The 115343-nt window shown below is 63.0% G+C and carries 93 protein-coding genes and 1 riboswitch (1 of these 94 running past the window's edge); of the genes, 50 read left to right on the top strand and 43 right to left on the bottom strand.

Annotation, left to right across the window (positions count from 1 at the left end; translation table 11 throughout):
• Nucleotides 1-945 carry the 5' portion of a gamma-glutamyl-gamma-aminobutyrate hydrolase family protein gene (locus ACPWR9_RS19685; protein ID WP_426330817.1) on the bottom strand. It extends 486 nt beyond the left edge of the window, so the window shows 945 of its 1431 coding nt (coding positions 1-945); its start codon is at nucleotides 943-945; its stop codon lies beyond the left edge, outside the window.
• Nucleotides 946-1268: 323 nt separating this feature from the next.
• Here ACPWR9_RS19685 and ACPWR9_RS19680 point away from each other — a divergent pair, with 323 nt between their 5' ends.
• Entirely contained in the window at nucleotides 1269-1550 is a 282-nt protein-coding gene (locus ACPWR9_RS19680; RefSeq protein ID WP_426330818.1) for a YkvA family protein, read from the top strand.
• A gap of 78 nt (nucleotides 1551-1628) precedes the next feature.
• On the opposite strand, the gene ACPWR9_RS19675 is transcribed toward ACPWR9_RS19680, so the two are convergent.
• The 3 genes from ACPWR9_RS19675 to ACPWR9_RS19665 all read right to left on the bottom strand — a co-directional run bounded on the left by ACPWR9_RS19675 (nucleotide 1629) and on the right by ACPWR9_RS19665 (nucleotide 3886).
• Nucleotides 1629-2603: a quinone oxidoreductase family protein gene (locus tag ACPWR9_RS19675; RefSeq protein ID WP_426330819.1), complete on the bottom strand. Its 975-nt coding sequence runs from the start codon at nucleotides 2601-2603 to the stop codon at nucleotides 1629-1631.
• Between the two features lie 68 nt (nucleotides 2604-2671).
• Complete coding sequence (locus tag ACPWR9_RS19670; protein ID WP_426330820.1) at nucleotides 2672-3091, bottom strand: methylglyoxal synthase; 420 nt, start codon at nucleotides 3089-3091, stop codon at nucleotides 2672-2674.
• Nucleotides 3092-3106: 15 nt separating this feature from the next.
• On the bottom strand, nucleotides 3107-3886 hold the full coding sequence (locus tag ACPWR9_RS19665) for an SDR family oxidoreductase (protein WP_426330821.1): 780 nt from the start codon (nucleotides 3884-3886) through the stop codon (nucleotides 3107-3109).
• Nucleotides 3887-4121: 235 nt separating this feature from the next.
• Here ACPWR9_RS19665 and upp point away from each other — a divergent pair, with 235 nt between their 5' ends.
• Nucleotides 4122-4772 (top strand): uracil phosphoribosyltransferase, encoded by a 651-nt coding sequence (gene upp / locus ACPWR9_RS19660; protein ID WP_426330823.1) that lies wholly within the window; start codon nucleotides 4122-4124, stop codon nucleotides 4770-4772.
• A 24-nt stretch (nucleotides 4773-4796) separates the two neighbouring features.
• Here upp and ACPWR9_RS19655 read toward each other — a convergent pair whose 3' ends face one another.
• Nucleotides 4797-5714: a DMT family transporter gene (locus ACPWR9_RS19655; RefSeq protein ID WP_426330824.1), complete on the bottom strand. Its 918-nt coding sequence runs from the start codon at nucleotides 5712-5714 to the stop codon at nucleotides 4797-4799.
• Between the two features lie 61 nt (nucleotides 5715-5775).
• Entirely contained in the window at nucleotides 5776-7362 is a 1587-nt protein-coding gene (locus ACPWR9_RS19650; protein WP_426330826.1) for a helicase HerA-like domain-containing protein, read from the bottom strand.
• Between the two features lie 253 nt (nucleotides 7363-7615).
• On the opposite strand from ACPWR9_RS19650, the gene ACPWR9_RS19645 reads away from it, so the two are divergent.
• The 15 genes from ACPWR9_RS19645 (at nucleotide 7616) to ACPWR9_RS19575 (ending at nucleotide 22587) form a co-directional block, all read left to right on the top strand.
• Complete coding sequence (locus tag ACPWR9_RS19645) at nucleotides 7616-8341, top strand: YebC/PmpR family DNA-binding transcriptional regulator (RefSeq protein WP_150680515.1); 726 nt, start codon at nucleotides 7616-7618, stop codon at nucleotides 8339-8341.
• A 6-nt stretch (nucleotides 8342-8347) separates the two neighbouring features.
• On the top strand, nucleotides 8348-9634 hold the full coding sequence (gene purD / locus ACPWR9_RS19640) for a phosphoribosylamine--glycine ligase (protein ID WP_426330827.1): 1287 nt from the start codon (nucleotides 8348-8350) through the stop codon (nucleotides 9632-9634).
• A 320-nt stretch (nucleotides 9635-9954) separates the two neighbouring features.
• On the top strand, nucleotides 9955-10854 hold the full coding sequence (locus ACPWR9_RS19635; protein WP_426330828.1) for a mechanosensitive ion channel family protein: 900 nt from the start codon (nucleotides 9955-9957) through the stop codon (nucleotides 10852-10854).
• Between the two features lie 187 nt (nucleotides 10855-11041).
• Nucleotides 11042-11953, top strand: a complete 912-nt coding sequence (gene hemF, locus ACPWR9_RS19630) for an oxygen-dependent coproporphyrinogen oxidase (protein ID WP_150681084.1) — start codon at nucleotides 11042-11044, stop codon at nucleotides 11951-11953.
• Between the two features lie 13 nt (nucleotides 11954-11966).
• The gene (locus ACPWR9_RS19625) at nucleotides 11967-12689 is read left to right on the top strand and encodes a nicotinate-nucleotide adenylyltransferase (RefSeq protein ID WP_426330829.1); all 723 of its coding nucleotides are present in this window, start codon (nucleotides 11967-11969) and stop codon (nucleotides 12687-12689) included.
• Between the two features lie 63 nt (nucleotides 12690-12752).
• Nucleotides 12753-13202: a ribosome silencing factor gene (gene rsfS / locus ACPWR9_RS19620; protein ID WP_426330830.1), complete on the top strand. Its 450-nt coding sequence runs from the start codon at nucleotides 12753-12755 to the stop codon at nucleotides 13200-13202.
• Between the two features lie 23 nt (nucleotides 13203-13225).
• Nucleotides 13226-13696: a 23S rRNA (pseudouridine(1915)-N(3))-methyltransferase RlmH gene (rlmH, locus tag ACPWR9_RS19615; RefSeq protein ID WP_426330831.1), complete on the top strand. Its 471-nt coding sequence runs from the start codon at nucleotides 13226-13228 to the stop codon at nucleotides 13694-13696.
• A gap of 315 nt (nucleotides 13697-14011) precedes the next feature.
• Nucleotides 14012-15343: a sn-glycerol-3-phosphate ABC transporter substrate-binding protein UgpB gene (gene ugpB / locus ACPWR9_RS19610; RefSeq protein ID WP_150680520.1), complete on the top strand. Its 1332-nt coding sequence runs from the start codon at nucleotides 14012-14014 to the stop codon at nucleotides 15341-15343.
• A 138-nt stretch (nucleotides 15344-15481) separates the two neighbouring features.
• The gene (gene ugpA, locus ACPWR9_RS19605; protein ID WP_150680521.1) at nucleotides 15482-16378 is read left to right on the top strand and encodes a sn-glycerol-3-phosphate ABC transporter permease UgpA; all 897 of its coding nucleotides are present in this window, start codon (nucleotides 15482-15484) and stop codon (nucleotides 16376-16378) included.
• On the top strand, nucleotides 16375-17220 hold the full coding sequence (gene ugpE, locus ACPWR9_RS19600; RefSeq protein WP_426330832.1) for a sn-glycerol-3-phosphate ABC transporter permease UgpE: 846 nt from the start codon (nucleotides 16375-16377) through the stop codon (nucleotides 17218-17220). Before ugpA ends, ugpE begins: the two co-directional genes overlap by 4 nt.
• 2 nt (nucleotides 17221-17222) lie before the next feature.
• Nucleotides 17223-18320, top strand: coding sequence for a sn-glycerol-3-phosphate import ATP-binding protein UgpC (locus ACPWR9_RS19595; RefSeq protein WP_426330833.1), 1098 nt, complete (start codon nucleotides 17223-17225; stop codon nucleotides 18318-18320).
• Nucleotides 18317-19096 carry a glycerophosphodiester phosphodiesterase gene (ugpQ, locus tag ACPWR9_RS19590; protein WP_426330834.1) on the top strand — a complete coding sequence of 260 codons (780 nt, stop codon included), beginning with the start codon at nucleotides 18317-18319 and terminating at the stop codon, nucleotides 19094-19096. The genes ACPWR9_RS19595 and ugpQ overlap by 4 nt, the downstream gene beginning before the upstream one ends.
• 149 nt (nucleotides 19097-19245) lie before the next feature.
• Nucleotides 19246-19845 (top strand): Maf family protein, encoded by a 600-nt coding sequence (locus tag ACPWR9_RS19585; RefSeq protein ID WP_150680525.1) that lies wholly within the window; start codon nucleotides 19246-19248, stop codon nucleotides 19843-19845.
• Nucleotides 19846-19888: 43 nt separating this feature from the next.
• Entirely contained in the window at nucleotides 19889-21358 is a 1470-nt protein-coding gene (gene rng / locus ACPWR9_RS19580; RefSeq protein ID WP_426330836.1) for a ribonuclease G, read from the top strand.
• A gap of 23 nt (nucleotides 21359-21381) precedes the next feature.
• A complete protein-coding gene (locus ACPWR9_RS19575; protein WP_426330837.1) occupies nucleotides 21382-22587 on the top strand; it encodes a cation diffusion facilitator family transporter in 1206 nt (401 codons plus the stop codon).
• A gap of 68 nt (nucleotides 22588-22655) precedes the next feature.
• Here the strand turns inward: ACPWR9_RS19575 and rfbC are convergent, their stop codons facing one another.
• The 5 genes from rfbC to msbA all read right to left on the bottom strand — a co-directional run bounded on the left by rfbC (nucleotide 22656) and on the right by msbA (nucleotide 27623).
• Nucleotides 22656-23204 (bottom strand): dTDP-4-dehydrorhamnose 3,5-epimerase, encoded by a 549-nt coding sequence (rfbC, locus tag ACPWR9_RS19570; RefSeq protein ID WP_426330838.1) that lies wholly within the window; start codon nucleotides 23202-23204, stop codon nucleotides 22656-22658.
• A 28-nt stretch (nucleotides 23205-23232) separates the two neighbouring features.
• Nucleotides 23233-24120, bottom strand: coding sequence for a glucose-1-phosphate thymidylyltransferase RfbA (gene rfbA, locus ACPWR9_RS19565; protein ID WP_426330839.1), 888 nt, complete (start codon nucleotides 24118-24120; stop codon nucleotides 23233-23235).
• A 13-nt stretch (nucleotides 24121-24133) separates the two neighbouring features.
• A complete protein-coding gene (gene rfbB, locus ACPWR9_RS19560) occupies nucleotides 24134-25192 on the bottom strand; it encodes a dTDP-glucose 4,6-dehydratase (RefSeq protein ID WP_426330840.1) in 1059 nt (352 codons plus the stop codon).
• A 27-nt stretch (nucleotides 25193-25219) separates the two neighbouring features.
• Entirely contained in the window at nucleotides 25220-25804 is a 585-nt protein-coding gene (locus tag ACPWR9_RS19555) for a peroxidase-related enzyme (protein WP_426331101.1), read from the bottom strand.
• 70 nt (nucleotides 25805-25874) lie between these two features.
• The gene (gene msbA, locus ACPWR9_RS19550; protein WP_426330842.1) at nucleotides 25875-27623 is read right to left on the bottom strand and encodes a lipid A export permease/ATP-binding protein MsbA; all 1749 of its coding nucleotides are present in this window, start codon (nucleotides 27621-27623) and stop codon (nucleotides 25875-25877) included.
• A gap of 163 nt (nucleotides 27624-27786) precedes the next feature.
• Between msbA and recQ the strand changes: the two genes are divergently transcribed.
• Nucleotides 27787-29592: a DNA helicase RecQ gene (recQ, locus tag ACPWR9_RS19545; RefSeq protein ID WP_426330843.1), complete on the top strand. Its 1806-nt coding sequence runs from the start codon at nucleotides 27787-27789 to the stop codon at nucleotides 29590-29592.
• A 116-nt stretch (nucleotides 29593-29708) separates the two neighbouring features.
• Nucleotides 29709-30512 carry a glycosyltransferase family 2 protein gene (locus tag ACPWR9_RS19540; RefSeq protein ID WP_426330844.1) on the top strand — a complete coding sequence of 268 codons (804 nt, stop codon included), beginning with the start codon at nucleotides 29709-29711 and terminating at the stop codon, nucleotides 30510-30512.
• A gap of 23 nt (nucleotides 30513-30535) precedes the next feature.
• Here the strand turns inward: ACPWR9_RS19540 and ACPWR9_RS19535 are convergent, their stop codons facing one another.
• Both ACPWR9_RS19535 and dnaE read right to left on the bottom strand, forming a co-directional pair.
• The gene (locus ACPWR9_RS19535) at nucleotides 30536-31387 is read right to left on the bottom strand and encodes a glycosyltransferase family 2 protein (protein ID WP_426330845.1); all 852 of its coding nucleotides are present in this window, start codon (nucleotides 31385-31387) and stop codon (nucleotides 30536-30538) included.
• 40 nt (nucleotides 31388-31427) lie between these two features.
• Nucleotides 31428-35030 carry a DNA polymerase III subunit alpha gene (dnaE, locus tag ACPWR9_RS19530; protein ID WP_426331103.1) on the bottom strand — a complete coding sequence of 1201 codons (3603 nt, stop codon included), beginning with the start codon at nucleotides 35028-35030 and terminating at the stop codon, nucleotides 31428-31430.
• Between the two features lie 229 nt (nucleotides 35031-35259).
• Between dnaE and ACPWR9_RS19525 the strand changes: the two genes are divergently transcribed.
• Together ACPWR9_RS19525 and gluQRS are read left to right on the top strand one after the other, a co-directional pair.
• The gene (locus ACPWR9_RS19525) at nucleotides 35260-36144 is read left to right on the top strand and encodes a sulfurtransferase (RefSeq protein ID WP_426330846.1); all 885 of its coding nucleotides are present in this window, start codon (nucleotides 35260-35262) and stop codon (nucleotides 36142-36144) included.
• A gap of 102 nt (nucleotides 36145-36246) precedes the next feature.
• Nucleotides 36247-37152, top strand: a complete 906-nt coding sequence (gene gluQRS / locus ACPWR9_RS19520) for a tRNA glutamyl-Q(34) synthetase GluQRS (protein ID WP_426331105.1) — start codon at nucleotides 36247-36249, stop codon at nucleotides 37150-37152.
• A gap of 230 nt (nucleotides 37153-37382) precedes the next feature.
• On the opposite strand, the gene ACPWR9_RS19515 is transcribed toward gluQRS, so the two are convergent.
• Nucleotides 37383-38888, bottom strand: coding sequence for a DEAD/DEAH box helicase (locus ACPWR9_RS19515; RefSeq protein WP_426330847.1), 1506 nt, complete (start codon nucleotides 38886-38888; stop codon nucleotides 37383-37385).
• Nucleotides 38889-39200: 312 nt separating this feature from the next.
• A complete protein-coding gene (locus tag ACPWR9_RS19510) occupies nucleotides 39201-40253 on the bottom strand; it encodes a bile acid:sodium symporter family protein (RefSeq protein ID WP_426330849.1) in 1053 nt (350 codons plus the stop codon).
• Between the two features lie 232 nt (nucleotides 40254-40485).
• Between ACPWR9_RS19510 and ACPWR9_RS19505 the strand changes: the two genes are divergently transcribed.
• The 3 genes from ACPWR9_RS19505 (at nucleotide 40486) to wrbA (ending at nucleotide 42815) form a co-directional block, all read left to right on the top strand.
• Nucleotides 40486-41454, top strand: coding sequence for a LysR family transcriptional regulator (locus ACPWR9_RS19505; RefSeq protein WP_426330850.1), 969 nt, complete (start codon nucleotides 40486-40488; stop codon nucleotides 41452-41454).
• Between the two features lie 241 nt (nucleotides 41455-41695).
• Entirely contained in the window at nucleotides 41696-41989 is a 294-nt protein-coding gene (locus ACPWR9_RS19500) for a hypothetical protein (protein WP_426330851.1), read from the top strand.
• A gap of 193 nt (nucleotides 41990-42182) precedes the next feature.
• The gene (gene wrbA, locus ACPWR9_RS19495; protein WP_426330852.1) at nucleotides 42183-42815 is read left to right on the top strand and encodes an NAD(P)H:quinone oxidoreductase; all 633 of its coding nucleotides are present in this window, start codon (nucleotides 42183-42185) and stop codon (nucleotides 42813-42815) included.
• Between the two features lie 169 nt (nucleotides 42816-42984).
• On the opposite strand, the gene blaOXA is transcribed toward wrbA, so the two are convergent.
• Entirely contained in the window at nucleotides 42985-43830 is an 846-nt protein-coding gene (blaOXA, locus tag ACPWR9_RS19490; RefSeq protein ID WP_426330854.1) for a class D beta-lactamase, read from the bottom strand.
• 235 nt (nucleotides 43831-44065) lie between these two features.
• On the opposite strand from blaOXA, the gene ACPWR9_RS19485 reads away from it, so the two are divergent.
• Nucleotides 44066-45751, top strand: a complete 1686-nt coding sequence (locus ACPWR9_RS19485) for a hypothetical protein (protein ID WP_426330855.1) — start codon at nucleotides 44066-44068, stop codon at nucleotides 45749-45751.
• A gap of 19 nt (nucleotides 45752-45770) precedes the next feature.
• On the opposite strand, the gene ACPWR9_RS19480 is transcribed toward ACPWR9_RS19485, so the two are convergent.
• The gene (locus ACPWR9_RS19480; RefSeq protein WP_426330857.1) at nucleotides 45771-46226 is read right to left on the bottom strand and encodes a carboxymuconolactone decarboxylase family protein; all 456 of its coding nucleotides are present in this window, start codon (nucleotides 46224-46226) and stop codon (nucleotides 45771-45773) included.
• A gap of 204 nt (nucleotides 46227-46430) precedes the next feature.
• Here ACPWR9_RS19480 and ACPWR9_RS19475 point away from each other — a divergent pair, with 204 nt between their 5' ends.
• Both ACPWR9_RS19475 and thiC read left to right on the top strand, forming a co-directional pair.
• A complete protein-coding gene (locus ACPWR9_RS19475; RefSeq protein WP_426330858.1) occupies nucleotides 46431-47972 on the top strand; it encodes a PLP-dependent aminotransferase family protein in 1542 nt (513 codons plus the stop codon).
• 104 nt (nucleotides 47973-48076) lie between these two features.
• Nucleotides 48077-48175, top strand: a riboswitch (TPP riboswitch).
• A 73-nt stretch (nucleotides 48176-48248) separates the two neighbouring features.
• Nucleotides 48249-50165: a phosphomethylpyrimidine synthase ThiC gene (gene thiC, locus ACPWR9_RS19470; RefSeq protein WP_150680543.1), complete on the top strand. Its 1917-nt coding sequence runs from the start codon at nucleotides 48249-48251 to the stop codon at nucleotides 50163-50165.
• An 87-nt stretch (nucleotides 50166-50252) separates the two neighbouring features.
• On the opposite strand, the gene ACPWR9_RS19465 is transcribed toward thiC, so the two are convergent.
• Entirely contained in the window at nucleotides 50253-51371 is a 1119-nt protein-coding gene (locus ACPWR9_RS19465; RefSeq protein WP_426330860.1) for a hypothetical protein, read from the bottom strand.
• A 365-nt stretch (nucleotides 51372-51736) separates the two neighbouring features.
• Here ACPWR9_RS19465 and ACPWR9_RS19460 point away from each other — a divergent pair, with 365 nt between their 5' ends.
• Complete coding sequence (locus tag ACPWR9_RS19460) at nucleotides 51737-53074, top strand: hemolysin family protein (RefSeq protein WP_426330862.1); 1338 nt, start codon at nucleotides 51737-51739, stop codon at nucleotides 53072-53074.
• Here the strand turns inward: ACPWR9_RS19460 and recD are convergent.
• Genes recD through ACPWR9_RS19445 form a run of 3 tightly spaced genes read right to left on the bottom strand, consistent with a single transcriptional unit; the run spans nucleotide 53069 to nucleotide 62459 of the window.
• Entirely contained in the window at nucleotides 53069-55117 is a 2049-nt protein-coding gene (recD, locus tag ACPWR9_RS19455; protein ID WP_426330863.1) for an exodeoxyribonuclease V subunit alpha, read from the bottom strand. The genes ACPWR9_RS19460 and recD overlap by 6 nt on opposite strands.
• Nucleotides 55114-59004 carry an exodeoxyribonuclease V subunit beta gene (recB, locus tag ACPWR9_RS19450; RefSeq protein ID WP_426330864.1) on the bottom strand — a complete coding sequence of 1297 codons (3891 nt, stop codon included), beginning with the start codon at nucleotides 59002-59004 and terminating at the stop codon, nucleotides 55114-55116. Before recB ends, recD begins: the two co-directional genes overlap by 4 nt.
• A complete protein-coding gene (locus tag ACPWR9_RS19445) occupies nucleotides 59001-62459 on the bottom strand; it encodes an exodeoxyribonuclease V subunit gamma (protein ID WP_426330866.1) in 3459 nt (1152 codons plus the stop codon). The genes recB and ACPWR9_RS19445 overlap by 4 nt, the downstream gene beginning before the upstream one ends.
• A gap of 289 nt (nucleotides 62460-62748) precedes the next feature.
• Between ACPWR9_RS19445 and ACPWR9_RS19440 the strand changes: the two genes are divergently transcribed.
• Nucleotides 62749-64971 carry an FUSC family protein gene (locus ACPWR9_RS19440; protein ID WP_426330867.1) on the top strand — a complete coding sequence of 741 codons (2223 nt, stop codon included), beginning with the start codon at nucleotides 62749-62751 and terminating at the stop codon, nucleotides 64969-64971.
• 72 nt (nucleotides 64972-65043) lie between these two features.
• Here ACPWR9_RS19440 and ACPWR9_RS19435 read toward each other — a convergent pair whose 3' ends face one another.
• From ACPWR9_RS19435 to ACPWR9_RS19415, 5 genes are all read right to left on the bottom strand, one after another.
• Entirely contained in the window at nucleotides 65044-65682 is a 639-nt protein-coding gene (locus ACPWR9_RS19435; RefSeq protein ID WP_426330868.1) for a response regulator, read from the bottom strand.
• Between the two features lie 407 nt (nucleotides 65683-66089).
• Nucleotides 66090-67670 carry an efflux transporter outer membrane subunit gene (locus tag ACPWR9_RS19430; RefSeq protein ID WP_426330869.1) on the bottom strand — a complete coding sequence of 527 codons (1581 nt, stop codon included), beginning with the start codon at nucleotides 67668-67670 and terminating at the stop codon, nucleotides 66090-66092.
• A gap of 55 nt (nucleotides 67671-67725) precedes the next feature.
• Nucleotides 67726-70878 carry a multidrug efflux RND transporter permease subunit gene (locus tag ACPWR9_RS19425; RefSeq protein WP_426330870.1) on the bottom strand — a complete coding sequence of 1051 codons (3153 nt, stop codon included), beginning with the start codon at nucleotides 70876-70878 and terminating at the stop codon, nucleotides 67726-67728.
• Nucleotides 70875-74027, bottom strand: coding sequence for an MdtB/MuxB family multidrug efflux RND transporter permease subunit (locus ACPWR9_RS19420; protein ID WP_426330871.1), 3153 nt, complete (start codon nucleotides 74025-74027; stop codon nucleotides 70875-70877). Before ACPWR9_RS19420 ends, ACPWR9_RS19425 begins: the two co-directional genes overlap by 4 nt.
• Nucleotides 74024-75388 (bottom strand): MdtA/MuxA family multidrug efflux RND transporter periplasmic adaptor subunit, encoded by a 1365-nt coding sequence (locus ACPWR9_RS19415; protein WP_426330872.1) that lies wholly within the window; start codon nucleotides 75386-75388, stop codon nucleotides 74024-74026. The genes ACPWR9_RS19420 and ACPWR9_RS19415 overlap by 4 nt, the downstream gene beginning before the upstream one ends.
• A gap of 535 nt (nucleotides 75389-75923) precedes the next feature.
• On the opposite strand from ACPWR9_RS19415, the gene ACPWR9_RS19410 reads away from it, so the two are divergent.
• Together ACPWR9_RS19410 and ACPWR9_RS19405 are read left to right on the top strand one after the other, a co-directional pair.
• Nucleotides 75924-76670 (top strand): response regulator, encoded by a 747-nt coding sequence (locus tag ACPWR9_RS19410; RefSeq protein WP_246182597.1) that lies wholly within the window; start codon nucleotides 75924-75926, stop codon nucleotides 76668-76670.
• A 137-nt stretch (nucleotides 76671-76807) separates the two neighbouring features.
• On the top strand, nucleotides 76808-78082 hold the full coding sequence (locus tag ACPWR9_RS19405) for an ATP-binding protein (RefSeq protein WP_426330874.1): 1275 nt from the start codon (nucleotides 76808-76810) through the stop codon (nucleotides 78080-78082).
• A 311-nt stretch (nucleotides 78083-78393) separates the two neighbouring features.
• Here the strand turns inward: ACPWR9_RS19405 and ACPWR9_RS19400 are convergent, their stop codons facing one another.
• On the bottom strand, nucleotides 78394-78684 hold the full coding sequence (locus tag ACPWR9_RS19400) for an H-NS family nucleoid-associated regulatory protein (protein WP_426330875.1): 291 nt from the start codon (nucleotides 78682-78684) through the stop codon (nucleotides 78394-78396).
• A gap of 924 nt (nucleotides 78685-79608) precedes the next feature.
• Between ACPWR9_RS19400 and ACPWR9_RS19395 the strand changes: the two genes are divergently transcribed.
• Nucleotides 79609-80229 (top strand): GNAT family N-acetyltransferase, encoded by a 621-nt coding sequence (locus ACPWR9_RS19395; protein ID WP_426330876.1) that lies wholly within the window; start codon nucleotides 79609-79611, stop codon nucleotides 80227-80229.
• A 98-nt stretch (nucleotides 80230-80327) separates the two neighbouring features.
• On the top strand, nucleotides 80328-81710 hold the full coding sequence (locus ACPWR9_RS19390; RefSeq protein WP_426330877.1) for an MFS transporter: 1383 nt from the start codon (nucleotides 80328-80330) through the stop codon (nucleotides 81708-81710).
• Nucleotides 81711-81749: 39 nt separating this feature from the next.
• On the opposite strand, the gene ACPWR9_RS19385 is transcribed toward ACPWR9_RS19390, so the two are convergent.
• Genes ACPWR9_RS19385 through ACPWR9_RS19375 form a run of 3 tightly spaced genes read right to left on the bottom strand, consistent with a single transcriptional unit; the run spans nucleotide 81750 to nucleotide 83050 of the window.
• Nucleotides 81750-82175 carry a DUF6691 family protein gene (locus tag ACPWR9_RS19385; protein WP_426330878.1) on the bottom strand — a complete coding sequence of 142 codons (426 nt, stop codon included), beginning with the start codon at nucleotides 82173-82175 and terminating at the stop codon, nucleotides 81750-81752.
• On the bottom strand, nucleotides 82172-82618 hold the full coding sequence (locus ACPWR9_RS19380; protein ID WP_426330879.1) for a YeeE/YedE family protein: 447 nt from the start codon (nucleotides 82616-82618) through the stop codon (nucleotides 82172-82174). Before ACPWR9_RS19380 ends, ACPWR9_RS19385 begins: the two co-directional genes overlap by 4 nt.
• Nucleotides 82619-82663: 45 nt before the next feature.
• Nucleotides 82664-83050 (bottom strand): ArsR/SmtB family transcription factor, encoded by a 387-nt coding sequence (locus tag ACPWR9_RS19375; protein ID WP_426330880.1) that lies wholly within the window; start codon nucleotides 83048-83050, stop codon nucleotides 82664-82666.
• A 131-nt stretch (nucleotides 83051-83181) separates the two neighbouring features.
• Here ACPWR9_RS19375 and ACPWR9_RS19370 point away from each other — a divergent pair, with 131 nt between their 5' ends.
• Nucleotides 83182-84051, top strand: coding sequence for an MBL fold metallo-hydrolase (locus ACPWR9_RS19370; protein WP_426330881.1), 870 nt, complete (start codon nucleotides 83182-83184; stop codon nucleotides 84049-84051).
• A gap of 10 nt (nucleotides 84052-84061) precedes the next feature.
• Here the strand turns inward: ACPWR9_RS19370 and ACPWR9_RS19365 are convergent, their stop codons facing one another.
• Nucleotides 84062-84961: a LysR family transcriptional regulator gene (locus ACPWR9_RS19365; protein WP_426330882.1), complete on the bottom strand. Its 900-nt coding sequence runs from the start codon at nucleotides 84959-84961 to the stop codon at nucleotides 84062-84064.
• 154 nt (nucleotides 84962-85115) lie between these two features.
• Here ACPWR9_RS19365 and ACPWR9_RS19360 point away from each other — a divergent pair, with 154 nt between their 5' ends.
• The 5 genes from ACPWR9_RS19360 (at nucleotide 85116) to ACPWR9_RS19340 (ending at nucleotide 88937) form a co-directional block, all read left to right on the top strand.
• Nucleotides 85116-85514 (top strand): tautomerase family protein, encoded by a 399-nt coding sequence (locus ACPWR9_RS19360; protein WP_426330883.1) that lies wholly within the window; start codon nucleotides 85116-85118, stop codon nucleotides 85512-85514.
• 213 nt (nucleotides 85515-85727) lie between these two features.
• Complete coding sequence (locus tag ACPWR9_RS19355; RefSeq protein ID WP_426330884.1) at nucleotides 85728-86114, top strand: YXWGXW repeat-containing protein; 387 nt, start codon at nucleotides 85728-85730, stop codon at nucleotides 86112-86114.
• A gap of 284 nt (nucleotides 86115-86398) precedes the next feature.
• Nucleotides 86399-87244: an ABC transporter substrate-binding protein gene (locus ACPWR9_RS19350; RefSeq protein ID WP_426330885.1), complete on the top strand. Its 846-nt coding sequence runs from the start codon at nucleotides 86399-86401 to the stop codon at nucleotides 87242-87244.
• Between the two features lie 122 nt (nucleotides 87245-87366).
• Nucleotides 87367-88089, top strand: coding sequence for an amino acid ABC transporter permease (locus ACPWR9_RS19345; RefSeq protein WP_426330886.1), 723 nt, complete (start codon nucleotides 87367-87369; stop codon nucleotides 88087-88089).
• A 2-nt stretch (nucleotides 88090-88091) separates the two neighbouring features.
• Nucleotides 88092-88937 (top strand): amino acid ABC transporter permease, encoded by an 846-nt coding sequence (locus tag ACPWR9_RS19340; RefSeq protein ID WP_426330888.1) that lies wholly within the window; start codon nucleotides 88092-88094, stop codon nucleotides 88935-88937.
• On the opposite strand, the gene ACPWR9_RS19335 is transcribed toward ACPWR9_RS19340, so the two are convergent.
• On the bottom strand, nucleotides 88915-91203 hold the full coding sequence (locus ACPWR9_RS19335; protein ID WP_426330889.1) for an NADP-dependent malic enzyme: 2289 nt from the start codon (nucleotides 91201-91203) through the stop codon (nucleotides 88915-88917). The two genes, ACPWR9_RS19340 and ACPWR9_RS19335, sit on opposite strands and share 23 nt — an antisense overlap.
• A 280-nt stretch (nucleotides 91204-91483) precedes the next feature.
• Here ACPWR9_RS19335 and ACPWR9_RS19330 point away from each other — a divergent pair, with 280 nt between their 5' ends.
• Both ACPWR9_RS19330 and ACPWR9_RS19325 read left to right on the top strand, forming a co-directional pair.
• Nucleotides 91484-92395 (top strand): LysR family transcriptional regulator, encoded by a 912-nt coding sequence (locus ACPWR9_RS19330; RefSeq protein WP_426331106.1) that lies wholly within the window; start codon nucleotides 91484-91486, stop codon nucleotides 92393-92395.
• A gap of 113 nt (nucleotides 92396-92508) precedes the next feature.
• A complete protein-coding gene (locus tag ACPWR9_RS19325) occupies nucleotides 92509-93771 on the top strand; it encodes an autotransporter strand-loop-strand O-heptosyltransferase (RefSeq protein WP_426330890.1) in 1263 nt (420 codons plus the stop codon).
• 93 nt (nucleotides 93772-93864) lie between these two features.
• On the opposite strand, the gene ACPWR9_RS19320 is transcribed toward ACPWR9_RS19325, so the two are convergent.
• Nucleotides 93865-94890, bottom strand: a complete 1026-nt coding sequence (locus ACPWR9_RS19320) for a transporter (protein WP_426330891.1) — start codon at nucleotides 94888-94890, stop codon at nucleotides 93865-93867.
• 263 nt (nucleotides 94891-95153) lie between these two features.
• Between ACPWR9_RS19320 and ppk2 the strand changes: the two genes are divergently transcribed.
• On the top strand, nucleotides 95154-96074 hold the full coding sequence (gene ppk2, locus ACPWR9_RS19315) for a polyphosphate kinase 2 (RefSeq protein WP_426330892.1): 921 nt from the start codon (nucleotides 95154-95156) through the stop codon (nucleotides 96072-96074).
• Between the two features lie 40 nt (nucleotides 96075-96114).
• On the opposite strand, the gene ACPWR9_RS19310 is transcribed toward ppk2, so the two are convergent.
• Genes ACPWR9_RS19310 through ACPWR9_RS19300 form a run of 3 tightly spaced genes read right to left on the bottom strand, consistent with a single transcriptional unit; the run spans nucleotide 96115 to nucleotide 98612 of the window.
• On the bottom strand, nucleotides 96115-97518 hold the full coding sequence (locus tag ACPWR9_RS19310; protein ID WP_426330893.1) for an ATP-binding protein: 1404 nt from the start codon (nucleotides 97516-97518) through the stop codon (nucleotides 96115-96117).
• Nucleotides 97515-98345: a response regulator gene (locus tag ACPWR9_RS19305; protein WP_426330894.1), complete on the bottom strand. Its 831-nt coding sequence runs from the start codon at nucleotides 98343-98345 to the stop codon at nucleotides 97515-97517. Before ACPWR9_RS19305 ends, ACPWR9_RS19310 begins: the two co-directional genes overlap by 4 nt.
• An 18-nt stretch (nucleotides 98346-98363) precedes the next feature.
• Nucleotides 98364-98612 carry a hypothetical protein gene (locus ACPWR9_RS19300; RefSeq protein ID WP_150680572.1) on the bottom strand — a complete coding sequence of 83 codons (249 nt, stop codon included), beginning with the start codon at nucleotides 98610-98612 and terminating at the stop codon, nucleotides 98364-98366.
• A 279-nt stretch (nucleotides 98613-98891) separates the two neighbouring features.
• Here ACPWR9_RS19300 and ACPWR9_RS19295 point away from each other — a divergent pair, with 279 nt between their 5' ends.
• The 4 genes from ACPWR9_RS19295 (at nucleotide 98892) to ACPWR9_RS19280 (ending at nucleotide 104592) form a co-directional block, all read left to right on the top strand.
• Entirely contained in the window at nucleotides 98892-99524 is a 633-nt protein-coding gene (locus ACPWR9_RS19295; RefSeq protein ID WP_426330896.1) for a hypothetical protein, read from the top strand.
• A 164-nt stretch (nucleotides 99525-99688) separates the two neighbouring features.
• Nucleotides 99689-100855, top strand: a complete 1167-nt coding sequence (gene macA / locus ACPWR9_RS19290) for a macrolide transporter subunit MacA (RefSeq protein WP_426330897.1) — start codon at nucleotides 99689-99691, stop codon at nucleotides 100853-100855.
• A 53-nt stretch (nucleotides 100856-100908) separates the two neighbouring features.
• Entirely contained in the window at nucleotides 100909-102969 is a 2061-nt protein-coding gene (locus ACPWR9_RS19285) for a MacB family efflux pump subunit (RefSeq protein ID WP_426330899.1), read from the top strand.
• Between the two features lie 135 nt (nucleotides 102970-103104).
• The gene (locus ACPWR9_RS19280; RefSeq protein ID WP_426330900.1) at nucleotides 103105-104592 is read left to right on the top strand and encodes an efflux transporter outer membrane subunit; all 1488 of its coding nucleotides are present in this window, start codon (nucleotides 103105-103107) and stop codon (nucleotides 104590-104592) included.
• 3 nt (nucleotides 104593-104595) lie between these two features.
• Here ACPWR9_RS19280 and ACPWR9_RS19275 read toward each other — a convergent pair whose 3' ends face one another.
• Together ACPWR9_RS19275 and ACPWR9_RS19270 are read right to left on the bottom strand one after the other, a co-directional pair.
• On the bottom strand, nucleotides 104596-105123 hold the full coding sequence (locus ACPWR9_RS19275) for a phospholipase D family protein (RefSeq protein ID WP_426330901.1): 528 nt from the start codon (nucleotides 105121-105123) through the stop codon (nucleotides 104596-104598).
• Nucleotides 105120-106181, bottom strand: coding sequence for an SDR family NAD(P)-dependent oxidoreductase (locus ACPWR9_RS19270; RefSeq protein ID WP_426330902.1), 1062 nt, complete (start codon nucleotides 106179-106181; stop codon nucleotides 105120-105122). Before ACPWR9_RS19270 ends, ACPWR9_RS19275 begins: the two co-directional genes overlap by 4 nt.
• 15 nt (nucleotides 106182-106196) lie before the next feature.
• On the opposite strand from ACPWR9_RS19270, the gene ACPWR9_RS19265 reads away from it, so the two are divergent.
• The 4 genes from ACPWR9_RS19265 to ACPWR9_RS19250 all read left to right on the top strand — a co-directional run bounded on the left by ACPWR9_RS19265 (nucleotide 106197) and on the right by ACPWR9_RS19250 (nucleotide 109798).
• Nucleotides 106197-107231 carry a CDP-6-deoxy-delta-3,4-glucoseen reductase gene (locus ACPWR9_RS19265; RefSeq protein ID WP_426330903.1) on the top strand — a complete coding sequence of 345 codons (1035 nt, stop codon included), beginning with the start codon at nucleotides 106197-106199 and terminating at the stop codon, nucleotides 107229-107231.
• A gap of 287 nt (nucleotides 107232-107518) precedes the next feature.
• Nucleotides 107519-108787: an acetylornithine transaminase gene (locus ACPWR9_RS19260; RefSeq protein WP_426330904.1), complete on the top strand. Its 1269-nt coding sequence runs from the start codon at nucleotides 107519-107521 to the stop codon at nucleotides 108785-108787.
• A 43-nt stretch (nucleotides 108788-108830) separates the two neighbouring features.
• Nucleotides 108831-109328, top strand: a complete 498-nt coding sequence (locus tag ACPWR9_RS19255; RefSeq protein ID WP_426330905.1) for a GNAT family N-acetyltransferase — start codon at nucleotides 108831-108833, stop codon at nucleotides 109326-109328.
• Entirely contained in the window at nucleotides 109325-109798 is a 474-nt protein-coding gene (locus ACPWR9_RS19250) for a GNAT family acetyltransferase (protein ID WP_426330907.1), read from the top strand. Before ACPWR9_RS19255 ends, ACPWR9_RS19250 begins: the two co-directional genes overlap by 4 nt.
• 106 nt (nucleotides 109799-109904) lie before the next feature.
• Here the strand turns inward: ACPWR9_RS19250 and ACPWR9_RS19245 are convergent, their stop codons facing one another.
• The 5 genes from ACPWR9_RS19245 to ACPWR9_RS19225 all read right to left on the bottom strand — a co-directional run bounded on the left by ACPWR9_RS19245 (nucleotide 109905) and on the right by ACPWR9_RS19225 (nucleotide 114941).
• Nucleotides 109905-110621, bottom strand: a complete 717-nt coding sequence (locus ACPWR9_RS19245; RefSeq protein WP_426330908.1) for an ABC transporter ATP-binding protein — start codon at nucleotides 110619-110621, stop codon at nucleotides 109905-109907.
• Complete coding sequence (locus ACPWR9_RS19240) at nucleotides 110621-111394, bottom strand: ABC transporter ATP-binding protein (protein ID WP_426330910.1); 774 nt, start codon at nucleotides 111392-111394, stop codon at nucleotides 110621-110623. Before ACPWR9_RS19240 ends, ACPWR9_RS19245 begins: the two co-directional genes overlap by 1 nt.
• A 21-nt stretch (nucleotides 111395-111415) precedes the next feature.
• On the bottom strand, nucleotides 111416-112552 hold the full coding sequence (locus tag ACPWR9_RS19235) for an ABC transporter permease subunit (protein ID WP_426330911.1): 1137 nt from the start codon (nucleotides 112550-112552) through the stop codon (nucleotides 111416-111418).
• Between the two features lie 16 nt (nucleotides 112553-112568).
• Nucleotides 112569-113519: a branched-chain amino acid ABC transporter permease gene (locus ACPWR9_RS19230; protein ID WP_426330912.1), complete on the bottom strand. Its 951-nt coding sequence runs from the start codon at nucleotides 113517-113519 to the stop codon at nucleotides 112569-112571.
• 213 nt (nucleotides 113520-113732) lie between these two features.
• Nucleotides 113733-114941: a branched-chain amino acid ABC transporter substrate-binding protein gene (locus ACPWR9_RS19225; protein ID WP_150680584.1), complete on the bottom strand. Its 1209-nt coding sequence runs from the start codon at nucleotides 114939-114941 to the stop codon at nucleotides 113733-113735.
• Between the last annotated feature and the right edge of the window lie 402 nt (nucleotides 114942-115343).

Raw genomic sequence — 115343 nt, 5'->3', positions numbered from 1 at the left:
CTGCCACTCGTGGCGCGTGGCGACTTCCGAATACGTGAGCGGTGCAACGTCCGCACCGCCCTGCAATACCAAACCGTCGAGGTGTTTCGCGTAATCGTGCAAACGAATGTGGCTGGGGTGCAATTGGCCTTGCGTATCGACCGTCGGAATCATGAACACCAGCACGTCGCGCGACATCACCCAGTGAGCGATCGATTCTTCGAGATATTGCAGCGTCTTGCTGCGCAGCCCCTTGTTACCGGGCTCCGGATGGAAGATGCGCGCGGAAATGCCAATCTTCAGCGTGCGCTGCGTGATACGTTGCCCAGCGCGGTCGTACCACGCCCGGAAACGCGCGCCGAGGATACGGCGCAGCACCGACCACGGCGAGTCGCCCGCCTGTAAATACGACGGCGCGCCGCCCATCGACGCAGGACTACCGGGGCGCGGCGCGGCGCCGCCGAAGGTTGGCTGATGGGGAGGCTCGCCGCCGCCTGAGCCACCTGAGCCGCCTGCATCAATCGTCCCGCCCGCGCTACCCACGCCAGCGGCCTTCACGTCTTCGCGCGACGTGGCAGCAGGTGGTGCACCAATGGGGTTGCTGTCGGAAGCGACTTCGGCGACCGATTTCTGACTGACCGCCGACGTCGGTGACGTCGCAGGCGGCTGCGGCTTTTCCGCACGTGCATCAGCGGAGGCGCCAGGCTCCTGCGGGTGCACCGGGCGCGTCAGCGTATCGGGATTAGGTGGCATCTCGGCGGAGCCTTCCGCCGTACCGCCCACCGGCTTGCCCGTCGCGCGCGGCGATGCGGGCGTAGCACCCTCGACATACTCCGTCGATTTCGTTGACGCACTCGACGACGTTTCCGGTGTCACGGGCTTGGCTTCGCTTTTGCTCGCGCCGGTATCGGCTTCGGGAGACTTGGGGGGCTGTTGCGGCGTTTTCGGATCTTGAGCGTCGGTCATATTGGCTTTGGGATGCGTCCGCTAGAAGGGGGAAAGTGGGTAGACCACGGCGACCGGCAAATTATCCCGCCGCCCTTATTACGTCGCAACCGCGCAAGCCCACTGGGTACTGCATCAAGCATCGCGTCTCGATGAAACCCTCGCATCGCCACGATGTCGAAGTCATTTGTAACGCAAAGTGCGTGACCATGCCTACCAGCAAGAAAGTTCGCTTACGCGTATCATTCTCAACACTTTGAACGATGTTATACGACGTTTGCGTCGGTTCGGCACGCAATTCTGCACAACCGCCCCGTATTGGCGTCTGTCTTGGGAGTCTGCAAGTGAAACGATTTCTGCGTCTGTGGCAAGTGGCCCGCCACGATTTCCGCATCCTCTGGCACGCTGTGCGCGACCCGCGCCGCCCGCGCTGGCTGCTGCCCGCCGTGGCTGCGCTCGTCGTCTATCTGCTCAGCCCCTTCGATCTGATTCCCGACTTCATTCCGGTTTTCGGCCTGCTCGACGACGTGGTCATCATCGGCATGGTGGTGCACTGGCTCGTAGGACGCTTGCCCGTCGACTTGCGCGAGGACGCCCGCGCGCATGTGTTCACGCAGCGCGCCTGAGCGCAATCGGTCGCGGCAACAAAAAAAGGGACGCCCACGGCGTCCCTTTTCGTTTTCCAACCGATGATCTGCAACCGGTTACGGCATCAACAGCGTCGAGCCCGTCGTCTTGCGCGCTTCGAGGTCACGATGCGCCTGTGCGACGTCGGCCAGCGCATAACGCTGATTGACTTCGATCTTCACCGTGCCCTTGGCCACGACATCGAACAGTTCGTTCGCGGTGGCTTCCAAGTCGGCGCGCTTGGCCGTGTAGTTGAACAAGGTCGGACGCGTGAAGAACAGCGAGCCACGCGACACCAGATCGGCAGTGTTGATCTGCGTGACCGGTCCCGACGCATTCCCGAAATTCACCATCGTGCCCAGCGGTCGCAGGCAGTCGAGCGAGCCGATGAAGGTGTCTTTACCGATCGAGTCGTACACCACCGGCACGCCTTCGCCGCCGGTGATTTCCTTCACGCGTTCGACGAAATTCTCGCGCGTGTAGACGATCGGATGGTCGCAACCGTGCTGGCGCACCAGCGCCGCCTTCTCGTCGGAGCCAACCGTGCCGATCACCGTCGCGCCGAGCGCCTTGGCCCATTGGCAGACGATCAACCCCACGCCACCGGCTGCAGCGTGAATCAGAATCGTGTCGCCCGCTTTCACCGGATACGTGCGGCGCAGCAGATATTGCGCCGTCATGCCTTGCAGCATCATGGCGGCGGCCTGATCGTCGGTGATGCCATCGGGCACACGCACGAGCGGTGCGGCCGGCATCACGCGCGCCTGCGAATAGGCCCCGCACGGACGGCTCGCATACGCGACACGATCCCCCGGCTTCACGTGCGTGACGCCCTCACCCACCGCCTCGACCACACCGGCCGCTTCCATACCGAGGCCCGCGGGCAGCGGCTGGGGATAGAGCCCCGTGCGGAAATACACGTCGATGTAGTTCAACCCGACCGCGTTGTGACGCACGCGTGCCTCGCCCGGGCCCGGCTCGCCCACTTGCACGTCGACGTATTGCATCACTTCCGGGCCGCCGTTCGTTTCGATACGGATCGCTTTTGTCATCCTCGCTCCTTAAGACTTTGGGTGTGTCGCTTTGGGGGTGTGTCGGTAGCTTGCAGGCCGCTCGCCCATTACTTCGGCTGCGCCGCCAGACGGACGATCAACTGTTCGAGCAGCAGTCGCGCCGTGGAGCTATTGGTCGCGCACGGCACGTTGTGCACGTCACAGGCCCGCACCAGCGCGTTGATGTCCGGCTCGTGCGGTTGCGGCGTCATCGGATCGCGCAGGAACAGCACCATGTCGACGCGCCCTTCGGCCAATTGAGCGCCAATCTGCAAATCGCCGCCGTGCGGACCGGAGAGCTTGCGCTCGACTTCGAGGCCTAGTTCCGTGGCAATGCGTCCGCCGGTGGTGCCGGTGGCGACGAGGTCGCACTGACGCAGCACGTCCACATAGTCGCGCGCGACGGCGAGAATTTCATCTTTCTTCTTGTCGTGCGCGATGAGCGCAATACGAACCTTCGGGACGCTTGTGACAGTTGTTACGGTCATGTGGGAAGTCTCTGCCTAGAAAGTGCCGGGGAAAGCGCCGCCGTCGATCAGGACGTTTTGCCCGGTGATATAACCTGCCTGCGCGCTGCACAGGAATGCGCACGTCGCGCCGAATTCGTCCGGCTGTCCGAAGCGGCGCGCCGGAATCGCCGCAGCACGTTTGGCACGCGCTTCGTCGACCGATTGCCCGCTCTTGTCGGCCCACGCTTTCATCGTGCCAGCCAGACGGTCGGTATCGAACGCGCCCGGCAGCAGATTGTTGATCGTCACGTTGTGAGCGACCGTCGTACGCGAGAGCCCCGCGACAAAGCCCGTCAGGCCCGAGCGAGCACCGTTCGAGAGCCCGAGGATATCGATGGGTGCCTTCACCGCCGACGACGTAATGTTCACAATGCGCCCGAACTGGCGCGCGATCATGCCGTCGACCGTGGCTTTGATCAGTTCGATGGGGGTGAGCATGTTCGCGTCGAGCGCGCGAATCCAGTCGTCGCGCTCCCAGTCGCGAAAATCGCCCGGCGGCGGGCCGCCCGCGTTGGTCACGAGGATATCGGGTTGCGGGCACGCGGCGAGTGCCTGTGCGCGACCTTCCGGCGTCGTGATGTCGCAAGCGACTGCGGTAACCTTCACGCCGGTCGACGCGCGAATGGCATCCGCTGCCTCACCCAGCGCCGCCGCGGTGCGCGCCACGATCACCACGTCAGCGCCTGCCTCGGCCAGTGCTTGCGCACAAGCGCGCCCAAGTCCCTTGCTCGCACCGCACACCAGTGCCGTGCGGCCCTTGATTCCCAGATCCATGGTTCAACCTTCCGAATAAGTGGCGACGCCGTCGCGAATTCGTGGAAATACGGCCCTTGCGAGCCGTCTCGCAGCGATTCTAAGGGAATCGGGCGACGGCCGCTGACGCCCGGCCTGATGTCCGGCATTTCAGGTCAATGAGGGGTGCCCGGCGTCGAAAGGCGGACCGCCGTCGTCTGCATCGGCTAAAATCGCGGCCATGCGGGCCACACCGGCCCTGCCTCAGAATGCTGCCATGAAACAAGACAATCGCTTCCCGAATCTCTATATCTGCGATCACCCGCTGATCCAGCACAAGCTCTCGCACATGCGCGACAAGGAAACCTCGACGCGCACGTTCCGTGGCCTGCTGCGCGAGATCACCTTGCTCATGGGCTATGAAATTACGCGCGACCTGCCGCTCACGACCGAGCGCATCGAAACGCCCATGGTCACCATGGATGCCCCCGTCATCGCTGGCAAGAAGCTGGCGATCGTGCCGGTGCTGCGCGCAGGCGTAGGGATGAGCGACGGCTTGCTGGATCTGGTGCCCTCGGCACGCGTGGGCCATATCGGCGTGTATCGCGACGAGCAACATCGTCCGGTGGAATATCTGGTGCGTCTGCCCGATGTGGCCGACCGCCGCTTCATTTTGTGCGATCCGATGGTCGCCACGGGCTACTCGGCCGTGCACGCGGTGGACGTGCTGCGCAAGCGCGGTGTGGAAGAAGAGAACATTGCGTTCCTCGCACTGGTCGCGGCGCCGGAAGGCGTGAAGGTGCTGCACGACGCGCACCCGGGCGTGAAGCTCTATGTGGCATCGCTTGACGAGCGTCTGGACGATCACGCCTACATCATCCCGGGTCTGGGCGATGCAGGCGATCGTCTGTTCGGCACGAAGAACTGAATTTGCGCTGAAGGATCAACGCGCCTAACGATGCTTACGGCGCGTGGCCATCGCCACCCCGATGGCCGCGAGCACCATGCCGCCCCATGCGAGCGGCGGCATGTGCTCACCGACCATGGCCCACGCCGCAAGGGCGGCGGCGGGCGGCACGAGGAAGAACAGCGCCGACACGCGCGACGCCTCCCCACGACGGATCATGGCGAGCAACAGCGAAATGGCCACGATCGAGTTACCGATCACGAGGTAGACGAGCGAGAGCCCGAGCTGCCAGTTCCACGTGACATGCATCGGTTCAAGCCACCACGCGAGCGGCAGCGTCGCCGCAAACCCCACCGCGTATTGCACGAGATTCGACGTAATCGGGTGCTGCCCGACACCGAAGCGCTTCTCGTACAACGTGCCGCAGGTAATCGCGCCGAGCGCGATGAACGTGAGCAGCAGGCCCAGCGACGACGTCGCCTCCACGGCCGAACGCGCCACAATCACCAGCGCCGCCCCGGCCAAGCCTAGCCCCAGACCGATCCAGTTCATCCCGCTCACACGCTCGCCAACCAGATGCGGCACGGCCAGCGCCACGAGAATCGGTTGCAGCGAGGTAATCAACGCCACACTGCCCGCCGAGACGCCTAAGCGCAGCGCGAGATACGTCATGCTGAAGTACAACGCTTGAATCAGCAGGCCGATGACGACGAGATGCCCCCACGCGGCGGCAGTCTTCGGCAAAGGCGGGCGCATGACGATCGCCAGCGGGGCGAGCACCACCAGCACGAGTCCGTAACGCAGCGCGAGGAAGGTAAGCGGATCGGCGTAAGCCAGACCGATCTTGGCGACGGTAAAGCCGACCGACCACAGGAACAGGAAGATCAACGGTGCGGCGCGCAGCCACAGCGGATCGTGAGCAACGCCGGTACGCACCGGTTCAAGCGACGATTTCAGAGACATCGGGAAGCGCAGACTCCTTCATTGTTATTGTTGTCGTGCGTGATGTAAAAACGCCGCCGCGCTATCGGCGGCGGTTGCCGCCGAAGATGCTCCCGAGCACGCCACGAACGATCTCGCGTCCCAACTGACTGCCGATGGTGCGCGCGGTGCTCTTGACCATGGCGTCGATGGGCGTGTCTTTGCGGCTGGTACCGCGTGCCCCTGTGCCGCCACTACTGCCACCGAGGATGCCGCCAAGCGAATCTTTCACCGCATCGAGCAAGCCACCACCGGACGCTTCACCGCCAGCAGGCGCGCCTGCGGCATCGGTTTGCTTGTCTTGCGTGCGGCCCACCAGCTTCTCATAGGCCGACTCGCGATCGACAGCGGTTTCGTACACGCCCGCGACCAGCGAACTCGCCATCAACGCCTGACGCTCCTGCGGCGTGATCGGTCCGATGCGCGACGCCGGTGGCGCGATATAAGCACGCTCGGTAATCGCCGGGCGGCCCTTCTCGTCGAGCAACGACACCAGGGCTTCACCGACACCCAATTCGCCGATCACCTTCTCGATATCCAGCGACGGGTTCGCGCGCATCGTCTGCGCGGCCACCTTCACCGCCTTCTGATCGCGCGGCGAATACGCCCGCAACGCGTGCTGCACGCGATTGCCCAACTGACCAAGCACGGTGTCGGGTACGTCGACCGGATTCTGTGTGACGAAATACACGCCGACGCCCTTCGAACGAATCAGGCGAACCATCTGTTCGATGCGCTCGAGCAACGCCTTCGGGGCCTCGTTGAAGAGCAGATGCGCCTCGTCGAAAAAGAACACCAGCTTCGGCTTGTCGGGGTCGCCCACTTCGGGCAGGCGCTCGAACAGCTCCGCGAGCAACCACAGCAGGAACGTGCCGTAGATACGCGGCGCGGTGAGCAATTTGTCGGCAGCGAGGATGTTGACGATGCCGCGCCCTTGCGCGTCCGTCTGCATGAAGTCGTCGATGTTGAGCATCGGCTCGCCGAAGAACTTGTCGGCGCCCTGCTGTTCCAGCGCCAACAGTCCGCGCTGGATGGCCCCGACCGACGCGGCCGAGATATTGCCGTACTGCGTGGTGAAGCTCGACGCGTTGTCGCCCACGTGCTGGAGCATCGCGCGCAGGTCCTTGCTGTCGAGCAGCAGCAAGCCGTTGTCGTCGGCAATCTTGAATACTAGGTTGAGTACGCCAGTCTGCGTCTCGTTCAGCCCCAGCAGCCGGGCAAGCAGCAGCGGCCCGAGGTCGGAGACGGTGGCGCGCACCGGATGGCCCTGTTCGCCGAATACATCCCAAAGGGTGGCAGGACTGCCGTGCCAGTCGGGGGTCTCGAAGCCCAGATTGGCAATGCGTTCCTTGAGCTTCGGGGTCTCGACGCCGGGTTGCGTGATCCCGGTGAGATCGCCCTTCACGTCGGCGAGAAACACCGGCACGCCGATATCGGAGAACGCTTGCGCGATGACTTGCAGCGTCACGGTCTTGCCGGTGCCGGTCGCACCGGTAATCAGGCCGTGCCGGTTACCCATCGCGGGCAGCAATCCGAGCAGGTGCTCGGCGTTGCGGGCAATGATCAGCGAGTCGTTCGAAGGAGAGGCAGGGGACGGCGACGCTTGCGACGGCGCGGGCTTCTTGGGCATGAGCGACCTCGGCAGTAGACAACGGCGCGGGTCGTGACACGGCGCAGCAAACACCCGTGGCACGGTGCGGCGGCATGATAAAATTGCCTCCGATTATAGCGGCAGGTTGCCGCCCGGGCCGTCTCGGCTGGGGCCCCACCTGTCAAGCGCCCGCTGCCCACGGTGGCGGGCGCTCCCGTTTCAGAGCTTGGCCACGCGGGACTGCGGCGGCCGGCAGCATACTTAGCCGCAGTGCGGCACGACGGAGAATTTCATGGCGGGTCATAGCAAATGGGCCAACATCAAACACAAGAAAGCGGCGGCGGATGCCAAGCGCGGTAAAGTCTGGACACGCCTGATCAAGGAAATCACCGTGGCTGCGCGTCTGGGCGGCGGTGACGCCGACAGCAACCCGCGCCTGCGTCTGGCCGTGGAAAAGGCAGCCGACGCCAACATGCCCAAGGACAACGTCAAGCGCGCGATCGATCGCGGCGTGGGCGGTCTGGACGGCGCGAACTACGAAGAAATTCGCTACGAAGGCTATGGCATCAACGGCGCCGCCGTGATCGTCGACACCATGACCGACAACCGCGTGCGTACCGTCGCGGAAGTGCGTCATGCCTTCTCGAAGTTCGGCGGCAACATGGGCACCGACGGCTCGGTGGCCTTCCTGTTCACGCACTGCGGCCAGTTCCTGTTCTCGCCGGAAACGCCGGAAGACAAGCTCATGGAAGTGGCGCTCGACGCCGGTGCCGACGACGTCATCACCAACGACGACGGCAGCTTCGAAGTGATCTGCCCGCCCAACGACTTCCAGTCGGTCAAGACCCAGCTCGAAGCGGCCGGTCTGAAGGCCGAAGTCGCGGAAGTCACGATGAAACCGCAAACCGAAGTGGTCTTCACCGGCGATGACGCTGTGAAGATGCAAAAGCTGCTCGACGCGCTCGAAAACCTCGACGACGTGCAGGAAGTCTTTACCAACGCCGTCATCGAGGAATAAACAAGCATGAAGATTCTGGTTGTCGGCTCGGGTGGCCGCGAACACGCGCTGGCGTGGAAGATTGCGCAATCCCCGCGTATCCAATTGGTCTACGTCGCCCCGGGCAACGGCGGCACGGCGCTCGACGAGCGCCTGCGCAATGTGCCGATCAGCGATCCGAACGTGCTCGCCGAGTTCGCCATCCGTGAAGGCATCGCCCTCACCGTGGTCGGCCCCGAAGCACCGCTCGCCGCCGGTATCGTCAATATCTTCCGCGCACGCGGCCTGAAAGTTTTCGGCCCGACGCGCGAAGCGGCGCAGCTCGAATCGTCGAAGGACTTCGCCAAAGCGTTCATGAAGCGCCACGGCATTCCGACCGCCGATTACGAAACGTTCTCGGACGCTGCCAAGGCCCACGCCTACATCGACGCCAAGGGTGCGCCGATCGTCATCAAGGCAGACGGTCTGGCTGCTGGCAAGGGCGTGGTGGTGGCGATGTCGCTCGAAGAAGCGCACAACGCTGTCGACGCGATGCTCGCGGACAACAAGCTGGGCGATGCCGGCGCGCGCGTGGTGATCGAGGAATTCCTGCAAGGCGAAGAAGCCAGCTTCATCGTCATGGTCGACGGCAAGAACGTGCTGCCGTTGGCTACGTCGCAGGATCACAAGCGTTTGCTCGACAACGATCAGGGCCCGAACACGGGCGGCATGGGCGCTTACTCGCCCGCGCCGATCGTTACGCCGCAAATTCACGCCCGCGTGATGCGCGAAATCATTCTGCCGACCGTGCGCGGTATGGAAACCGATGGCATTCGCTACACGGGCTTCCTGTACGCCGGTCTGATGATCGACGCACAAGGCAACATCAAGACGCTCGAATTCAACTGCCGCATGGGTGACCCCGAGACCCAGCCGATCATGGCGCGTCTGAAGGGCGACTTCTCGGTGGTGGTCGAGCACGCGATTGCCGGCACGCTCGATAAGGTGGAACTCGACTGGGATCGCCGCTATGCGCTGGGCGTGGTGCTCGCCGCGCACGGCTACCCGGAAACCCCGCGCAAGGGCGACCGTATCTCGGAGATTCCCGCCGAGACGAGCGATTGCGTGACGTTCCATGCCGGTACGCAGTTGGAGAACGACGTGCTGACGGTCACCGGCGGGCGCGTGCTGTGCGTGGTCGGCCTGTCGGACACCGTGCGCGGCGCGCAAAGCGTGGCGTACCAGATGGTCAATCAGATCAGCTTCGACGGCATGCAATATCGCCACGACATCGGCAACCGCGCCCTCGCGCGTAAGCCTGAAGGCACGGCGTGATCGCGTAGCTTCACCGCGCGAATTGCGTAACTAGCGTCGTGTCACCAACGGCCCGGACGACGATAAGTTGTCCGGGCCGTTGTCGTTTCTGACGACCTTCCGACGACTTTCGGACGCCCGCCCACCGGACGTGGCAGCCGCGTCATATCGCCGCGATTGACAAGCGAAAGGCAACTTGGCACGCTGGCAGCGGCGCAACCTGCGTAGTTCAACGATGGAATACGTGGATACGCGGCCTGCACACCGGTAGCCCCCCATCCGGCCAGCCCGGCGGAACCCAGCAGTTTTCCCGACAGATCCCTTGCTCGACGGAGACGCATATGTTCGACCTCAACAAGCTGGTCAACGATTATCTGGTGCCGTTCGGACTGAAGATACTGATGGCCGTCGTCATCTGGATCATCGGCGGCCTCGTCATCAATCTCGCCGCCCGGCTCGTGCGTGCCGCCATGACCCGGCGCGCTATCGATCCCACCCTCGTCCGCTATACCGAATCGTCGCTGCGCATCGCCTTGCGCATCGCGTTGGTCCTCACCATCTTGAGCGTGTGCGGCATCGAGACCACCTCGTTCGCTGCCCTGCTCGCGGCCGCCGGCATTGCCATCGGCGCGGCCTGGTCGGGGCTGCTGTCGAACTTCGCCTCCGGCATCTTCCTGATCGTGCTGCGTCCATTCAAGACGGGCGACATGATCAGCGCGGGCGGCGTGACCGGCGTGGTCGACGAAATCGGCCTGTTCGTGACGACGATGACTACCCCCGACAATTTGCGTGTTTATGTGGGCAACACGAAGGTGTTCAGCGACAACATCACGGTGTACGACGCTAACGCCTTCCGACGCGTCGAGCTGAAGGCGCAGCTTGCCCACACCGTCGACGTGCAGGACGCCGCGGCACGCCTCAAGGCCCGTATCGCCCAAATTCCGAATGTGACGAGCACGCCCGCCGTGGACGTCGAGATTCTGGAGTTCACCCCGGCCGGGCCGGTGCTCGCGGTGCGCCCGTACTGCCATAACCGCGACTATTGGCAGGTGTATTTCGATACCAACCGCGCCATTGCCGAAGTGGGCGGCACGGCCCATTGGCCGGTGCCCGCACCCCGCCAGATCCTCATGCCGCCGCCGGCGGACGCGGGCGGCGGCACCGCGAGCGCGGGCGCGCCGATCATCGGCACGGGCAATGCGGCGCCAGCCGGTGCGCGCCCGAATGCCCCGGCGCCCTGAACGTCCCGAAAATACCGAAAGTCATAACAACCGCTTGATACCGATCATTCGGGCGGCGAATCCGCCGCCCGGAAGCGGTGCCTGACGCCCCTGAACGCCCGCCAGCCGGTACAATCCGGGTATTACCAACCAAGCAACGGGACGTAGAAGGATGACCGCGAGCACGACAGCGCACGACGACGCTCAGATGCCGGATACCGGCGCAGTGCGAACTTATTTGCTCGGTCTGCAAGACCGAATTGTCGAAACGCTGGAACGGCTCGACGGCAAACGCTTTCTCGCCGACGACTGGCAACGCCCGGCCGACGGCGCGCTGCGCGGCGACGGCCGCACGCGAGTGCTCGACGATGGCGATTTCTTCGAGCGCGGCGGCGTCAACTTCTCTCACGTGGTGGGCGACAAGCTCCCCGGCTCGGCCAGCGCCTCCCGGCCCGAACTGGCTGGGCGCGGTTTCGAAGCCCTCGGCGTCTCGCTGGTTCTCCATCCGCGCAATCCGTATTGCCCGACCGTGCACTTCAATGTGCGCATTCTGATTGCCACCGCCCCGGGCGAAGCCCCGGCCTTCTGGTTCGGCGGCGGCATGGATCTCACCCCGTACTATCCGTTCGAAGAGGACTGCCAGCACTTCCACCAGACGTGCAAGGACGCGCTCGACCCGTTCGGCACCGACTGGTACCCGCGCTTCAAGGCCTGGTGCGACGAGTATTTCTACCTGAAACACCGGCAAGAGCCGCGCGGCATCGGCGGCATCTTCTTCGACGACTTCTCGGGCGGTGGCTTCGAGACCGGTTTCGCTGTCATGCAAAGCGTGGGCGACGCATTCCTCGACGCCTACGTGCCGATCGTCGAGCGCCGCCGCGGCATGCCGTATGGCGAGCGTGAACGCGATTTCCAGGCGCATCGCCGTGGCCGTTACGTCGAATTCAATCTGGTTTGGGACCGTGGCACGCACTTCGGCCTGCAATCGGGCGGGCGCACCGAGTCGATTCTGATGTCGATGCCGCCGGTCGTGAAATGGCACTACGACTGGAAGCCCGAACCGGATACCCCGGAAGCGAAGCTCTATACCGACTTCCTCGTACGTCGCGAGTGGGTGTAAAGGCAGCCCACGCATGACCGTCACTTCTCCCGCTGCTGGCCACACCAGCCTGCCCGGCCGCCCCAAGCGCATCGGCGTGCTCGGCGGCACGTTCGACCCGATTCATACCGGCCATCTGGCACTGGGCGCGCTCTTTGCCCGCACGCTCGCGCTCGACGAACTGCTGCTGATGCCCGCGGGCCACCAGCCGCAAAAGCAAGGCAGCACGCCTGCCGTGCACCGGCTCGCCATGACCCGACTGGCTAGCGAATTGCTGGCCGAAGAGCTGCACCGGACATGCCCGGCCACCCAACTGATCGTGAGCACGCGTGAAATCGAACGCGCCGGCCCGAGCTACACCGTCGACACGCTGCGCGAGCTGCGCGCCGATTACGGCCCCGAAGCGTCGCTCTCGCTGCTGATCGGTTCGGACCAACTGGTGCGCCTGGACACATGGCACGCGTGGCGCGAACTGTTCGATTACGCCCACGTTTGCGCGGCGGCCCGACCGGGTTTTAGCCGCGAGACCGCCTCGGCACCGTTGCGTCAAGTCTTCACTGAAAGGGAAAAGTCCGCGCTCGGGGTACAATCCACGCCATGCGGCGGCATCCTGATCGACGACTCACTGGCCGTCGACATCTCCGCCACCGAGTTGCGCGCCGCGTTGGCGCATGCGTCAGACGCAGTCTCACGGCCTGAAAACCTGCCCGAACCCGTATGGCAGTACATTCGCGCGCAACACCTGTATCGCGCCTGACGAGCCCTAGCGGCCCGTCGCACGGCGCCCCCTGATCGCCCCGTTTCACCAAGACAACGCACTATGGATATTCGTAAACTTCAGCGCCTTATCGTCGACGCCCTCGAAGACGTCAAGGCCCAAGACATCAAGGTGTACAACACCGAGCACCTCACCGCCCTGTTCGAGCGCGTGATCATCGCCAGCGGTACGTCGAACCGCCAGACCAAGGCCCTCGCCGCCAGCGTGCGCGATAAGGTCAAGGCCGCCGGTGGCGACATCATCAGCATGGAAGGCGAAGATGTGGGCGAATGGGTGCTGGTCGACACCGGCGATGCCATCGTGCACATCATGCAGCCGGCCCTGCGCCAGTACTACAACCTCGAAGAGATCTGGGGCGAAAAGCCCGTGCGCTTGAAGGCTGCCGGTACCAAAGCCGGTGTGAAGGCCAGCGCTGAAGACGACGCGGACGACGAAGAAGAAGACGCACCGACGCAAGCCAAAGCTCCGGCGCGCCGCAAGGCCACCAAGTAAGTCTCGTCGACGGCTGCACGGTTATGCGTCTGTTCATTCTCGCGGTCGGGCACAAGATGCCCGGCTGGATCGAGACCGCCTTTGCCGAGTACGCGAAGCGCATGCCCCCCGAGCTGCGCATCGAACTCAAAGAAATCAAGCCGGAGCAACGCTCCAACTCCCGCACAGCCGAGACCGTCATGGCGGCCGAGGCGCAGCGCATCGACGCGGCCCTGCCGCGCGGCTGCCGTCTGATCTGTCTGGATGAGCGCGGCACCGACCTCACCACGATGCGCCTCGCGCAATCGCTCACCACCTGGCAGCAAGACGGCCGCGACGTGGCCTTCGTGATCGGCGGCGCCGACGGCCTCGACCCGGCGCTCAAAGCGCGTGCCGACACCCTCATCCGCCTGTCCAGCCTCACGCTGCCGCACGGCATGGTGCGCGTGCTCCTCGCCGAACAGCTCTACCGCGCGTGGAGCATCAACGCGAATCACCCCTACCACCGCGTCTGATTTACGCTCATTGCGTATGCCGTCGCATGACGTGATGTTGTACGTAGGGTGACGTCCTCCCAGCAAATAAGTCAGAAATAAGTCACAACGGCTTGTGCAGTGCAACGATGCGTTGCACTGCGCTTCTGCCTGCGCCCGCAAGCCATGCGGGCAGGCGAAATCCAAAAATCTGTCAATGCCCCGCCAGACGCCGCCATACAACAACCCGTGCTGCACTGCGGGTGGAAAAAACACGATGACGTGGTAGTCTACGCGGCGCTATAACCGTTCGCACCGCGAACAGACAAGACTTCTCGTGAACCCCCGGAGATTGGCATGAAGCAACCTTCCTTGCGCACGTTCGCCCTGGCTGGCGTCGGTGCAGCCCTGGCGCTCACCATGAGCACGTCGGCCCTGGCCGCCACCGAAATCCAGTTCTGGCACTCGATGGAATCGGCCCTCGGCGAGCGCGTCAACCAGATCGCCAACGACTTCAACGCCTCGCAAAGCGATTACAAGATCGTCCCGATCTACAAGGGCAACTACGAGCAAGGTCTGGCCGCGGGTATCGCAGCGTTCCGCGCCGGCAATGCCCCCGCCATTCTCCAGGTGTACGAAGTGGGCACCGCCACGATGATGCAGGCCCAGAAGGCTGTGAAGCCGGTGTGGCAAGTGATGAAGGACGCTGGCGAGCCGTTCGACGAAGCCGCGTTCGTGCCGACCGTGGCTAGCTACTACGCCGACAGCAAGACCAACCATCTGGTGTCGATGCCGTTCAACAGCTCGACCCCGGTGCTGTACTACAACAAGGACGCCTTCAAGAAGGCGGGCCTCGATCCGAACACCCCGCCCAAGACGTGGGCCGACGTGAAGGCCGACGCCACCAAGCTCAAGGCCGCAGGCCTGTCGTGCGGTTTCACGATGGGCTGGCAGAGCTGGACGCAGCTCGAGAACTACAGCGCATGGCACGCCCTGCCGTTCGCCACGAAGAACAACGGCTTCGACGGTCTTGACGCCAAGCTGGTCTTCAACGGTCCGCAACAAACCAAGCACATCCAGTTCCTGGCCGATATGGCCAAGGAAGGCACGTTCACGTACGTGGGCCGCAAGGATGAAGTGACCTCGAAGTTCTACAGCGGCGACTGCGGTATCGCGATGACCACCTCGGGCGCCCTCGCCAACATCGCCAAGTACGCCAAGTTCAGCTACGGCGTGGGCATGATGCCGTACGACGCCGACGTGAAGGGCGCACCGCAGAACGCCATCATCGGTGGCGCCAGCCTGTGGGTGCTCGCGGGCAAGTCGTCCGCCGAGTACAAGGGCGTGGCCAAGTTCCTGAACTACCTCGCCTCGCCGGCCGTGGCTGCGAAGTGGCACCAGGACACCGGTTACCTGCCGGTGACGAAGGCCGCTTACGAGTTGACCGAGAAGCAAGGCTTCTACGCGAAGAACCCGGGCGCCGACATGGCCATCAAGCAGATGCTCAACAAGCCGCCTCTGCCGTTCACGCGTGGTCTGCGTCTGGGCAATATGCCGCAGATTCGCACGGTGATCGACGAAGAACTCGAAGGCGTGTGGAGCGGCAAGCAAACGCCGAAGGCCGCGCTGGATAAGGCGGTGGCCCGTGGCGACGACCTGCTGCGCCGCTTCGAAAAGTCGGGAAGCTAAGCGCTACCCCGCACACGTCGCAGCCGCCGATGGACGAGCGATTCGTGCATCGGCCAATGTGACCGTGCCGTTACAATGACGCCACCCGGCCCGCCCACGCGGGCCGGGTTGGCGTTTTTTTCATTGGTTCTATTCGTTATGGCGCACAACTCAAGAGAACGCCCTCGCTTCGGTACCGGCTGGCTGCCCTACGCGCTCGTCGCCCCGCAGCTGCTCATTACCGTCGTGTTCTTTCTGTGGCCCGCGGGCGAGGCCCTGTGGCAATCCACGTCGACACAGGACGCGTTCGGGCTCTCCAGCCAGTTCGTCGGCTTCGACAACTTCACCGCGCTCTGGAGCGATCCGCTCTACCTCGCGTCGTTCCGCACCACGATGATCTTCAGCGGACTGGTCACGGTCTGCGGCCTCGTCATTTCGCTGCTGCTCGCGGCCATGGCCGATCGTGTGACGCGTGGCAAGCGCGCATACCAAACACTGCTCATCTGGCCGTACGCCGTGGCGCCTGCCATTGCCGCCGTGCTGTGGGCGTTTCTGTTCAACCCGAGTATCGGCCTGGTGACCTACGGACTGGGCAAGCTCGGCGTCGAATGGAACCACGCGCTCAATGGCGGTCAGGCGATGTTCCTCGTCGTGCTGGCGTCGATCTGGAAGCAGATCAGCTATAACTTCCTGTTTTTCTATGCCGGCTTGCAGGCGATTCCGCGCTCGCTGGTCGAGGCTGCGGCCATCGACGGTGCCGGGCCGGTGCGGCGGTTCTTCGGGCTGGTGCTGCCGTTGATCTCGCCGACCACGTTCTTCCTGCTCGTGGTGAACCTCGTGTATTCGTTCTTCGACACCTTCCCGGTGATCGATGCGGCCACGGGCGGCGGCCCCGGCCAGTCGACCATGACGCTCATCTACAAGATCTACTCGGAAGGCTTCAAGGGGCTCGACCTCGGCAGCTCGGCGGCGCAATCGGTGGTGCTCATGGCCATCGTCATCGTGCTGACCGTCGTGCAGTTCCGCTTCATCGAACGCAAGGTGCAATACGCATGATCGAGAACCGTCGCGGCCTGGATATCTTCTGCCACGTCATGCTGATCATCGGCGTGTTGTTGGTGGTCTTTCCGCTCTATGTGGCGTTCGTCGCCGCCACGATGAACGAGCGTGAAATCTTTAACGTGCCTTTGTCGCTCATTCCGAGCTCGCACCTGTTCGAGAACCTCGCAACGGTGTGGGGCCGGGGCACGGGCGATTCGGCGATGCCGTTCGGTCTGATGCTCGGCAACAGCTTGCTCATGGCGCTGGTCATCACGATCGGCAAAATCTCGGTGTCGATCCTGTCGGCCTTCGCCATCGTGTATTTCCGCTTCCCATTGCGCAATCTGTTCTTCTGGCTGATCTTCGTCACGCTGATGCTGCCGGTCGAAGTGCGTATCTTTCCGACCGTGCAGGTCATCTCCAGTCTCGGACTCATCAACAGTTATGTGGGCTTGACGGTGCCGCTCATCGCATCGGCCACGGCCACGTTCCTGTTCCGGCAGTTCTTCATGACGCTGCCCGATGAACTGGTGGAAGCCGCGCGCATCGATGGCGCTGGCCCGATGCGCTTCTTCGTGGACGTGGTGCTGCCGCTCTCGAAGACGAACATCGCGGCGCTCTTCGTCATCACCTTCATCTATGGCTGGAATCAGTACCTGTGGCCGATTCTGGTGACCAACGCCCCGTCGATGACGACGGCGGTCGTGGGCATCAAGAGCATGATCGGCAGCGGGGACACCGCCACGCAGTGGCAGCTCGTCATGAGCGCCACGCTGCTCGCAATGCTTCCGCCGCTCGCCGTCGTGCTGCTCATGCAGCGTTGGTTCGTGCGCGGTCTGGTCGATTCGGAAAAGTAATCATGGCAAATCTCAAACTCCATAGCGTCAAGAAAACCTACGACCAGACGAACTACATCCTGCACGGTGTCGACATCGACATCCAGGACGGGGAATTCGTGGTCATCGTCGGCCCGTCGGGCTGCGGCAAGTCGACCCTGCTGCGCATGGTGGCTGGCCTCGAGTCGGTGAGCGAAGGCAGCATCCTGATCGGCTCGCAGGTGGTGAACAAGCTCGAGCCGAAGGATCGCAACATCGCGATGGTGTTCCAAAACTACGCGCTGTATCCGCATATGGACGTGCGTCAGAACATGTCGTACGGCCTGAAGATTCGCGGCATCGACAAGAAGACCATCGACGAGCGCGTGCTCGCCGCGGCGAAGATTCTCGAACTCGAACCGCTGCTTGCACGCAAGCCGCGCGAGCTCTCGGGCGGCCAGCGTCAGCGCGTGGCCATGGGCCGAGCCATCGTGCGCGAGCCTGCCGTGTTCCTGTTCGACGAACCGCTCTCTAACCTCGACGCGAAGCTGCGCGTGCAAATGCGTCTGGAAATTCAGCGATTGCATGCGCGTCTGAAGACGACGAGCCTGTACGTCACGCACGATCAGGTCGAAGCCATGACGCTCGCCGATCGCGTGATCGTGATGAACAAGGGTTACGCCGAGCAGATCGGCACGCCCTCGGACGTGTACGAACGCCCCGCTTCGCTGTTCGTCGCCAGCTTCATGGGCTCGCCCGCGATGAACTTGCTCAAGGGCCGTGTGGATTCGGAAGGTCGCACGTTCCAGGTGGATGGCGGCGGCCCGTCGCTGCGGTTGCCGCCGACGAGCATGGCGCATGCCAATCGTGAGCTGGTGCTCGGCGTGCGTCCGGAGCATCTGATTCCGGCGGAACAACCGAACGGCATCGGCGCATTCGCGGCACAAACCAACATCCTCGTCGATCAGCTCGAACTGCTCGGTGCCGACAATCTGGCGCACGGCCGCTGGGGCGATCAACACATCACCGTGCGTTTGCCGCACGAGCTGCGTCCGGCGGCAGGCACGGTGGTGCCGCTGGCCATCTCGGCAAAGGCACTGCATCTGTTCGATCCCTCCACCGGTAAGCGAGTCGAAGCATGAGTGATAGTGCAACGCCTTCTCATTTGTGGCGCGCGTGGCCGTATCCGCGCATCGTCTCTCACCGGGGCGGCGGCAAGCTGGCCCCGGAGAACACGCTGGCAGCGTTCGAGATGGGTGCCTCGCTCGGCCTGCAAATGGTCGAGTTCGACGCCAAGCTCTCGGCGGATAACGTCGTGTTCCTGCTGCACGACGACACGGTCGATCGCACCAGCAACGGTCACGGCGCCGCGGCGCAGATGACCTACGCCGAGATCGAGGAACTCGACGCCGGGTCGTGGTTCGACGCGCGCTTCGCCGGGGAAGTCATGCCCACGCTGGCGCAGGTAGCCGAGCGTTGTCAGGCGCTGGGGCTGGCGGCCAACGTGGAAATCAAGCCCTGCCCGGGGCGCGAAGTGGAGACGGGCACGCTCGTCGCCCTCGCCGTGCAGGCGTTGTGGCCGGCCCACGCGCTGCCGCCGCTGCTCTCGTCGTTCTCGTACGAAGCGCTCGAAGCCGCCGCCAAGGCGGCCCCTGCGCTGCCGCGCGGCATGCTGTACGAAGCCGTGCCGGCGCACTGGCGCGACGACGCCAAGGCGCTCGGCACCGTATCGCTACACGCCAGCCACAAGCACCTCGACGGCCCGCAAGTCGCCGAGATCAAGGCGGCGGGCCTGCAAATGCTCGTCTATACCGTCAACGACCCCGAACGCGCGCGTGAGCTGGCGGCTTGGGGCGTGGACGCCATCTGCACCGACCGTATCGACCTGATCGGCGCAGATTTCCTCGCGGATGCCTGAAACCCCGGCGCCCCCCCGCTGAAACTGGCGGGCGTGGGCGCAAGGCGGCATAATAGGGCGCGTTCCCTTCGCCCAGCCTACCAAGCGGCCCGGTGCAGCCCGAATATCCCTTCGAGCGCCGGGCTGGACGATTTCAAGCCAAGCCGCCCATGCCGTATATCTATCTCGCTTCGCAAAGTCCCCGCCGTCAGGAATTGCTGCACCAGCTCGGTGTGCGTTTCGAACTGCTGCTGCCCTCCGCCGACGAAGACGCCGAAGCGCTCGAAGCCGTCCTGCCCGGGGAACCTCCCGATAACTACGTCCAACGTGTCACCCGTGCCAAGGCCGAAGCGGCCATTGCCCGGCTCAAGCGGGCCGGTCTGCCCGACGCCCCGATTCTCGCCGCCGATACCACCGTCTGCCTCGACGGCACCATTCTCGGCAAACCCTTCGACGATGCCGACGCACGCGCCGTGCTCTCGCGCCTCTCGGGTACGCGTCACCGGGTGCTGACCGCCGTTGCCGTTTGCACCGGCGACCAGATTCGTCAGGCCGTGAACATCTCGCATGTCTGGTTCCGGCCACTGCGCACAGAGGAAATCGAACGTTACGTCGCGTCGGGCGAAGCCATGGGCAAAGCCGGCGCTTACGGTATTCAAGGCAAGGCCGCCGAATTTGTGATGCGCATCGACGGCAGCTATTCCGGCATCATGGGCCTGCCGCTATGCGAAACCGCTGCGCTGCTGCGCCAAGCGGGCGTCGACTTCTGACGCGTACCGAATTCCTAAGAATTTCGAGTCTGGTCGACACTTTATGAACGAAGACATTCTGGTCAACATCACGCCGCAAGAGACGCGCGTCGCGCTCATGCAAATTGGCGCGGTGCAAGAGCTGCACATCGAGCGCACGCTCTCGCGCGGGCTCGTGGGCAACATCTATCTGGGCAAGGTCGTGCGCGTGCTGCCCGGCATGCAATCGGCCTTCATCGATATCGGGCTGGAGCGCGCCGCGTTCCTGCACGTGGCCGATATCTGGCATCCGCGCACGAGCAACGATACATCGGTGCCGCACCCGCAACCGCCGATCGAGAAGACCGTTTTCGAAGGTCAGACGCTGATGGTGCAGGTCATCAAGGACCCCATCGGCACTAAGGGGGCGCGTCTGTCCACGCAGGTGAGCATCGCTGGGCGCACGCTGGTGTATCTGCCGCAGGAACCGCATATCGGCATCTCGCAACGCATCGAGAGCGAAGCCGAACGTGAAGCGCTGCGCAGCAAGATTCAAGCGTTGGTGCCCGCCGACGAAAAGGGTGGCTTCATCGTGCGCACCATCGCCGAAGACGCTGCCGACGCCGAACTGGCCAACGACATCGCCTACCTGCGCAAGTCGTGGCAGACCATCGGCGAGCAGAGCACGCGCGTGCCTGCACCGGCGCTGCTGTATCAGGATCTGAATCTGGCGCAGCGCGTGTTGCGCGACTTCGTACACGAAGAAACGGGCAAGATTCTCGTCGACTCGCGCGAAACCTTCCAGAAGCTGGCCGAGTTCGCGGCTGTCTACACCCCGGCCGTGCTGAGCAAGCTCACGCACTACACGGGCGAGCGGCCGCTGTTCGATCTGTATAACGTCGAGACGGAAATCGAACGGGCGCTCTCGCGGCGCGTCGATTTGAAGTCGGGCGGCTACCTGATGATCGATCAGACCGAAGCGATGACGACCATCGACGTGAACACCGGCGGTTACGTCGGTGCGCGCAACTTCGACGACACGATCTTCAAGACGAACCTCGAAGCCGCACTGATGATTGCGCGCCAGCTGCGCCTGCGCAATCTGGGCGGCATCATCATCATCGACTTTATCGACATGGAGAGCGCCGATCATCGCGACTCCGTACTCGCCGAGTTGAAGAAAGCGCTGTCGCGCGACCGCACACGCATCACCGTGAACGGCTTCTCGCAACTGGGGCTGGTGGAAATGACGCGCAAGCGCACACGCGAATCGCTCGCGCACGTGCTGTGCGAGCCGTGCGCGGTGTGTCAGGGCAAGGGGCAGGTGAAGACGCCGCGCACGCTGTGCTACGACATCCTGCGTGAAATTCTGCGCGAGTCGCGTCAGTTCAATCCGCGCGAATTCCGTTTGATCGCGTCGCAGGAAGTGGTCGACCTGTTCCTCGAAGAAGAGTCACAACACCTCGCTATGCTGATCGACTTCATCGGTAAGCCGATTTCGTTGCAGGTGGAGTCGTCGTTCCATCAAGAACAGTACGACATCATTCTGATGTAAATATCCTCGCGCGCCCGTCTCTCATGCCCTACTCCAATTACGACAATCTTGCGGCATCCAGCGAGGCGCTCGACAAGCACGCGGTCGCACGGCATTCGACCTGGGTCAGTATCTGGGTCAATGTCGTGCTCACCACGGCGCAGATCGTCATCGGCATTTTCGCGCGCTCGCAGGCATTGATCGCCGACGGGATTCACTCGCTCTCCGACATCGTTTCCGACTTTGTCGTGCTGGCTGCCGCACGGGGGAGTGCCCGTGCCCCCGACGCGGATCACCCCTACGGCCATAACCGCTACGAGAATGCTGCGTCACTCTTTCTTGGCGCCATCTTGCTGGTGGTGGGCGCGGGAATGCTGTGGCGAGGCATCGAACGGCTGCTGCACCCGGAGGAGATTCCGGAAGTGCACGCCATTGCGCTCGGCGTGGCCGTGCTCGTGCTGGTCTGCAAGGAAGGCCTGTTCCGCTACATGTTGCGTGCGGCGCAGCGTGTGCGTTCTGCGATGCTCGTCGCAAATGCCTGGCACGCGCGCTCCGACGCTCTCTCGTCGCTGGTCGTCGCCTGCGGCATTCTGGGCAATCTGGCCGGTTACCGGCTGCTCGACCCGCTCGCCGCCGCGCTCGTGGGCCTGATGATCGGGCGCACGGGCTGGAAATTCGGCTGGAACGCGCTGCAAGACCTGATCGACCGCGGCGTAGACGACGCCACCATGGTCACCATTCGTCAGCATTTGCTGGACACCCCGGGCGTGCGCGCCATCGATATGCTGCGTACGCGGCGCATGGGCGACGAAATCGTGGTGGACGTGCATGTGCTCGTCGATGCGCGGCTGTCCGTATCGGAAGGTCACTACATCGCGGAGCAGGCACGCGCGGCCGTCATGAACGTGCCACAGATTCTCGATGTGCTGGTGCACGTCGACCCGGAGAGCGATACGAAAGGCACCGCTTTACAGCAATGGCCCGCGCGAGCAGCGGTGGTGTCCGCCGCCGAGGTGCTTTGCCGGGCCAATGCGCTGGCGCTGCACGACGTGAAGCTGCACTACATCAACAACGGGCTGGAAGCCGACGTGATCGTGGAAGGACTGAATGAGTCCGCGACGTACGCGTTACACGCGGATGCCTGCGGCGAATATGCCTCGCAAACGATCGCCGATGCGCTCGCGGCTCGCTTCGGGCTGCGTCATGTGAGAGTGCTGCGTGTGACGGGCGAGACTTCCGCTACGACCTGACGTGACGTCACGGCAGAAAAAAACGGCGCTGAATCAGCGCCGTTTTCATTTTCCGACTCCCCGTCGACTTAGTCTTCGTGCTTGAAGTCGGCGAACAGCATGCCCTGCTTGTCCTTGTCCGACACGATCGGCGTGATGCCGTCGAGAGGCCAGGGAATCGCCAGCGACGGGTCGTCCCAGCGGATGCAGCGCTCGAATTGCGGTGCCCAGTAGTCGGTCGTCTTGTAGAGCACTTCGGCGTTCTCGGACACGACGACAAAGCCGTGCGCGAAGCCTGCCGGAATCCACAACTGCTTCTTGTTTTCCGCGCTCAGCACTTCGGCGACCCACTTGCCGAACGTCGGCGAGCCTTCGCGAATGTCGACGGCAACGTCGTAAATCTCGCCCTGCAATACGCGCACGAGCTTGCCTTGCGGTTGCTTGACCTGGTAGTGCAAACCGCGCAGAACACCGCGTGCGGAACGCGACTGATTGTCTTGCACGAACGAGAACTCGCCACCCAGCGAATCGTTGAAGTTACGCTGATTGAAGCTCTCGAAGAAATAGCCGCGCGAGTCGCCGAACACCTTGGGTTCGATGACGCACACAGCAGGAATAGCGGTTGGACTGACTTGCATAAACGGTTACCGGGAGACCTCAGAAAATTCAGAAGACGCGTTCGCGCAACATCGCCAGCAGATACTTGCCATAGGCGTTTTTTGCAAGCGGTTGTGCCAGCGTCTCGATCGCCGCCGCATCGATCCAGCCGCGGCGGTACGCGATTTCTTCCGGGCAAGCCACTTTCAGGCCCTGACGGCTTTCAATCGTCTGAATAAACGTACTCGCCTCTAGCATCGACTCATGTGTGCCTGTGTCGAGCCATGCATAGCCGCGGCCCATGATCTGCACACTCAGCTTGCCGCGCTTCAGATACTCGTTGTTGACGTCGGTAATTTCTAATTCACCACGCGCAGACGGTTTGATCGAGCGTGCGATATCGATAACGTTGTTGTCGCAGAAATACAGCCCCGTTACCGCGTAACGCGACTTCGGCGTCTTCGGCTTCTCGACGAGTTCGATCGCTCGGCCATCATCGTCGAACGTGACCACGCCATACCGCTCGGGGTCGTTCACCGGATAGGCAAACACGGTAGCGCCGTCCTGTTGTGCATTCGCCGCCGAAAGCAACCCTGCAAAGTCGTGTCCGTAGAACAGATTGTCACCAAGCACCAGCGCGCACGGATCGTTGCCGATGAAATCCGCACCGATCAGGAAGGCTTGCGCGAGGCCATCCGGCGACGGCTGCACGGCGTACTGAAGGTTCAGGCCCCACTGACTGCCGTCACCGAGCAGTTGCTCGAAGCGCGGGGTGTCCTGCGGCGTCGAGATAATCAGAATGTCGCGAATACCCGCCAGCATCAGTGTCGTGAGCGGGTAATAGATCATCGGCTTGTCGTAGACAGGCAGCAATTGCTTCGAGACAGCGAGCGTGGCCGGATACAACCGGGTACCGGAGCCGCCAGCCAGAATGATGCCCTTACGTTTCGTGGTCATACGTGCCTCAGTCTTATTTCTGATAGTGGGTTTCAATCCAGCGCTGATACTCGCCCGATTGCACCTGACGAACCCACTCGCCATTGGCGAGATACCACTGCACGGTCTTGCGCATACCGGTCTCAAACGTCTCGGCCGGACGCCAGCCCAACTCTCGCTCGAGCTTGCGTGCGTCGATAGCGTAGCGGCGGTCATGGCCCGGGCGATCGGTCACGAACGTGACCTGATCGCTATACGACTTGCCGTCGGCACGCGGTGAAAGTTCGTCCAGCAGTGTGCACAGATACTTCACCACGGACAGATTGTTCTGCTCGTTCCAGCCGCCCACGTTATAGACCTCGCCCGTCGTACCCTTGGCGAGCACTTCGCGAATGGCCGAGCAGTGATCGCCGACATACAGCCAGTCGCGCACGTTGCTGCCGTCGCCGTAAATCGGCAGCGGCTTGCCCGCGAGCGCATTGGCGATCACCAGCGGGATCAGCTTCTCGGGGAATTGGTACGGGCCGTAGTTGTTCGAGCAATTCGTGGTGAGTACCGGCAGGCCATAGGTGTGGTGATAGGCACGCACCAAATGGTCGGAACCGGCCTTCGACGCCGAGTACGGGCTGTTCGGCGCGTACGGCGTGGTTTCCGTGAACGCGGGGTCGGTCGGGCTCAGCGAGCCATACACCTCGTCGGTCGACACGTGCAGGAAGCGGAACGCCTCGCGCGCCTCACCTTCGAGCGTGCCCCAGTAGGCACGTGCTGCTTCGAGCATCGCGAACGTGCCGACGATATTGGTTTGCACGAACTCGCCGGGACCGTGAATCGAGCGGTCGACGTGGCTTTCCGCTGCGAAGTGCAGTACTGCGCGCGGGCGGTGCTCGGCATAGAGACGATCAAGCGCAGCCCGGTCACAGATATCGACCTGCGCAAAACAATGGCGCGCATCGTGCTCAAGACTCGCCAGATTGGCCAAATTGCCAGCGTAGGTGAGTTTATCGATGGTCACCACCGGCTCGTCATATTGCGCCAGCCAGTCGAGAACGAAGTTTGCGCCGATAAAACCAGCGCCGCCAGTCACGAAGATCATGAATATGGGGTGTTGAGAGAAGCGGGTTTAACGGGCGCGCGGCACGCGCCCCATTAAGAAAAATTCGTCGTTCGGTCGCATGGATACCGCATTCGCGATCCGGTTGGACATGCCAAAAAATGCCGTAATCGCCGCAATATCCCAGATGTCCTCGTCGTCGAGGCCATGCTCGCGCAGCTCGGCGTAGTCCTGATCGCCCACTTCCTGCGAGCGTTCGCACACTTTCATGGCGTACGCGAGGATGGCTTTCTGACGCGGGCTCAGATCGGCCTTCAGGTAATTGACGGCCACCTGATCGGCCAACAGCGGCTGCTTTTCATAAATTCGCACCAGCGCGCCGTGCGCGACCACGCAGTATAAGCACTGGTTTGCCGCGCTCGTCACCACTACGATCATTTCGCGTTCGCCCTTGCTGAGGTTGCCCTCTTTGAGCATGAGTGCGTCGTGATAGGCGAAAAACGCGCGGAATTCGTCGGGCCGATGCGCCAGCGCAAGAAACACGTTCGGGATGAAGCCCGCCTTTTCCTGCACTTCGTCGATACGCGCACGAATGTCTGCCGGCAGGCTCGAGAGCTCCGGCACAGGAAAACGACTGATCGGCGGCTGGCTCATCGTAATCTCCTCGAAACGTGTGGTCGGTTGCAGAAGTTCAGCGGAATCAGGCTCCGAACCAGGCTCCGAATCAGGCTTCTTCTTGCGCGTATTGAATGCGGTGCAAGTGCGCGTAGAGGCCATTATGCGCCAGCAGCGCCTGGTGCGAGCCTTGCTCGACAACGCGGCCATGCTCGAGTACGACGATGCGATCGGCGCGCTCGATGGTCGAGAGGCGGTGCGCGATCACCAGCGTGGTACGGCCTTCCATCAGCACTTCGAGCGCCGCCTGCACGTGGCGCTCCGACTCCGAATCGAGCGCCGAGGTCGCTTCGTCGAGAATCAGGATCGGCGCGTCCTTGTAGATCGCCCGCGCGATGGCCAAACGTTGACGCTGACCGCCCGACAAGCGCATGCCGTTATCGCCCACGAGCGTTTGCACGCCATCGGGCATCGCCGCCACAGCATCGGCCAGATTGGCCGCCTTCAGCGCCGCTTCGACGCGCGCCGAATCGATTTCCTGTCCATAAGCCACGTTCGCGGCAATGGTGTCGTTGAAGAGCACCACGTCCTGACTCACGAACGCAATCTGACGGCGCAGGTCGGCCAGGCGCAGGTCGGCCAGCGGAATATCGTCGAGCAGGATACGGCCGCCCGTCGGATCGAAGAAGCGCGGCACCAGGTTGACCATCGTCGTCTTGCCGCTGCCTGACGGCCCGACCAGCGCGACCATCTCCCCGGGGGCGACATCGAGCGAAATGTTGTCTAGCGTCGGGCGATCGCTCGCGCCGTAGTGAAAGCTCACGCCATCGAACGTCACGCGGCCCTGGGCGCGCTCGATCGTACGCGTGCCGCCACTGGGTTCGGTTTCGACGTCCATCACTTCGAAGATGAGTTCGGCCGCCGTCATGCCGCGTTGCAGCGGCTGATTCACGTCCATCAGGTGCTTGAGCGGCGAGACCACCAGCAGCAGTGCCGTGACGAACGCCGTAAAGCCACCGACGGTCATTTCGCCCGACGACGACTCGATCATCGCCACGGTAATCACGATGGCCAGCGCCAGCGAGGCCAGTGCCTGTGTCACCGGCTGCGCGAGGCCGCCCGAGACGGTCACGCGCATGGCATAGCCGCGCAGCGTGCTGGTCATCTTGTCGAAGCGCGACTTCTCGTAGGCCTCGCCGTTATGAATCTTCACGACCTTGTAGCCGCCGACCGCCTCTTCCACCACGTAGGACAGCGCGTTGGTAAGCGTTTGCTGCTCGCGGTTCAGGCGGCGCAGGCGGCGGTTGATCTTTCCGACCAGCCAGCCGATGAGCGGCAGAATGATCGCGACCACCAGCGTGAGGCGCCAGTTCAGATAGAAGAGATAGCCGAGCAGACCGATCACGGTGAGCGAATCGCGCACGAGCGTGATCAGCACGGTGGTCAGCACGCCGAGTACCTGATTGACCTCGAAGACGATGGCGTTGATCAGGGTGCTGGTCGTCTCGCGCTGGAAGTAGGCGGCAGGCGCATGCAGCAAGCGCTCGAACATGCGCACGCGCAGATCGAGCAGCACGCGGTTCGAGACCCACGAGAGCATGTAGTTGGCCGCGTACTGCGCAAGACCCCGGATGACGGCCAGCCCGATGACGGCGGCGGGCACGTACCAAAGTTTCCACGGATCGCCGCCCGAGAAGCCCTTGTCGAGCACCGGCTTGAGCACGGCCGGGATGGCTGCCTCGGTCGCCGCGACCATGGCCATGGCGAGCACGGCCAGCAAACCCATGTGCCAATAAGGCTGGAGATAGCCCAGCAGACGTCGGAGTATCGGTCCGGAGGGCTTGTGCGGTGCGCTCATGTAGTCGGGGAACGGCGGAAAAACCGCTATTCTAACGTACCGGCCTGTCCCGCCGGGACTCGTCTGACGCGGCACCGGACGCTTCCGGAAAATTCATCGGAATGCCGCTTGTTCCGGCCCTTGAGCGCGCCTGCCGGGAATGGGAACCGGTATACTGCCGCCCATGGCAAGCGCACTCGAAGTTCTCCGTACCGTATTCGGCTATAACGCATTCCGTGGCGATCAAGCCGCGATCGTCGATCATGTCGCCGGCGGTGGCGATGCGCTCGTGCTCATGCCTACGGGCGGCGGCAAGTCGCTGTGCTATCAGATTCCCGCCCTGCTGCGCCCCGGGCTCGGCATCGTCGTCTCCCCGCTCATCGCGCTCATGCAGGATCAGGTCGACGCGCTGCTGCAAGCCGGGGTGCGCGCCGCCTATCTCAATTCCAGTCTTAGCTTCGACGAGGCCATCGATACCGAGCGGCGAGCGGCCCGTGGCGAGCTCGATCTCTTATACGTCGCGCCGGAACGGCTGCTGACGGACCGCTTTCTCGATTTGCTCGACCGGCTCGACGAGCGCGGCCAGCTGGCGCTCTTCGCGATCGACGAGGCGCACTGCGTGTCACAGTGGGGCCACGACTTCCGGCCGGAATACATTCAGCTCTCGGCGCTGCATGAGCGGTATCCGAGCGTGCCGCGCATTGCGCTCACGGCCACAGCCGACCAAGCCACCCGCGAGGAAATCCAGAGCCGGCTCGGGCTGACGGAAGCGCATCTGTTCGTGTCGAGCTTCGACCGGCCGAACATCCGCTACGAAATTGTCGACCGCGATAATCCGCGCAAGCAACTGCTGGCGTTTTTGGGGCGGCATCGCGGCGAGGCCGGTATCGTCTACTGCCTGTCGCGCAAGAAAGTGGAAGAGACGGCCGCGTGGCTGGAGACGCAGGGCATTCCGGCCCTGCCTTATCACGCCGGGCTCGACGCCGACGTGCGCCGCACGCATCAGCAGCGGTTTCTGCGCGAAGAAGGCTTGGTGATGGCCGCGACCGTGGCTTTCGGTATGGGCATCGACAAACCGGACGTGCGCTTTGTTGCCCATTTGGATTTGCCCAAGAGTCTTGAAGCCTACTATCAGGAAACCGGCCGTGCGGGGCGTGACGGCGAGCCAGCTGAAGCGTGGATGACGTATGGCTTGAACGACGTGGTGGTCCACCGTAGCCGCATCGACGAGTCGAATGCACCGGATCTGCAAAAGCGCATCGAGCGCCAGAAGCTCGACGCGCTGCTCGGTTATTGCGAGGCACCGCGTTGCCGCCGAACGGTTCTGCTGTCTTACTTCGGCGAGACGAGCGAGCCGTGCGGCAACTGCGACGTTTGTTTGAACCCGCCGGAAGTCTTCGACGGCACGATTGCTGCGCAAAAGGCGCTTTCCGCCATTCTGCGCACCGGCCAGCGCTTCGGGGCCGGGCATCTGGTCGACTTGCTACGCGGGCGCAGCACGGACAAGATTCGTCAATTCGGGCATGAAAGCTTGCCGACGTTCGGCGTCGGTGGGGAACTGGACGATCAGGGCTGGCGCGCCGTGTTCCGCCAACTGATCGCTCATGGGCTGATCGAGCCGGACAGTAGCCAATATGGCGCATTGATCCTCAATGCCGCTGCACGCCCGGTGCTCAAAGGCGAGACGACGTTGTCGCTACGCCGTCAACGCGCCGTCGCCAGCAAGAAGAGTCGCTTTGCGGGCTACGCGTCGCCCGCTATTGAGTTGGATCCGGCCGACCAACAGCTTTTCGACAAGCTGCGGGCATGGCGTCAGGACATGGCAAAAACCCAGCAAGTGCCGGCGTACGTTATTCTTCACGACCGAACCTTGCGTGAACTCGCACAGCGCCGCCCGCGTCATCGCGATGGCCTGGTAGATATCACAGGCCTGGGTGAGGCGAAGATCGAGCGCTACGGTGAAGCGCTGGTCGAGTTGCTGAACGCGTGAACGTTAGACTTCGAGTGCGGATCGCCACGGTCAGCGCCAAATTTCAGCGCCGCAGCGCGCTTAGCCTGACACGAGACAAGCACAATAAGCCCGCATTCGTTCCCTCTTGAACTCTCATGACTGAAGCCCATACGAACCTGCCGGTTTCATCGAGTCAACTGAGCGCGCCACAGCGCCTGCCGTTGACCGTGACGATCCTGACGCGCAACGAACGGCACAACATCGCCGATTGCATCGCGTCGGTCAGTGGGTTCGCATCGCAAATCGTCGTGTTGGATAACGCCAGCACGGACGGCACGGCAGACATCGCGCGCGATGCCGGTGCCGAGGTCCATGTCACGCCCGATTGGCCGGGTTTCGGGCCACAGAAGAATCGCGCCTTGTCGTTCGCGACGCAGCCTTGGGTGCTCTCGCTGGATGCGGATGAGCGTGTCACGCCCGAACTCGCCAGCGACATCGCGGCCGCTATCGCATCAAACCGCTTTGCGGGCTATCGCATGCCTCGGCTGTCGCAATTTCTCGGCCATTGGGTGCGCCATTGCGGGTGGTATCCGGACTATGTGTTGCGACTGTTTCGCCGCGAAGCCGGACGCTTCTCCGACAATCTCGTGCACGAACGCGTGATCGTGGACGGCGAGCTTGGCACGCTGTCGAACCATCTGCTTCACTACAGCTACACCGAAGCGAGACAGGTCGAAGACAAAGTGCAGCGCTATGCGAAGGCGGGCGCCAAGGAAATGGCGTTGCGCGGCAAAAAGGTGTCGCCGCTCAAGCCATGGATTAACGGTGGATGGGCCTTCGTACGCACGTACGTGCTGCGCCGCGGGTTTCTGGATGGCTCAACCGGCGCGGCGATTGCGCGTATGAATGCACGAAGTGCTTTCTTGAAGTACGCGCTGTTAAGGCGTGGCGACGCTTAAGTTCTGGCGAACGTTGGCGAAGCTCACTTGGCAAGCGCTCGCTTGAAGCGTGAGCGGAGCATCTGCCAACGCAGATTGCCGTCTTCGACAGGTTCTGCGAGACGCCCATCGCTCCCCGCAGGCAGAACCGTGCCGCGACGCAGATAGTAGCGATCGAAAATCTTCTGCGTCATTCCCCACTTGCGCAGGAATTGCGTACGACCATCGTTCTTCACGACCTTGCCGGTACTCTTGCACTGGAAGTGATAAACGAGGCTCGCGCCGACGCCGATGAACTTGCGGCAACCTGCCGCCCACATCTTCATCGAGAAATCGTTGTCGCTGCTCATACCGGGACTCAGCTCGGTGCTGTAACCGCCCACGAGGAACCACCAGTCGCGATGCACCAGCGTCGGCGGCCACGTCGCGCCGAACCAGTCCGGTTTCCGATACGTCGGTGCAGTGGCAAGCAGCGCGGCTTCATCGAAGGTCTCGACTTCGCGACCGAAATCCTGCACCAGCACACACGGATTGCCCGTATCTACCGGCTCGATCATCGTGCCCGAGAGCATGAACGCCTTGTCCGGCATCGCTTCCGCACGTTCGATAAGCGCCGTGTCCCACCCCGGGCAGCAGTACATGTCGTCGTTCAGGTAGACGATGTACTTCTCGCGCGCAAGCGCTGCCGCTTGGTTCACTGCGTAGCAAATCCCGATGTTGTCCGGCGATGCGGTATGGTCGAGCCCCTCGGCACGCACCCAGTCCAGCGAGCCGTCAGAACCATCGTTCACGTGAACGATGATCTGATGCGGCATGGCCGAGTTCTGCCGAATGCTGCGTACACAGAGTTGCAGCAATGCGAGGTTGTTCCACGTCGGAACGATGATCGAAAACATCCGGAAATTCCTTGTTGATCAGGCTAATGCGGCAAGCCGGTTAGTAGACGATCTGCACCGAATCTGGCGTGAGCCACTGGCGAAGCTCGCCTAACAGCTCGTCACCCGGCTGCACCTTCCAATCGTCGCCGAGGCGCGATTCGCATTCGGCATCGGGACGGCGGTACACAATGTGCACCGGCAGGCCCGTCGGCTTGTCGTCTTCGCCGTTCCCACTGCCATTGCCGTTGCGTCGGCCGAAGCCGCCTCCGCCACCGCCGCCACCATTCCCGCCGTTGTAGCCACCGCCGCCGAAGTGACCGCCACCCCCACCGCCGGCACCGGCCGTTGCGCTCACGCGATACATCGTGCAGTGCGGTTGCAGGGTGGCGCGCAAACGGGTCCAGTCGGCATTGCCGTTGAACGACAGTTTGAGCGCGCGCGCAAAACGGGCGCGGGCACGGCCCAGATCCATGAGACTTTCGGTGGTGAAACGCAGCCCGCCGGTGAAACTATCGGGGCGCGCATTGCCATGCACAATCAGCAGTTCGTCTTCCTTGAACAGTTGCTTGTTCGCCTCGAACTGTTCGTTGAAGATCGTCACTTCGAGCGTGCCGGTACCGTCGTCCAACTGTGCGATCACCATCTTGCCGCGCTGGGTCATCATCGTGCGCAAGCTAGCGATCACGCCTGCCACAAGCCGGTCACGCCCCTCGCTCAGATCGCGAATGCGTGTGCGCACAAAACGGCGCACTTCTTCCGCATAGGAATCGAACATGTGGCCCGACAGATAGAAGCCGAGCGCCTGCTTTTCTTCCTGAAGCTTGCGCTTGTCGGTCCACGCGGGCTCGGCGGCCAATTCCAGCGGTGCTTGCAGGCTCTCATCACCGAGATCGAACAAGCTCACCTGATTGGCCGCAGCACTTGCCTGTTCGGCGGCTTCCATGGCCATCGGCACCGACGCCATCAACTGCGCGCGGTTGTCGTGAATCGTGTCGAACGCGCCAGCACGAATCAGGGCTTCGATCGTGCGGCGGTTCACCATGCGACGATCGATGCGCTGGCAGAAGTCGAACAGATCGGTAAATGGCCGCTCTTCACGCGCGCGCAAGATCTCTTCGATCGCCGACTGACCGCTGCCCTTGATCGCGCCAAGACCGTAGCGCACGGTTTTCGAATCCGCCGGTTCGAAACGGTACGCCGAAGCGTTCACGTCCGGCGGCAAGACGGCCAGTCCGTTCGTCAGGCAGTCTTCGTACAGAATCTTGACCTTGTCCGTGTCGTCCATGGCCAAGCTCATATTGGCCGCCATGAATTCGGCAGGGTGATGCGCCTTGAGCCACGCCGTGTAATACGCGAGCAGTGCGTACGCGGCCGCGTGCGACTTGTTGAAGCCGTAGCCTGCGAACTTTTCCATCAAGTCGAAGATTTCGTCGGCCTTCTCGGCGCTCAGCCCGTTCTTGTCCGCACCCTCGCGGAACAAGCCACGGTGCATGGCCATTTCCTCGGCTTTCTTCTTACCCATCGCGCGACGCAGCAAGTCGGCGCCACCGAGCGAGTAACCGCCGATGATCTGCGCCATCTGCATCACCTGCTCCTGATAGACCATGATGCCGTAGGTCTCTTGGAGCACCGGCTCGACGCGCGGATCGGGGTATTCCACCTTCTCGCGGCCATGCTTACGTGCGCAGAAGCTCGGAATCAGGTCCATTGGGCCCGGGCGGTACAACGCCACGAGTGCAATGATGTCCTCGAAGCGGTCGGGCTGGGCGTCTTTCAACATGCCCTGCATGCCCCGGCTTTCCAGCTGGAACACCGCGACCGTATTGGCTTTCTTGAGGATGCTGAACGCGGCCGGGTCGGTCAGTGAAACCTGATCGAGCGACCAGTCGGCCATCTCCGGATGCAAGCGCTTGATGTAGCGCTCCGCCCAGTTCAGGATCGTGAGCGTGGTCAGGCCCAAGAAGTCGAACTTCACCAGGCCGACAGCTTCCACGTCGTCCTTGTCGTACTGGCTCACCACGCCGCTGGCATCTTCGCCGACGCCTTGCGTGTACAGCGGACAAAAATCGGTGAGCTTGCCCGGGGCGATCAGCACACCGCCCGCGTGCATCCCGACGTTACGCGTGAGGCCTTCCACGCGCTGCGCCAGTTCGAGCAACTGTTTGACCTCGTCTTCCGTATTGAAGCGCTCGGCCAGTTGCGGCTCTTCCTTCATGGCGTCGTCGAGGGTGACGAGCTTGCCCGGTTTGAACGGAATGAGCTTGGCGACGCCGTCGACGAAGTTGTAGCCGAGATCGAGCACGCGCCCGACGTCTCGCACCGCGGCCTTGGCCGCCATCGAGCCGAAGGTTGCGATCTGCGAGACAGCGTCGGCGCCGTACTTGTCTTTCACGTACTGAATCACGCGGTCGCGGCCGTCCTGACAGAAGTCGATATCGAAGTCAGGCATCGAGACGCGTTCCGGATTCAGGAAACGCTCGAACAGCAGGTTGTACTTCAGCGGGTCGAGGTCGGTAATGCCCAACGCATACGCGACGAGCGAACCGGCGCCCGACCCCCGCCCTGGGCCGACCGGCACGCCGTTGTTCTTAGCCCACTGAATGAAGTCGGCCACGATCAGGAAGTAGCCCGGGAAGCCCATCTTGATGATGGTGCCGGTCTCGAAATCGAGCCGCTTGTAATACTCGGGACGCTGGGCGTCTCGCTCCGCCGCATCGGGGAACAATTGCCCCAGACGCACCTCCAGACCTTCCTTCGACAAATGCACGAGATAGTCGTCGAGCGACATACCGTCCGGCGTCGGGAAGAGCGGCAGCTTAGGTTTGCCGAGTTCGAGCGTCAGGTTGCAACGCTTGGCGATCTCGACCGAATTGGCAATCGCGGACGGCACGTCCTCGAACGCGGCAATCATGTCGTCCTGCGTGCGGAAACTCTGGTCCTGCGTGAAGCGGCGCACACGGCGCGCGTTGCCGAGGATTTCGCCTTCGGAGATACACACGCGCGCTTCGTGCGCGGTGAAATCGTCCCCCGTCATGAACTGGATCGGGTGCGTGGCCACCACCGGCAAGCCCACCTTCGCCGCCAGTTGCACCGCCTGCTGCACGTAAGTTTCCATACCGGGCTGACCGGTACGTTGCAGTTCGATATAGAACGCGCCCGGGAAGACCTTCGCCCAATGCTGCGCGCACTGCGCCGCCAAATCCGGGTTGCCAGCCGTCAGCGCAGCGCCGATGTCGCCCATCTGCCCACCGGAAATCGCCAGCAGGCCACTGGCGAGGCCGTCGGGCTCGAGCCACGACGGATCGATTTCCGCCCGCCCGCGCCATTGATTGCCAAGCCAGGCTTTCGAGAGCAACTGGCAAAGGTTCAAATAGCCTTCCTTGTTCCGCGCGAGCAGCAGCAATCGCGACGGTTTGTCGCGATCGGCGGCATTCGTGATCCAGGCGTCGCAGCCGACGATCGGCTTGACGCCCTTGCCGCGGGCTTCCTTGTAGAAACGGATGGCACCGAACATGTTCGCGAGATCGGTGAGCGCGAGTGCGCCCTGCCCGTCCTTGGCCGCGGCTTTGACGACGTCGTCAAGGCGCACGATGCCATCGGCGATCGAGTATTCGGAGTGGAGGCGGAGGTGGACGAAACGAGGTTCTGACATGGGCCGTATTGTAACGCGGCAGCTCCGGATTTCGCGCGCCGTCTCCCGCGCCGTCTCCGGATTTGGGCGCCTCGGTTGTGCTTTTCGGAGAGCACCGGCCAGCCGGTCGGAATTTACGCCATCCGATACAGGGCGTTCGTTCGATTCGGCGACTTACGGGGTGAAATCAAAGTGCCTTCGAGCCAGATCGGCGATAATAGCGGTTTATTGCTTCACGCTTTTGCGAAACCCCGTTGCCATGTCCATCGTCAACATCGCTGCGTACAAGTTCGTCTCGCTCGACGACATCGAGACACTGCGCCCCGCCCTGCTCGGCCATTGCCAAGCGCTCGACCTGAAGGGCACCATCCTGCTCGCGCCGGAAGGCATCAACCTGTTTCTGGCCGGCTCGCGCGAATCCATCGACGCGTTCCTCGCCCAGTTGCGCGCCGACGTGCGCTTTGCCGACCTCATCGTCAAGGAAAGCCTCTCCGAGGCGCAGCCGTTCCGCCGCATGCTGGTGCGCGCCAAGAAAGAAATCATCACGATGAAGATGCCGGTCATCAAACCGGCAAACGGGCGCGCCCCCGGCGTCGAGCCGGCCACGCTCAAGCGCTGGCTCGATGCGGGTCATGACGACGAAGGCCGACCGGTCGTGATGCTCGATACCCGCAATGACTTCGAAGTCGACGTCGGCACCTTCGATAACGCTGTCGACTATCGGTTGACCAAGTTCTCCGAGTTTCCCGATGTCATCGCCGAGCATCGCGCAGAGTTCGAGGGCAAGACCATCGTGTCCTTCTGCACGGGCGGCATTCGTTGCGAGAAGGCAGCCATCTACATGCGCGACATCGGACTGGAACATACGTATCAGTTGGATGGCGGCATTCTCAAGTACTTTGAAGATGTCGGCGGCGCCCATTACCAGGGCGATTGTTTCGTGTTCGACTATCGCACGGCGCTCACGCCCGATCTCGCGCCGGCCGGCACCAAGCAATGCTTCGCCTGCCGCGCCGTCGTCACCCCCGAAGCTCAGCAAAGCCCCGACTATGTCGAAGGCGAGCATTGCCCGGCTTGTGTCGGCGACAAGACGGCCCAGTCGGCCGCCCCCGCCCAGAGCGCTTCGCCGTCCGTCGCCAACTGAGGCGCGCCGGTGACGCTGACTTCGTCGCCAGACTTGGCTAACGGCGCGGCCAACGTCACAGCGCAAGACGCGGACGCACAGGTCGCGGGCACTTCTAAGGGTATCGAACCACCCCGGCCCGGGCGCTACCGTGGCCGGTTCGCGCCCTCACCGACCGGACCACTGCATCGCGGCTCACTGGTGACCGCACTGGCCAGTTGGCTTGATGCACGCGCGCACGGCGGTGTGTGGATCGTGCGTATGGAAGATCTTGACGAACCGCGCTGCGTGCCGGGTGCGGCCGCCGATATTCTGGCGACGCTCCCCCGGCTGGGCTTGCACAGCGATGAACCCATTGTCTGGCAGAGTCAGCGGCACGCGCTGTACGAGACGGCACTCGCGTCGTTGACGGCTGCCGGTCGTGTGTACCCCTGTGGTTGTACCCGCCGCGAGATCGCGGATTCGCTCACGCGCGTGCATGCCCGTCACAGCACGCTGGCCTACCCCGGCACTTGCCGCGATGGCCTGCATGGGAAACCGGCGCGCGCGTGGCGCCTGCGCGTCCCCGACGGTGCCGCTGCCTGTATGCGTTTCGACGATCGTTGGATGGGCCCGCAAAGTCAGGACCTCGCCACCGAAGTCGGTGACTTCGTGCTCAAACGTGCGGACGGGCAGTGGGCCTATCAGTTGGCCGTGGTGGTCGACGATGAGGCCCAGCAGATTACCGACGTCGTGCGCGGCACCGACCTGCTCGATTCCACGGCCCGGCAAATCTACCTTCAGCAGTGCCTTGGTGCCACCACGCCGCGTTATTTGCATGTGCCGCTGGTGATGGCTGACGATGGCGAGAAGTTGAGCAAGCAGAATGGCGCAGCACCGCTCACCCTCGATTCCGACGACGCCGTACTTAGCGCGCTTAAAGACGCCGCGATGCATCTCGGCTTGCCAGCCGTCTTGCATCAGGCGACGCATCGTGAAGACTTCTTCGCGGCGGCAACTCAGGCTTGGCGTAAGCAGCATGGCGACTGACTGGGGCCGGACAGGCTGACGTAGCTGACATAGCTGGCATAGCTGACGTAGCTGACGTAGCTGGCATAGCTGACGTAGCTGACGTAGCTGGCATAGCTGACGTAGCGGTCCAGCGTCAGGCCAAAGTGCCAACCTATCTCAAACCGAGTCGCACCATAAAAAAAGCCAGCGTGAGCACGCTGGCTTTTTTACGCTCGGCCTAGACAAGCTAAACGGCCGAAAGCGCCACCTCAGTTACTCGCCTTACGCGGAAAGCCCGCGAGCAATGCAGCCACCTGGCGTTTCGGTGCCTTCTCGGGCATCGCACCGAAGGCAGTCGGCGCGCTGGCGTCTTGCGACGCCTTGTTGTTTTGCTGGCCGTTGTCGGCAGACGGCGACGGCTCGTAAGGCTTGTAGAAAAACTCGTCTTCCGGACGAACACGGCGCTGCCCCGGCAGGCTGCCACCGCTGCGGCTGGCGCGCAACCCTTCGTGGCGGCCGCCATGGCGCTCAGTGCGCTCACCGCGTTCGCTACGGTCCGAACGTTCGGTGCGCTCGCTACGCTCACCGCGCTCGTCGCGCGAACGGCTGCGGCGCTCCAGCACCAGTTCGCCGCGCTTGAGTTCGCGCTTGATCAGCTTTTCGATTTCGACGAGGTGCTTGCGCTCGTCCGGTGCGCACAGCGAGATAGCCTCACCCGACGCCCCGGCACGGCCCGTACGGCCAATGCGGTGAACGTAGTCTTCGGGGTTGTACGGCAAGTCGTAGTTGATCACGCCCGGCAGATCGGAGATATCCAGACCACGCGCGGCCACGTCCGTGGCCACCAGTGCCTGAATACCGCCTTGCTTGAACGCTTCGAGCGCTTGCATGCGCTCGTTCTGCGACTTGTCGCCGTGAATCGCCGCCGTCACCACGCCGTCGCGCTCGAGTTGACGCGCCAAGCGGCTTGCGCCGATCTTGCTGTTGACGAACACGATGACCTGCTTGAGGTCGCGCTCGTTGAGAATCTGCACCACGGCCGCGCGCTTGTCGTCTTCCGGCACTTCATAAACGACTTGCTCGACCGTATCGGCTGTCGCATTGCGACGGGCCACTTCGATGGTCAGCGGGTTGGTGAGATAGCTCGAGGCGAGCTTCTTGATTTCGTTGGAGAACGTTGCCGAGAACAGCAGCGTTTGGCGCTGCTTGGGCAGCAAATTCAGAATGCGCTGAAGATCGGGCAGGAAGCCCATGTCCAGCATGCGGTCGGCCTCGTCGAGCACCAGCATCTTGACCTGCCCCAGATTGACCGTCTTTTGCTCGACGTGATCGAGCAGACGGCCCGGGGTGGCGATCAGAATTTCGACGCCGCGGCGCAGCGCGTCCTTCTGCGGGTTCATGTCGACGCCACCGAACACCACCGTATTACGCAGCGGCGTGTGCGAGGCGTACAGACGCACGTTCTCGGCCACCTGGTCGGCAAGCTCACGCGTCGGCGTGAGAATCAGGGCACGCACCGGGTGACGGGCAGGCGAAGCACTTGTATTCGCATCGGGCAGCAGGCGTTGGATGATCGGCAGCGAGAAGCTGGCGGTCTTGCCGGTACCCGTTTGCGCAGCACCCATCACGTCACGGCCGGAAAGCACTACCGGAATCGCCTGCGCCTGAATCGGCGTGGGACTGGTGTACCCCTGCTCGGCGATGGCCCGCAAGATGTCCGCATGCAGCCCAAAGCTATCGAAGCCAGGGGTAGGAACAGCATTTACATCAGCCATGATGAAGGGACATCTCTTTTAAAAAAACGGGGGCCGCCACGCGGAAAAGGTCCGCATCAAAGCACACTCGCGAAGATTCAAGGGGCGCTGAGCGCCATGCTCAGGGCTGGCGCGGGAGGGGTCTGTCAGGGGACAGATGCGTCGGGCGCCGCCGGACCAGGGAGGTCATTAAGAAGCGAAACAGACGCAATTCTAGCACTTGCGCACGACCAACGTGTGACAGCGAGCCTTGGGCGCGCTTTGTACGGGTCTGCGCGGCCCCGCGCCAGTGGACGCGGACCGCGATTTTCGATGTGACGAACGGCGTCGCGCTTAGCGGCCGGCACCGGCCTTTGCGCTACCGTCCGGCTTGGCCGCCTTGGCTACCCCGGCCTTACCGGCTTTCGCCTGTGCGGCGCGCTGCTTGGTCGCATAGCGTTGCGCGAGCACGGCACACACCATCAGTTGCATCTGATGAAACAGCATCAGCGGCAGCACAATCGCACCCAGCGGGCCCGTGGCAAACAGCACCTTGGCCATCGGGATACCGCTTGCGAGGCTCTTCTTCGAACCGCAGAAGACGATGGTGATTTCGTCTTCGCGCGAGAACCCGAGCCAACGCGCCGCGAAGGTGGTGAAGGCGAGCATCACCGCCAAAATGACCGCGCAGCAGCCCAGCAGGCCGAGCAGCGCCAGCGGCGGGATCTGATGCCACAGGCCGGTATTGACCGCCTCGCTGAACGCCGTGTACACCACCAACAAGATCGAACCCTGATCGACAAACTTGAGCAACGCACGATTACGCTCGACCCAGCCGCCAATGGCCTTGCGCGACAACTGACCGGCAATGAACGGTACGAGCAGTTGCAGCATGATATTGCCGATGGAGTCGAACGGCGATGCCCCGGTATTGCCATCGTGATGCACCACGACGAGGCCCACGAGCACTGGCGTGATGAAAATGCCGAACAAGCTGGAGGCCGAAGCGCTGCACACGGCGGCCGGCACGTTGCCACGGGCGATCGACGTGAACGCAATCGCCGACTGGACCGTCGCCGGCAAGGTGCATAGGAACAAGATGCCGAGATACAGCTCAGGGGTCACGGCCCACGAGAGCACAGGTTTGAGCGCAACACCGACGAGCGGGAACACCGCAAACGTGCTCGCAAAAACGAGCAGGTGCAGGCGCCAGTGCGTGGCACCCGCGAGCACCGCTTCGCGCGAGAGTTTCGCGCCATGCAGGAAGAACAGCGCGGCGATGGCGACGTTCGTGAGCAAGTTGAAGGCGACTTCGCCCTCGCCGTGCGCCGGCAGGAAGCTGGCGAGCGCTACGGTCGCCACTAACATCAACGTAAAGTTGTCGGGAAGGAAACGCGGTCGGGCCATCGTCAATCTCGGGTCGAGCTCGAGGAAATCTCGGCGGAATTACAAAAGACAAAGCCCGTACGCAACGACACAGAACGCTGCGGCTCGGGGCCGGCAGCGCCGTCGACAATCGATCGGTGCGCGATCGAATGTGACCGGAAGTGTGCGCTCGCGATACGGGTTTTTACGTATTAAAGCGCAAGGACAGTTAAAATACAAATTCATTTAAAAAATTTATTCATACCAATAACGCATGAATATCTCGCTGCGCCAACTCAAGGTCTTCCTCGCCGTCGCCGAGCACGGCAGTTTCAGCCGGGCGGGCGAGGACATCGGCCTGACGCAACCGGCCGTGAGTCGTTGCATTCGCGAGTTGGAACAAGAACTCGGCCTCAAGCTGGTAGATCGCACCACGCGGGAGGTCACGCTGACCGAAGTGGGCGCTAGCCTCTCGGCCACGCTTGCCCGGGTGCTCGACGAACTCGAGAGCGCGTTGCGCGATACCCACGGTCTGGCCGAAGAGCGGCGCGGCCGGGTGCGCGTGGCCAGCGCACCGACCATCTCGGCCAACCTCATGCCCGAGTGCATCTCCGCCTGCGCCGCCCGCTATCCCGACATCACCTTGATGCTGCGCGATCAGGTGCAGACGCTCGCCACCGACAGCGTTCGGCACGGTGAAGTCGACTTCGGCGTGATTGTGGCGTCCGAAGGGACGGACGATCTGGTTGGTGAACCCATCATGGTCGAGCCGTTCCTCGTGGTGTGCGACCGCTCACATCGCTTCGCGAAGCAGTCACAAGTCACTTGGAAAGATTTGAACGGTGAGAAGCTCGTGCTGCTCGACTACGCGTCTGGCAGCCGCCCGCTCATCGACCGGGCGCTGGCCGAGCACGGCGCCTACTGTCAGGTCGCACAGGAAGTCGGGCACGCCATCACCGTGTTTCGGATGGTCGAAGCGGGCATCGGCATCAGCATCATGCCCGCGCTGGCACTGCCCGCCATGCCCGGCCTGCCGGAGAACGGCGGCCGACTGGTCGCCCTGCCCCTCGTGCCGCAACTCGACCGCACGATCATGTTGGTGCGCCGGAAGAACCGCACGCTGTCACCCGCAGCCCAATCCGTGTGGGAATTGATCCAGCAAATTACGGCCAACGCGCCCCACGTTCTCTCGGCGGCGTCAGCGAAGACGGCGAAGTCCGCCAAACCGGGCGGCGAACCCTGACACCATTGGAGATATCTGCCGATACGCGGCGTAACCTGCACGTTGGCGATCGATGACTTCATTTATTACCCGCGCGACAGCTTTTCTGGGCGAAATGTAAGTGAGCACCTGCTACAATTGCCCTGCGTCGATTCCCCCCGAAAGCGCCTGACTGTCGTGTGAGGACTCACCCCCTTCTCACCCCACCATGCCTCGACGCCATGCCCGCACCCCGCGGGCATTGTGTTTCCGGTATGGCGTCATGGACTTGTTCATCAAATACTTCAGCCCGCTGTGGCTCTTTCACGCGGCAGCCGATCTGTCGTTCTGGCAGCGGCATCAACTCGACGCGCGCATGCGAATCGTAAGCCGCTTCATGTGGCGCTACGTCATGCGATGGTCCGTCGTGACCGCCATGTTGCTAGTGCCCGCCGCTGTGATGGCTCACGGTCTTGCCGCCACCGGTCTCGCGCTGGCGGGCGGCCTGTCGGCCAGCGTCGCGGTCCTGATGGCCGCGCTCGCACTGGGCTGCTTGATTGGCTCGCGCCTTCGCTAGGCGGCTCGCGCCTTCGCTGAGCGACGGCACACCTCCCCTCCCAGAACGTCAGCGACAAATTGTCCCGGCACAGATGCGTGCCGGTCGTTTCGTCATGTGCGTCGACTATGATGAAACGGCTCGCATCGCACCGCCGATTGCCGGCCGGTCGTGACGCCAGCCACTTTGCCCCTTCACCCCTTAGGAGCATTCCATGGCCAATGCCAAGATTCTGGTGGTGTTCTACAGCATGTACGGACACATTTACACGATGGCCGAAGCGGTCGTCGAAGGCGCGCGCAGCGTCGCCGGTGCCGACGTCACGCTGATGCAAGTCCCCGAACTGGTCCCCGACGAAGTCCTTGAGAAAAGCGGCGCAAAGGCCGCCCGCGCAGCGTTCGCTCATGTGCCCGTGGCGCGCGTCGAGCAGTTGGCCGACTACGATGCGATTATCTTTGGCACCCCCACGCGCTTCGGCAACATGACCGCGCAGATGCGTAACTTTCTCGATCAGACCGGCGGCCTGTGGGCCAAAGGCGCACTGATCGGCAAAGTCGGCAGTGTGTTCGCCAGTACCGGCACGCAACACGGCGGACAAGAAACCACGATCACGAGTTTTCACACCACGCTTCTGCACCAAGGCATGGTGATCGTCGGCGTGCCCTATTCCGAGCCCGGGCTCACCAATATGCAGGAAATCACGGGCGGCACGCCCTACGGCGCCACCACGCTCGCGGGCGCGGACGGCTCGCGCCACCCCAGCGCCAACGAGTTGAAGATCGCCAAGACGCAGGGCCGTCATGTGACGGAGATTGCTTCGGCGCTCAAGCACGGTCGCACGCTGTAACCCACGGCCGTCGCATAGCAAGCCCGTCACGGGAGTCCGCCTCACAGCAGACTCCCGCCTCGGTGCGGCACCGACGCGGCGCCAAAGCAGCATTAGCGCGTCTTCAGCGCGTCTTCAGCGCGTCTTCAGCGCGTCTTCAGCGCGACCTCACCGCTACGTCACGCCGACCTCAAAGCAACTTCAGATCCTTCATCACGGCACGGGCAATCCGCGCACGCTTGGGCGCATCGTCATCGCTTCTCATGTCCATATTCATCGCCACAGTCGTGATATTGCCGTCGCGCTCGACCCAGCCGACCCACCAGCCGATATCGTGTTTGCCGTCCACGTACCAGCCGGTCTTGGCGTGCATCACGTAGTCCATGTTCGCTTCGGCAATCGAAATCTGCCGCACGATGTCCTGCGTGCGCGCCGAGAACGGCAACTGACCACGCGCCAGCCGTTGCAGGAACACCACCTGCTCTCGCGCTGAAATTTGCAGGCTGTTGTCCACCCAATACGCATCCGCGGCACGCCCGATGGTGTGGTTGCCGTATCCGACCTCGTCAAGCTTGGCCTGCGCGTACTGGCGCGCAATCTTGTGCGACACGACCTGATAGCACGGCAGACACGACACGCGGAACGCCTCGCGCAGATTCATCGCGGCATTCCATCGTGCAAAGTGGCGCGGCTTGCCGTCCCAAGGAATGATTTCGCGCTCGTTGTCGAGCGCGCCCGAATCGAGCGCTAGCAAGCTATTGAAAATCTTGTACGTCGATGCGGGCGACATGCGCTGGTCGGCACGAGCGCTGTTGTAGGCCTGATACCCCCCGGTGCGTCCGTCGAGCACGACGATCGTGCCCTTGACGCCTTCCGCATCGAAGTACTTGCCCCAATCGGCGCGCTCCACGAGCTTCGGTGCATTCGCGGCGGCATCGGCCGCGTGTACCGGGGTTGTGAATGCAACGGGAGATAGCAATGCACAAATCATCCGAAAAATGGCAATGCGACTGCACCAGCGAGAGCGTTTTATCATTTTGGAGTCCTGATTTCAGTGGGTAGATTGACGCCATAAGCAAATGTCATGGACGGGTATCGGTAAGCGCTGGCCGAGCGCTCGCTTTTGCGAAAGCGCTTGCAGCATAGGAGGTGTTTCGACACATGAAAAGTCATGGTGCCGTAACCGATGTAACCGCCGTATCATTGCCGCGAATCCGGCGCACAATGCCGGTTATTGCGGCCCTCTGCGCCCACTTTTCCGGCACGCTGCCATGCCAGATCCTCGCGTTCATCCGTCTCCCACGGCGGACATTTCACCCATCGCACCAGGCACCGCCCCGCCCCTCGTCATTCGTCTCGACGCGCCGCAGCAAGTCGACGATCAACCGGTGCGATACCAGAGCTTGTGGCTGCTGATGCGCCTGTACTTTGCGGCGCGCTACGAGTCGTCGCCAGTGCCGCTGGCAGCGCTCAAATCGCGCTTCGCGCAGGCCGGCGACTTGCGCATGCTGGTGAGCCGGGCCTTTGCCGACTTCAGCGATTGGGGGGTCGTGGCCGGATGGGGTGACGATCGCCATGCCGACGCGCGTCTGCTGCCTAAACGCGGCCGCGGCAAGGGGCCGTTCTGGCTGGCCAGCGACGAACTCGATCGCATCGTCGTCACGATTGGTGGCACTACGCCAAGCGACGAGCGGCGCACGCTCGCCACCTTCCTCGGTCTCTCGCAAGATGCGCCGCCCACGCTCGACACCCCGGCGCTCGACTACGTGATGCAAGACATTGCGTTCTGGCACCACGTCACGCTGGGCAAGCGCGACATGCAGGACGGCATCTTCTTCGCCCCCGCGGAACCCGCACCTCACGCACGCTTGCGCACGCAACGCACGGGCGCCATTCCGTCGTTTCATGCCGCCCAAGTCTGCGCGGTCGACGACGTGCAACGCGGAATCGCGTTACTGGCAGAAACCATAGTCTGGCGGCGCATGGGCGACGTCGCCCGCGCAAAACGCACGCTCACCGCGCTCGCCGAGACGTTCGGTGCGCATGCGGCGACGCAACACTCGTCCCCCACGTTGCGCGCCATGCACTGGATCGTGCAGGCGTGGCAGGCGTATGCCCTGCGCGACGAGGCCGGGGCATTCGCCCACTTGCAGCGCATCAGCGACGACGCCACGCTCGCGCCCTGCCTCGTCTACAACCCGCGCATCCGCTTCGAGACGCGTAATTTACAAGCGTTGCTCTACAAGACACACGCTGCACGCCCCGGCCCTCAGCCGGCTCGCGCGCAATCGGCAGCCGACGCCCTCGCCGCCTTCTCCGACGCATTGCAAGCCGCGTTCGAAGCCGACTCCATCGAACTCGCCCAGCACGTGGCGGCCAACATCGGTTTGTCGTTGTGGCTGTTTTGGCAGGATTCGTTGATCGACCCGGCACGGCGTCTCGCGGTCGCGGACGTGCAGCGTCAGGCGCTGCGCTGGATCGGCCTGTCCGAATGGATTTGCGATCGATTCGGGGTGGGCGGCAATTCGGTGTGGAATACGGTGTTTTTGCTGCGCATCGCGCGCGGGGCAGTGCCGGTGTGGCGCGACCCCGATCTGGCAACGCTGCGTGCGAGCACGCCGCTCGCCGTCGACGCATTTCTCGACGCCGTGCAGCCGTTCGGCGCACCGTTCTCGCGCGCCAAGGGGTTTTCGAAATGGACCGATGTGGTGGCGACGACACTGGCCGATCACGAGGAAGGGCGCGTGCGCTTCGAGCCGTTGCAGCTCGCCAATTTGTGGTTCGAGATGTTGTGGTTTGCGCTGCATCAGGACGGCGATTCGCCGCAGGCCACGCACGCCGCCCAATCGCTTGGGCGCGTGCTGCCGATGTTGCCGCCGCCCGACCGGCGCTTCTTCCGCGACGCGCTACGGCTGATGCCGCGCGAGTTTCAGCGCGAGGTGCGCATCGCGGAGTAATGCCAACGGTGTCGCCCGCTTAGCGCACGCCTTGCGGCGTCTTCGGCAGCGGCGCGCGGAACGAGATGGCCAGACGATTCCATGCATTGATGGTGCCGATGGCGAACGTCAGGTCCGCAATCTGCTTGTCGTCGAAATGCCCGCGCAGGTCAGCGAAAACGGCGTCCGGCACATGACCGTCCTGCACGTTGGTGACGGCTTCCGTCCACGCGAGTGCGGCGCGCTCCGCCGGTGAATACAGTTCAGTCTCGCGCCATGCGTCGAGCAGATGCAGACGGCGCGCCTCGATGCCGACCTTGAGCGCGTCGGCCACGTGCATGTCGATGCAAAACGCACAGCCGTTCAGTTGCGAGGCACGCAGCCACACCAGTTCCAGCAAGCCGCCCGGCAAGCTGCAATCGTGAAAGTAGCCGCTCAGCGCCGCCATGTGTTCGTAGGCGCGCGGGGCGGCTTTGATGTAGTTCAGTCGCATCATGATTCGAGTCTCCGTTGAAGGTCGGGAAACACCGCTGACGTCGGCCCCCAACCCGGTGGCCGCTGCCGCCTGCGCGGTGTGTCGATGGATGCAACGATACGGGCTCTTGGCCCCCTTCGGAAGAGCCAAAACAGAATAGAATCGGTAGGCCAAAAAGTAGGCCAACAGGCCCGAGATGCGCATTCCCCCACGGAGACACCCCACATGCCCGCCTTGCCCGACGCGTCCGCCATGTCCGCCATGTCCGATCGGTCCGATCTGTCCGATCTGAGCGCCCTGCACCTTGGCGAGGCCGCGCAGGCAACCGGCACGCCGACGTATCGCGCGCTTTACGAGCGGATTCGCGAAGGCATTCTCTCCGGGAAACTCGCCCCGTCGTCGCGTTTGCCCTCTACACGCGCGCTGGCGAGCGAACTTGGGGTAGCACGCGGCACCGTCGAGGCGGCCTACGAGCGGCTCGTTGCCGAAGGCTTCGTGATCGGGCGCGGCGCGGCCGGCAGCCGCGTCAACCCGCAGTTGAGCGCGGCACGTCTGGATGCCGCTGCCAAGGTCTTGCCCCGCGATACAGGGCCACGCAAGGCCACGAGCAATAAGGGCAGCGACAACCCCAGCCACGTGCCGCTCAGCGCTCACGGCACGCCTATGCCGCTGCAAAACGGCATGCCCGCGTTTGATGAGTTTCCCCGAAAATTGTGGGCGCGACTCGCGGCACGGCATGCCCGCCATCTCCCGTCCGACGCCTTGAGCTATCAGGACGCCGCTGGCTTCGCGCCGCTGCGCGAGGCGATCGCTGGTTATCTGGCGATTGCGCGCGGCATTCACTGCGCCCCGGCGCAAGTCATCGTCACCACAGGTTTTCAAGGGGCACTGTCGCTGATCGCCCGCGTACTGCTGCGACCGGGTGACGCTGTCTGGTGTGAAGACCCGGGTTATTTCCGAGCGCATGAAGCGTTACGGATGGTGGGGGCGGCATTGGTGCCCGTGCCTGTCGACCATGACGGGCTCGACGTCGCCGAAGGAGAACGCCGTGCCCCGCATGCGCGGCTCGCCGTCATCACGCCGTCGCATCAGTCGCCGCTGTCGGTCGCGCTGCCGCTCGAACGGCGTCTCGCCTTGCTGGCGTGGGCGCAGGCGAATCAAGCTTGGGTGGTCGAAGACGATTACGACAGCGAGTTCCGCTACACCGGTGCGCCGTTGCCCGCCCTCAAGAGTCTCGACGGTGGCGAGCGCGTGCTTTACGCGGGGTCGTTCGGCAAAGTGCTGTTCCCCGGTTTGCGGCTCGGCTACCTCGTCGTGCCCCCTGAGTTGTGCAACGCATTCACGGCGGCGACCGCGCTCCTCAGCCCCGTGCACGGCTGGATCGAGCAAGCCACCGTCACCGACTTCATCACAGAAGGCCACTTCAGTCGCCATATCCGGCGCATGCGTCAACTCTACGGCGAGCGCCGTGCTGCGTTGGCTGACGCACTGCGACAACATCTACCCGGTCGCATCGAGCTCGCACAACAAGCCGGCGGCATGCATCTGCTGGGCTGGATCGAGCCGCATCGCGACGATCGTGCCGTGTGCCACGCGGCCCATCCGCATGGTCTGGCGCCGGGGGCATTGTCGTATTTCCGCATCGAACGTCAGTTGCCGCCCGCACTGGTGATGAGCTTCACCAATGTGCCCGTTGCCAACGCCGACGACGTGGCCAAGCGGCTCGCCCGGGCGTTCGACGACGACGAAAAATCGCGCCAGTTATGACGCGGCGCACCATTTTCTAGTCAACGCAGCCAGTCCATTTCTGGATAGTTTTCGGGACAGATCGCGCTTGTGTTTGCGTGTCATGTCGGTGTATCGTTGCCGCAAAGCTAGCGCAGGGGTCCTGCAACGTGAGTTGTGGGTGAGAAATACCCTTAGAACCTGATCTGGATAATGCCAGCGCAGGGAGCGTAGAAGTCACTCGCCCCCGTTCATGCTCCTGAGCCGCTTTGCGCCGAATTTGTCGGCGTCAACACGTGCCCCGCCAGGAGACATTGCATGAACGCCAATCCGAAGTTCCTCTCAGCCAACGCGCGCGTGGACGAAGCCGCGATCGCACCGCTGCCCAATTCCCGCAAGATCTATGTGAACGGTTCGCGCCCAGACCTGCGTGTTCCGATGCGTGAAATTTCGCAAGCCGATACGCCCACGAGCTTCGGCGGCGAGAAGAACCCGCCGATCTTCGTCTACGACACCTCGGGCCCGTACACCGACCCGGACGCCAAGATCGACATCCGCTCGGGCCTGCCTGCACTGCGCGCCGCCTGGATCGAAGAGCGCGGCGACACCGAAGCCTTGCCTGGCCTCTCGTCGGCCTACGGCCGCGAACGCGCCGACGATTCGGCCACCGCTGAACTGCGCTTCCCGGGCCTGCATCGCACGCCGCGCCGCGCCAAGGCCGGCAAGAATGTGACGCAGATGCACTACGCGCGTCAGGGCATCATCACGCCGGAGATGGAATACATCGCCATTCGCGAAAACCTGCGCCGTCAGGAATACATCGAGAGCGTGCGCAATGCCGGTCCGCAAGGCGAGCGTCTTGCCAAGCTGCTCTCGCGTCAGCACCCGGGCCAACACTTCGGTGCCAGCCTGCCCGCTGAAATCACGCCGGAATTCGTGCGCAGCGAAATCGCCCGCGGGCGCGCCATCATCCCGAACAACATCAACCACCCGGAATCGGAGCCGATGATCATCGGCCGCAACTTCCTCGTGAAGATCAACGCGAACATCGGCAACTCGGCCGTGACGTCGTCGATCGGCGAAGAAGTCGACAAGATGACGTGGGCCATCCGTTGGGGCGGCGACACGGTCATGGATCTGTCGACCGGCAAGCACATTCACGAAACGCGCGAATGGATTCTGCGTAACAGCCCGGTGCCCATCGGCACGGTGCCGATTTATCAGGCGCTCGAAAAGGTCAACGGCAAGGCCGAAGACCTGACGTGGGAAATGTTCCGCGACACGCTCATCGAGCAAGCTGAACAAGGCGTCGACTACTTCACCATCCACGCCGGTGTGCGCCTCGCGTACGTGCCGATGACCGCCAACCGTATGACGGGCATCGTGAGCCGTGGCGGTTCGATCATGGCCAAGTGGTGTCTCGCGCACCACAAGGAAAGCTTCCTGTACACGCACTTCGAAGAGATCTGCGAAATCATGAAGGCCTACGACGTGGCGTTCTCGCTGGGCGACGGCCTGCGTCCTGGCTCGATTTACGATGCCAACGACGAAGCGCAGCTCTCGGAACTGAAGACGCTGGGCGAACTCACGCAAATCGCCTGGAAGCACGACGTGCAGGTGATGATCGAGGGCCCGGGCCACGTGCCGATGCAGCTCATCAAGGAGAACATGGATCTCCAGCTCGAGTACTGCGACGAAGCCCCGTTCTACACGCTCGGACCGCTCACGACGGACATCGCCCCCGGCTACGATCACATCACGTCGGGCATCGGTGCCGCCACCATCGGTTGGTACGGCACGGCCATGCTGTGCTACGTCACGCCGAAGGAACACTTGGGCCTGCCGAACAAGGACGACGTGAAGGAAGGCATCATCACGTACAAGCTCGCCGCGCACGCCGCCGATCTGGCCAAGGGTCACCCGGGCGCACAGATTCGCGATAACGCCCTGTCGAAGGCACGCTTCGAATTCCGTTGGGAAGACCAGTTCAACCTCGGTCTCGATCCGGACAAGGCGCGTGAGTTCCACGACGAGACGTTGCCGAAGGACTCGGCCAAGGTGGCGCACTTCTGCTCGATGTGCGGCCCGCACTTCTGCTCGATGAAGATCACGCAGGACGTGCGCGACTACGCTGCCAAGCAAGGCATCTCGGACGAAGCCGCGCTCAAGCAAGGCATGGAAGTCAAAGCGGTCGAATTCGTGAAGAAGGGCGCTGAGATTTATCAACGCACCTAAAGCCCGCGGCTTTGATGGCGTTGAAATGAAGAACGCGCCCGGAGAGATCCGGGCGCGTTTTTTTATGCCGCGTTTAACGATGGCAAATTAGACATCGGAATAATCGTAGGACTCGTAGGACTCATCGGAATCGTTCGCTTCCAACGCCCGCCGTGTCGGCACACCGAGCGCCGTCATTTCGTTACGCAGCCGCTGGCATGCCACCTCCGGACGCAGCGAAGTATGCATCGATGTGGCCAATGCCATGAATGACTGCGTGTTGTTTTGCGGCAACCTTGCCGACTGCATCACGTCGGCGTGGCGCATGCCCCAGTGCGCATCGCCGGTCTGTTCGATGCCGAGCGCGAGCTTTGCCCAGTCGTTGGAACACACGGCGACCGTTTTGGGAAGATCGGCGCGCGCCATCGCTTGCTGCATCGGTGAGCCGGTGGACAGTGCGACGCGCAACATCCACTCGGTGGCATCAGATGCGGGCAGCGTGCGTCGGCCCTCGTGCAGACGCTCATTCACCTGGCTCACAAATGCGTGCACCGGCTCGCGCACCAGACAAGCCTGCGTCCACTCCTTCTTGCCGACCAGATCGGGCTTACCGGTCCAGCGGCGGGCCGTGTCACCGACTGTCTTGGCGACGTCAGAACGAACCGCCTCGTAGGCCGACGTGCCGTTGCGACCGTCCGTGCCAAGCAGCGAACCGCCCACGACCTCGTTGCATATCTGCCCACGTTCGCTGCGCGCATCCGGCATCAGCACCGGATGATTCGAATAATCCGCCGCGCCGGGGCGTGGCTCGGCATCGACGGGACCGGCACAAACATACAAGGTTTGCAGCGCCGATGGACACAGCACCGGCGCGGCACGCTGCGTGCCATTGTTCCGCGCGGGTGCAGCCAGTACATCGGGCAACCGCAGCGGCGCATGCTCCGACGTCCAATTTTCATGCGCCGGGCGTCCGCCCTCGATGTTGCCTACGCTTTGCAACGGGAAGCCCTCCACGCGTGCGGATTCGGATGGCAACGGCGGATGCAAAGCGATGGGGGCAAATTGCCCGGCAACTTGGGCGGGTGCGTGCCCGGTCATGGCGCCGGAAAATGGCTGAAGTGCGTACATCGTGAAATCCTCCATCAGTGCGGTGAACGTGGTGATTAACCACGGCCTCGACGCGATGTCGAAGCGGCGTTCACGATGCCCGACGGCTACCGCTGGCATTGTCGGTTCTGCACACCTCCACGCTCAGCTCGCGCAAGCCACCGTCCGGTAGGAGACAGTCAACGTCCATCGCGCAACGCGGGGCGTGGCGGGATGCCGCTGTCGGGGCAACACGGACTTATGGCATGCTATCGGTCAGCGGCACAGCCGACGCGGCTGCTGCGCTCCCGAGGATTCGAGTCGTCGAAGCCCTTCCCCGGGGACGCGCTTTCCGCACCCCAGCCCGAAGGCATCTCAAAATGACGGCCGTCCGGCCTTGTTTCGAAATGTCTCCGCGCAACCGGTCGCGCTCCTGTCATGGGAGATGACCGCCTTGCTCCCGTCGCTGCTGTGCGCCTGACTTTGTACTTACAGGTGACAACAATATGAGTGGTTACGGCTTTCTTTTCAGTATCTTGCTGCTGGTTCTGGCGAGCGCCTTCTTTTCCGCCGCCGAAATTTCTCTGACGGCCGCCAAGCGCACCAAACTTCAGGTGCTCATGGAAAAAGGCGACCAGCAAGCCATCAAAGTGCTCGCACTCAAGGAGCAACCCGGCAACTTCTTCACCGTCGTGCAGATCGGCGTGAACGCAGTCGCGGTGCTCGGCGGTGTGCTGGGCGAGAGTTTTCTGACCGGTTATTTGTTCGACTGGCTCTCGTCCTTCACCGATCAGGCGATGGCCTTGCGTCTGGCGGGCATCGGTTCATTCCTATTCATCACGATTGCTTTCATTCAATTTGCCGACCTGATTCCGAAGCGGCTCGCCATGGTCAACCCGGAGCGCGTGGCGATGGCGATCATCGATCCGATGCTGCTCTGCCTGAAAGTGCTTCGCCCGTTGGTGTTCATCTTCAACGGCATCGCGAACATGTTCCTGCGCATCTTCAAGCTGCCGACGCATGCCATCGAGAACATCACGTCCGAAGATATTGCCGCCATGGTCGGCGCCGGTGCCGAGGCAGGCGTCTTGCGCAAACAGGAACTGCATCTGATCGAGAACGTGTTCGAACTCGAATCGCGTACCGTCGGCTCGGTCATGACGTTTCGCGACGACGTGGTGTACTTCACCATCGCGGAAGAAGAACGCAGCATTCGTCAGAAGATCACCGAAAGCCCGCATTCGAAGTATCTGGTTTGCCGTGGCGAAATCGACAACGTGCTGGGCTACGTCGACTCGAAAGACTTGCTCCAGCGCATTGCCAGTGAAGACTTGTCGAGCGTGATCCGCAATCTTGACCGTCTCTACGCGAAGAAGCTGCTTGTCATTCCCGACACGCTAAATCTCTCAGAAGCGCTGGCCCGCTTCAAGGAAACCCGCGAGAGCTTTGCCGTCATCATCAATGAGTATGGGATGGTGGTGGGCGTCGTTACGCTGAACGACATCGTCGGCGCGCTCATGGGCGATGTGGTCCACCCCGCTGACGAAGACCAGATCGTGCAGCGCGACGAGCACTCGTGGCTAGTCGACGGCGTGACCTCGGTCGAAGACGTGAAGAAGGCGCTCGACATCGACGAGCTGCCCGGCGAGGGCGAGTACGAAACCATCGCTGGCTTCATGATCTATCAGCTCAAGCGCATTCCGAAGAAATCGGAAGCCACGGAAGCGATGGGCTACAAGTTCGAAGTGGTCGACATCGATAACTACAAGATCGACCAGTTGCTCGTCACCCGTCTCGGGTCGCTCGCCGAAGCGGCCATCGCCGCGCAGAAGCAGACGTCATGAGGACATCGCCTCGATAACCTGCGCCAGTCGGTCGGTCAAACCGCCGTCGCGCTGCGTCGGCCGCACAATGGCCGACGCGATCACTTGCCACGGCGCATATAGCCAAGCCTGACGCCGCGCACGCGTCACGCCCGTATAGATCAATTCGCGCGACAGCACGCGGCTCGACTGTTCGGGCAGCACAATGGCCACTCGCTCGAACTCCGAGCCTTGCGACTTGTGAATCGTCATCGCAAAAGCCGTCTCATGCGCAGGCAGACTCGCGGGTGAATACAGCCGGTAACCGCCGTCCGGCGTCGCGAACGCCACGCGCAACGCGCCACCGGGTCCCAGCGGTAATGCGATGCCGATATCGCCGTTAAACAGATTCAAGGCGTATTCGTTCTGCGTAATCAGCACCGGGCGCCCCGCGAACCATGCGCCGCCCCCGGCATTGAGCGCGACGCCCGCGCGACGCGCCAACAACGCGGTGAGTTGCGCGCCAAGGAATTCGACACCGCGACGTCCGCCTCGGGTCGCGCACAGCACACGGAACTGACCGAAGGCCGCAAAGACCGGCTGCGCCACCATAGCGATGTCGCCCGCCGTAGCAGCGCCCGGATCGCCGAGTTGCCCGATCAGCGTCACCGCATCGGTCAATGCGTCGAGGTAAGCGCCGTAACCGTCCGCCAGCGCGTTGAGGTTCGATGCGCAGAGTTGCGCACCGCCGTCCTCACTCAGGCTGACGCGGTCGGGCGCAGATGTCGACGATGCACTGTCCGTGGAAAACTCCTTGCGCGCGTCGGTCACGCGCCCCGTTTTGATCGCGGTGGCCAATCGACCGATCGCCGAGTTTTCGCCAAACCGGTAAGTCCGCTCGAGCCAGACCACCGCGTCTTCCAAGCCACGCGACGCGCCGCCCTGTGCGCCAGGCGCCAGCGGCCCTTGCGTGGGTGGCATCGCTTGCGGCCAGCCCAATGCATCTAGCAACCGCGTGCGCATCGCAGGAGAAAACGCGCGCTTAGCGCTCAACTCGCCGAACACTGCGCCAGCTTCGACGGCGGCTAACTGGTCTTTATCGCCCAGCAGAATCAAGCGCGCTCCGTCAGGCACCGCTTCGAGCAGTTGCGTTGCCATCGACAAATCGATCATCGACGCTTCGTCGACGACGATCAGATCGTAGGGCAGCGGATTGCCCGCGTGATGGCGGAACCGGCGGCCGACGTGCTCCGCCGATTCGGGCAGCACACCGAGCAGGCGGTGCAGCGTGAGTGCTGCCTCGGGCAACGCCTGACGCACCGCTTCCGGTAAGTCCTGACGCGCGGTGAGTGCCTCCTGCATCCGTTGCGCGGCCTTCCCCGTGGGCGCGGCCAGCGCGACGCGTAAATTGGCATCACGTTCGAGCAGACACGCGAGCAGGCCCACGACGGTGGTCGTTTTGCCCGTCCCCGGGCCGCCGCTGAGCACGACGAGCGAGCGCTGCAACGCCAACGCCGCGGCAGCCATCTGCCAATTCGGTTCAGGCTGACCGTCCGACGACGCCAGCACGCCGTCACCGAAATACTTACGCAAGCGCGCGCGATCCTCTGCCGTGATCGGTGTCGTTTCCTGGCTCGCCAGTTTGCGGCCTAGCGCCGCCGCCAGACGGGCTTCGTAAAAGTAATAGCGAGCGAGATAGAGACGATCTTTCTCGTCGAGCAGCAACGGCCACGCATCGGACTGCGCGTCGCTGGCTAGCACCAAGGCCAGGTCTGCGGGTGCACATAGTCCGCTGGCGAACAGTGCGTCGCGCCAGACCGACAGCGACGGCGCATCGTCGGGAAACAGTTCGCCGCTCGCTTGTGCATCGAGGAAGTTGTCGAGCGGCACGCACACATGCCCCTCGGCCGTCGCCAGACTAACGGCCAACGCGGCACGCCAGACATAGCGGCAAGTCGACTCGTCAGCGCCGCGCCCACGGGCGAGCAGCGTCATGCGACGCGCGAATCCCTGCGCAAGTCTGACGACGCCGGTGTCGGCAAGCGTGGATGCCGCTGCATCGTTCTGGTGGAGGATTTCGCTCATGCGTTTGCCTCCCCGGCGCCGGTAGCACGCGCACCGGCATGCTCGCCATCACCGGTACCGCCGCCCTCGCGCCCCTCTAGTGCCAGCGCCTCGGCCAACGCCACGTTTTCACCCGCAGAGAACAATCGGTCGAGCGAATCGACCATCTCGCGCGTCGGTTTGTCGAAATACACGCCCGGCACATGGTCCTCCAGTCGATTAGCCTCGGCCCAGTCGGGACGCACGCCGCGCACGAAAAGGTAAAGACTTCCGGCCATGTCCCGGTCGTAATCGTAGTCGGGCAGGCGGCGGCGCAAATAGCGATGCAGCGCCAGCGTGTAGAGCAGATATTGCAGGTGGTAGCCATGATCGGCCATGGCCTCGCGCAGACCGTCCGGGCCGTAGTTCTCGGGCGCGGTGCCCAGATAATTGGACTTCCAGTCGAGAATCCACCACTGTCCGCTGTGGCGGAAGACCAGATCGATAAAGCCCTTCAGATAGCCACGCAATACCGTGGCGTCGAGCGGAAGGTCCGGGTAGCCGAATTGACGCAAGAGACCGCGCAACGCATCGAGCGACACCGCATCGGCTGGATAGGTGAACTCCATTTCCGTCAGTCGCTCGGCCGTCGCAACGTCGGCCAGTCGCACGCCGGGACGCAGCGGCGTCGCCACCGTATCGGCCAGCATGTTCATCATCATGGCGCGCCACATGTCGTTCTGCTCCGCACCCCGCCCCGGCGGGCGCTCTCGCAACGCACGCGTCACGGCCTGCGGCCACTGGCTGCGCGAGGTGAAATCAGCCAACTCGAATACGCGGTGAAGGCTCTCACCCGCCGCAGGTCCCCGCGGGAACCGCAGAATATCGTCGGCAGGCGGCCATGTGTCATCGCCCTCGGGGGGCAGTGCAAACGTCGGCCCTGCGTTGGCTTGCGCATCGTAATCGGGGCGTGTGCGCTCAGGTGCACTGAGTTGCCCGCCACCCAATTGCGGTCCGGCATGCATACCCGCCAACAAACCGGAGAAGCTGCCGATACGCCACACTTCTCGCAGCGCGCGCGTACTCGTGCGTGTGGCGAGATCAGGAGGCGCATCGTGGCCAACGCGCTCGCCTGCCCCTAGTGCGTCGCCAACCGGCAGCGGGACCACGTCGACCGGGCCACCCGCAAGCGCCTTCCAAGCGGTGCGGATTGCGTCGACTCGCGCGTCGGCATCAACGGTCGTGGCAATCCAATCATCAAACGATGTGCCCTGCCCTGCGGCCAACCAGTTGAGCATGCCGCCGCACGCCTCTTTCACACTACGCCGCGACGTGTACACGCCCGCAGCGAGATAGCATCGGTAGACCGCCCGCGTGAGCGCCACATACAGCAAGCGCGCTTGTTCGGCGGATTGCTCGCGGCGCAGCGCGGCGTGTGCCGGTGATCCCTTGGCACCTGCCTCGGTAAAGTCGATCACGGCATCGGGTCCGTCGTGATACTCCAATCCGTCGAGACTGCCACCGTCGCGCACCGCACCATCCCATAGGAACGGGCAGAACACGACGCCGTATTCCAAGCCCTTCGACTTGTGGACCGTCACGATCTGAACGAGGTTTTGATCGGACTCGAGGCGCAGTTGCGCTTCTTCGCCGCCACTGCCATTGCGTTGCGATGCCAGCCAACGCAGCAGCGCAGGCATACCCGGCTGCTCGGCCCAACGCGCTTGCGCCAACTCGGCCAGATGCATGAAATTGGTCAATCGACGCTCGCCGCCAGTCTGCGCCACCAACCGTGCGGCGAGCCCGAGTTCACGCATGAGCGTGCGCCACATGGCCGCGAAGCCGCGCTCGATCCACAACTGCCGATAGCGCTGCAGCCGCTCAATCCACGCGATGGCCTCAGCATCGGACGCATCGCTCGTCTGCATGCGGAACAGCGCCGTCGCGTCGAGACCGAACAACTCTGTGGCGAGCGCTGCACGTAACGCGCGCACGTCGCCCGGCGACTCCACGGCTCGCAGCACGCGCAATAGCGTTTCGGCTTCATCGCTGGCGAACACCGAGTCCTGCGTGAGTTCCACGCTGCCTACGGCGTGCTCCGCGAGCATCGCCTTCATCAGCGCGCCCTGCCGGTGCGTTTGCACGATGACAGCGATATCGCCGGGTGCCAGTGCGCGCTCGCCAATCAGCGCCTCGCCGCGCGACGCATCGCCGAGCAAACGTGCGACTTCGGCAGCCGTGGCCCGTGCGCAGGCTTGCTGGGCTTCGTCTTTGGACAATGGGCCGTCGCCCTTTGCGTCCTCGCTGCTCTCGCCCTCCGGGAGCCACCATACGGTGAAGTCAGCCACGGTGCGCGCGTCGGACAACGGCGGGCGTCGCCGCACCCCCGGACGCACGGGCGGATACTCCAGACCTTCGAGCACGAATGCTCGCTCGTTCGCGCCGAACAAGCGGTTACCCGCTTCGATGATGGCAGGTGTCGAGCGTTGATTGACAGCCAGCGTATAGGCCGCGTCGGCATTCTCGCGTGCAGCCAAATACGTGTGCAGATCCGCTGCCCGGAAGCTGTAAATCGCTTGCTTCGGATCGCCGACCATGAACATCGGGCCACCGTTATCCCCCGAGCGGTACACCGCATTGAAGATGGCGAATTGCAGCGGGTCGGTATCTTGGAACTCGTCGATCAGCGCGCACGGATACCGTGTACGAAGGGCTTCGGCCAGATCGGGATGCTGCGTCAGTGCTCGGGCGATGTTGCCCAGCAAATCGTCGAACGACACTACGCGGAGTTCGCGTTTGCGCTGTGCCAGTTGGTCCGGCGCCTGCATCAGCCATTCGCGCAGGATACGAAGCCACGCCATCCCATAGCGTTCGTCGGCGTCGGCGCGTGACTGCACCAACACGTCGGCCAGCGCGAAGAAGCGGTGATCGGGCGGTGTCTCGCCCTTCTTGATGTCCTTCGCCAAGCGTGTCGACGTCAGCAGCTCAGCCTTGGCGTGTAGCAGTGCCCCGACATCCTGCGCGTTCAGATAGCGCTGCCATGCCGACACCGCCTGCGCGAGCGATGCCTCGTGATAGATATTCTTCTTGAACGACGGCAGCGCTTTGCGCATCAACTCGGCAATGCCCTGCGCGTCGGCCTCCCAGCACTCGCGCGCAGCCGCGTAAGTGGCGAGAAGTGCGGTATCCACCGCTGTCGTTGCATCCGCCTGTACGGCGTCGGGCCAGCGCAGCGCCGACATGGGCTTTTTCAGACGTCGGGCCAGTTGATCGGTCAAGGTGCCCGGCGAGCGCTTACGGTCGACCAGCCACGCGGCAAACCCATCGTCCTCGGCAGCCAACGGCTCCACCACGCGACGCCAGAACTCCACCGCGAGATCATGGCGCACGCCGTTATCGTCAGGCACTAGTTCATAGGCAAACGGCAAGCCCGCTGCGAAAGGCACCTCGGCAAGCGCGCGCTGGCAAAACCCGTGAATCGTGTGGATCGATGCCTGATCGAAGCCGCGCAGCGCCGCTTGCAGGCACTCGCGAATTTGCTTCACGCTCATCTCACCACGCTCGATCAGCCCGGCAATCATCACCGTGAACAGCGGATCTTCGCTCGCATCGGGGTCGAAGTCGGGGAAGTCATCGTCTTCGCCGCTGTCCTCGTTGCCGCCTGCGGTGTCGTCCGCTTCGCCAAACATCGGCGCGATCGCGGCCACCAAGTCCGACAACCGCCCGCGAATACGCTCGCGCAGTTCGGCCGTCGCCGCGTTGGTGAACGTCACCACCAGGATTTGTTCGACAGTGAGTTGCTTTTCAAGCAAGAGCCGAACGTAAAGCGCGCAGATATTCCACGTCTTACCGGTCCCGGCCGACGCTTCGATCAAACAGACGCCATCGAGGTCGCAGTGGAAGACGTCAAGGTCGATGAGCTGTGTCATGCGCCCTCCACCAGTTCGAGATGGGCAACCAGCGGACCGAAGACCGTATTGGCAAGCAGGTCAAACGGTGACGCCAGTGGATCTTCCACACCTCGCCACACGAGGCGGGTATAGGGATCGTCAGCATCGCCTCGGGCAAAAGCCGACCCCTCCCATTGGCTTTGTGCGTCGCTGGGTTTGCCCGTACTGGCCAACTTCCATGCGCTACGCGCGAAGAACGGCAGGGGTCGCGTTTGACCTAACCGGTACAACGCGACCAACTGGCCGAGCAATGTTTCGGCGTTTTCAACAGGGCGCAACGCGAAGGTATCGTCCTCGCCATACCAAAGCGTACGTGCCGCCACGTCCAGCCCGGCGTGTTCCGGTTGCTGCAAGTGGGCACATAGCGCGAGGTGCGACAACCATGCGGCCAGCAAATCGCTTGGCCGCATGCTGCCGTAGCGATACATCACCAACCCGTAGCGCGACACTGGCGCGAGCCGCCCTTGCAACAGACACGGTGCCGAGAGTGTGGCGTCGCCGTGCCATTGCGCACCGGCCGTCGTTTGCCACCCCGAAGGCAGCGCCGGTGTGAGCGGCAGCATCGTCAAAATCTCTTGCGTGCCTTCCGCCAGCGCTTCGCGCACTTGCGAAGCCAACGCGCGCAAGCCGCCCAATTCCCGGCGACGCCATACGGCGCCTGTCGCACCACCGGGCAATTCGTGGCTGACCCGCGCAATGCGCTCGATAGCGTCAGCTCGCGTACGAGCGTCGCCATGGTCGGCGCGCAGCAAGCGTGGCAGGAGACGGGCCGCTAATGCATCGCGCCCCGCCCAATCGAGCACGAACGGTTCATCGTCTTCGACTTCGGTGAGCACATCGCCGAGTGTCAGGCCCAGACGGTCACGCGCCCATGCCCGCCCCGGATGCCGCCAGAATCGCAACAGGTCGTCGAGCGTGAGGTGCGTTTGCGCCACAGCCGGTAGCGGCTCGCTCACGAACGGGGCAGCAGGTGCCTCCGGTACCGGCGCGGCCAGTTGCGTCGCCAATTGCCGCGCTGCTTCGCCGTTGGACACGTCGTAGCTATAGAGCGCGGCATGCTGACCGTCGAAATACGCAGGTGAGAACGGTTGCAACGGATGCAGCACGACAAGCCGCTCACGGGCCTCGCGCTGGTCGTCCACATGAAACCCTTGCGACGCCGGTGCCAGCAGTTGCCCGGTGAAGTCGAGCAATTCGTCCACCGCCGTCGATGGCGGCAACGGCGCGTTATCGCGCACGCTGCGTCCGGTGTAGGTGATCAGGAATCGATCCTGCGCGCACAGCAGCAGATCGAGGAAGAGATTGCGTTCGTCGTCACGCCGCTGGCGGTCTCCCCGCTGCGGCAACACGCGCATCAGGTCGAACTCATCGGCGCGCACGCGCCCCGGCAAGACACCATCGTCCATACCCAGCATGCACACCACACGGTACGGCAGCGAGCGCAGACTGGGGATTGCCGCAAAAGTGACACGGCCAGAAGGCACGCCGCCACGCGTCGGATCGTCCAACGCGTCGGCCAACACACGGGCGACGACTTCCACCGGCACACGCACTTCGGGCGCGCCGTCGGCGATGGCCGAACCGATTTGCTCGATCGCCATGCGCACTTCCGCCACGTCGTCGGCAAAACGCGCATCGTCGGAGAAGAACTGTTCCAGCATGGCGAGCAATTGATCGCGCCACGCCAACCCGGTGCGCTCGGTTTGCAGCGCAACCGCCGTGGCATCCAGATCGTCGATCAGACGCGCCAACTCGCCCAGCAATTCTGCACGGCCACCTTCGATACCGCCCACCGGCAGCCAGTCGTCGACTGGCAGTGCGTCGTCGGGCAATGCATAGCCCAGGAACAACCGCATCATCGCGTCGCCCAGCGTATGACGTTCCAAGGCCGGTGCAACGCCAGCCGCATCGCGTCCTGCGCCCGAATCTCCCGAAACTCCCGAAACTCCCGAATCGCCCGAGCTGCCCTTGCCGCGCTGCGCCCCCTGTGCGTCAAGCCGCAGCAACGCATCGCCACGCCAGCCACGACGCGCGCCCGCCGCGTGCAACCAGTTCTGAATCGAGTCCAGCACATTGCCCGCCAGGTCATAGCGCTGCGCCACGGCGTCCGTACGGGCCAGTTCCACCAAGTCGGACGCCGCCACACGCATTTGCGGCAACGCCAGAATCGAGGCAAAGGCGCGGGCAACGGGGTTGGTCCGCGTCGGCGGCAGCCCGGTGACCAGATACGGAATGCGAGGCGTGGCCGTGCCGAATACGGCGTCGATCAATGGCGCGGCTTTGCCTAGGTCGGGTACGGTAATCAGCACGTCATCGGGACGAAGATCCGGAATCTCGTCGAAGCACGCCAGCAATCTGTCGTGTAGCACCTCGATCTGACGCGCGAGGCTATGGCAGACATGCACCTCCACGGAACCGTCCGCCCCCACGCCCTCCGGCACGCCATAGCGCCCGTCATCTAGCGTGAGAATGCCGTTTTGCAGCGCAGCGAGCAGTGTCGGTGCGGTATTCGGCTGGAACAGCGCGCGGTCTTCAACCGCCTGCTGGGCAAGATCGGCGTAGAGCGCATCGATGTGCGCCTGTGTCTGCCGACCCCATTCGGCCAGCAGCGGGTGGCCGACCTCGCGGTGCGCCGTGCCGTCGCGCCGCTTCAGGTACGACAGCCGCGACGGCGGCACGATATCGAACCAATAGCTCTCGCATGGGTTGAGCACGTACAGATGCACGTCCATCAGGCGCGACATCGCCTTGAGCATCACCATCGAGAGCGGCGGCATCGACGAGAGCGCGAACACTGACACGCGCGCAGGCCATCCAGACGGCAACGTCTCGGGCGTCAGTTGTTCAATCTGATCGATGGCGCGCAGGGTCGGGTGACGCTCGCGAATATCGAGATGCTGCAACGCACGCCGCCACAACTCGCTCTGCCAGACTTCGTCGTCTCGCTGCACGTCGCCCCAGCCTGCCGCGCCGCCGACGGGAATCGTGTCGCCCGACTGCCAGCGTTCGAGCCAGTTCGGCCGGTAGGTCAGATATTGGTCGTAGATATGCGCCAAACGCTCCGCCAGTTCAAAGCGCATAACATCGTCGGCCTCGGCCAGATAGCCCGCCAGCCTGGGCGACGTCTTGACCCACGGCTGCGCCAGGCACTGGTAAAGCGGCCAGACGAGACGGTCGGGTGCAAACGGCGAGCTCTCCGGCACCGTCAGCAACTTGCCTGCCATATCCCACAGCCATTGCGCCAGATAGGCCAGACGCACGTTCGCGCACACACCGAACACGTCGGCGTAGTCCAGTTCGAGCCGGCGGCGCACCGCCACACTTGGCACGACGATGGTTTCCGAATGCAACGGGTCGCCCGGCGCCTGCGCAAGATCGCGCAACAGGGCAGCTTCAAGCGTGGTGAACCGGTTGGAAAAGAATAAGTGGAGCATTCGGACGTGGCGACCTAATGAGACTGGGAGGCTAATGGGGCTGGGGGGCGACGGAACGCACGGAACCGAACGCCAAGGAACTGTCCGCAAGCATAACAAAAGCCCTATGCCCAAGCCCATCGGAGCCCTCCGAAAACCCCGACCGGTCGGCGTCACAGCACACGGCAACGTGTCTTGTAACCGGCAGTATCCCCTCTTCGCGCTACGCGGGCGTTCGGCTAGACTCCTGACTGCGCCGCGTGCTACCCGCCGCGCGGCCGGCTTTGCAGCGGAACCCTCGCACCGACGCATGGACTACCAGACCGATATTAAGAAGTTCCTCTATAGCCATTACTTTTTCACCGGCACCCGCCAAGCCTTGGGTGTCGTCTTACCCGCGCTCGTCCTGTTCTGGGGGCTGGATCAGCACCTGCTCGGCATCGAAGTCGCCTCGGGGGCCTTGTGCGCCAGCGTCGTAGACATCAATGGCCCGCTGCGCCACAAGCACACCGAACTACTGAGTTGCACGCTGCTCGGCGCCCTCACCGTCCTTATCACCGGCATGGCGACCGCCGCCCAGCCGTGGCAACTCTGGCTCACCACGCTGATCCTTACGTTCGGCCTGTCGATGCTCGTGGTCTACGGCTTTCGCGCGTCGCTGGTGAGTTTCGCCTGCCTGATGATGATGGTGCTCAACGTCGAGGCCGATCTCACGCGCCATCAAGCCGTGCTCGATGCTGGCGCCGTGCTGATCGGCGGGCTCTGGTACACCTATTTCAGTCTGGTGGTTTGTCGTGTGTGGTGGTTTCGCATCGAGCAGCAAACGCTCGCGGAATGCTTTTTCGTCACGGCACAGTATCTCGACGCCAAGGCGGCGTTCTACGACTCGACGACCGATATCGACGACTGCTATCGCAACCTGATCGCCGCACAAGTCAATGTGGTCGAGAAGCAGCAAGCCGCGCGCGAGATCATTCTGCGCAACCTGCCCCGACTGCGCACCGGTAGGCTTGAGCCGCGCCGCACGATGCTGTTCAACCTGTTCATCAACATCGTCGACTTGCATGAAGTGGTGGTGTCGGTGCACACCGACTATCCGATGTTGCGCCGCGAGTTCGCCAATCAGGACGTGCTCGTGTTCTTCCGCGACATGATCCGCAAGATTGCCGTCGAGGTCGATGCCATCGGCTACGCCATCGCGACGAATGAGCCGTCGCGGGCGCAGCGCAGTTGGCGTGCGGAGTTCCGCGCCATCGAGTACGAAATCGACGTGATGCGCAAGCAGCAACTGCCGCAGCAGGCGCCCGAGGCGTATCAAGCCGTCACCAGCACGTTCCGCCGCGTGTGGAGTGCCACGCGTGTGCTCGAGCGCATGCACCGCAACACGAATATCACGACGGCGGCCTCGGCGACGGAAATGCAGATCGATCAGGCGCTCGTGAGATTCACGTCGCGGCAAAGCTTCTCGCCGAAGCTGCTGCGCAAAAACCTCACGTTCTCGTCACCAAGCTTTCGACACGCGCTGCGCGTGACAATCGCGATCACCGCCGGCCTGATCATCTGCGAGAACTGGTCGCTACTTGCGGGGCAGGCGCACAGCTATTGGGTGCTGCTCACCATCATCGTGATTTTGAAGCCCGGCTTCAGCCTGACGAAGCAGAAAAACGCCCAACGTCTGACCGGCACGCTCCTTGGGTGTGTGAGCGTGCTCGTCATTCTGTCGTTCGTGCACAAGCCCTGGGTGCTGTTCGCCCTGATGTTCTTCTGCATGGTGATGGGCAACAGCCTCTCGCTGTTCAACTATGGCTTGTCTGTGGTGTTCATGTCGTCGTACGTGCTGCTGCTGTTCCACTTCCTGCTGCCGGGGTCGCTGTCGGTTGTGGGCGAGCGCGCCATCGACACGTTGATCGGTTCGGCCGTCGCCTTGGTGTGTTCGTACCTGTTCCCCTACTGGGAATATCGCCTGATGGGGCCGCTGATCCGGCAAGCCGTGCAGTCGACGCGAGCCTATCTGGAGTCGTGTGTGGGGCGCGACGGCGTGCGCGACGATCTGGCCTACCGCATGGCGCGCAAGGACATGCACATTGCTTTCGGGAATTTCGGCGCGGCCTTCAAGCGAATGATGCTTGAGCCTAAGTCGAAGCAAGTGTCCGTGGGCGAGCTCAACGATTTGCTGGTGCAGAACCATGTGATGGCGTCGTACATCACGGGCATTTCGGATGTGCTGCCGCGTCAGATCGCGGCGGACAAGAGCGGTGAACTGGGGCAAGTGGTCTCGGCCATCAGCGACTTGCTCTCGCAGGCGGTCGCTGCGCCGGCCGCTTCGGTGCCCACCGATGCGCAGGCGGCCAGCGAAGCGATGCGCGACTACACGCGCCGTCTTGATGCCCTCGTCGTCGCACAGGAGCAGCAACCCGATACGGCCGACGCCAACGTGCAAGAGCTCAAGCAAGTGGTGCATCAACTCAAACAGATGCTGCGCGCGGGCGAGCTGATTCTGCGCGATATGCGAGGAATCCGGCTGCCCGCGTGAGTCACGTGTGCAGGGATGGTGGGTGCGATAGCGCTAACGAATTAGCGCAAAAGCACGCGACCGGACGGCGCATCAAGTGATACCCGTTCGCGTCGCGTAGTGATAGAGATCGACGTCGCGATCCAGCCCGAGCTTGCGCATCGCGTTGGTCTTCTGTGAGCTGACTGTCTTGACACTTCGGCTCAGCTTGAACGCGATTTCACTGATCGTGAGTCCCGAGACGAAGAGCCGCACGACCTCGACCTCGCGTCCCGAGAGCTTCGAGGCGTCGGCTTCGGCGTCGTCGGCCACCGAATCGTGCAATCGCGTGGCCAGCCCCGCGGGGATATAGCGGCTGCCGTCGGCCACCACGCACACGATGTCCGCGATGGAACTCTGCTCATCGAGTTTCGAGAGGATCGAATGCACGCCCAGCTTGAGCATGCCGCGCAAGATCGCCAGATTCTCCAGCATCGTGACGACGATGATCTTGATGTTCGGAAAGTATCGGCGTACATAGCCGATGAGAAATAGCCCGTCTTTGAAGTGACCGCCGGGCATCGAGAAATCGGTCACCAGAATGTCGCACGGTGCCTTGGCCAACAACGTCACCAGTTCCGACGAATTGGACGCCTCCCCCACCAACTGAATCATCTCCCGCTCTTCGAGCAAGCGGCGTATTCCGTAACGCACAATCGGATGGTCATCTGCCACCACGACGTTGATTGTCATAGCTGCCCCCTCCTTGTTGTCATCTGGCAGAACCGCCGCAACGACACGGCGCTTCGCGCCTGCCATCGCAGCGAAGTGGGGCCATTCTGGCAAAAGGGATCGGACCGCCCCGCTGGGAGATTGCCCATAGGCAATTCACCAAAGCACGTTTGCTACGCGGTGTGGTCGATGGGCGAAACGCCCGGTGGCTGCCTCATAGAGCGGGTACTACGGGCGAAAGGCTTGATTTCACTTGCTCGAACGTGAAAACACTCGCCCCCGTCGCACACCGCTTTGTGCTACTCGCGTCACACAGCGTCGGATGATTCGCGGCAGGGGCTTCCGCGATTCCGAACGCGAAGTTCGGAATTAGCTTAAACACCAACTCGGGAAATAGTGATCGCCCCCCGCAGGTACTCGGAAATGGATCAACCGGCCGACGCGTCAGAAGCGGGCGCGGGCGCGTTGGGTTGTGCCGCCCCGTCCGGTGCCGTCGGTGAGCTCGGGCCGCCATCCTCTGCGGGCAAACCGTGCCAGCCACCGCCCAATGCGGTCACCAACAACACGTTCGCGGTGAATTGACGGCCAAGGATCGTCAGCGACGTACGTTCCGTGGTGTACGCCGTCGCTTGCGCGGTCAGCACGTTCTGAAAGCTGACCGTGCCTGCCTTGTATTGATTCAGGATGAGTTGCAGCGCCTCGCGCGACGATTGCACGGCCTGCGTCTGCACCGTTGCCTCGCGGCCCAAGTAGTTCAGCGCCGCCAGATTGTCCTCGACCGACTGGAACGCCGTGAGCACCGTCTGACGATAAGTCGCCACTTGCGCGTCGTAAGCCGCGATGGCCGCATCCGTCTGTGCACGACGCAGCCCGCCATCGAAGAGCGTTGCAGCCAGTGCCGGTCCTACTGACCAGAAGCGGCTCGGCAGCGTCAGCCAGTTCGCGAAGCTGCTGCTCTGGAAGCCACCAGATGCCGAGAGTGAAAGCGTCGGGAAGAACGCAGCCTTCGCCACACCGATCTTGGCGTTGGCCGATGCCACCGCACGCTCGGCCGCCGCGATATCCGGGCGACGCTCCAACAGTTGCGACGGCAGACTGCCCGGCACCGTCGGCAACGCCGCGCGCATCGGCGCCACGCTCAACGAGAACGCCGCAGGCGCCTTGCCGACCAGCAACGCAATCGCATGCTCCAACTGCGCGCGCGTCACTTCGATATCGATTGCCGACGCCTGGGCCGACTGCAATTGCGTCTGCGCCTGAATCACATCGGAGCGCTGCGCCACGCCCACGGCGTACTGATTCTGCGTGAGCTTGAGCGTCTGCTCGTAAGCTGCGACGGTTCGGTCCAGCAACGCCTTCTGCGCATCGGTCACACGCAGATCGAAGTAGTTCTGTGCGAGCAGGGCTTGCGCGGACAAGCGCGCGTTCGCCAGATCGGCGGCACTCGCCGCAGCGCTCGCATCCCCCGCTTCCACCGAGCGGCGCACGCTGCCCCAGATATCCGGTTCCCAGCTTGCCGTGCCCGACAAGCTATAGCTGTTCGAGAGGCCCCCTGCGCCGGAACCGCTCACGGCCGTGTTGCTCACCCGCGAGCTGCTGCGCGTGAGGCTGGAACTGGCACCAATGGTCGGGAAGAACGCCGAGCGCGCTTGTGACGCCACCGCCAACGCCTGACGGTAGTTAGCCTCGGCCACCTTGATGTTCTGGTTGTTGACGTCGACCTGCGTCATCAGGTCGTTCAGTACCGGGTCTTGGTAGATCGCCCACCACTCGCCCTTGGCCGCGGCATCGTTCGGTTCAGCCAGCTTCCAGTCACCGGTTTCCTTGAACGCAGCAGGCGTATCCATCTCCGGGCGCACATAGTCCGGCCCGACCGCACACCCCGCCAGCCAGAGCACAGCGCTCGCGGCCAGGAACGCGGCCGTACGGCGAGTACGCAGTGATGCGCCAACACGTCCCGTGACTGGGTGGCGAGCAGCGTTGACTTGACGATTCAGGGAACGGGGCATGGCACGAGCCGGCGTGTTAGCCGGGACAGTAGATTCAGTTTCGGAAAGAAGAAGGTCAGCCATGGCTCACCTCCGCATCGCCGTGGCCGCGAGCGCGCCAACGCGCCCAGCGCAGACGCACGCGGTCGAGATACAGGTACACCACCGGCGTCGTATAGAGCGTGAGCACCTGACTCACGAGCAGGCCGCCCACGATCGAGATCCCGAGCGGCTGACGCAGTTCCGCGCCGTCACCCGTGCCCAATGCGAGTGGAATCGCGCCGAGCATGGCGGCCATGGTGGTCATCATGATCGGGCGGAAGCGCAGCAAGCACGCGTGATAGATCGCGTCGCGCGGCGCCATGTTCTGGCGCCTTTCGGCATCGAGCGCGAAGTCGATCATCATGATGGCGTTCTTCTTCACGATACCGATCAGCAGAATCACGCCGATAAGCGCAATGATGCTGAACTCCGTGTTGAACAACAGCAACGCCAGCAACGCCCCCACACCGGCCGAGGGTAGCGTCGAGAGAATGGTGAGCGGGTGAATGTAACTCTCGTAGAGCACGCCCAGCACGATATACACCGTGAGCAACGCCGTCAGAATCAGGAACGGCTGCGACGAGAGCGCCGATTGGAACGCCTGCGCCGTGCCCTGGAAGCTGCCGTGCACTGACGTCGGCATGCCCAGGCGCGCCACCGCGTCGCCAATGGCCGCTTGCGCCTGCGAGAGCGACACGCCCGGTGGCAAGTTGAACGAGATCGTGCTCGCCGCAAACTGCCCCTGATGCGACACACCCAGCGCAGTGTTCGTCGGCCGGTACTTCGCAAATGACGAGAGCGGCACTTGTGCACCTGCCGACGTCACGACGTAGATATCTTTGAGCGACTCGGGGCTCTGCCACCACTGCGGTGCGACTTCCATCACCACCTTGTACTGATTGAGCGGGTTGTAGATGGTCGAGACCTGCCGCTGGCCGAACGCGTCGTTCAGCACGTTATCGATCTGGCTCATCGTGAGACCAAGACGCGATGCCTGATCGCGGTCGACGTCGAGCGTGGTTTGCAGCCCCTTGTCCTGCTGATCGGTGTTCACGTCGGCGAGTATCGGCAGCCGCGATAGCGCGTTACGCACCTTCGGCTCCCAATCCCGCAGCTCCTGCAAGTCGTCCGCTTGCAACGTGTATTGATACTGCGCGTTGCTCGAGCGCCCGCCTACACGAATGTCCTGCACCGATTGCAGATAGAGCTGTGCACCCGGCTCCTTGGCCAGCTTCAAGCGCAGACGCGCAATGATCTGGTCGGCGGAGAGCTTGCGCTCGGACAACGGCTTCAACGTCACGAACATCGAGCCGCCATTGCGATTCGAGCCACCGGTAAAGCCCGTGACGGTTGCCACGGCCGGGTCGGCCTGTACGATCTTGATGAAATCGGCGAGCTTCTTTTCCATCGCCTGGAACGAGATCGCCTGGTCGGCCTGAATGAAACCGATCATGCGTCCGGTGTCTTGCTGCGGGAAGAAGCCCTTCGGCACGACGGTGTACAGCCAGACGTTCAGACAGATGGTCGCGAACAGAATGATCAGCATCAGCGGCCCGTGGCGCAGCGCCCACGACAGCGAGCGTTCGTACTCGCGCAACATCGCGGCAAACATGCGCTCGGTCCAGTCGCCCATACGGGTCCAGATCGACGGACGGCGCGGGGCTTCGGTCGCCAACGGTGCGGTGCCCTGCGGCACGCCCGGTGCGGGGCGGCCTTTGAGCAAGCGCGCGCACATCATCGGCGTGGTGGTGAGCGATACCACCAACGAAACCATGATGGCCGCTGAAAGCGTCACGGCAAACTCACGGAACAAGCGCCCGACGATGCCGCCCATGAGCAGCAGCGGAATAAACACGGCCACCAGCGAAATACTCATCGACAGCACCGTGAAGCCCACTTCGCGCGTGCCCTTGAGCGCCGCCGCGAATGGACTTAAGCCCTCTTCGATATGGCGAGAGATGTTCTCCAGCACGACGATGGCATCGTCGACCACGAAGCCGGTCGCGATGGTCAACGCCATGAGCGACAAGTTATCGAGACTGAAGCCGCACAGATACATCACGCCGAAGGTACCGATCAGCGAGACCGGCACGGCCACGCTCGGAATCAGCGTCGCGCGCCAATTCCGTAGGAAGAGGAACACCACGCCGATCACGAGGGCAATGGAGATCAGCAGCGTGCGCTCGACTTCGCGCAGCGACGCACGGATCGTCGGCGTGCGGTCCATCACCACATCGAGATTGATGGCCGCGGGAATCGACGCCCGCAGGTTCGGCAGAATGGCGTTGATGCCGTCGACCGTCTCGATGATGTTCGCGCCCGGCTGCGTGGTGATGACCAGCAGCACCGACGGCTTACCGTTGGCCGAGCCCGCGTTGCGCAAGTCCTGCACGGAGTCGACGACATCGGCGATATCGGCCAGACGCACCGGGCGTCCGTTCTGATAGCTCACGATGACCGGCAGATATTCCTTAGCCGTCTTGGCCTGATCGTTCGCGAGAATCTGCCAGCGGCGATCGCCATCTTCGAGCGCGCCCTTCGGCCGGTTCGCGTTGACCGCCTGAATCGCCGTGCGCACCGTCTCGATGGGAATCTGATACTTGTTGAGCGCCGTCGGGTTGAGTTCGACACGCACCGCAGGCAACGAGCTACCGCCTACCGTCACGTCGCCCACGCCTTCGAGCTGGGAGATCTTCTGCGCGAGGATGGTCGACGCCGCGTCGTACATCTGGCCGCGCGTCATGCTCTCGGACGTGAGCGCGATGATCATCACCGGCGCGCTGGCCGGGTTCACCTTGCGGTACGTCGGGTTGCTCGGCAGCCCCGTGGGCAACAAGCTGCGTGCGGCATTGATAGCCGCCTGCACGTCGCGCGCTGCGCCGTTGATGTCACGGTTCAGGTCGAACTGCAACGTGATACGCGCCGAGCCGAGCGAACTGTTCGACGTCATTTCCGTCACGCCTGCAATCCGCCCGAGCGAGCGTTCGAGCGGCGTCGCCACGCTCGCCGCCATGGTTTCAGGGCTGGCGCCCGGCAGCGAGGCCGACACCGAGATGGTCGGGAAGTCGACCTGCGGCAACGGCGAGATCGGCAGCAAGCCGAAGGCGACAATGCCCGCGAGCGTGACGCCGATCGTCAGCAGAACGGTGGCGACCGAGCGCCGGATGAAGACGGCCGACAGGTTCATCGCGTCTGACCGTCCGGGGTGTCGGCAACCGCCGGGCCACCATGATCGCCATCATCCGACGGACCGAAGCGGCGCTCGCGCCATGCGCGCGCACGCATCGCCAGACGATCGAACCACAGGTAGATCACCGGGGTGGTGAAGAGCGTGAGCACCTGGCTGACCATCAAGCCACCGACCATCGTGATACCGAGCGGCTGGCGCAACTCGGAGCCGACGCCCGAACCGAGCATCAGCGGCAGCGCGCCGAGCACCGCGGCCATCGTCGTCATGAGAATCGGGCGGAAGCGCAGCAAACACGCCTGATAAATCGCCTCACGCGGCGCCATGCCGTGCTCCCGCTCGGCCTCCAGCGCGAAGTCGATCATCATAATGGCGTTCTTTTTCACGATACCGATCAGCAAGATGATGCCGATGATCGCGATGATGCTGATGTCGTTGCCCGAGACCATCAATGCGAGCAAGGCCCCCACGCCCGCCGACGGCAGTGTCGACAGAATGGTGATCGGGTGGATGTAGCTCTCGTAGAGCACGCCCAGCACGATGTACATCGTCACCACGGCAGCAAGAATCAGCCACAGTGTGTTCGACAGCGACGCCTGGAACGCCTGCGCAGCCCCCTGGAAGGTGGTTTGCGTGCTGATCGGCAAGCCGATGGAAGATTCGGCTTCGGTAATCGCCTTCACCGCGTCGCCGAGCGAGGCACCCTTCGCGAGGTTGAACGAGATCGTAGCCGCCGGGAATTGACTCTGGTGATTGATCGCGAGCGGTGTCGGCTTTTCGATGATCGTCGCGAACGAGGCGATCGGCACCTGCACACCGGTCGTCGACGCCACGTAGATGCCCTTCAACGCATCGGGGCCCCGTTGGAAGTCGTCAGCCACTTCGAGCACCACGCGATACTGCGACGCCTGCGTGTAGATCGTCGAAATGAGGCGCTGACCGAACGCGCTGTACAACGTCTGGTCCACGGCCGCAGGCGTCACGCCAAGACGGCTCGCCGTGTCGCGATCGATTTCCACGTACGCTTGCAAGCCGTTGACCTGCAAGTCGCTCGTCACGTCGGCCAGTTGCGGCACGTGCTTCAGCTTATCGACGAGCTTCGGCACCCAGATACCCAATGTGTCGAGGCTCGGGTCTTGCAGCGTGAATTGATACTGCGTGCGGCTGATACGGTCTTCGATCGTCAGATCCTGCACTGGCTGCATATAGAGCGAGATGCCCGGTACACGCGCCACTTCCGGTTGCAGACGGCGAATGACCTCGGAGGCATCGAGCCCGCGCTCGCCCTTGTCTTTCAGGTTGATGAGCAGTCGGCCGCTGTTGAGCGTGGAATTCACGCCGTCCACGCCGATAAACGACGATACCGATTCGACCGCCGGGTCCTTCAGCACCTCAGAAACCAGCGCCAGTTGGCGCTCGCCCATCGCGGCAAACGAAATCGACTGCGGGGCTTCCGAAATCCCCTGAATGACACCGGTGTCCTGCACCGGGAAGAAGCCCTTGGGTACCCACATATAGAGCAGCACCGTGAGCACGAGCGTGCCGAGCGCGACGAACAACGTCGCCGGCTGACGGTCGAGCACCCACGTCAGCCACTCGCCGTACTTCGCGATGATGCGATCGAACATCTCGCCGGTCTTGCGGTAGAACTTGCCTTGCTTCTCTTCCGGCACGTGGCGCAGCAGCTTCGCGCACATCATCGGCGTGAGCGTGAGCGAGACCACGGCTGAAATCAGGATCGAGACCGCCAAGGTGACCGCGAACTCGCGGAACAGTCGACCGACTACATCGCCCATGAACAGCAGCGGAATCAGCACGGCGATCAGCGAGAACGTGAGCGAAATAATCGTGAAACCGATCTGCTCGGCGCCCTTGAGCGCCGCCTGCAACGGTTTCTCGCCCTGCTCCATATAGCGCGCGATGTTCTCGATCATCACGATGGCATCGTCGACCACGAAGCCTGTCGCGATGGTCAACGCCATCAGCGTCAGGTTGTTGATCGAGAAGCCCGCGAGATACATCACGCCGAACGTGCCGATCAGCGAGAGCGGCACCGCCACGCTCGGGATGATGGTGGCCGAGACGTTGCGCAGGAAGACGAAGATCACCATCACCACGAGGGCAACGGCGAGCACCAGTTCGAATTGCACGTCGGAGACCGAGGCGCGAATCGTCGTCGTGCGGTCGGTCAGCAGTTTCATGTCGATGCTGCCCGGCAGTGAGCCCTGCAACTGCGGCAGCAACGCCTTGACCTTGTTGACCGTCTCGATCACGTTGGCGCCCGGCTGGCGCTGCACGTTCACGACGATGGCTGGCGTGGTATCGGCCCACGCGGCGAGTTTGGTGTTCTCGGCACCGTCGATCACATCGGCGATGTCGGACAAACGAATCGGACCGCCATTCTTATAGGCAATGACGAGGTTGCGGTATTCGTCCGCCGATGCGAGCTGGTCGTTCGCGTCGATGGTCGAAGCACGCAGCGGGCCGTCGAAACTCCCCTTCGCCTGATTGACGTTGGCAGCAGCAATCGACGTGCGCACGTCTTCGATATTCAAACCATAAGACGTAATCGCGCGCGGGTTGACCTTGATACGCACCGCCGGTCGCTGCCCGCCCGAGATGCTCACCAGACCGATGCCCGGCAATTGCGAGATCTTCTGCGCGACGCGCGTGTCGACCAGATCCTCCAGCTTGGGCAGCGGCATGGTCTTCGACATGATCGCCAGCGTGATGATCGGCGTGTCCGCCGGGTTCACCTTGCTGTAGATCGGTGGCATCGGCAAGTCGCTGGGCAGCAGGTTGCTGGCGCTGTTAATGGCCGCCTGTACCTCCTGTTCCGCAACGTCGAGGCCCAGATCGAGCGAGAACTGCAACGTAATCACCGACGCGCCGCCCGAACTGGTCGACGACATCTGATTGAGACCCGGCATCTGGCCGAACTGACGCTCGAGCGGTGCCGTGACCGACGACGTCATCACATCGGGGCTAGCCCCCGGGTACAGCGTGACGACCTGAATGGTCGGATAGTCGACCTCCGGCAGTGCCGAGAGCGGCAGCAACCGGTAGGCGACGAAGCCGGCGAGCAAAATCGCCAGCATCAGCAGCGATGTGGCAACCGGCCGGAGGATAAACGGGCGGGACGGATTCATCGGCGCTGGCCGCCATGGCTATTGCGCTTCTCGCCCGGCTGACGCGGTGCGGTCGCCGCAGCACGGCTCTCGGCGGTGATCACTTCCACCTTGGCGCCGTCGCGCAGCTTGTCCATGCCGTCGATCACAAGCTTCTCACCCGGCTCGATGCCCGACTCCACGGCGACGTTGGTGCCGTCGGTCGGCCCCAGCTTCACCGTCTTGAGCTTGACGGTCTGATCCGGCTGCACGGTGTACACGAAGCTGCCCTGCGTGCCGCGTTGCACTGCGGCGCTCGGCACGAGCGTGGCGCCCTTGAGCGTATCGACCAGCATCTTCACGTTGACGAACTGGTTCGGGAACAGCATGCCTTCGGTGTTGGCAAAGGCCGCTTTGAGCTTAACCGTGCCCGTCGTCGTATCGATCTGGTTGTCGATCGAGGCGAGCTTGCCGCTGGCCAGCTTGATCTTGCCGGCGCGATCGAAGGCTTCCACCGGCAGCGCTTCGCCAGCGCGTGTGCGCTTGACCACGCGCGGCAGGTTGTCTTCGGGAATGGTGTAGACGACGGTGATCGGCGTGACTTCGTTGATGATGACGATGCCGTTGGTGTCCGAAGCATGAATGATGTTGCCCGGATCGACCTGACGCAGACCGGCCAGCCCCGAGACGGGGGCCGTGACGCTGGCGTAGTTCAATTGCAGACGCGCGTTGTCCAACTGGCCCTGATCGGCTTTGACGGTGCCTTCATATTGTTTGACGAGCGCGCGCTGGGTATCCACCGTCTGGGCTGCGATCGAGTCCTGCTTGAGCAGCGTCTCGTAGCGCGCCAGATCGAGCTGTGCGTTCTTGAGCAGCGCCTGATCGTGGGCCAACTGGCCTTCCTGCTGGGTCACCACCACCTGGAACGGGCGCGGGTCGATTTCGGCGAGCAACTGGCCTTCCTTGACCATGTCGCCTTCCTTGAAATGCACCTTCATCAACTGGCCGTCCACGCGCGAGTGCACGATGACGCTGCGCGTCGGCGTGACCGTGCCCAACCCGTTGAGGAACACCGGCAGGTCGCCCGTCTTGGCCTCGACCGCCGTCACCGGCGTGGCTGGCATGCCCCCGGCCCCCGGCATCCCACCCGGGGGGCCGCCCCGGCGACCGCCCTGCTGGGCCGGCCCCTGGGCGTTTTGGCTGTGCAGGCGGTAGTAAACACCTCCGGCGATGAGCACGACGATCAGCCCGATCACGCCCGGCACGAGCCAGCGGCGCTTACGCGAGGCCGGTGGGGTTGCCCCCATGTCGCGACGCGCCCCGGCGGCGGGGGGCGTGGGCGGCACTGACGAACGACCGGAATCGTTCGGTTGGTCGGAACCGTGGGGACCGTGCTCGGTCATGACTTCCTCGTAACAGCGGAGTGTTTAGCGGATTCGTCCGGTGCGGACGACGTTATTTTTTCTGATTGCTGCGGCGCGGCAAACCGGCTGGGAATATGCCCAGCACCGTGCCTCGCCGAAATCGGCTGATCAGCATAGCAGACGGACATGACACCTTTGTGCGGCGATACCAAAAAGCGGTCAACGCCGTAAGTGACCCAGCACACAGGAGATGGTTCGATATCTGCCGATGCTTCGCAGACCTGTCTATTCCCGTGAACCGTGCCTTGCAGTGCCTGACCGCAGTGTTCTCGTCACCGGCGCGCAGCGTGCGTGCAATGCGTGTGCAAGCAGCGTGCAAGCGGTGTTCAGGCCGAGAAATGGCGGCTGGGTGTGCTTAGGAGTGGTGATGCGCAGACAGTGCGAAGCTTAAAGGATGGGTGCGGATTTCGTGCGCAGATGGCACAGGCTCTATTATTACGCATGATTACAGGTGACCAACACTGTAATGCCCGGAAACAAAACGCGTGCAAAGCCGCACGGGGAGGCCACTATCATGACGACACAACCTGTCAAAGCGAATATGAAGATTCTTGTTGTCGACGACGACCCCGATTTGCGTGACCTGCTGCGTGAGTACCTCAGCCGTCACGGCTTCTCCGTTGCGGTGATGCACGACGGCGATGGACTGGCTGCACGACTCGAGCGCGAACGCCCTGCGCTGATCGTGCTCGACCTGATGATGCCCAAGGTCGACGGTCTGACGGCGCTGCGCGATCTTCGCGCACGCAACGACGACGTGCCGGTCATTTTGCTGACCGCGCGCAGCGACGAGATCGACCGCATCGTGGGGCTTGAGATCGGGGCCGACGATTATCTCGGCAAGCCGTTCAGCCCGCGCGAGTTGCTCGCGCGCATCAATGCCGTCTTGCGCCGTCGCAAGTCGCCCGATGCCGCCGTGCCCGAGCAACGCGAGAACTACACCTTCGGCCCGTTCGTGCTGGACTTTCGCAGCCGCACGCTCACGCGCGACGCGCAGTTGCTTACGCTCTCGGACGGCGAATACGGGTTGCTGCGTCTGCTGGTGAATCACGCCATGCAGGTGCTCTCGCGCGAACGCATCATCGAATTGCTTTACGGCGCAGACAGCGACGTGAACGATCGCGGCATCGACGTGCAGATCTGGCGCCTGCGCCGCCTGCTCGACGAAGACGCTCAAAGCCCGCGCTTTATCCAGACCGTGCGCGGGCGCGGTTACATCTTCGTACCCGACGGCCAGCGTGCCGATATGGCTGCCGGCTAAGACGCCGCCGCCCGGGTCGGTTGTGATACCGGCGTCGTACGCTATTTCCCGAGGTCTCCTAATAAGGAGGCCTCGTCCATCGGTCTGGCAAGGACTCCGGCAATGCTGTTTAACCCGGGCCACATGCGGAGCCCCGCATGAAAGGCCGCTTCGATACGCTGTTCGGCCGTCTGGCGCTGCTCATCATTGCCGCGCTGGTCATCAGCCATTTCTCTTACCTGACGATCCTGCGCAGCGATCACGACGATACGCGCGTACAGAACGCCGCCGAGCAGATGGCGTTCATCATCAAGGCCGCCGCCGAGGTCCATGAGGGCCACTCGGAGCTCATGCTGCCCGATCTCGTGCAGGTGGTGCCCGCCACGTTCGCGCATGGGGACGTGTTCGAGCCACCGACCAAGACCGCACGACTCACGACCGAGCTGGCCCGCCGTCTTCCGGCGGGCACGCAGTTGCGTGTGGAGCGCACGCCGCCGCCGCGTATCTGGGCGCGTCTGCCGGGCCGAGATTACTGGATTGCCACGCCGGTGTTATCGGTGCGTAACCCGCCCGGCACCGCGACGATCTTGCCTGGCTTGGCGGCCGTGCTCGGTATCACGGTCATCTTTGCCCTGTTCGCCGCGTGGCAATTGCAGCGGCCGGTGCGAGACATGGCTGCCGCCGCCGAACAATTGGCGACCCATCGCATCCGCACACCGGTCAAGGAGCGCGGTCCGCTGGAAGTGCGTCAGCTGACCGAGCGCTTCAACCGCATGAGTCACGACATCGTGCAAACCGACCGCGAGCGCAACACCATGCTCGCCGGGATTGCCCACGATCTGAAGACGCCGCTCGCCCGGCTGCGACTTCGCGCAGAGATGCTCGACGATATTCAAATGAGCGAGGGCATCACGCGCGATGCCGAATCGATGACGCGCATCGTCGACCAATTCCTCCTGTTTGCACGGGGGATCGAGTCGGATAGCGCCGCCTCGCCGGTCGAAGCGCGCATGCAATCGTTAATTCAGCCGTTCCTCGATCAGGGCTATGCGATCGAGCTGGATCTGCAAGCGGGCCCGGGTTTCAAGCTTAAGCAGACGTATCTCGAACGCATCGTCAACAACCTGCTCGACAATGCGGTGACGTACGGGCGCGCGCCGATGGCGATCCGCACATCGCAAGACTTGAGCGGCTGGCAGTTGATCGTCGAAGACAGCGGCCCGGGCATTCCCAACGAAGACATCAACCGGATCATCCGGCCCTTCGTGCGGCTCGACCCCGCACGGGGCGGCAACGCGCACTGCGGGCTGGGACTGGCCATCGTCGACAAACTGACGCAGCAACTAGGTGGACGTGTCTCGTTTAGCAACCGCCCGACAGGCGGGCTGCGCGTCACGCTGATGTTCCCGCCGGACGACCCGGGGGCACAGTAGCCTGCAAACCGTCGCGCGACGCGCTCGCGATTGACGCCACGTTTTAAACGCCCATGAAAAAACCCGCCGTCCATGACTGGACGGCGGGTTTTGTTCATTACGGGCACTGCATCACATCAAGCCACAGCCAGGCGATCCAGGTTGGGGGGCAATGCGACTACTGGGCTGCTGCTTTACTGCTCTCAGGGACACGGCGAAGATGGCGCAGCGCGACGTAAGTGACAACATCGGTACAGCGTCGCATCCGGCTCCCCGTTCCGCCTTCCCTGGCATGTGACCGGCAATGCCAGTCCGGCAACAACACCGGCTGATTACTTGATCAGGAACTTCTCTTTGTTCTTGCCAATCCACTTCGGTGCGCGACCGCGACCCGACCAGGTTTCACCGGTGGCCGGATTTGCGTATTTGGCGGCGAGCGGTGCGCGTGCTGCGCGGCGACGGCCATCGGTCGTTGCAAGGCCAAGATCCTTGGCGGTCAACTCGTACTCTTGAATCTTTTGCTTGAGTTCCGCGATGACCTGCGAAACTTCCCGTGCGCGAGCTTCGTCGGCTTGCTTTTCGAGCTTCTCGATCTGCGCGCGAATTTCCTTATAGTTTGCCATCTGGCGTGTCCTTACATTGTTAAAATGGATCGCCACTTAAAATAGCACGAGTTTTAATAAATTGAAAACAGCATTTCCGAAGAATGAGTCTGTGGGCGCACAAATCGCATTGAATCTCCTACGCTCGACTTCCGAAAATGCACAGAATCAGGGCATGAATCCCAGAATTTCCCCAGCATTCATCCCCTTCATTACTCGCTGCTAATGCTCTCCAATCCTATCCATTCCAGCAGAAATGCCGATACCAGTGCTCAGGACTCCGCATTTCTTGAGCGTTGTCCGAGGTATTACGCAACATTCGGCAAGACTTCGTAAGGATTCGCAACAAACGTCGACGTGCGGCAACGCAGATCGACTTCACGAATAAAACGCCACCCCAAAATATACGATCACAAATATTTAAGTGCAGTCCGATTAGTCTGTTATCCAAAACACTACCGGCATTCGGGGATTTCACATCGGAGTACCGCGATCTCCAAATAAGGTCTACGCAGAATTCGCGTACCCGATTGACCGAAATTCAGGCCACGCGTGATGGGTGACATGGGAAATTTCCGTCCCCGTTCAACCCAATGAACACCCGTGCCATATCGCTAGCTATCTCACGCGAATTGGACGGTGAACGATGCTGCGTCGCGCCATCGATAAATCGGGACCGAAATTGCTTCGTTAACGTATACGTCAATTCGCTATTGCGCGGCCATGCGGCAATGTCATTTCCCCACAACGTCCGGTTTCCGTAAGATAGGAAAATCCGCCAATCCCGATTCACTTCGGAATTTGCCCGAAACCCAAGGTGGATGGGGCTCAGAGGCGGTTCGAAGGCGTAAGATCGGGCCATCCGGAATTAAGTAATTGACGAATTACTGACATCGCTGACTTCGCCACGGATTTACGCCGCTTTCATTGATTCACTCAATTCGCATGCCAACTTTGCCCGCCCCATCGGAATCGCCCGAGCGCCGCGACACGGCGCCCGTCACGCTCACGACCGCTCGCACTGTGCTCAGACCATGGCGTGCCGAGGATTTGCCCGCCTTTGCCGAGCTCAATGCCGACCGCGAAGTCATGCGTCACTTCCCGACGACACTTGATCGCGCGCAAAGCGACGCCGTCGCCAAGCGCCTGCGTAACCATATGCGCACGCACGGCTTCGGCCCTTGGGCGCTGGAGATTCCGGGTGTCACGCCCTTTGCGGGATTTGTCGGGCTGATGCGCGTCGGCTTCGACGCCCCTTTCGTGCCAGCGGTGGAAATCGGCTGGCGACTCGCCCGCCCGTGGTGGGGCAAGGGATACGCGAGCGAGGCCGCCCGTGCTGCCGCCCGATTCGCGTTCGACGTGCTGCAACTCGACGAACTCGTATCGTTCACCGCGCCGGCCAATGTGCGCTCGCGCGCCGTCATGACACGCATCGGTATGCGCCATTGTCCCGACGAAGATTTCCTGCATCCGCTCATTCCGCCGGGCCACCGGCTACGTCGTCACGTGCTGTATCGATTGAACGCCGAGGAACTGGCGCACGCGACACCGTCGGCCACCCCATGATATTGGCGGCACACGCGCCGTCGGCGTCGTCTTAGCGATTGAAGGCGGGGCGCGCGTTATGGGACAATCTGGATCTTTGCGCCAGCCGTCCCCCCATTGTGTCGCGCGCCGTCATTATTCCGCTCATCATCGCTTGCGCCCTGTTCATGGAGAACATCGACGCGACGGTGATCACCACCTCGCTGCCTGCCATGGCACGCGATCTGCACCAAGACCCGATCTCCCTGAAGATGGCCCTCACGGCCTATGTCGTGGGGCTGGGTATTTTCATTCCGATCTGCGGTTGGGTGTCCGACCGTTTCGGCGCGCGAAACGTGTTTCGCACCGCCATCGGCATCTTCATGGCCGGCTCGATCCTGTGCGCGCTGTCGTTCTCGCTGCCGACGTTTGTCTTTGCGCGATTCCTGCAAGGCGTGGGCGGCGCGATGATGGTGCCGGTCGGTCGGCTCGTCATTTTCCGCGCTGTGCCCAAGCATGATTTGGTCAAAGCGATTGGCTACCTGACGATGCCGGCGCTGCTCGGCCCGGTGATCGGACCGCCGCTGGGCGGTGCTATCACCGCCTATTTGCACTGGCGCTGGATCTTCTTCATCAATATCCCTGTCAGCCTGCTGGGCATCTATCTCGCCGGGAAGTACATCGACAACGACCGCGGCGGCGATGCGGGCAAGCTCGACACCGTCGGCTTCGTGCTGTCGGCACTGGGCAGCGGCTTGCTGATGCTGGGCCTCGCGATGATCGGCGAGCATCAGGTCGCCGACAGTGTCGTGATCGTCATGTGCGTACTGGGGGCCGTGTTTCTCTACGCCTACTGGTGGCACGCCAATCGCACCGAGGCGCCGCTGCTCGACTTCCGCTTGCTGCGCATTCCCACGTTCCACGCGAGCGTGATCGGTGGGTCGCTCTTTCGCATTGGCTTGGGTGCGGTGCCGTTTCTGCTGCCGCTGGCGTTGCAGGAAGGGCTACATATGGACCCGTTCGAGTCCGGCATGATCACCTGCGCCTCGGCGTTCGGGGCCATTTTCATGAAGGCGATTGCGCAGCGCGTGCTGGCACGCTTCGGCTTCCGGCAAGTGCTGATGGTCAACGCGGCGCTCGCGGGTTTGGCGCTTTCGTCGTATGGCCTCTTCACGCACAACACGCCGGTGCTGGTGATGTTGGGTGTCGTGGCCTTCGGTGGCTTCTTCCCGTCGTTGCAGTTCACGTGCCTGAATTCGATCGTGTATGCCGACATCGCCAGCGAGGATGCCAGCCGCGCGACGAGTCTGGCGAGCGTCGTGCAGCAGTTGTCGCTGGGGCTTGGCGTGACGATCGCCGGGATGGTCTTGCAGGCGAGCAGCCGCCTTGCGGGTCACGCACAGCTGACGGCTGGCGACTTCTTGCCCGCGTTTCTCGTCATCGGCCTGTTCTCGTGGCTGTCGATCCCGATTACTCGCCGCCTGCCTGCCGACGCAGGCACTGAACTGGCAAGAAAGCACTGAAGCGGCGGCGCGGGCGACAACGCAGCGCCCGCCGCCCATTCAGGGCTTCGCTGCTCGCGCGGGCAGCACCGCGTGAATCGCCATACCGGCGAGCATCGCCACAACGAACGTCAGCCCTTTGCCCGAGCCTGCGCCCAGCAGCACGAGTGCCGGTCCGGGGCAGATACCGGCGATCCCCCATCCGGCACCGAAGATCAACGCGCCGAGTACCAGACGCTTGTCGATACCGTGCAAACTCGGCCACGCGCGCGGCTCACCGGTCCACGCCATCGGCTGCGCACGCGCGAGTCGAAAGCCCACCAAACCGACGGCAATCGCACCGCCCATCACGAATGCGAGCGACGGATCCCACCGTCCGGCGATATCGAGAAAGCCGAGCACTTTCGCCGGGTTCGCCATGCCCGCGAGAATCAAACCGAGCCCGAAGATCAGCCCGCCAATGAACGCCAGTGCGAGCTTTTTCATGCCGCACCTCCCGCGTGCAGCACATGGCGCACGACGAATACCGTGAGGAAGCCGGTCGCCATAAAGCACAACGTCGCGGCCAGCGAGCGCCATGACAGGCGCGACAACCCGCAAACGCCATGGCCACTGGTACACCCAGACCCTAGCCGCGTCCCGAACCCGACGAGCAACCCAGCGCCAACGAGCATCGAGAAGCTGGCGTCGATCTGCGCTTCGGGCACCACGGCGAACGTACGATACACCCACGGTGCCGCCATTAGCCCGATGACAAACGCGAGTCGCCAGCCGACGTCGCCCGAGCGCGGGCGCAGCAACCCGCCGACGATGCCGGAGATGCCAGCGATGCGCCCGTTGGCCAGCATGAGCCAGACGGCGGCCACGCCTATTAGTACACCTCCGGCCAACGCGGTCCACGGCGTGAAATGCAGGGTATCGAGGGTCATGAGTGATCGATCACAGAGAGAAACACGGGCGAATGCCCCGCGCCGTCACGGCTGCGGGCAGAACTGATCGTAGAGGCAAGACAGCACCGCCAGCACAGACGCATCGCCGACGGCGTAGTAGATACGTTTTCCGTCGCGACGTGTGCTGACGAGTTGCTCGGTGCGCAGCACGGCAAGTTGCTGCGACAAGGTCGGCTGACGGATATCGAGCTGCGCCTCCAACTCCCCGACCGACAGTTCCCCCTGTGTGAGCTGACACAAAATCAGCAGCCGATCTTCGTTCGCTAATGCACGCAGCAACTTGGTGGCGTCGCGTGCAGCACTGCGCAAGCGCGCCACGTCGAGCGGCGCAGCCGCCTCCCCGCCCCGCAGACTATCGGGCGTGGCGTCGCGAGCGTCGTCGCGCAGGGGTGACGAAGTGGCGCGTGGCATGGCAGGATCGAGGCAAATCGGGAAAGTGATGGATGCGTCGGAAAGCGTAGCGCGACGCTATGTCACGCATATCGCGTACACTTTACTCGTTTATAATATATCAATCGATAAACCTTTGCTGGAGCCCGGTCATGTCTGCTACATCAGCCCACATCGAAGCCTTCTTCGACACAGGCACCTCGACGGTGACCTACGTCGTGTTCGATGCGCCGGGCGGTCGCGCGGCGATCATCGACCCGGTGCTCGACTACGATCCGAAAGCCGGACGCACGCACACGGGTTCCGCCGAGCGCGTTCTCGCCTTTCTAAAGGCGCAGCAACTCACGGTGGATTGGATTCTGGAAACCCACGCGCACGCCGACCATCTGTCGTCGGCGCGTTGGCTCAAGGAGCGCGTCGGCGGGCGTATCGCCATCGGCGCGCACATTCGTGACGTGCAGCACGTGTTCAAGAAGCTGTTCCATCTGGGCGCCGACGTGCCGCCCGATGGTTCGCAGTTCGATCATCTGTTCGACGATGGCGAGACGTTCGCGATTGGCAGCCTGCAAGCCGAAGCGATGTTCGTGCCGGGTCATACCCCCGCCGATATGGCCTATCGCGTGGGCGATGCAGTGTTCGTTGGCGACACGCTGTTTATGCCCGACGTCGGCACAGCCCGATGCGACTTTCCGGGCGGCAATGCCCACACGTTGTATCGCTCGATCCAGCGCTTGTTGTCGCTGCCCGAAGCGACGCGCTTGTACATGTGCCACGACTATCCGCCGGCGGGCCGCGCTGCGAACTGGCAAACGACGGTGGGCGAACAACGCCGCGCGAATATCCATGTGCATGACGGCATCGGCGAAGACGCGTTCGTCGCGATGCGCGAAGCCCGCGATCGCACGCTCGACATGCCCACGTTGATCTTGCCCGCAGTCCAGGTGAATATCCGCGCAGGCGACATGCCCGCGCCCGAGGCCAACGGCACGCGTTATCTCAAAATTCCGCTCAACGCGATTTAATTGAAGTGACTTAGTTGGGCGCTGTCGGCGCAGCGAGTTGTGACGCCAGCGCTTGACGCGCCAGCGTGACCCAGTCGGGCTCACCACGGCGTGCCGGGAGCAGATGAAACTCCGCTTCCGGCAGCTTGGGCAAACGCCGCCCCTTTACCAACTTGTCGATACGCATGAGCGACGGCCCCGCCGCCGACGTATTCAGACAGGCCACCCCGAGTCCCGCACTCAACGCCAGTTGTAACCCCGCCACCCCCGAGGCCACGTGCGCAATCGTGTACGGCACGCGATGCGTGTCGAGCCATTGCGTCGTGAAGCGATGCAGCGCGCAAGTGTCCGGCAGCACCAGTAACGGCAGCGGCGCATCGGTGTCGAGCACGAAGTCGGGAGCGGCCACCCAGTCGAGCGATTCGCGCGAGAGTGCTTGCGTGCCGGTAACGCCTTCGCGTGCGAGCGATTTGCCGAGAATTCGCATCGACACGCCGATATCGAACTCGCCGGTGTCGTAACCGGTTTCGATGATGCCGCTCTTGAGAATCGTCACGTGAATGCGCAACGCCGGGTACACCACACCCAAATGCCGGAGCATGCGCGCGACGTCACCGGGGCGGAAGTAGTCGGTAATCGCTAGCCGCAATTCACCCGAGAGCGAGAACCCTCGCACGTCGTGCCATGCCTGCTCGCTTTGTGCGAGCAGCTGCCGCGCGTGGCCTAGCAGGCGATCGCCCGCCGCCGTTGTCGCCACGCCCAGCTTGCCGCGCGTGAACAGCGACACCCCGGCACGCGCTTCCAGCTTGCGAATCTGCTCGCTCACCGACGATTGCGAGAGAAACACGAGCGGTGCCGCTGCCGACAGACTTCCCGCATCTGCCACCGCGACGAACGTGCGCAACTGATCGAAATCGAATCCCGGCGCCATGATGCTATCCATTTGATAAACCGATGGATCAAATCGTATATTCCCGCTTTTCCGATGTCAATGACATCCCTAAACTGACGTTGTGGTTGGCAGCAACCGTGCGCTGGCGATCCATATTTCGCGGCGCTTCCTTCACGACTTCAGGAGTCTCGTCATGCCTCATCTCGTCCTGCAACTCTCCGGCACACCCAACGATGCCCTCTCGCGCGACGCCGTGCGTGCCGTCTCTCAACTGACGGTCGACGTGCTGCACAAGGCGCCCGAAGTGATCGCCGTCACCGTCGACTACATTCCCCACGAGCGTTGGTTCATCGGCGGCGCGCCGCTCTCCGAGCAGGGGAAAAACGCCTTTCATCTCGATATCAGCGTGACCGACGAGACGAACACCAAGGCCGAAAAAGCGCAGTTCATCGCGCAAGTGTTCGAGGCGCTTTCGGGCTTGCTTGGCAACGTGCACGCGTGCTCGTACATCCACGTGATCGACGCGCGCGCGGCAGCCTATGGATACGGCGGGCGCACGCAGGAATTCCGGCACCAGCACGCCGGGAAGTAGTTCGCACATGCCCGTGCATGCGGGACGACCGGCTAGCAATCCCGACCGCTCGCCGGTTTCACAAAATTGCCCGAAATCCGCTATTTACGCGGCTTTTCGGCCAACAGAACGAAACAATTCGAACACTTTCTTACGACTATTTGTTTCGTGATTTGCCGGTTCACCTCGTACGATGAAAGCGCATTCAAAGACATCGCTTTCAAGGGGGCGAACATGAAAAAACTGACTCTTACCATCGCGCTCGTTGCCGCCACGCTCGGCGGTATTGCTGTGGCACCGGCCCAGGCTCAAGTGGGCGTTTCGATCAGCATCGGCGCACCGCCGCCGCCGCGTTACGAAGTGGTGCCGGCACCGCGCGCTGGCTATGTGTGGGCGCCGGGCTTCTGGGATTGGGACGGCCATCGCCACGTGTGGAACGGCGGTCACTGGGAACGTGAGCGTCCGGGCTACGCCTACCGTGCGCCGGAATGGCACCAGGGCCCGCACGGCTGGGCGCTCGATCGCGGCGGCTGGGGCCATGGCGGCCCGGACCGTCATGACGATCGTCACGACAACCGCCACGATGACCACCACGACGACCACGACCGCTATCACGGATAACCCCCGGTCGATGCTGCGCGCGAGAGCATGATCTCGCGCGCAGCAGATCTCCGCTTCAATATCTCCGAACGCCGGCGCTTATCAGCGCCGGCGTTTTGCTAAGGAAAATCGATTGGTTGGGCGCGCGCCAGTGCCCCGTTATCTTGTGAAGCTCGCGTGTGAAACCCGCTCGCCGCTATCCGTAGCGAGCCACCGCCGAACCCTGTCCGGCCTACCTCCGGCTTACCTCCGGCCGTATCGAGTGAAGGTTTCATGCGTTTCACAAAAACGGAGCCCATCAGGCCATGCAAAACAACCATCGCACACCACGCGCTCAACGGGTTGGCTCGATCTTCGCCGCCGCCCTCTTTTCTGCCGTCGCCTTGCTGCCGCTCGCCGCGCATGCCGACAAACTCGACGACATCAAGAAAGCCGGCGTGCTGCGCGTCGCTACGTTCGACAGTAATCCGCCGTTCGGCTATGTCGACGCCAAGTCGCACAAGATCGTCGGCCTCGATGTCGACTACGCCAAGGCGCTCGCCGACAAACTCGGCGTGAAGCTCGAACTGCAACCGACGAACCCGGCCAACCGCATTCCGTTCCTCACATCGAAGAAGGTCGACCTCGTGCTCGCCAACTTCACGATCACCGACGAGCGCGCCAAACAGATCGACTTCAGCATTCCGTACTTCTCGTCGGGCCAGCAATTCCTCGCGAAGAAGGGCACGCTCTCGTCACCCGATCAGTTGAGCAAGCTGCGCGTTGGCGCCGATAAGGGCACCACCAACGAAATCACGTTGCGCGAGAAATTCCCGAGCGCGACCATCGTCGCCTTCGACGACACGCCGTTTGCTTTTGCGGCGTTGCGCGCGGGCACCGTGCAGGCAATTACGCAAGACGGCCCGAAGCTGGTCGGCCTGCTCGCCAACGTGCCAGACAAGCAGAACTACGAAATCCCGGCGTTCACCATCTCGAACGACTACATGGGCGTGGGCGTGCCCAAGGGCGAGGAGCGCCTGACGGCCTTCGTGAACGACACGCTGCGCGGGCTCGAGAAGGACGGCACTGCCGCCAACATCTACGACCGCTGGTTCGGCCCGAAAACGGCACAGCCGCTGCCGCGCTTGTTCAAGATCGGCGATAAGGCATGACGCGTGAGGCTTGGGCGCTAAGGCGGCATATTGCGTCTCCTTAGCGTTACGCGCCTGCCTGCCGGGGCACAAGAGGAAACCACCTCCTGTGCCCCGGCGTTTTTGCTTGGATACACCGCGTCATGATCGATTGGCTCGCCCCGAAGTACCTCAGTTGGTTGTTTCATGGTTTCTTGGTGACCATTGCGCTGGCAGCGGTCACCAGCGCCGCCGCCACGTGGCTGGGCTTCGGGCTCGCACTGGCACGCAACTCCCACAGCGCAGTATTCGCGCGCCCCGCCGCAGCGTTCGTCGCCGTCATGCGCAATACGCCGCTACTCGTGCAACTGTTCTTCTGGTACTTCGGCGTCGCCGCGTTGTTGCCGACGAGTGTCGTCGGATGGCTCTCGCAGCCGCACGCGTGGCATCTGGTGCTGTTCGATATCCGCTGGCCAGCCCTTGAGACCCTCGCCGGATTCGTCGGCCTCACGCTCTACACCACGGCATTCATCGGTGAAGAAATTCGCGCCGGGTTGCGCGGCGTGGCCGCCGGCCAGACGCAGGCCGCTGCCGCACTGGGACTCAGCCGCTACGCGATCTTCCGTCACGTGGTGCTGCCGCAAGCGGTGCGCATCGCGTTGCCGCCGTTGTTCGGGCAGTACATGAATGTGGTGAAGAACTCATCGCTCACGATGGCGATCGGGTTGGCCGAACTCTCGTATGCGTCGCGTCAGGTCGAGACCGAAACGTTCAAGACGTTTCAGGCGTTCGGCATCGCCACCCTGCTCTACGTGGGCGCGATTGCCTTGATCGAAGCGGTCAGTCTCGCGACCACACATCGCCACGCCGCCGCCCCTTCCCGCTGACTATGAACTTCTCTACCGTCCTCGATAACCTGCCCTACCTGCTGTGGGGCGACTTCCCCGAGGGTCCGCTCTCGGGGGCTGCGCTCACGCTGGTGCTCGCCAGCACGAGTGCGGTGGCATCGGGCCTGCTTGGGCTTGCGGGCGGCATTGCGCTCGCGATGCTGAACGGTCCGACGCGCTGGGCGCTCACGCTCGTCATCGGCTTCTTCCGGGCGATTCCGGTGCTGATGCTGATCTTCTGGACTTACTTCCTGCTGCCGATTCTCTTCGGCGTGAACGTCCCCGGCCTCGCGACGGTGGCGTGCGCACTCTCGCTCATCGGCGGCGCGTATCTCTCGCACACGGTCTACGCCGGAATTCGCGGGGTGGGCGCGGCGCAGTGGCAGGCAGGCATGTCGCTCGGCCTCACGCGCGTGCAAACGCTGCGGCATGTGGTGCTGCCGCAGGCACTGCGCATGATGGCGCCGTCGTTCGTGAACCAGTGGATTTCGCTCGTGAAAGACACCTCGCTCGCCTACATCGTCGGCGTGGCGGAGCTGTCGTTTCTGGCGACGCAGGTCAACAGCCGGTTGATGGTATATCCGGCAGAAGTGTTCGCGTTCGTCGCGCTGATCTACTTCGCGATGTGCAGCACGCTCGAATGGATTTGCGGGAAAGTGTTCGGGCAGGCGGTGCCGGGAGAAAACACCCGGACCGAAACGCCAACGCCCCGGCGCGGCTGGCAGCGTATCAAAGCGATACGCTTGCCCAGCTTGCCGGGGCGTTGGCGCCGACGCTCGGCACCCGGAGGCTTACCTACCCCGGAGCGCGAGCGCCGCGTCGACTTCAGTCACGATTGGCCTGGATAACCGTGAGCGCCGTCATGTTGATGATGCGTCGCACGGTCGAGCTGGACGTCAGCACGTTGACCGGTGCGCCCACGCCCAGCAGGAACGGACCCACCGCAACGTTGCTGCCCGCGCCCGTCTTGAGCAGGTTGTAGGCGATGTTGCCCGAGTCCACGTTCGGGCACACCAGCAGGTTGGCGGCACCCTTCAGACGCGAATGCGGCAGGATACGGCTGCGCAGGGCTTCGTCGAGTGCGCAGTCGCCGTGCATTTCGCCGTCGATTTCCAGATCCGGTGCTTGTGCCGACACCATCTCCAGCACGCGGCGCATCTTGGTACCCGACGCGGCGCTGCCCGAGCCGAAGTTCGAGCGCGAGAGCAGCGCGACCTTCGGGTTGAGGTTCAGCCACGACATTTGCTTGGCGGCGGCCAGCGTGAATTCGGCGATCTGCTCGGCCGTCGGATCGTCGTTGACGTGCGTGTCCACCAGTGCCACGGTGCGCTTGTCGAGCAGCAGGATGTTCATCGCGGCGTAGGTGTTCGCGCCCGCTTGCTTGCCGATCACTTCGTCCACAAAGCGCAGGTGGTCGTGATACGCACCGACCGTGCCGCAAATCATGCCGTCGGCGTCGCCCAGACGCACCATCATCGCGCCGATCAGCGTGAGACGGCGGCGCATTTCCACGCGCGCCATTTCCTTGGTGATGCCGTCGCGGCAGCGCAGTTCCCAGTAGTTCGTCCAGTACTGATGGAAGCGCTCGTCGTAGTACGGGTTAGTCACTTCGACGTCTTCGCCCAGACGCAGGCGCAGGCCGAACTTCTCGATGCGCGCGAGCAGCACTTCCGGGCGGCCCACGAGAATCGGACGTGCCAGCTTTTCGTCGACGATCACTTGCACGGCGCGCAGCACGCGCTCTTCTTCCCCTTCGGCGAACACGATGCGGGCTTTGCCGCCGTCGCGCACGAGTTGCTTCGCCGCCGAGAAAATCGGCTTCATGAACGCGCCCGAGTGGTACACGAACTGTTGCAGCTGGTCGGCGTACGCGTCGAAATCGGCGATCGGGCGCGTGGCCACGCCGTCTTCGATGGCCGCACGGGCCACGGCCGGTGCGATACGCACGATCAGACGCGAGTCGAACGGCTTCGGAATCAGGTATTCCGGCCCGAACGAGAGGTCATAGGCACCGTAGGCGGTTGCCACGGAGTCGTTCGGCTCTTCTTGCGCCAGACCGGCAATCGCGTGCACCGCAGCGATTTCCATGTTGCGCGTGATGGTGGTCGCGCCCACGTCCAGTGCGCCGCGGAAGATGTACGGGAAGCACAGCACGTTGTTGACCTGATTCGGGAAGTCCGAACGGCCCGTGGCCAGCACCACGTCGTCGCGAGCCGCGCGCGCGTCTTCCGGGAAGATTTCCGGCGTCGGGTTGGCGAGCGCCAGAATCAGCGGGCGCGGGCCCATGGTCTTCAACATTTCCGGCTTGAGCACGCCGCCTGCCGACAGACCGAGGAACACGTCGGCGCCTTCGATCACTTCGGCGAGCGTGCGCTTGTCGGTCTTCTGGGCGAAGCGAGCCTTGTCCGGATCCATGCCGACCGTGCGGCCTTCGTAGACGACGCCATCGATGTCGGTGGCCCACACGTTTTCGATGGGCAGGCCGAGATCGACCATCAGATCCAGACACGCCAGGGCAGCCGCACCGGCGCCCGAGGTCACGACCTTCACTTCCTTGATGTCTTTACCCACGACCTTCAGGCCGTTGATGAACGCGGCAGAGACGGTAATGGCGGTGCCGTGCTGATCGTCGTGGAAGACCGGGATCTTCATGCGCTCGCGCAGCTTGCGCTCGACGGTGAAGCACTCGGGGGCCTTGATGTCTTCGAGGTTGATCCCGCCGAACGTGGCTTCGAGGCTGGCGATGATGTCGACGAGCTTATCGGGGTCGCTTTCGGTGATTTCGATGTCGAAAACGTCGATCCCGGCGAATTTCTTGAAGAGGACGGCCTTGCCTTCCATTACCGGCTTGGAGGCGAGCGCACCGATGTTGCCCAGCCCCAGCACGGCGGAGCCGTTGGTGATCACGCCCACGAGGTTGCCGCGCGCGGTGTAGTTGAACGCCTTGGCGGGGTCGGCCGCAATTTCCTGACACGGGATGGCAACGCCCGGGGTGTAGGCGAGCGCCAGGTCGCGCTGCGTGACGAGCGGCTTGCTGGCCGTCACGGAGATCTTGCCCGGGGTGGGGAACTGGTGATATTCCAGGGCGGCCTGGTGATCGTTGCTGTTGCTCATGGGCGTGTCGTCCTCGTTGGATGTCGTCTCTCTCGTGCGTCGTCCGGCCGTTTCTTTTCGACGGTTGCCGCCCGGCGCACCTGATTGCGAAGCCATTCTAGGCAGCCGCTATTGGGAGGCGATTCTGAATTACTATGGGGCCATCATGTTTTTGTTATGAGCGTACTTTCCCCGCCCGGCGGGGGCGGCAGGACGCTCGCAGGATTTGGGGATTCAGGGGGTAGGCGTGGTGCCTTTCGATACGGGCGAGGTGGTGCGGCGTTTGACGACGCGGCTCAAGATGCGCCATCTGGTGTTGTTATTGCAGATTCAGCAGCATGGCTCGCTCACGCGCGTGGCCGAGCATATGGCGACCAGCCAGCCGGCCGTGACCAGCGCGCTTGCCGAGCTGGAGAGCATGCTGGGCGGCCCGCTTTTCGACCGCACGCCGCGCGGCATGACGCCCACGCCGCTGGGCGACGTGGTGCTCGCCCGGGCACAGGCGATGGTCCACGACCTCGACCACCTGACCCGCGACATCGAGGCCGTCATGGCCGGACACGCAGCGCGCCTGCATGTGGGCGTGATTCCTTATATCTCCGGCAAGACGCTTGCCGCCGCCATTCAGCAGACCCTCGCGCAGTTGCCACAACGGCTCACCGTCACGCTGCATGAGGGCACCAGCGAGGCGCTTATGGCGCAGTTGCGCGATCACACGCTGGACGTCGTGATCGGGCGCGCCGCCGCCAGTGTCGATCTCACACAAGTGCAATTCGAAGTGCTGCATCATCAGATGCCCCGCGTCGTGGCTAGCCGCCGCTTGGCGGCACGGCTTGGGCGGAGCGCACCGGTTTGGGCACAACTCGCCGAGCTGGATTGGGTGATGGGCGCGCCCAATACCCCGATGCGTGATCAATTGGCCGATTTGTTCTTGCACGCGGGTGTGGTGCCGCCGGTGCCGATCGTGGAGAGCTTTTCCTCGCGCCTGACCGGGGAGTTGCTGGCCAGCAGCGAGCGGGCCGTGTCGCTATTGCCCGCCGATATTGCCGAGGAACTGGTGCGCGTGGCAGGGGTGGCGGTAGTGCCGTGGTCGCTGTCGTGGACGTTGCCGCCCGTGGCGATGTTCACGCGCCGCGAAAACCCGCGCGAGATCAATCAGCGCTTTACGCAAGCACTGCGTACCCAATATCAGGCGATGACGGGCGCGGGGTAAGTAAGGCATCGAAAGGGTTTTTGATCGAAAAGACCGGCAAAAACGCGAAATAACCGCCTTTTGCCGTGTTTGTTCACCGATTGCCGCTCGGGTGACCGACGTAAGGTAGGGGCATGAACGATGCCGTCCCCACCGATACCCTCTCAGGCAACGCGCCCGCCGTCGCGCCGTTTGCGCAGTCGCCGCACCAAATCTTCCTCGCCCCGGCGTTGCTGCCGACGCAGGTCGGCCCGGCCGGATTGCGTTTCGACTTCAACGACGGCGCACGGGTCGTCATTCCCGACTTCGGCCAACCGCTGCCATGGCGTGTGAGGCTGTTCGATACACGCACCGATGCCACGCTCATCGAGACCGAATTGTCGTCGGGAGTGGTGCGCAGCCCCGCGAAATACTTCGTGCCGTACGGCATCACGATTTGGTTGAACGACGTGGTGGTGTTCGAGCATCGCTACGACGCTCGCGATCAGGACGTGCTCGTGCAGTTTCCCGCGGCCGCCTTGGGTGATGTGCTGGGCTGGCTACCCTATGGGCTGCGTTTCGGCCGCGAGCATGGCTGCCGTTTGGCTTGCGTGGTGACGCCCGCCATCGCCGCGTTGTTCCGTGACGCCTACCCCGAGGTGGATTTTGTCGCACAGGCGCACGTCGAGCGGCGCAAGTATTACGCGACTTACAACGTCGGTCTCTTCTTTAACGACTGGGAATTGACACAGCAACCGCGCGATTTCCGCGAGACGGGATTGCATCGCACGGCGGCCCACATTCTTGGTGTGGACGATGCGGAGGCGACGGCTGCGCTCCGCTTGCCCGACACGTCACGTCCGATCGCAGAGCCTTATGTCTGTATCGCCGTGCAGAGTACGGCGCAGTGCAAATACTGGAATCGCCCGCAAGGCTGGGAGACAGTGGTCGGCGAATTGCTTGCGCGTGGCTTCCGGGTAATTTGCATCGATCAGAAGCCGCGCCATGGGAAGGGTGATTTCTGGCAGGAGATTCCGGCAGGTGCCGAAGACATGACCGGCGACTTACCGCTCACCGAACGTGCACGCTGGCTGATGCATGCGAGCGCCTTCATCGGCTTGTCGAGCGGGCTGGCGTGGCTGGCATGGACCGCGGGCACGCCGACCGTGCTGGTGTCCGGCTTCACGCTGCCGCATAACGAGTTCTCGACGCCTTACCGCGTCATTGCGCCGGAGGTCTGCACAGGCTGCTGGCACGATCCCGCGTTGCAGTATCGCCACGAAGACTTCCACTGGTGCCCACGCCACCACGGCACCCCGCGTGCGTTCGAATGCTCGCGAGAGATCACACCGGAGCAGGTGCTGGAGGCGGTGGATCGGATACCGGGAATGGTCAGGATATCCGCCAACGAGGCGTGAGCCCCGAACAGCGTATCCGTTCCCATGCTCGTTAAATCGAGCATTAATCACATAATGCTCGATTTAACGAGCATGGCGTAACGTGTGCCCCGTCTATTCCGGTCGCCGCCGGAAAGCCCACCAACCGGCGGCCGCCGTGCCCGTCGCGACAATCGCAACCAGCACCCAGAACCCGTGCGGATGCTCGGCCAACGGAATGCCGCCGACGTTCATGCCGAAGAAGCCCGCCACAATGTTGATCGGCAGCGCCAGCACCGTCACCACCGTCAGCGTGTAAATCGTGCGGTCGGTGCGCTCGCTCACCATCGCCGCAATCTCTTCCTGTAACAGCTTGATGCGCTCCAACAGCGCCGACAAATCGTTGAGCACCACCGCAAACTCTTCCGTTGCCTGTCGGAATTCCTGCACGTCCTCGGCATGCCCCCACACCGGCGGGCGGCTCAACAATCGGAACAGCGCTGCCGGCTCCGGTGCCAGCAGCCGTTGCAGCCGCACCAGCACCCGGCGCAGCGACCCCAGATCGGCGCGGTTGCTCTCGATACGCTGCTGCAATAACCGGTCCTCAACCGTGTCGACCCGCCGGCTCGTCTCGCGCACGATGCGCTCCAGCACGTCGGCCTGATCGCGGAACAAATGCACCAGCAACGCCAACGGCGAACGAAATACCTCGCCGCGCTTGACCGACGCGCGCAGCTTGTCGATCGAACGCAATGGCTTGACCCGGCCCGTCACAAGCAATCGTGCATTGGCCGCCACTCGCAACGTAGAAATTTCGGACTGCGCAATATCGAACGCGAAGATCACATCGTTGATCACCGCCAGCAACCAGTCGTCGGAATGTTCGATGCGCGTGGAGCGCGAGCCTTCGGTGAGGGAGTCGAAAAACTCCTCGGGCAGATGCATGTGCTGTTGCAGCCACTTCTCGCATGCGGCGTGCGCGAAGTTGAAATGCAACCAAAGGAATCCGTCCGCACGCTCGCCGCGAGCGGTCTTCGCCAGCCACGCCAACGCCTCGCCGGAATCGACCGGTTCGGGCGGCGCACCGTCGGTGAAGCGATAGCCATAGATCAGGCCAGCCTGATCGCAGCCGTAAGCGTTATGAGCAAGGTCGGCGAACATGCGCACTGTCGGAGCCAAACGTGGGGGAAGTCGAAACGTCGGAAAACGCGCCAAAAGCCAGCGCGACCGACCATCATGACAATGTCATATGTCTTTTATGTGACAGTCATAAAGCCGCTGTCCGCGCTCCGCGCCCCCGTACTAGGGCCCTCGCCAGCGCCATCCGGGTGTCATAGAATCGTCGCATACTCAGTCGCCCGACCCTATGGTCGCGTCCCGCCCGTTTTTCGCGCAACGCTTCGCCCTGTTCCGAGACCGTCGCCATGACCAAATTCGACTCCGATGCCGACCACGATGCCTCGCTCGCGCGCCGTCTGCAAGATGACCTCATCGACAGCTACGACGAAGAAATCGAGATGGAAATCGATGATCTTCGCCTGCCCGGTCTGAATGATCTGACCGACACCGCGCGCGGCGAACGTCTGCAATATTTCCGCGAGTTGTTCCGCCTGCAAGGCGAGCTCGTGAAACTGCAAGACTGGGTGATTCGCAGCCGCCATCGCCTTGTGGTGATTTTCGAAGGCCGCGACGCCGCGGGCAAAGGCGGCGCCATCAAGCGCATCACGCAACGCCTGAACCCGCGTGTGTGCCGCGTCGCAGCCCTGCCCGCGCCCAACGATCGCGAACGCACGCAATGGTATTTCCAACGTTACGTGCAACACCTGCCCGCCGCGGGCGAGATCGTGCTGTTCGACCGTAGCTGGTATAACCGCGCCGGCGTCGAACACGTGATGGGGTTCTGCACAGATGAGGAATACGAAGAGTTTTTCCGCTCGGTGCCCGAGTTCGAAAAGATGCTCGTACGCAGCGGCATCCAGATCGTGAAGTACTGGTTCTCGATCTCGGACGAAGAGCAAGAAGCGCGCTTTCTCGCCCGTATTCAAGATCCGCTCAAGCAATGGAAGTTGAGCCCGATGGATCTGGAAAGCCGTCGCCGCTGGGAAAGCTATACGCGCGCCAAGGAAGTTATGCTCGAGCGCACGCACATTCCCGATGCGCCGTGGTGGGTGGTGCAGGCCGACGACAAGAAACGTGCGCGCCTGAACTGTATTCATCACCTGCTCGCGCAAGTGCCGTATCACGACGTGGAGCGCACGCCAGTGCTGCTGCCGGAGCGCGCACGCAGCGAAGACTACATGCGCCACCCGGTGCCCGACACGATGATCGTGCCGGAGATCTACTAAAGGGAATGCCCCGCTCAGCCGCGACTAGGGCCTGTTCGCCTTAGTGCGACGTCAGCGGGGCAACCGCTTGCACGACGGGCAGGCACAGCGTGACGCGAAGTCCACCGTCCGACGACGTCGCCAACCGCACCGAACCACCCAGTCCTTCGACCAAACGCCCCACCAGCGACAAACCAAGGCCGCAATGGCCTTCGCCACCGCGCGACGCATCCAGCCGCACGAACGGACGCATCGCCAGCGCCACCTGATCCTCCGGGATGCCCGTGCCGCAGTCGCTCACTTCGATATACCCCACATCGTCCTCGCGCCACGTCGCCAGACGTACTGGCGGCTCGCCATGCTCCAGCGCATTGTCGACAAGGTTCGACATCACGCGATCGAGTAGCGTGCGCGGCAACAAGAAGCCCGGGCCAGCGCGCAGATCGCAAGTGAACAATGGGGTATCGGCACATGACGGCGCCAGGCCATCCTTTACGGCTTCGCCGTCCCCAGCATCGGCATACGCCAGGGCTTCGACGGCCATCTCGGTCGTCATCAACTCCATGGCCGCCGCACCGCAAACGTCTTCGGCCGGAAACTGCTCGCGCAAGAAGGCATCGACGCTCACCAGCGGACTGGTATCGGCTTCGTCGCGGGCATATGCGAGGAACTGCTGAACAATGTGATTGATCGAGGCGATATCGCGCACGAAACCGTCGCGCGAACCCTCGTTGTCGATCAGATCGGCGCGCAGACGCAGGCGCGTGAGCGGCGACTTCAGATCGTGGGCAATCCCGGCGAGCATGATCGCCTGATTGTCTTCCGCCTCGGCAAGCCGCTTGGCCATGTCGTTGAAGGCGTGCGCCAGATCGCGCAACTCATGCGGGCCTTGTTCGGGCAGCAGTGCCGGGCGGCGACCTCGCGCAATCACGCGCGCCGCCTGTGCCACGCGGGCGATTGGGCGCTGCATCTGCCACGCCATCAACAACGCCAGCAACACCGCACCAATCAGAATGCCGACGGTTTCGCGCACGAACGGCGGCATCGGCGGCAAATCGAGCGGGATGACAATCCACTCGACGTGATTGGGCAGCAACACCCACAAGCTGCCGCGCTTCCCGTCTTCGCGCACGTGCAACTGCGTGCCCGGCGGCAGCTTCGAGAGCAACTCGTTACGCAGATGCGATGCACGCTCGTCGCCCGTCGCATCGGCAAAAACCGGCACCTGCGCAATCGGCACGCGCCGCAAGCCGTGCGGCGGCGCCAGACTGCCCGGATCGACGGCGCGCTGATCCACGCTTTGGATCGCAATGAGCAAGCCGCGCGCGAAACCGTCGACTTGCTGGCGAGGCCGCTGGTAGAACACGAGCGCGCTCCACACCAGATGCATCACCAGCAAGACGCCGATTCCGAGCAGCGCCATGCGCCCGAACAGCGTGTCACGCAGCCGCCAACGCAGTTTCACGCAACCGACTCCCGCCAGCCGCGAACCGCGCGCTTCACCATGGGGGCCACCGGCGCCACCGCGAGCGCCGGGCCATCGTCGTCGGCACCGGCGTCGTGTTCGCTCGCTGCGGCATCCGCCGACAACTCGCCGCCCGGCACGAACACGTAGCCCTTGCCGCGAATCGTCTGGATGTAGCGCGGCTCCGACGGATCGGCTTCGATCAGGCGGCGCAAACGCCACACCGGCACGTCGAGGCTGCGATCCCGGAACGAGATGCCGTCGCCATACAGCATGGCGTGCAGCTTCACCCGGGGCAGCACCTGCATCGGATGTTGCGTGAACGCCTTGAGCATGGCGAATTCGGTATCGCGCAACGGCAGACGCTCGCCTTCGCGTTGCAGCGTGCGCAGCGAGAAATCGAGCTCGAACGGGCCGAAGCGATACGGCGCACGGGCATCGGGCGCACTCGCCGCGACAGGGCCACGACGGCGCAGCACCGCATGAATGCGGGCGAGCAACTCGCGCGGATCGAACGGCTTGGCGAGGTAGTCGTCAGCGCCCAACTCAAGACCAAGTGCCCGGTCGAGCGGACCGCCACGCGCCGAAAGCATGATCACGGGGATATCTTCCCCGGCCGCGCGCAAGTCCTGCAAAGCGCGCAGGCCGTCACGCTCGGGCATCATGATGTCGAGCAAAATCACCGACGGGCGCTCAAGTTCGAGCCGGCGCAGCAACGACGCGCCGTTGTGAAGTACCGAGACCTGCATACCGTTGGCATGCAGCAGCTCACGCAGCAGGTCACGCACGACGGGATCGTCGTCGACCAGAAGAACATGCAGACTCATGGAGGAATTCTCGCTAATTTAGGCCCGGCCCAACTCACGCAGGGAAGCCGAACTCTGGACTGCCGCCACGGCAGGGTCTTGCGCTGTCGGCGCTGATGCCGCCGCGGCAGCCGGTTCGCGCACCCCGGAGAGCGATCGCAACGCATTCGTGAAACGGTCGGGCGAAGCATTTGCCCGGTGTGTGCCGACGGTGCCAGCGGCGCCTTGCCCCGGCAAACGCCAGGCCCTATGTAGCGCCGCACCCGGCGCGCCAATGCCTAAGGACATGGTTTGTGCTCCCATGGTGTCGAGATACACCGAAGTTTGCGCGCCCGTCCAGTTACGCGTTGGCCGAAGCATCCAATAAAATGGCACCCAATCCTTATTTCAGAAAGGATTCGTAAGGCGGCCTGATGCGTCACGCAACCGTTCACGAGCATCACGCATTGGAAAAATGCAAAAATGAGCGACGTTGCGAGAGATAGCGCGAAATTATAGCCATCTTGTCGTGCACACGCTGGTTTCACCAGATGCCGCATTCATCCCGCATTTCTCGTGGGAGGCCGTATGCGCCGCGCAATCTTCACACTGTGCAAACACGGTGCCGCCGGACTGATGGTCGCTGCCGTGACAACCGCCGTAGCCTTCGCCGCGCCAGCCGCCTTACCTGTCGGGGCTTCCGGCGCTGCGGCTGCCCCCTCGGCCGCAGCGGTGCCTGGCGCCTTACGCAATTTCGGCAACGACCCGTTTCTCCACATTTCCTCGGCGATTGCCGACTGCCCGGTGCCGTTAGGCCCACTCATGCGCGAATCCGACTGGCTCGCCGACGCGCATCACCGCATCGAAAAAGGCAACCACTGCTGGTTCGAAGGCCGTTGCCGCCTATCCAACAGCTATCGCTACGACGGCGAGATTGCTGAGAGCACACAGCGGCGGCTCTCAGCGATCGCCATCGATATCCCGTGGAAGACGCAGACCTCGCTCTGGCTGACGTTCCAGCGGCGCATTATCGTGATGCAAGGCTGCATGGCACCGGGCTTTCCTTTGGCGAAACTCGTCAAGGCGCTTAGCGAGACCGCCGATGTGGAGGCCGTGGTCGATCAAGTCGTCGCACGCCGCGCAGGCGCGCCGATGCCCGCCCTGACGTATCCCACACCGGATCACCCCGAACTTCCCGTCGGTGCCCACCCGCTGCCGTGATTGAAGAAAAGCAAAGCGAAATCGACCGAAAACAACGCAAAACGACATTCGGTCAACTCTGTTCACAAAGTCGCAACAACTGAAAACAGTTTGCGACGCCCCCTTTGATTAGGATCGCCACATGTCTGCACATCGGTGCGGATACGGTGCTTATTTCCTGATCGATGACGCTTTCCAGCAAGTTCCGCCTGCCCCTCCTGACCCGCCGCCGCAAGATCGGTGCCGCCGTTGTTCTCGCGCTGTGTGCGCTCGCCGTGTGGCAATGGCCGCATGCGAAGCCCCCCGCTTATCTCAGCGCCAGAGTCGCACGCGGGGATCTGGAAGATGCCGTGCTTGCCACGGGTGTGCTCCAGCCCATCAAGCAGGTGGAAGTGGGTTCGCAGGCCAACGGCCAGTTGCGCTCGCTCAAGGTCGTGCTTGGCGACAAGGTCACGAAAGGCCAACTGCTCGCAGAAATCGACCCCACGCTCAGCGAGAGCGATCTGCGCGACGTGACGGCTGGCCTTAACACGCTAGCCGCCGACCGGCGCGCCAAGGCCATTCGGCATGCGCAAGCCGAGCGAGAGTTGGCACGGCAGCGCCAGATGGCGCGCGATGAGGCCACCTCGCCGCGCGATCTCGAAAAAGCACGCACGGAATACGAGGCACTCACCGCAGAACTCGCCGCGCTCGACTCGCAAATCAGCCAGCAGAACGTCAAGGTCGAAAAAGCACGCACCAACCTCTCGTACACGCGCATTACCGCCCCGATCTCCGGCAGCGTGACGCTCATCAGCACGCAGGAAGGCCAGACCGTCACGGCGATCTATCAGATCCCGACGATTCTCAAGATTGCCGATCTGTCGAAGATGACGATCAAGGCGCAGGTCTCGGAAGCCGACGTGGTGCGCATTCGCGAAGGCCAGCCGGTGTATTTCACGATTCTTGGCGCGCCGCAGACCCGTTACGAAGGCAAGTTGCGCGTGATTCAGCCCTCGCCCGAGAAGATCAACAACGCGATTTTCTTCAATGCGTTGTTCGACGTGCCGAACCCCGATGGCGTGCTGCGCCCCGACATGACCGCGCAAGTCTCGATCGTGCGCGAGCGCATCGCGAACACGTTGACGTTTCCGTCCGTGGCGCTCGGCGAGCAGCGCGCCGACGGGCGCTACAAGGTGCGCGTACTCGATGCAAAAGGCCACGCGCAAGTCCGCTGGGTCAAGGTCGGACTCGACAATCGACTCACCGCACAAGCGCTAGACGGCCTTGCAGAAGGCGAGCGTGTGGTGACAGCCGACCCCACCGACGCGCCGCCGCCCGGCAGCGGCGATAACGGAGGGACGCTGCTGTGATGCATGCGCTGCCACCGGTTGATCGGTCGACGCCCGAAGGTGCCACCGCATCGATGCCTGCCACAGATGCGGGTGCGCCGCCGCTGCTGCATCTCTCGGGCGTGGCTCGCTCGTTCGGTGAAGGCGTGGGTGCAGTGACCGTATTGCGCGACGTCGAGCTCACCATCCATCGCGGCGAAATGGTCGCAATCATGGGGCCGTCGGGCTCGGGGAAGTCGACGCTGATGAACGTGCTCGGCTGCCTCGACCGCGCGAGCCACGGCCGCTACGAGATCGATGGGCGCGACGTCGCCTCGCTGTCCGACGACGATCTCGCGGCGCTGCGGCGCGAACACTTCGGCTTCATCTTCCAGCGCTATCACCTCATGGGCCATCTCACGGCGCAAGGGAACGTGGAAGTGCCCGCCGTGTACGCAGGAACGTCGAAACCCGCACGTGCGCAACGCTCGGCGGCATTGCTCGCTCGCTTGGGACTGGGCGGTCATTTGTCACATCGGCCGTCGCAGATGTCGGGCGGTCAGCAGCAGCGCGTGAGTATTGCGCGCGCGCTGATGAACGGCGGCGACATCATCCTCGCGGACGAACCCACGGGCGCACTCGACAGTCGCAGTGGACTCGAAGTCATGCAGATTCTTTGCGAGCTGCACGCACGCGGGCATACGATCATTCTCGTCACGCACGACCCTGGCGTTGCCGCATGGGCGCAGCGCGTCATCGAAATCGCCGACGGACGCGTCGTGCGCGACCGCGTGAACGAGACGCCACGCACCGCTGAACTCGCGGCGCTCACCCGTGAACGAACGCAGGAAAGCACACGCGCAACCGGCCAAGCGACGCCATTCGTGCAAAACGTCGATGACGACGCACGCACGCCCCCGAACGCGATTGAACCCCGCCCGCGCCGCTGGTTCGCGGGTTGGCCGAAGTTTTCGGAGAGCCTGTCGATGGCGTGGCACGCGCTCGCGTCGCATCGGCTGCGCACCGGGCTCACAATGCTCGGCATCGTCATCGGCATTACGTCGGTGGTCTCGCTCTCCGCCATTGGCGAGGGCACTAAACGGCGCGTGCTCGACGACATCGGCAGCATCTCGCCGAACACGATCACCGTGCTGCGTGGCAAGGATTTCAACGACGACAAAGCCGCCGAGATCCGCACGCTCCTGCCGCGCGACGCCGATCTGCTCGCCGCACAGCCCTACACCGACAGCGTCTCGCCGCAGATCAACGCGCGTACGGTACGCGTGCGTTTCGGTCGCATCGATACCGACGCGCAAGTGCATGGCGAAGGCGCCAACTTCTTGCGCGCCAATGGACTGAAACTCGCGCGCGGGCGCAGCTTCGACGCCACCGAAGTCGCGCGGCAGGCGCAGGTCGCCGTGATTGGCGAAAACGCGCTGAAAAAGCTGATGCCCAACGGCGGCGACCCGATTGGTCAAATCGTGCTGGCCGGATCGTTGCCGTTGCGCGTGGTGGGCGTGGTGCGTGACCGGTCGTCGATGTTCGTGAGCCGCTCGCTCAATCTCTTTATCCCGTGGAGTACCGCTGCCAGCCGTCTTGCCGGTCAGCAGCATCTGGAAGCGATCACGGTGCGTATCGTCGACGGTCATCCGCCGTCGGCTGCCGAAGCGAGCATCGTGCGCGTGCTTACCCGCGCACATGGCAACAAAGACTTCTTCACGTTCAACATGGATACGGTCGTGAAGTCGATCTCTCGCACGAGCCAGATGCTCACGCTGCTGCTCTCGTTTGTCGCGCTGATCTCGCTGGTGGTGGGTGGCATCGGTGTGGCGAACATCATGCTGGTGTCGGTCACCGAGCGCACGCGTGAGATTGGCATTCGCCGTGCTATCGGCGCGCGCCGTCAGGACATCCTGCGTCAGTTTCTGATCGAGGCCGTGCTGGTCTGCCTGATGGGCGGTGCCGTCGGTGTGGTGCTGTCTTATGCCATCGGGCAGTTGGTGGCGTTCGCAGTGCCACAAGTGGCCGTCGTGTTTTCCGTTCATACGTTCGCCGCTGCCGTGTTGTGCGCCAGCGTGATCGGTGTCGCCAGCGGCTGGTGGCCGTCGCGCAGTGCCGCGCGGCTCGACCCTGTCGACGCCCTCGCTCGCGAGTGAATTTGTATCGCCCCCCAACCGTCCCGCTGCGCCCCCCCTCAGGCACGGGATGGATTTATACCCCGCGCGCGATTCGGTATCGCGCGCGGGGGTCTTTTTGACGATTCGATGAACCGCCCATTGCTCCGCCTTCCGATGGATTTGCTGTCGCTGCCTGCCCGCTCCATTGCGCGATTCTTCCCGCGCGCTGTTCCGCGCTTTGTCCCGCGTTTTCTTCCGCTGACTGCGCTGAGCGCCGCGATGCTGCTCGCCGGATGCGGCTCGATGCGCACCGACTACGAACGCCCGTCCCTGCCAGTGCCCGCGCAATACCGCACGCCACTCGACGGCAACGCGCCTGCGACGGCGAACGCGACAAGTGACGCGTCGATGGCGATCGATCCGTGGTGGCGTGGCTTCGGCGACCCCGCGCTCGACGCGCTGGTCACTCGCGCGCTGGCGGGCAACCTGGGGCTCGCGCTCGAATCGCTGCAAGCGGAACGCGACGCCCTTCAGGCAGGCCTCACTGGTGCGAATCGCTGGCCGCAACTCTCGGCCTCGATCGCTGGCGCAAAATCACGCGCGCTCGATGGCAGTAACGCCGCGATCGCCCCCAACGGGCAGACGAACTCCGGCACCAACGCGAGCATCAGCTACGAAGTCGACCTGTGGAATAAGCTGGCAGCACAACGCGACGCTGCACAGTGGCAAGCCGCGTCCAGCGCATGGGATCGCCGCGCTGCGGCGCTCACGTTGTCGAGCGATGTGGCGTCGTTGTACTGGCGACTGGCCTTCCTGAACGAGAACGTACGCAGCGCCAAGGAAGATCTGGCGTCTGCCGAGAAGGTGGTGGCGCTGGTCGACGCACGCCGCCGCGCCGGTGCCGTGTCGGCACTCGACCCTGTACAGGCGCAGCAGGATCGCGACGCGGTCGCGGGCGCGCTGGCCGACTGGGAGCGTTTGCGCGATATCGCTCGGCATGCGTTGGCCAATGCGCTCGGCGAACCGGCCCAGACGCGCTTCACCGAGCGCGAATCGCTGGCTGAAGCCACACTCCCCGAGGTCGCGCCCGGTCTGCCCGCGGAGTTGCTGGCGCGGCGCCCGGATTTGGCGGCGGCCGAAACCCGTATGCGTGCGCGATTGGCTGACGTCGATGCGGCGCGTTTGTCGTTCTATCCGTCGCTCACGCTCACCGGATCGACGAGTACGACCAGTGATTCGTTGTCGCGATTGCTCGCCAATCCTGTCGGCACGCTTGCCGCGACGATTGCCATGCCGTTCCTGCAAATTCAAACGGCGCGCTTCACCACGGCACTCGCACGCAACGACTTCGAACAGTCGGGCGTGGCGTTTCGCAGCACGCTGCTCACGGCGTTAAAGGAAGTCGAGGATGCGCTGGCGACGCGCGAGCGCACGTCGGTGCAATACGAAGCGCTGGCGCGGGCGGCGACGCTGGCCCAGCGGGCCGCCGCGCTGTCTGGTGCACGCTATCGCGCTGGCGATATCGACGTGCAGTCATGGCTCGATGCGCAACGGTTAGCGCGTCAGGCACGTCGCAATGCCGCGCAATCGCGTCTCGATCAGATCGACGCGACACTTACGCTCATCAAGGCATTAGGGGGATCGGCGAGTGGGGATGTGTGATGCTCAGCGAGCCGGGTAAGGTGCACCGAGATCCCAACGCGATTGCCAGTGCTCGACGTACTGGCGCGCAATTTCGGGAGCGTTGCGAATCACGATCACGTTCTCGGAGTTGGTTGTCTCGGCGGACAGCGCAAAGTTGAACGAGCCGGTCTCCACCGTTTCGCCGTCGACGATGATCGTCTTGTCGTGATGGATATTGAAGTGGTCGTTGGTTCGCAACGCTACGCCGTGGCTCGTTACGAAATCCATCGCCGCTCGGCTGGTCTTGCCGGTGTTTCGCTTCTTGTCGATCACCACACGCACATCCACACCACGCTTTTTCGCATCGACCAGCGCTTGCATGATGTCGGCGGCCTGAAACGAGTAGGCCAGCATTTGAATGCTGTGCTTCGCACTGGCGATAGTCTCCAGCACAAGCGTTCTTGCCGAGCCCTCCGGTGAGAAACCCGCTTGAATATTGGGCTCGGCGTGCGCCAGCGGTGCGACACTCAACAGCGCCGCGAGCGCGATATTTCGAAGGGTCGCCGTCATGGTGTCAGTGTCGCCAGTAGCGCCGCCACATCGGGGTATTGCAGCCGGTAGCCGAGTTCACGTTTCAGCCGGGTGTTGTCCAACCGGCGTGACTCCGACATGAACGAGAGCAGCGTCGGCGGCAATTCCCGCTCAGCAACTTCGCGCGAGATACGTGCGGGGCGCGTCATGCCGAGCGCATCGGCCACGCGGTCGAAGTACTCGCCCATGCGCCACTCGGTGTCGTCGCTCGCGTGCACCACGCGCTGCGGCTTGCCACGCCACATCGCACGGATCAGGATCGCCGCCAGATCGTCGGCGTGGATGTGGTTCGTGTACACGTCATCCGATTCGCGCAACGCCGGGGTGCCCCGTTCCAATCGAGCCGTCGGCAACCGGTCCGCCGCATAGATCCCCGGAATGCGGACGATCGACGCGCGCCAGCGCACGCGCAAATGCTCCGCCTGCCGCCATCGTGGGCGCACGCCCGCCACACTCGCACCGCTCGCCGGGGAAATCGTTCGCGATGGCCCGGCAATCGTCTCGCGCCGGGCATTGCGCGCATGTTGCGACGGCCGTCCCAACGCGCGCAAAGTGCGCTCGGCGTCGACGCGACGCTGCCCACGCGGTGAACGCGCACGCGGCGTGCGAGTCTCATCGACAAGTGCACCGCCGCAATCGCCATACACCCCGCTGGTGCTGGCGTAGACGAGGATGCGTCGCACAGGGCGGATGCCCCCCTCGGGTACAATATTGGCCTTCGACGGGCGCAAAAGGGCGGCGCGCAGACGACGTGTACGAAGGTCTCGTGTGCCACTGCCAGCCACCCCGTCGGGCGGGGCCAGGTGCAGCACGCGCGGCGCCAGATGGGCGATGCGCGCAAGGCTCGCAGGGTCATCCAGATTGGCCACGACGGGCACCGCGCCCGCCGCCCGTAAGACGGCATGACGCGCGTCGCTGGACGTCACGGCATAGACGCGAAAGCGTTTGACCAGCGCCGGCAGCGCACGCATGCCGACATCGCCGCAGCCCACGACTAACAGGCGCGGGCGACCGAGGGATTTGGACGGATTTTTCATTTTTCGGATTGTAGTATGGCTTACAACGTTTCCCTCGTGCCGAGCGGGCGCGAGTTCCAGGTCGAAGACGGCGAGGCACTGCTCTCGGCCGCGTTGCGTCAAGGCATCGGCCTGCCTTACGGCTGCAAGAACGGCGGCTGCGGGTCATGCAAAGCAAAGCTGGTCGAAGGCATCGTCGAACACGGTGCGCACTCGGCCTCCGCGCTCACCAAAGACGAAGAAACGCGCGGCTTCGCGCTGCTGTGCTGCGCGCACGCCAAGAGCGATGTCGTCATCGAGAGCCGCGAAGTTAAGGGCATCGGCGATATCCCGGTTAAGCGCCTGCCGTGCCGCGTGAACGCGCTCACGCGCCTGGCCGACGATGTGATCGTCATGCGCCTGCAACTGCCCGCCAACGAGCGTTTCCAGTATCTGGCCGGTCAATACATCGAGTTCATCCTGAAGGACGGCCGCCGCCGCAGCTATTCGATGGCCACCGCGCCGCACGAAGAGGGCTTCCTCGACCTGCATCTGCGCCATATGCCCGGCGGCGTGTTCACCGACCACGTCTTCAACACGATGAAAGAGCGCGAAATTCTGCGCTTCGAAGGCCCACTCGGCACGTTCTTCCTGCGCGAAGATTCCGAGAAGCCGATCGTGCTGCTCGCTTCGGGCACCGGCTTCGCACCGATCAAGGCCATCGTCGAGCACGCCGTGCACAAGGGGCTGAACCGCCCGATGACGCTTTACTGGGGCGCCCGTCAGTTGAAGGACATCTATCTGCGCGATTTGGCCGAACAATGGGCACGCGAGATTCCGAACTTCACGTTCGTCCCGGTGCTCTCGGAAGCCGCGCCGGAAGACCAATGGCAGGGCCGCACGGGCTTCGTGCACCGCGCCGTGGTCGAAGACCTGCCGGACCTGTCGGGCTACGAGGTGTATGCGTGCGGTGCGCCGGTGATGGTCGAATCGGCCCGCCGCGACTTCATCGCGCACCACCAGTTGCCGGAAGACGCGTTCTTCGCCGACGCCTTCACCACCGAAGCCGACAACCCGGGGGCTGCGACCTGATCGGTGGGAGTTCACGGGACGCGTTGCCAACGCACGATAGATGCAGATGTGCGACAGTTCACGCATTCCCTTTGACAAGCGCCGCATCATCGACTTATTCTTGCCGACATGAACCTGATTGCCATCGCCTCGATCCGACGTCGCCGTACGCTGCCCCTCCCGGGATGCCGCGCGGCGCGCTATGGACTGCGATAACAAGCGAGTTCTCAAGCACAGCAAAGCCACGGGCAAACCCCGTGGCTTTTTTTATTCCTCGTCTCTTTACCTTTCGCCCTTCGGAGACCGTTATGTCGCTTGCTTCCCAATCTGCCGCCTCGTCATCGTCAACCGCCTCGACCACGAAGACTTCCGCCGACGCGAAGTTCGCCGAGTTCGCCACGCACGCCCTGTTGCCGATCACGTCGCGCCCGGATCTCGTGTTCACCCACGGCAAAGGTGCCTGGCTCTACGACCACGACGGCAAGCGATATCTCGATTTCATTCAAGGCTGGGCGGTGAACAGCCTCGGCCACTGCCACCCGGTGATGCGCGACGCGCTCGCCACGCAGGCCTCGCAGTTGCTCAACCCAAGCCCGGCGTACTACAACCTGCCGATGATCGAGCTGGCAGACTTGCTCGCGCGTCTGTCGGGGCTGGGGAAGGTGTTCTTCGCCAACAGCGGCGCAGAAGCCAACGAGAGCGCCATCAAGCTCGCCCGCAAGTGGGGACAGCTCCATCCGAACCCGGCAGGCGGCGCGCGCTTCGAGATCATCACGTTCAAAAACGGCTTCCACGGCCGCACGCTTGCGACGATGTCCGCCAGCGGCAAGCCGGGTTGGGACACCATCTTCGCGCCGCAAGTGCCGGGGTTCCCGAAGGCCGAGTTGAACGATATCGCTTCGGTCGAAGCCCTGATCGGCCCCGATACGGTCGCCGTGATGCTGGAGCCGATTCAAGGTGAAGCCGGTGTGGTGCCCGCAACCGACGCCTTCCTCAAGGAACTGCGCGCGCTGACTAAGGCTCGCGGCCTGCTGCTGATCGTCGACGAAGTGCAAACGGGCTGCGGGCGTACCGGCACGCTGTTCTCGCATCAACAAGCCGGTATCACGCCCGACATCATGACGCTCGGCAAAGGCATCGGCGGCGGCGTGCCGCTGGCCGCCATGCTCTGCGGCGACGAGTTCGCCGTGTTCCAACCGGGCGATCAGGGCGGGACTTACAACGGCAATCCGCTCATGTGCGCGGTCGGCCTCGCCGTGATGCGCACGGTCAGCGCGCCAGGCTTCCTCGAATTCGTTCGCGCTCAGGCCGACTACCTGAGCGCCGGGCTCGAACACCTGTCGTCGCGCTACGGCGGCCAGGGCGAGCGCGGTGCCGGGCTGCTGCGTGCCCTGCTGCTCGGCCGCGACATCGGCCCACAACTGGTGGAAGCCGCGCGTGACATGGGACCGGACGGCCTGCTGCTCAACTCGGCACGCCCGAACTTGCTGCGCTTTATGCCTGCACTCAACGTGAGCCGCGATGAAATCGATCAGATGCTGACGATGCTCGACTCGCTACTCGCCAAACACGCCTGATAACGCCGCCCCCGCTCAAGATTCCAAAGAGGAGATCACCACGATGAACGACATGAGCCAGGCGCACGCTACGCCACCGGCCGACGCCATCGTCGAAATTTCGTACGATCCGGCCCGACTCGATATCGGCTTCATCCACAACGCACTCTCGACACAGACGCACTGGGCGAAAGACATTCCGCGCGACACGCTCATGCGCGCGATCTCGAACTCGCTTTGCTTCGGCGCTTACGCGACGCATGTCGAAGGCGGCCCGGTGCAGCAAGTCGGTTTCGCACGCGTGATTACCGACCGTGCCACGTTCGCGTATCTGGCCGACGTGTTCGTCGATCCGTCGATGCGCGGCCTGGGCATTGGCAAGCGGCTGTGCGAGAACGTGCTCGCGCATCCGGCGTTGCAGAACCTGCGGCGCTTCTTGCTCGCGACCACCGATGCGGCAAGCCTGTATGCGCGCTATGGCTTCGAGCCACTGGGGGAGGTCAACAAGATGATGCAAATCCATCGGCCGGATATCTACACCGGCGAAGGGGCTGCCTCATGATCTCGCTGGCTTCCGACGTCCATATCCGCACCTTCGACGACGGCGACACCGATGCTGTGCTTGCACTCTGGCGCGAAGCGTTTCCCGAATACAACCGGGCGGATAAGCCGCACCGCGAACCGCGCCGCTCGATCGCCAACAAGGTGGCAATGAAAGACGGGTTGTTCTTCGTCGCCGTGCGCGATCGCAAGGTCGTGGGCACCGTGATGGCCGGGTACGACGGGCATCGTGGCTGGGTGTACTCGCTGGCGGTGGCGACAGCGCTGCGTCGGCGCGGCGTGGCAAGTGCGCTGCTCCGGCATGCGGAAACGGCACTCACCGAGCGCGGCTGCCTGAAGCTGAATTTGCAGGTGCTCACGCAATCTCGCGAAGCCCTCGCGTTCTATGCCGCGCACGGCTACGCGGCCGACGACGTGGTGAGTATGGGGAAGCGGTTGCCGCTGGCATCGCGCGTGAGCGCCGCCCTGTAGGCACCGACCGCTGAAGCTCGCGATTGATTTTCATCGCGGCATCACAACGAAAAAGCGCGCTGGAGTCGCCTCCAGCGCGCTTTCGTTTTCCAGTCAAGCCGACGGCTTATTCCCCCAGATACGCGGCGCGCACCTTCGGGTCGTCGAGCATGTCTTTGGCGTTACCGGTCATGGTGACGAGCCCGCTGTCCATCACGTAACCGCGGTGAGCGGCCTGCAATGCCAAGCGTGCGTTCTGTTCCACGAGCAGCACCGTCACGCCCTCACCCGAGACCGTGCGCACCACCTCGAAGATCTTGTCGACCATGATCGGCGAGAGGCCCATCGACGGCTCGTCGAGCAGCAACAGCTTGGGTTGGCTCATCAGCGCGCGCGCCATGGCGAGCATCTGCTGCTCACCGCCCGAGAGCGTACCGGCGAGTTGGTCCTTGCGCTCCTTCAGACGCGGGAAGATACCGAACATCTTGTCGACGTCGTTCTTGATCCCGCCCGTGTCGTTGCGCAGATAGGCCCCCATCTGCATGTTCTCGAGGATGGTCATGCGCGTGAAGATGCCGCGGCCTTCCGGCACCATCGCCAGCCCCTGCTTGAGCAGATCGAACGCTTTCACGCCGCGAATCGACTTGCCCAGATACTCGATGTCGCCATCGGCCCACGGCAGCAGGCCAGTGATGGCCTTCATCGTGGTCGTCTTGCCCGCACCGTTCGCGCCGATAAGCGTGACCAGTTCGCCCGGCTGGATACTCAGGTCGATGCCCTTGACCGCCTTAATCCCGCCGTACGCGACTTTCAGGCCCTTGATCGTCAACATTGCTGCGCTCATCAATGGCCTCCTGCACCGAGATACGCTTCAATCACCGCCGGATTTTTCTGCACATCCTGCGGCAAACCTTCGGCAATCACCTTGCCGTAATCGAGCACCGTCATGCGGTTGCACAAGCCCATCACCAGTTTCACGTCGTGCTCGATGAGCAGGATGGTCTTGCCGTCGCTGCGAATCTTGTCGAGCAAGCCGCGCAACTCGACCTTCTCGGTCGCGTTCATGCCTGCGGCCGGCTCGTCGAGCGCGAGCAGCTTCGGGTCGGTGGCCAACGCGCGGGCGATCTCCAGACGGCGCTGGTGGCCGTACGAGAGATTGGCGGCCGTGTAGTTGGCGTACTTCGCCACGCCCACGTATTCGAGCAGTTCCATCGCGCGGTCGCGGATAGCGCGTTCTTCGGCCTTTGCGCCCGGATACCGGACGATGGCGCCGATCACGCCCATCTTCGTACGCACGTGGCGCCCGACCATCACGTTCTCGACCACGGTCATGCCGCCGAACAGGCGAATGTTCTGGAACGTGCGGGCAATGCCCGCGCGTGCCACTTCATGCACGGCCGTCGGCTTGTAGGTCATGCCGTCGAGCGTGAATTCGCCCGAATCAGGCGTGTAGAGCCCGGTGATGACGTTAAAGAAGGTGGTCTTGCCGGCACCGTTCGGGCCGATCAGCCCGTAAATTTGCCCCGGCTTGATTTCCAGGCCCACATCGGTGAGGGCCTGAAGACCGCCGAAGCGTTTGTTCACGCCCTTTACGGACAGAAGAATTTGTTCGCTCATAGTCAGTTCGTCTCCCTCGGCTTACAGAGTCCGCTCTTCCGGACGCGGCGACGGCCACAGGCCGGCCGGACGGTACAGCATGATCAAGATCATGGCCAGACCGTACAGCAGTTGCCGGATCACCTCGGGATCGACGATGACACTGCCGAACAACTTCATTTGCAACGGGCCCATGGTCGAGCGCAGGATCTCGGGGAACGCCGAGAGCAGAATGCCGCCCAGAATCACGCCCGGAATGTGCCCCATACCGCCGAGCACCACCATCGAGAGCACGACGATCGACTCCCAGAAGGTGAACGACTCGGGCGAGACGAAGCCCTGGAACGCCGAGAACATGCCGCCGGCCACACCGCCGAACGACGCGCCCATGGCAAACGCGAGCAGCTTGATGTTGCGCGTGTTGATGCCCATCGCCTTGGCGGCAATTTCGTCTTCACGAATGGCCACCCACGCGCGTCCGATGCGCGAGTGCTGCAATCGTACGCAGATGAACGCGATGACCAGCGCAAGGAACACGAACAGGTAGTAGTACATGTACACCGAGCTGACCTGTATCCCGAAGAAGTTGTGCGCCTTCGAGAAGTCGAAGCCGAACAACGACGCGGGCTGGATGCCGGTGATCCCCTTCGGGCCGTTGGTGATGTTCACCGGACGGTCGAGGTTGTTCATGAAAATGCGGATAATTTCGCCGAAACCCAGCGTCACGATTGCCAGGTAGTCGCCGCGCAGACGCAGTGTCGGCGCACCCAGCAAAATGCCGAATATCGCCGCTACCGCCGCCCCGATCGGGATAGTGAACCACACGGGGACGTGCAGCCCGCCCGGGAACAGATGCCCGATCCACTCGAACTGCGTGGTCAGGTGGGGCGAGCTGAGAAACGCGGTGACGTACGCGCCCACGGCATAGAACGCGATGTAGCCCAAGTCGAGCAGGCCAGCAAAGCCCACGACGATGTTCAGGCCCAACGCGAGCATGATGTAGAGCAGCGCAAAGTCGAGCACGCGCACCCAGTAATTGCCGCCGGCATAACCGACGAGCACCGGGGCGAAGATCGCCGCGATGAGGAAGAATGCGAGGCCGCGATAGGCCTTGCGCGTGGCGGCGGCCGCCGAAATCTGCGTGGCCGGGCCAGCGGAAGTTTGCACAGGTTGATTCATTGTGTGGACTCCCCGCTTATGCACGATCTGCCACGCGTTCGCCCAGCAAGCCGGACGGACGGAACACCAGCACCACGATCAGAACGACGAAAGCGAACACGTCCTGATAGTTGCTGCCGAAAACACCCCCGGTGAGGTCACCGATATACCCCGCGCCCAACGCCTCGATCAGGCCGAGCAGCACGCCGCCGACCATGGCGCCTTGCAAGTTACCGATGCCTCCGAGCACGGCGGCGGTGAACGCCTTCATGCCGGGAATAAAACCCATGTAGAAGTGAGCGTTACCGTAGTTCGACGCCATCATCACGCCCGCCAGTGCGGCCAGTCCGCCGCCCAGCGCGAAGGTCGCCGAGATCACGAAGTTGGGGTTCACGCCCATGAGACCCGCCACATTGCGGTTCTCTGCCGTGGCACGCATGGCGCGCCCCAGCTTGGTGCGGTTCACGAGCTGCGTGAGGCCGAACATCACGAGGAACGCGACCACGACGATCACGATGCCGGTGCCGTTGGTCACGGCGCCCGGATGGTCGCCGCGTTGCGGGATGACCGTCATGGCGTCGGTGGGCAGCAGCTGCGGGAACGACAGCGGGTTACGCGACCAGATCAGCATGGCGATCGTCTGCAACAGCAGCGACACGCCGATGGCAGTGATCAGCGGCGCGAGTCGCGGCGCATTGCGCAGCGGCCGGTACGCGACCCGTTCGATCACGAAGTTGGTCAACGCACACACGGGCACACACACCGCGGTGGCGATGGCCAGCATTAGCACCGGATTCATGTTCGGTGCAATTTTCATCAGTAAGTTGATGGTGGACAGCGCGACCATCGCGCCGATCATCATCACGTCGGCGTGGGCAAAGTTGATGATGCCCAAAATGCCGTAGACCATGGTGTAGCCCAGCGCAATGATCGCGTACACGCTACCAAGCACGAGGCCGTTCAAGATTTGTTGGATAAAAATATCCATGAAGCTAACTCCTTGATCCCCGAAAACGGGCTCCCAGCGCGCTTCACCGATAGGCGTCGCAGGGGGGCTGAGAGAACTGCGGGTGTTGAGGCTAATCCTGGTTCAGGAGGGGGGGCCGTGCCCGTCATGCAGGCACGGCGTCGTTCCGCAGATGAAGAAACGGCACCGAAAGGGTAGGCAACGGTGCCGTTTCATGGCGCTAGCGCCCGGGAGTTACATCTTCACCACGTCAAGCACGCTCTTCTTCTTGTTCTGGTAGTTGTAGAGCGTAATCACCGGTTCCTTCATGTCGCCCTTGCTGTCGAAGGCGATGTGGCCAATGACACCCTTGTAGTCGGTGGCCGGCATGGCCGCCAGGATCTTGGCCGGATCGGTCGAGTTGGCACGCTTCATCGCATCGACAATCACGTTGACCGCATCGTACGTGAACGGGGCGTAGATCTGGATCGGCTGGTTGAAGCGCGCTTCATAACGCTTGGAGAAGTCGTCGCCGCCTTCCATCTTCGACAGCGCCATACCCGCTTCCGAGCAGACGATGTTGTCGATGGCGTCGCCAGCCAGTTCGGCCACCTTGTCGGTACACACGCCGTCGCCGGCCAGCACCTTGGCACCGATACCCAGTTCCTTCGACTGCTTGGCGAACGGGCCGCCGGTCGCATCCATACCGCCGTACATGATGATGTCCGGACGCTCACCCTTGATCTTGGTGAGAATGGCGCGGAAGTCCGTCGCCTTGTCGTTGGTCGCGTCGTGCGAGAGCACCTTCAGGCCGTTGGCCTTGGCGGTCTTCTCGAACTCGTCGGCCAAGCCCTTGCCGTAGGCCGTCGCGTCATCGACGATAGCCACCGACTTGGCGCCCAGCGTCTTGGTCGCGTAGTTGGCCAGTGCCGGACCCTGCTGGGCATCGGTTGCCACCACACGATAGGCCGTCTTGAAGCCCTGTTGGGTGTAAGCCGGGTTGGTCGCCGACGGGGAGATCTGCACGATGCCCGCATCGCTATAGATCTTCGATGCCGGGATCGTCGTACCGGAATTCAAGTGGCCCACCACTGCGACGACCTTCTCGTCGACCAGTTTCTGTGCAACTTGCGTAGCGGTCTTCGGATCGGCCGCATCGTCTTCCGCCACCAGTTCCAGCTTGACCGGCTTGCCGTCGATGGTCAGACCGGCCTTGTTGGCTTCCTCAACCGCGAGGCGTGCACCATTTTCGTTATCTTTGCCCAAGTGAGCAATTTGGCCCGTCAACGGTGCAACGTGACCAATCTTGATAACAACCGCATCGCCGCCCCCGCTGGCGGCTGTCGTCGCGGCAGGTGCAGAAGCGGCACCCGAATCGGCCTGCTTTTCTTCCTTCTGACCGCATGCCGCCAACAGCGTCACTGCGGCGACTACGGGCAGTACCTTCGCGAACTTGAGTTGCATGTGATTATCTCCTGATTGTCGGCGATTTAATAAAACGCCAATAACGCCAATTCAATGTTTCGTATGCGAAACGCGCGCATTGTAACTCCATTCTTTGCGGCTGCGATGCCCGCCGCCACAGGGTTTTCCATAATGGAGGCCTAAGGTTTATACCGACTTGTGCAACCCTATTTTTTCAAAAGTGCAACCCCGCATTCGATCTAGGTTTTACACACCCGGGCGAATTCGCTCAGGCGGCTCCATGGTGCATGCGATGCACCAAATATGGGATCCATCACCATAGTTACTAATAAAGCAAATAGTGTGCCCAATCAATTTGGAGCCATTACTCTAATTAAGGAAGCGTATAAATAATTGGATTATTGAAAAACGAATGGCGTTATTCGACTTCAATTCATTAAG

It is taken from the genome of Pandoraea pneumonica (genome assembly GCF_049918595.1).
Classification (GTDB): domain Bacteria; phylum Pseudomonadota; class Gammaproteobacteria; order Burkholderiales; family Burkholderiaceae; genus Pandoraea; species Pandoraea pneumonica_A.
The sequence above is the reverse complement of the archived record's forward strand: the minus strand, read 5'-3'. Positions and strand labels throughout refer to the sequence as shown.

Coding starts and splice junctions, on each gene's coding strand:
- ACPWR9_RS19675 (WP_426330819.1), bottom strand. CDS start 2,603: ATGACAAAAGCGATCCGTATCGAAACGAACGGCGGCCCGGAAGTGATG.
- ACPWR9_RS19670 (WP_426330820.1), bottom strand. CDS start 3,091: ATGACCGTAACAACTGTCACAAGCGTCCCGAAGGTTCGTATTGCGCTC.
- ACPWR9_RS19665 (WP_426330821.1), bottom strand. CDS start 3,886: ATGGATCTGGGAATCAAGGGCCGCACGGCACTGGTGTGCGGTGCGAGC.
- upp (WP_426330823.1), top strand. CDS start 4,122: ATGAAACAAGACAATCGCTTCCCGAATCTCTATATCTGCGATCACCCG.
- ACPWR9_RS19655 (WP_426330824.1), bottom strand. CDS start 5,714: ATGTCTCTGAAATCGTCGCTTGAACCGGTGCGTACCGGCGTTGCTCAC.
- ACPWR9_RS19650 (WP_426330826.1), bottom strand. CDS start 7,362: ATGCCCAAGAAGCCCGCGCCGTCGCAAGCGTCGCCGTCCCCTGCCTCT.
- ACPWR9_RS19645 (WP_150680515.1), top strand. CDS start 7,616: ATGGCGGGTCATAGCAAATGGGCCAACATCAAACACAAGAAAGCGGCG.
- purD (WP_426330827.1), top strand. CDS start 8,348: ATGAAGATTCTGGTTGTCGGCTCGGGTGGCCGCGAACACGCGCTGGCG.
- ACPWR9_RS19635 (WP_426330828.1), top strand. CDS start 9,955: ATGTTCGACCTCAACAAGCTGGTCAACGATTATCTGGTGCCGTTCGGA.
- hemF (WP_150681084.1), top strand. CDS start 11,042: ATGCCGGATACCGGCGCAGTGCGAACTTATTTGCTCGGTCTGCAAGAC.
- ACPWR9_RS19625 (WP_426330829.1), top strand. CDS start 11,967: ATGACCGTCACTTCTCCCGCTGCTGGCCACACCAGCCTGCCCGGCCGC.
- rsfS (WP_426330830.1), top strand. CDS start 12,753: ATGGATATTCGTAAACTTCAGCGCCTTATCGTCGACGCCCTCGAAGAC.
- rlmH (WP_426330831.1), top strand. CDS start 13,226: ATGCGTCTGTTCATTCTCGCGGTCGGGCACAAGATGCCCGGCTGGATC.
- ugpB (WP_150680520.1), top strand. CDS start 14,012: ATGAAGCAACCTTCCTTGCGCACGTTCGCCCTGGCTGGCGTCGGTGCA.
- ugpA (WP_150680521.1), top strand. CDS start 15,482: ATGGCGCACAACTCAAGAGAACGCCCTCGCTTCGGTACCGGCTGGCTG.
- ugpE (WP_426330832.1), top strand. CDS start 16,375: ATGATCGAGAACCGTCGCGGCCTGGATATCTTCTGCCACGTCATGCTG.
- ACPWR9_RS19595 (WP_426330833.1), top strand. CDS start 17,223: ATGGCAAATCTCAAACTCCATAGCGTCAAGAAAACCTACGACCAGACG.
- ugpQ (WP_426330834.1), top strand. CDS start 18,317: ATGAGTGATAGTGCAACGCCTTCTCATTTGTGGCGCGCGTGGCCGTAT.
- ACPWR9_RS19585 (WP_150680525.1), top strand. CDS start 19,246: ATGCCGTATATCTATCTCGCTTCGCAAAGTCCCCGCCGTCAGGAATTG.
- rng (WP_426330836.1), top strand. CDS start 19,889: ATGAACGAAGACATTCTGGTCAACATCACGCCGCAAGAGACGCGCGTC.
- ACPWR9_RS19575 (WP_426330837.1), top strand. CDS start 21,382: ATGCCCTACTCCAATTACGACAATCTTGCGGCATCCAGCGAGGCGCTC.
- rfbC (WP_426330838.1), bottom strand. CDS start 23,204: ATGCAAGTCAGTCCAACCGCTATTCCTGCTGTGTGCGTCATCGAACCC.
- rfbA (WP_426330839.1), bottom strand. CDS start 24,120: ATGACCACGAAACGTAAGGGCATCATTCTGGCTGGCGGCTCCGGTACC.
- rfbB (WP_426330840.1), bottom strand. CDS start 25,192: ATGATCTTCGTGACTGGCGGCGCTGGTTTTATCGGCGCAAACTTCGTT.
- ACPWR9_RS19555 (WP_426331101.1), bottom strand. CDS start 25,804: ATGAGCCAGCCGCCGATCAGTCGTTTTCCTGTGCCGGAGCTCTCGAGC.
- msbA (WP_426330842.1), bottom strand. CDS start 27,623: ATGAGCGCACCGCACAAGCCCTCCGGACCGATACTCCGACGTCTGCTG.
- recQ (WP_426330843.1), top strand. CDS start 27,787: ATGGCAAGCGCACTCGAAGTTCTCCGTACCGTATTCGGCTATAACGCA.
- ACPWR9_RS19540 (WP_426330844.1), top strand. CDS start 29,709: ATGACTGAAGCCCATACGAACCTGCCGGTTTCATCGAGTCAACTGAGC.
- ACPWR9_RS19535 (WP_426330845.1), bottom strand. CDS start 31,387: ATGTTTTCGATCATCGTTCCGACGTGGAACAACCTCGCATTGCTGCAA.
- ACPWR9_RS19525 (WP_426330846.1), top strand. CDS start 35,260: ATGTCCATCGTCAACATCGCTGCGTACAAGTTCGTCTCGCTCGACGAC.
- ACPWR9_RS19515 (WP_426330847.1), bottom strand. CDS start 38,888: ATGGCTGATGTAAATGCTGTTCCTACCCCTGGCTTCGATAGCTTTGGG.
- ACPWR9_RS19510 (WP_426330849.1), bottom strand. CDS start 40,253: ATGGCCCGACCGCGTTTCCTTCCCGACAACTTTACGTTGATGTTAGTG.
- ACPWR9_RS19505 (WP_426330850.1), top strand. CDS start 40,486: ATGAATATCTCGCTGCGCCAACTCAAGGTCTTCCTCGCCGTCGCCGAG.
- ACPWR9_RS19500 (WP_426330851.1), top strand. CDS start 41,696: ATGGACTTGTTCATCAAATACTTCAGCCCGCTGTGGCTCTTTCACGCG.
- wrbA (WP_426330852.1), top strand. CDS start 42,183: ATGGCCAATGCCAAGATTCTGGTGGTGTTCTACAGCATGTACGGACAC.
- blaOXA (WP_426330854.1), bottom strand. CDS start 43,830: ATGATAAAACGCTCTCGCTGGTGCAGTCGCATTGCCATTTTTCGGATG.
- ACPWR9_RS19485 (WP_426330855.1), top strand. CDS start 44,066: ATGCCAGATCCTCGCGTTCATCCGTCTCCCACGGCGGACATTTCACCC.
- ACPWR9_RS19480 (WP_426330857.1), bottom strand. CDS start 46,226: ATGATGCGACTGAACTACATCAAAGCCGCCCCGCGCGCCTACGAACAC.
- ACPWR9_RS19475 (WP_426330858.1), top strand. CDS start 46,431: ATGCCCGCCTTGCCCGACGCGTCCGCCATGTCCGCCATGTCCGATCGG.
- thiC (WP_150680543.1), top strand. CDS start 48,249: ATGAACGCCAATCCGAAGTTCCTCTCAGCCAACGCGCGCGTGGACGAA.
- ACPWR9_RS19465 (WP_426330860.1), bottom strand. CDS start 51,371: ATGCCAGCGGTAGCCGTCGGGCATCGTGAACGCCGCTTCGACATCGCG.
- ACPWR9_RS19460 (WP_426330862.1), top strand. CDS start 51,737: ATGAGTGGTTACGGCTTTCTTTTCAGTATCTTGCTGCTGGTTCTGGCG.
- recD (WP_426330863.1), bottom strand. CDS start 55,117: ATGAGCGAAATCCTCCACCAGAACGATGCAGCGGCATCCACGCTTGCC.
- recB (WP_426330864.1), bottom strand. CDS start 59,004: ATGACACAGCTCATCGACCTTGACGTCTTCCACTGCGACCTCGATGGC.
- ACPWR9_RS19445 (WP_426330866.1), bottom strand. CDS start 62,459: ATGCTCCACTTATTCTTTTCCAACCGGTTCACCACGCTTGAAGCTGCC.
- ACPWR9_RS19440 (WP_426330867.1), top strand. CDS start 62,749: ATGGACTACCAGACCGATATTAAGAAGTTCCTCTATAGCCATTACTTT.
- ACPWR9_RS19435 (WP_426330868.1), bottom strand. CDS start 65,682: ATGACAATCAACGTCGTGGTGGCAGATGACCATCCGATTGTGCGTTAC.
- ACPWR9_RS19430 (WP_426330869.1), bottom strand. CDS start 67,670: ATGCCCCGTTCCCTGAATCGTCAAGTCAACGCTGCTCGCCACCCAGTC.
- ACPWR9_RS19425 (WP_426330870.1), bottom strand. CDS start 70,878: ATGAACCTGTCGGCCGTCTTCATCCGGCGCTCGGTCGCCACCGTTCTG.
- ACPWR9_RS19420 (WP_426330871.1), bottom strand. CDS start 74,027: ATGAATCCGTCCCGCCCGTTTATCCTCCGGCCGGTTGCCACATCGCTG.
- ACPWR9_RS19415 (WP_426330872.1), bottom strand. CDS start 75,388: ATGACCGAGCACGGTCCCCACGGTTCCGACCAACCGAACGATTCCGGT.
- ACPWR9_RS19410 (WP_246182597.1), top strand. CDS start 75,924: ATGACGACACAACCTGTCAAAGCGAATATGAAGATTCTTGTTGTCGAC.
- ACPWR9_RS19405 (WP_426330874.1), top strand. CDS start 76,808: ATGAAAGGCCGCTTCGATACGCTGTTCGGCCGTCTGGCGCTGCTCATC.
- ACPWR9_RS19400 (WP_426330875.1), bottom strand. CDS start 78,684: ATGGCAAACTATAAGGAAATTCGCGCGCAGATCGAGAAGCTCGAAAAG.
- ACPWR9_RS19395 (WP_426330876.1), top strand. CDS start 79,609: ATGCCAACTTTGCCCGCCCCATCGGAATCGCCCGAGCGCCGCGACACG.
- ACPWR9_RS19385 (WP_426330878.1), bottom strand. CDS start 82,175: ATGAAAAAGCTCGCACTGGCGTTCATTGGCGGGCTGATCTTCGGGCTC.
- ACPWR9_RS19380 (WP_426330879.1), bottom strand. CDS start 82,618: ATGACCCTCGATACCCTGCATTTCACGCCGTGGACCGCGTTGGCCGGA.
- ACPWR9_RS19375 (WP_426330880.1), bottom strand. CDS start 83,050: ATGCCACGCGCCACTTCGTCACCCCTGCGCGACGACGCTCGCGACGCC.
- ACPWR9_RS19370 (WP_426330881.1), top strand. CDS start 83,182: ATGTCTGCTACATCAGCCCACATCGAAGCCTTCTTCGACACAGGCACC.
- ACPWR9_RS19365 (WP_426330882.1), bottom strand. CDS start 84,961: ATGGCGCCGGGATTCGATTTCGATCAGTTGCGCACGTTCGTCGCGGTG.
- ACPWR9_RS19360 (WP_426330883.1), top strand. CDS start 85,116: ATGCCTCATCTCGTCCTGCAACTCTCCGGCACACCCAACGATGCCCTC.
- ACPWR9_RS19355 (WP_426330884.1), top strand. CDS start 85,728: ATGAAAAAACTGACTCTTACCATCGCGCTCGTTGCCGCCACGCTCGGC.
- ACPWR9_RS19350 (WP_426330885.1), top strand. CDS start 86,399: ATGCAAAACAACCATCGCACACCACGCGCTCAACGGGTTGGCTCGATC.
- ACPWR9_RS19345 (WP_426330886.1), top strand. CDS start 87,367: ATGATCGATTGGCTCGCCCCGAAGTACCTCAGTTGGTTGTTTCATGGT.
- ACPWR9_RS19340 (WP_426330888.1), top strand. CDS start 88,092: ATGAACTTCTCTACCGTCCTCGATAACCTGCCCTACCTGCTGTGGGGC.
- ACPWR9_RS19335 (WP_426330889.1), bottom strand. CDS start 91,203: ATGAGCAACAGCAACGATCACCAGGCCGCCCTGGAATATCACCAGTTC.
- ACPWR9_RS19330 (WP_426331106.1), top strand. CDS start 91,484: ATGCGCCATCTGGTGTTGTTATTGCAGATTCAGCAGCATGGCTCGCTC.
- ACPWR9_RS19325 (WP_426330890.1), top strand. CDS start 92,509: ATGAACGATGCCGTCCCCACCGATACCCTCTCAGGCAACGCGCCCGCC.
- ACPWR9_RS19320 (WP_426330891.1), bottom strand. CDS start 94,890: ATGTTCGCCGACCTTGCTCATAACGCTTACGGCTGCGATCAGGCTGGC.
- ppk2 (WP_426330892.1), top strand. CDS start 95,154: ATGACCAAATTCGACTCCGATGCCGACCACGATGCCTCGCTCGCGCGC.
- ACPWR9_RS19305 (WP_426330894.1), bottom strand. CDS start 98,345: ATGAGTCTGCATGTTCTTCTGGTCGACGACGATCCCGTCGTGCGTGAC.
- ACPWR9_RS19300 (WP_150680572.1), bottom strand. CDS start 98,612: ATGTCCTTAGGCATTGGCGCGCCGGGTGCGGCGCTACATAGGGCCTGG.
- ACPWR9_RS19295 (WP_426330896.1), top strand. CDS start 98,892: ATGCGCCGCGCAATCTTCACACTGTGCAAACACGGTGCCGCCGGACTG.
- macA (WP_426330897.1), top strand. CDS start 99,689: ATGACGCTTTCCAGCAAGTTCCGCCTGCCCCTCCTGACCCGCCGCCGC.
- ACPWR9_RS19285 (WP_426330899.1), top strand. CDS start 100,909: ATGCCTGCCACAGATGCGGGTGCGCCGCCGCTGCTGCATCTCTCGGGC.
- ACPWR9_RS19280 (WP_426330900.1), top strand. CDS start 103,105: ATGGATTTGCTGTCGCTGCCTGCCCGCTCCATTGCGCGATTCTTCCCG.
- ACPWR9_RS19275 (WP_426330901.1), bottom strand. CDS start 105,123: ATGACGGCGACCCTTCGAAATATCGCGCTCGCGGCGCTGTTGAGTGTC.
- ACPWR9_RS19270 (WP_426330902.1), bottom strand. CDS start 106,181: ATGAAAAATCCGTCCAAATCCCTCGGTCGCCCGCGCCTGTTAGTCGTG.
- ACPWR9_RS19265 (WP_426330903.1), top strand. CDS start 106,197: ATGGCTTACAACGTTTCCCTCGTGCCGAGCGGGCGCGAGTTCCAGGTC.
- ACPWR9_RS19260 (WP_426330904.1), top strand. CDS start 107,519: ATGTCGCTTGCTTCCCAATCTGCCGCCTCGTCATCGTCAACCGCCTCG.
- ACPWR9_RS19255 (WP_426330905.1), top strand. CDS start 108,831: ATGAACGACATGAGCCAGGCGCACGCTACGCCACCGGCCGACGCCATC.
- ACPWR9_RS19250 (WP_426330907.1), top strand. CDS start 109,325: ATGATCTCGCTGGCTTCCGACGTCCATATCCGCACCTTCGACGACGGC.
- ACPWR9_RS19245 (WP_426330908.1), bottom strand. CDS start 110,621: ATGAGCGCAGCAATGTTGACGATCAAGGGCCTGAAAGTCGCGTACGGC.
- ACPWR9_RS19240 (WP_426330910.1), bottom strand. CDS start 111,394: ATGAGCGAACAAATTCTTCTGTCCGTAAAGGGCGTGAACAAACGCTTC.
- ACPWR9_RS19235 (WP_426330911.1), bottom strand. CDS start 112,552: ATGAATCAACCTGTGCAAACTTCCGCTGGCCCGGCCACGCAGATTTCG.
- ACPWR9_RS19230 (WP_426330912.1), bottom strand. CDS start 113,519: ATGGATATTTTTATCCAACAAATCTTGAACGGCCTCGTGCTTGGTAGC.
- ACPWR9_RS19225 (WP_150680584.1), bottom strand. CDS start 114,941: ATGCAACTCAAGTTCGCGAAGGTACTGCCCGTAGTCGCCGCAGTGACG.